Annotated in this window: 115 protein-coding genes and 4 pseudogenes (2 of these 119 cut by a window edge); 48 read left to right on the forward strand and 71 right to left on the reverse strand. The window is 66.4% G+C overall.

Features of this window, described 5'->3' with window-relative positions:
- From G6N08_RS03230 to G6N08_RS03245, 4 genes are all read right to left on the reverse strand, one after another.
- Positions 1-57, reverse strand: the 5' portion of a protein-coding gene (locus G6N08_RS03230; protein WP_246216591.1) for a DUF3592 domain-containing protein. Its footprint begins 447 nt before the window's first position; only the first 57 of its 504 coding nucleotides appear in the window; the start codon lies at positions 55-57; its stop codon lies beyond the left edge, outside the window.
- On the reverse strand, positions 54-1,712 hold the full coding sequence (gene menD / locus G6N08_RS03235) for a 2-succinyl-5-enolpyruvyl-6-hydroxy-3-cyclohexene-1-carboxylic-acid synthase (RefSeq protein WP_163754226.1): 1,659 nt from the start codon (positions 1,710-1,712) through the stop codon (positions 54-56). The genes G6N08_RS03230 and menD overlap by 4 nt, the downstream gene beginning before the upstream one ends.
- A gap of 64 nt (positions 1,713-1,776) precedes the next feature.
- Positions 1,777-2,565 carry an alpha/beta fold hydrolase gene (locus tag G6N08_RS03240; protein WP_163754229.1) on the reverse strand — a complete coding sequence of 263 codons (789 nt, stop codon included), beginning with the start codon at positions 2,563-2,565 and terminating at the stop codon, positions 1,777-1,779.
- 75 nt (positions 2,566-2,640) lie between these two features.
- On the reverse strand, positions 2,641-3,612 hold the full coding sequence (locus G6N08_RS03245) for an o-succinylbenzoate synthase (protein WP_371868985.1): 972 nt from the start codon (positions 3,610-3,612) through the stop codon (positions 2,641-2,643).
- A 46-nt stretch (positions 3,613-3,658) separates the two neighbouring features.
- Between G6N08_RS03245 and fadD8 the strand changes: the two genes are divergently transcribed.
- The 10 genes and pseudogenes from fadD8 (at position 3,659) to G6N08_RS03295 (ending at position 12,375) form a co-directional block, all read left to right on the forward strand.
- Complete coding sequence (fadD8, locus tag G6N08_RS03250; protein WP_163754235.1) at positions 3,659-5,260, forward strand: fatty-acid--CoA ligase FadD8; 1,602 nt, start codon at positions 3,659-3,661, stop codon at positions 5,258-5,260.
- A 111-nt stretch (positions 5,261-5,371) separates the two neighbouring features.
- Positions 5,372-5,611: pseudogene (locus G6N08_RS03255) on the forward strand (deazaflavin-dependent nitroreductase); the annotation flags it as partial.
- Positions 5,608-6,510 carry a 1,4-dihydroxy-2-naphthoyl-CoA synthase gene (locus tag G6N08_RS03260; RefSeq protein WP_163754238.1) on the forward strand — a complete coding sequence of 301 codons (903 nt, stop codon included), beginning with the start codon at positions 5,608-5,610 and terminating at the stop codon, positions 6,508-6,510. The pseudogene G6N08_RS03255 and the gene G6N08_RS03260, both read left to right, overlap by 4 nt.
- 37 nt (positions 6,511-6,547) lie before the next feature.
- Positions 6,548-7,432, forward strand: a complete 885-nt coding sequence (locus G6N08_RS03265; protein WP_163754240.1) for an SDR family oxidoreductase — start codon at positions 6,548-6,550, stop codon at positions 7,430-7,432.
- A 41-nt stretch (positions 7,433-7,473) separates the two neighbouring features.
- A complete protein-coding gene (locus tag G6N08_RS03270) occupies positions 7,474-7,896 on the forward strand; it encodes a VOC family protein (RefSeq protein WP_163754244.1) in 423 nt (140 codons plus the stop codon).
- Positions 7,897-7,973: 77 nt separating this feature from the next.
- Positions 7,974-9,179 (forward strand): inorganic phosphate transporter, encoded by a 1,206-nt coding sequence (locus G6N08_RS03275; RefSeq protein WP_163754246.1) that lies wholly within the window; start codon positions 7,974-7,976, stop codon positions 9,177-9,179.
- Positions 9,176-9,460 carry a hypothetical protein gene (locus tag G6N08_RS03280; protein ID WP_163754249.1) on the forward strand — a complete coding sequence of 95 codons (285 nt, stop codon included), beginning with the start codon at positions 9,176-9,178 and terminating at the stop codon, positions 9,458-9,460. The genes G6N08_RS03275 and G6N08_RS03280 overlap by 4 nt, the downstream gene beginning before the upstream one ends.
- A gap of 70 nt (positions 9,461-9,530) precedes the next feature.
- Complete coding sequence (locus G6N08_RS03285; protein ID WP_163756609.1) at positions 9,531-9,830, forward strand: DUF3349 domain-containing protein; 300 nt, start codon at positions 9,531-9,533, stop codon at positions 9,828-9,830.
- 68 nt (positions 9,831-9,898) lie between these two features.
- A complete protein-coding gene (gene menE, locus G6N08_RS03290) occupies positions 9,899-10,987 on the forward strand; it encodes an o-succinylbenzoate--CoA ligase (RefSeq protein ID WP_371868986.1) in 1,089 nt (362 codons plus the stop codon).
- Positions 10,988-11,022: 35 nt separating this feature from the next.
- Positions 11,023-12,375, forward strand: coding sequence for a hypothetical protein (locus G6N08_RS03295; protein WP_163754254.1), 1,353 nt, complete (start codon positions 11,023-11,025; stop codon positions 12,373-12,375).
- 21 nt (positions 12,376-12,396) lie between these two features.
- On the opposite strand, the gene G6N08_RS03300 is transcribed toward G6N08_RS03295, so the two are convergent.
- Genes G6N08_RS03300 through G6N08_RS03315 form a run of 4 tightly spaced genes read right to left on the reverse strand, consistent with a single transcriptional unit; the run spans position 12,397 to position 15,592 of the window.
- Positions 12,397-13,056, reverse strand: coding sequence for a TIGR04282 family arsenosugar biosynthesis glycosyltransferase (locus tag G6N08_RS03300; protein ID WP_163754257.1), 660 nt, complete (start codon positions 13,054-13,056; stop codon positions 12,397-12,399).
- Positions 13,053-13,709 (reverse strand): glycosyltransferase family 2 protein, encoded by a 657-nt coding sequence (locus G6N08_RS03305; protein ID WP_218033333.1) that lies wholly within the window; start codon positions 13,707-13,709, stop codon positions 13,053-13,055. The genes G6N08_RS03300 and G6N08_RS03305 overlap by 4 nt, the downstream gene beginning before the upstream one ends.
- Positions 13,710-13,766: 57 nt before the next feature.
- Positions 13,767-14,801, reverse strand: coding sequence for an NAD-dependent epimerase/dehydratase family protein (locus G6N08_RS03310; protein WP_163754260.1), 1,035 nt, complete (start codon positions 14,799-14,801; stop codon positions 13,767-13,769).
- A complete protein-coding gene (locus G6N08_RS03315; protein ID WP_163754263.1) occupies positions 14,798-15,592 on the reverse strand; it encodes an S-methyl-5'-thioadenosine phosphorylase in 795 nt (264 codons plus the stop codon). The genes G6N08_RS03310 and G6N08_RS03315 overlap by 4 nt, the downstream gene beginning before the upstream one ends.
- Before the next feature lie 14 nt (positions 15,593-15,606).
- Here G6N08_RS03315 and G6N08_RS03320 point away from each other — a divergent pair, with 14 nt between their 5' ends.
- A complete protein-coding gene (locus G6N08_RS03320; RefSeq protein ID WP_163754267.1) occupies positions 15,607-16,479 on the forward strand; it encodes a 1,4-dihydroxy-2-naphthoate polyprenyltransferase in 873 nt (290 codons plus the stop codon).
- A 439-nt stretch (positions 16,480-16,918) separates the two neighbouring features.
- Complete coding sequence (locus tag G6N08_RS03325; protein ID WP_163754269.1) at positions 16,919-17,161, forward strand: hypothetical protein; 243 nt, start codon at positions 16,919-16,921, stop codon at positions 17,159-17,161.
- 67 nt (positions 17,162-17,228) lie between these two features.
- On the opposite strand, the gene groL is transcribed toward G6N08_RS03325, so the two are convergent.
- From groL to G6N08_RS03365, 8 genes are all read right to left on the reverse strand, one after another.
- Complete coding sequence (gene groL, locus G6N08_RS03330) at positions 17,229-18,920, reverse strand: chaperonin GroEL (protein WP_163754272.1); 1,692 nt, start codon at positions 18,918-18,920, stop codon at positions 17,229-17,231.
- A gap of 368 nt (positions 18,921-19,288) precedes the next feature.
- Positions 19,289-19,687, reverse strand: a complete 399-nt coding sequence (gene mimD / locus G6N08_RS03335) for a propane 2-monooxygenase effector subunit MimD (protein ID WP_163754276.1) — start codon at positions 19,685-19,687, stop codon at positions 19,289-19,291.
- Positions 19,684-20,853, reverse strand: a complete 1,170-nt coding sequence (locus G6N08_RS03340; RefSeq protein WP_163754278.1) for a ferritin family protein — start codon at positions 20,851-20,853, stop codon at positions 19,684-19,686. The genes mimD and G6N08_RS03340 overlap by 4 nt, the downstream gene beginning before the upstream one ends.
- Positions 20,854-20,936: 83 nt before the next feature.
- Positions 20,937-21,983 (reverse strand): NADH:ubiquinone reductase (Na(+)-transporting) subunit F, encoded by a 1,047-nt coding sequence (locus G6N08_RS03345; protein ID WP_163754281.1) that lies wholly within the window; start codon positions 21,981-21,983, stop codon positions 20,937-20,939.
- A gap of 72 nt (positions 21,984-22,055) precedes the next feature.
- A complete protein-coding gene (locus G6N08_RS03350; protein ID WP_174813243.1) occupies positions 22,056-23,735 on the reverse strand; it encodes a ferritin family protein in 1,680 nt (559 codons plus the stop codon).
- A 148-nt stretch (positions 23,736-23,883) separates the two neighbouring features.
- Positions 23,884-24,147, reverse strand: coding sequence for a hypothetical protein (locus G6N08_RS03355; RefSeq protein ID WP_163754284.1), 264 nt, complete (start codon positions 24,145-24,147; stop codon positions 23,884-23,886).
- 65 nt (positions 24,148-24,212) lie between these two features.
- Entirely contained in the window at positions 24,213-25,238 is a 1,026-nt protein-coding gene (locus tag G6N08_RS03360) for an NAD(P)-dependent alcohol dehydrogenase (protein WP_163754287.1), read from the reverse strand.
- Positions 25,239-25,291: 53 nt separating this feature from the next.
- A complete protein-coding gene (locus tag G6N08_RS03365; RefSeq protein WP_163754291.1) occupies positions 25,292-25,987 on the reverse strand; it encodes an iron-sulfur cluster assembly protein in 696 nt (231 codons plus the stop codon).
- A gap of 638 nt (positions 25,988-26,625) precedes the next feature.
- Here G6N08_RS03365 and G6N08_RS03370 point away from each other — a divergent pair.
- The 8 genes from G6N08_RS03370 to G6N08_RS03405 all read left to right on the forward strand — a co-directional run bounded on the left by G6N08_RS03370 (position 26,626) and on the right by G6N08_RS03405 (position 37,366).
- Complete coding sequence (locus G6N08_RS03370) at positions 26,626-28,404, forward strand: sigma-54-dependent Fis family transcriptional regulator (protein ID WP_163754294.1); 1,779 nt, start codon at positions 26,626-26,628, stop codon at positions 28,402-28,404.
- A gap of 633 nt (positions 28,405-29,037) precedes the next feature.
- On the forward strand, positions 29,038-30,147 hold the full coding sequence (locus G6N08_RS03375; RefSeq protein WP_163754296.1) for a glycerol dehydrogenase: 1,110 nt from the start codon (positions 29,038-29,040) through the stop codon (positions 30,145-30,147).
- A gap of 208 nt (positions 30,148-30,355) precedes the next feature.
- Entirely contained in the window at positions 30,356-32,269 is a 1,914-nt protein-coding gene (locus tag G6N08_RS03380) for a propionyl-CoA synthetase (protein ID WP_163754298.1), read from the forward strand.
- 44 nt (positions 32,270-32,313) lie between these two features.
- A complete protein-coding gene (locus G6N08_RS03385; RefSeq protein ID WP_163754300.1) occupies positions 32,314-32,742 on the forward strand; it encodes a diol dehydratase small subunit in 429 nt (142 codons plus the stop codon).
- Between the two features lie 14 nt (positions 32,743-32,756).
- Positions 32,757-34,481 carry a propanediol/glycerol family dehydratase large subunit gene (locus G6N08_RS03390; protein ID WP_163754302.1) on the forward strand — a complete coding sequence of 575 codons (1,725 nt, stop codon included), beginning with the start codon at positions 32,757-32,759 and terminating at the stop codon, positions 34,479-34,481.
- A 21-nt stretch (positions 34,482-34,502) separates the two neighbouring features.
- Complete coding sequence (locus tag G6N08_RS03395) at positions 34,503-35,093, forward strand: propanediol/glycerol family dehydratase medium subunit (RefSeq protein ID WP_163754304.1); 591 nt, start codon at positions 34,503-34,505, stop codon at positions 35,091-35,093.
- Between the two features lie 7 nt (positions 35,094-35,100).
- Entirely contained in the window at positions 35,101-37,002 is a 1,902-nt protein-coding gene (locus G6N08_RS03400) for a diol dehydratase reactivase subunit alpha (protein WP_163754306.1), read from the forward strand.
- The gene (locus tag G6N08_RS03405) at positions 36,995-37,366 is read left to right on the forward strand and encodes a glycerol dehydratase reactivase beta/small subunit family protein (protein ID WP_246216592.1); all 372 of its coding nucleotides are present in this window, start codon (positions 36,995-36,997) and stop codon (positions 37,364-37,366) included. The genes G6N08_RS03400 and G6N08_RS03405 overlap by 8 nt, the downstream gene beginning before the upstream one ends.
- Before the next feature lie 37 nt (positions 37,367-37,403).
- Here the strand turns inward: G6N08_RS03405 and G6N08_RS03410 are convergent, their stop codons facing one another.
- From G6N08_RS03410 to G6N08_RS03435, 7 genes and pseudogenes are all read right to left on the reverse strand, one after another.
- On the reverse strand, positions 37,404-38,834 hold the full coding sequence (locus G6N08_RS03410) for a PPE family protein (RefSeq protein ID WP_163754309.1): 1,431 nt from the start codon (positions 38,832-38,834) through the stop codon (positions 37,404-37,406).
- Between the two features lie 221 nt (positions 38,835-39,055).
- On the reverse strand, positions 39,056-40,426 hold the full coding sequence (locus tag G6N08_RS20990; protein ID WP_163756617.1) for a PPE family protein: 1,371 nt from the start codon (positions 40,424-40,426) through the stop codon (positions 39,056-39,058).
- Between the two features lie 5 nt (positions 40,427-40,431).
- On the reverse strand, positions 40,432-40,896 hold the full coding sequence (locus G6N08_RS21485; protein ID WP_503826679.1) for a PPE family protein, SVP subgroup: 465 nt from the start codon (positions 40,894-40,896) through the stop codon (positions 40,432-40,434).
- Positions 40,897-41,182: 286 nt separating this feature from the next.
- Positions 41,183-41,800: pseudogene (locus G6N08_RS21405) on the reverse strand (PPE family protein); the annotation flags it as partial.
- A gap of 276 nt (positions 41,801-42,076) precedes the next feature.
- Positions 42,077-42,361 carry a WXG100 family type VII secretion target gene (locus G6N08_RS03425; protein ID WP_163754316.1) on the reverse strand — a complete coding sequence of 95 codons (285 nt, stop codon included), beginning with the start codon at positions 42,359-42,361 and terminating at the stop codon, positions 42,077-42,079.
- Positions 42,362-42,391: 30 nt separating this feature from the next.
- On the reverse strand, positions 42,392-42,688 hold the full coding sequence (locus tag G6N08_RS03430) for a WXG100 family type VII secretion target (RefSeq protein WP_163754319.1): 297 nt from the start codon (positions 42,686-42,688) through the stop codon (positions 42,392-42,394).
- A 110-nt stretch (positions 42,689-42,798) separates the two neighbouring features.
- Positions 42,799-43,098, reverse strand: coding sequence for a PE family protein (locus tag G6N08_RS03435; RefSeq protein WP_163756619.1), 300 nt, complete (start codon positions 43,096-43,098; stop codon positions 42,799-42,801).
- Between the two features lie 529 nt (positions 43,099-43,627).
- Here G6N08_RS03435 and G6N08_RS21000 point away from each other — a divergent pair.
- From G6N08_RS21000 to G6N08_RS21005, 4 genes are all read left to right on the forward strand, one after another.
- A complete protein-coding gene (locus G6N08_RS21000; RefSeq protein WP_281352683.1) occupies positions 43,628-43,753 on the forward strand; it encodes a hypothetical protein in 126 nt (41 codons plus the stop codon).
- A 279-nt stretch (positions 43,754-44,032) separates the two neighbouring features.
- Entirely contained in the window at positions 44,033-44,332 is a 300-nt protein-coding gene (locus tag G6N08_RS03440) for a PE family protein (RefSeq protein ID WP_163754322.1), read from the forward strand.
- A 13-nt stretch (positions 44,333-44,345) separates the two neighbouring features.
- Positions 44,346-45,713, forward strand: a complete 1,368-nt coding sequence (locus G6N08_RS03445) for a PPE family protein (protein WP_163754325.1) — start codon at positions 44,346-44,348, stop codon at positions 45,711-45,713.
- 88 nt (positions 45,714-45,801) lie between these two features.
- Positions 45,802-47,136, forward strand: coding sequence for a PPE family protein (locus tag G6N08_RS21005; RefSeq protein WP_163754328.1), 1,335 nt, complete (start codon positions 45,802-45,804; stop codon positions 47,134-47,136).
- 387 nt (positions 47,137-47,523) lie between these two features.
- Here G6N08_RS21005 and G6N08_RS20215 read toward each other — a convergent pair.
- Both G6N08_RS20215 and G6N08_RS03455 read right to left on the reverse strand, forming a co-directional pair.
- Positions 47,524-47,634, reverse strand: a pseudogene (locus G6N08_RS20215) (transposase); the annotation flags it as partial.
- 461 nt (positions 47,635-48,095) lie between these two features.
- Complete coding sequence (locus G6N08_RS03455) at positions 48,096-48,410, reverse strand: DUF4229 domain-containing protein (protein ID WP_246216593.1); 315 nt, start codon at positions 48,408-48,410, stop codon at positions 48,096-48,098.
- A 47-nt stretch (positions 48,411-48,457) separates the two neighbouring features.
- Here G6N08_RS03455 and G6N08_RS03460 point away from each other — a divergent pair, with 47 nt between their 5' ends.
- A complete protein-coding gene (locus tag G6N08_RS03460) occupies positions 48,458-48,619 on the forward strand; it encodes a hypothetical protein (protein WP_163754331.1) in 162 nt (53 codons plus the stop codon).
- A 20-nt stretch (positions 48,620-48,639) separates the two neighbouring features.
- Here G6N08_RS03460 and G6N08_RS03465 read toward each other — a convergent pair whose 3' ends face one another.
- The 7 genes from G6N08_RS03465 to hemL form a co-directional block, all read right to left on the reverse strand.
- Positions 48,640-49,926, reverse strand: coding sequence for a MinD/ParA family ATP-binding protein (locus tag G6N08_RS03465; protein WP_163754334.1), 1,287 nt, complete (start codon positions 49,924-49,926; stop codon positions 48,640-48,642).
- A gap of 87 nt (positions 49,927-50,013) precedes the next feature.
- Positions 50,014-50,991 carry a c-type cytochrome biogenesis protein CcsB gene (ccsB, locus tag G6N08_RS03470; RefSeq protein WP_163754337.1) on the reverse strand — a complete coding sequence of 326 codons (978 nt, stop codon included), beginning with the start codon at positions 50,989-50,991 and terminating at the stop codon, positions 50,014-50,016.
- Entirely contained in the window at positions 50,988-52,598 is a 1,611-nt protein-coding gene (resB, locus tag G6N08_RS03475) for a cytochrome c biogenesis protein ResB (protein ID WP_163756624.1), read from the reverse strand. The genes ccsB and resB overlap by 4 nt, the downstream gene beginning before the upstream one ends.
- Positions 52,599-52,645: 47 nt before the next feature.
- The gene (locus G6N08_RS03480) at positions 52,646-53,419 is read right to left on the reverse strand and encodes a cytochrome c biogenesis CcdA family protein (RefSeq protein ID WP_163754340.1); all 774 of its coding nucleotides are present in this window, start codon (positions 53,417-53,419) and stop codon (positions 52,646-52,648) included.
- Complete coding sequence (locus tag G6N08_RS03485) at positions 53,416-54,021, reverse strand: TlpA disulfide reductase family protein (protein ID WP_163754342.1); 606 nt, start codon at positions 54,019-54,021, stop codon at positions 53,416-53,418. Before G6N08_RS03485 ends, G6N08_RS03480 begins: the two co-directional genes overlap by 4 nt.
- Before the next feature lie 2 nt (positions 54,022-54,023).
- On the reverse strand, positions 54,024-54,632 hold the full coding sequence (locus tag G6N08_RS03490; protein WP_163754344.1) for a histidine phosphatase family protein: 609 nt from the start codon (positions 54,630-54,632) through the stop codon (positions 54,024-54,026).
- On the reverse strand, positions 54,632-55,957 hold the full coding sequence (gene hemL / locus G6N08_RS03495) for a glutamate-1-semialdehyde 2,1-aminomutase (protein ID WP_163756626.1): 1,326 nt from the start codon (positions 55,955-55,957) through the stop codon (positions 54,632-54,634). Before hemL ends, G6N08_RS03490 begins: the two co-directional genes overlap by 1 nt.
- 122 nt (positions 55,958-56,079) lie before the next feature.
- On the opposite strand from hemL, the gene G6N08_RS03500 reads away from it, so the two are divergent.
- Positions 56,080-56,475, forward strand: a complete 396-nt coding sequence (locus G6N08_RS03500; protein WP_163754347.1) for a nitroreductase family deazaflavin-dependent oxidoreductase — start codon at positions 56,080-56,082, stop codon at positions 56,473-56,475.
- Here the strand turns inward: G6N08_RS03500 and G6N08_RS20525 are convergent.
- Positions 56,459-57,154 carry a hypothetical protein gene (locus G6N08_RS20525; protein WP_308494706.1) on the reverse strand — a complete coding sequence of 232 codons (696 nt, stop codon included), beginning with the start codon at positions 57,152-57,154 and terminating at the stop codon, positions 56,459-56,461. The genes G6N08_RS03500 and G6N08_RS20525 overlap by 17 nt on opposite strands.
- Positions 57,155-57,324: 170 nt before the next feature.
- Between G6N08_RS20525 and G6N08_RS03510 the strand changes: the two genes are divergently transcribed.
- Positions 57,325-57,975: a class I SAM-dependent methyltransferase gene (locus tag G6N08_RS03510; protein WP_163754352.1), complete on the forward strand. Its 651-nt coding sequence runs from the start codon at positions 57,325-57,327 to the stop codon at positions 57,973-57,975.
- A gap of 139 nt (positions 57,976-58,114) precedes the next feature.
- Here the strand turns inward: G6N08_RS03510 and G6N08_RS03515 are convergent, their stop codons facing one another.
- Positions 58,115-59,260 (reverse strand): LLM class flavin-dependent oxidoreductase, encoded by a 1,146-nt coding sequence (locus G6N08_RS03515; RefSeq protein ID WP_163754355.1) that lies wholly within the window; start codon positions 59,258-59,260, stop codon positions 58,115-58,117.
- 196 nt (positions 59,261-59,456) lie between these two features.
- Between G6N08_RS03515 and G6N08_RS03520 the strand changes: the two genes are divergently transcribed.
- A complete protein-coding gene (locus G6N08_RS03520; protein WP_218033334.1) occupies positions 59,457-60,236 on the forward strand; it encodes a class I SAM-dependent DNA methyltransferase in 780 nt (259 codons plus the stop codon).
- A 31-nt stretch (positions 60,237-60,267) separates the two neighbouring features.
- Here the strand turns inward: G6N08_RS03520 and G6N08_RS21240 are convergent.
- Positions 60,268-60,669: pseudogene (locus tag G6N08_RS21240) on the reverse strand (methyltransferase domain-containing protein); the annotation flags it as partial.
- Positions 60,670-60,874: 205 nt separating this feature from the next.
- Here G6N08_RS21240 and G6N08_RS03530 point away from each other — a divergent pair.
- The gene (locus G6N08_RS03530; RefSeq protein ID WP_163756629.1) at positions 60,875-61,684 is read left to right on the forward strand and encodes an alpha/beta hydrolase-fold protein; all 810 of its coding nucleotides are present in this window, start codon (positions 60,875-60,877) and stop codon (positions 61,682-61,684) included.
- 68 nt (positions 61,685-61,752) lie between these two features.
- Complete coding sequence (locus G6N08_RS03535) at positions 61,753-63,939, forward strand: acyltransferase family protein (protein ID WP_163754361.1); 2,187 nt, start codon at positions 61,753-61,755, stop codon at positions 63,937-63,939.
- 207 nt (positions 63,940-64,146) lie between these two features.
- Here the strand turns inward: G6N08_RS03535 and G6N08_RS03540 are convergent, their stop codons facing one another.
- The 8 genes from G6N08_RS03540 to G6N08_RS03575 form a co-directional block, all read right to left on the reverse strand.
- Positions 64,147-64,395, reverse strand: a complete 249-nt coding sequence (locus G6N08_RS03540) for a hypothetical protein (protein ID WP_163754364.1) — start codon at positions 64,393-64,395, stop codon at positions 64,147-64,149.
- Positions 64,392-64,931 (reverse strand): transport-regulating membrane protein Mce1N, encoded by a 540-nt coding sequence (gene mce1N, locus G6N08_RS03545; RefSeq protein ID WP_163754366.1) that lies wholly within the window; start codon positions 64,929-64,931, stop codon positions 64,392-64,394. The genes G6N08_RS03540 and mce1N overlap by 4 nt, the downstream gene beginning before the upstream one ends.
- A gap of 91 nt (positions 64,932-65,022) precedes the next feature.
- A complete protein-coding gene (locus G6N08_RS03550) occupies positions 65,023-65,400 on the reverse strand; it encodes a hypothetical protein (protein WP_163754369.1) in 378 nt (125 codons plus the stop codon).
- Positions 65,401-65,522: 122 nt separating this feature from the next.
- Entirely contained in the window at positions 65,523-66,512 is a 990-nt protein-coding gene (hemB, locus tag G6N08_RS03555) for a porphobilinogen synthase (protein WP_163754372.1), read from the reverse strand.
- Between the two features lie 47 nt (positions 66,513-66,559).
- The gene (locus tag G6N08_RS03560; protein ID WP_163754375.1) at positions 66,560-68,233 is read right to left on the reverse strand and encodes a bifunctional uroporphyrinogen-III C-methyltransferase/uroporphyrinogen-III synthase; all 1,674 of its coding nucleotides are present in this window, start codon (positions 68,231-68,233) and stop codon (positions 66,560-66,562) included.
- 4 nt (positions 68,234-68,237) lie between these two features.
- Complete coding sequence (hemC, locus tag G6N08_RS03565; RefSeq protein WP_163756631.1) at positions 68,238-69,194, reverse strand: hydroxymethylbilane synthase; 957 nt, start codon at positions 69,192-69,194, stop codon at positions 68,238-68,240.
- A gap of 13 nt (positions 69,195-69,207) precedes the next feature.
- A complete protein-coding gene (locus tag G6N08_RS03570; protein WP_163754379.1) occupies positions 69,208-70,596 on the reverse strand; it encodes a glutamyl-tRNA reductase in 1,389 nt (462 codons plus the stop codon).
- Positions 70,597-70,688: 92 nt separating this feature from the next.
- Positions 70,689-70,949 (reverse strand): glutaredoxin family protein, encoded by a 261-nt coding sequence (locus tag G6N08_RS03575; RefSeq protein WP_163754382.1) that lies wholly within the window; start codon positions 70,947-70,949, stop codon positions 70,689-70,691.
- A 106-nt stretch (positions 70,950-71,055) separates the two neighbouring features.
- Here G6N08_RS03575 and G6N08_RS03580 point away from each other — a divergent pair, with 106 nt between their 5' ends.
- From G6N08_RS03580 to G6N08_RS03590, 3 genes are all read left to right on the forward strand, one after another.
- On the forward strand, positions 71,056-71,991 hold the full coding sequence (locus tag G6N08_RS03580) for an HAD family hydrolase (RefSeq protein WP_163754385.1): 936 nt from the start codon (positions 71,056-71,058) through the stop codon (positions 71,989-71,991).
- Positions 71,992-72,086: 95 nt separating this feature from the next.
- On the forward strand, positions 72,087-72,599 hold the full coding sequence (locus G6N08_RS03585) for an FAS1-like dehydratase domain-containing protein (protein ID WP_163754387.1): 513 nt from the start codon (positions 72,087-72,089) through the stop codon (positions 72,597-72,599).
- A gap of 11 nt (positions 72,600-72,610) precedes the next feature.
- A complete protein-coding gene (locus G6N08_RS03590; protein WP_163754390.1) occupies positions 72,611-73,507 on the forward strand; it encodes a cyclopropane mycolic acid synthase family methyltransferase in 897 nt (298 codons plus the stop codon).
- 30 nt (positions 73,508-73,537) lie between these two features.
- Here G6N08_RS03590 and G6N08_RS03595 read toward each other — a convergent pair whose 3' ends face one another.
- The 9 genes from G6N08_RS03595 to G6N08_RS03635 form a co-directional block, all read right to left on the reverse strand.
- Positions 73,538-74,596, reverse strand: a complete 1,059-nt coding sequence (locus G6N08_RS03595) for a lysophospholipid acyltransferase family protein (protein WP_163754393.1) — start codon at positions 74,594-74,596, stop codon at positions 73,538-73,540.
- Positions 74,597-74,602: 6 nt separating this feature from the next.
- The gene (locus G6N08_RS03600) at positions 74,603-75,730 is read right to left on the reverse strand and encodes an SDR family oxidoreductase (protein WP_163754396.1); all 1,128 of its coding nucleotides are present in this window, start codon (positions 75,728-75,730) and stop codon (positions 74,603-74,605) included.
- A gap of 64 nt (positions 75,731-75,794) precedes the next feature.
- Positions 75,795-75,896, reverse strand: a complete 102-nt coding sequence (locus G6N08_RS03605; protein ID WP_003402602.1) for a 30S ribosomal protein bS22 — start codon at positions 75,894-75,896, stop codon at positions 75,795-75,797.
- A gap of 180 nt (positions 75,897-76,076) precedes the next feature.
- A complete protein-coding gene (locus G6N08_RS03610; protein WP_163754399.1) occupies positions 76,077-76,340 on the reverse strand; it encodes a helix-turn-helix domain-containing protein in 264 nt (87 codons plus the stop codon).
- Positions 76,341-76,480: 140 nt separating this feature from the next.
- Positions 76,481-77,341: a pyrroline-5-carboxylate reductase gene (gene proC / locus G6N08_RS03615; RefSeq protein ID WP_174813244.1), complete on the reverse strand. Its 861-nt coding sequence runs from the start codon at positions 77,339-77,341 to the stop codon at positions 76,481-76,483.
- Positions 77,342-77,424: 83 nt separating this feature from the next.
- The gene (locus tag G6N08_RS03620; RefSeq protein ID WP_163754407.1) at positions 77,425-78,393 is read right to left on the reverse strand and encodes a thioesterase family protein; all 969 of its coding nucleotides are present in this window, start codon (positions 78,391-78,393) and stop codon (positions 77,425-77,427) included.
- 8 nt (positions 78,394-78,401) lie between these two features.
- Positions 78,402-79,244: a sugar phosphate isomerase/epimerase family protein gene (locus tag G6N08_RS03625; RefSeq protein ID WP_163754410.1), complete on the reverse strand. Its 843-nt coding sequence runs from the start codon at positions 79,242-79,244 to the stop codon at positions 78,402-78,404.
- Positions 79,245-79,260: 16 nt separating this feature from the next.
- Complete coding sequence (locus G6N08_RS03630) at positions 79,261-80,274, reverse strand: Rv0497 family membrane protein (protein ID WP_163754413.1); 1,014 nt, start codon at positions 80,272-80,274, stop codon at positions 79,261-79,263.
- Positions 80,271-81,290: a Ppx/GppA family phosphatase gene (locus tag G6N08_RS03635; protein ID WP_174813245.1), complete on the reverse strand. Its 1,020-nt coding sequence runs from the start codon at positions 81,288-81,290 to the stop codon at positions 80,271-80,273. The genes G6N08_RS03630 and G6N08_RS03635 overlap by 4 nt, the downstream gene beginning before the upstream one ends.
- A gap of 90 nt (positions 81,291-81,380) precedes the next feature.
- Here G6N08_RS03635 and G6N08_RS03640 point away from each other — a divergent pair, with 90 nt between their 5' ends.
- Entirely contained in the window at positions 81,381-82,169 is a 789-nt protein-coding gene (locus tag G6N08_RS03640) for a DUF3109 family protein (RefSeq protein ID WP_371868987.1), read from the forward strand.
- A gap of 119 nt (positions 82,170-82,288) precedes the next feature.
- On the opposite strand, the gene G6N08_RS03645 is transcribed toward G6N08_RS03640, so the two are convergent.
- Positions 82,289-83,011 (reverse strand): FadR/GntR family transcriptional regulator, encoded by a 723-nt coding sequence (locus tag G6N08_RS03645; protein ID WP_218033335.1) that lies wholly within the window; start codon positions 83,009-83,011, stop codon positions 82,289-82,291.
- A gap of 81 nt (positions 83,012-83,092) precedes the next feature.
- On the opposite strand from G6N08_RS03645, the gene G6N08_RS03650 reads away from it, so the two are divergent.
- The 3 genes from G6N08_RS03650 to G6N08_RS03660 are packed head-to-tail and all read left to right on the forward strand — an operon-like array spanning position 83,093 to position 86,258.
- A complete protein-coding gene (locus tag G6N08_RS03650) occupies positions 83,093-84,052 on the forward strand; it encodes a tocopherol cyclase family protein (protein WP_163754421.1) in 960 nt (319 codons plus the stop codon).
- Complete coding sequence (locus tag G6N08_RS03655; protein WP_163754426.1) at positions 84,049-84,390, forward strand: hypothetical protein; 342 nt, start codon at positions 84,049-84,051, stop codon at positions 84,388-84,390. Before G6N08_RS03650 ends, G6N08_RS03655 begins: the two co-directional genes overlap by 4 nt.
- Positions 84,387-86,258, forward strand: a complete 1,872-nt coding sequence (locus G6N08_RS03660) for a GMC family oxidoreductase (RefSeq protein ID WP_163754429.1) — start codon at positions 84,387-84,389, stop codon at positions 86,256-86,258. The genes G6N08_RS03655 and G6N08_RS03660 overlap by 4 nt, the downstream gene beginning before the upstream one ends.
- Before the next feature lie 52 nt (positions 86,259-86,310).
- Here the strand turns inward: G6N08_RS03660 and regX are convergent, their stop codons facing one another.
- The 6 genes from regX to G6N08_RS03690 all read right to left on the reverse strand — a co-directional run bounded on the left by regX (position 86,311) and on the right by G6N08_RS03690 (position 92,563).
- On the reverse strand, positions 86,311-86,994 hold the full coding sequence (regX, locus tag G6N08_RS03665; RefSeq protein WP_163754432.1) for a two-component sensory transduction protein RegX: 684 nt from the start codon (positions 86,992-86,994) through the stop codon (positions 86,311-86,313).
- A gap of 90 nt (positions 86,995-87,084) precedes the next feature.
- Entirely contained in the window at positions 87,085-88,308 is a 1,224-nt protein-coding gene (locus G6N08_RS03670) for a sensor histidine kinase (protein ID WP_163754435.1), read from the reverse strand.
- A gap of 180 nt (positions 88,309-88,488) precedes the next feature.
- A complete protein-coding gene (locus G6N08_RS03675) occupies positions 88,489-89,235 on the reverse strand; it encodes a phosphoglyceromutase (protein ID WP_163754438.1) in 747 nt (248 codons plus the stop codon).
- 68 nt (positions 89,236-89,303) lie between these two features.
- Entirely contained in the window at positions 89,304-89,852 is a 549-nt protein-coding gene (locus G6N08_RS03680) for a type III secretion system chaperone family protein (RefSeq protein WP_163754441.1), read from the reverse strand.
- The gene (mshA, locus tag G6N08_RS03685) at positions 89,849-91,219 is read right to left on the reverse strand and encodes a D-inositol-3-phosphate glycosyltransferase (protein WP_371868949.1); all 1,371 of its coding nucleotides are present in this window, start codon (positions 91,217-91,219) and stop codon (positions 89,849-89,851) included. Before mshA ends, G6N08_RS03680 begins: the two co-directional genes overlap by 4 nt.
- Before the next feature lie 48 nt (positions 91,220-91,267).
- Entirely contained in the window at positions 91,268-92,563 is a 1,296-nt protein-coding gene (locus tag G6N08_RS03690; RefSeq protein ID WP_163756635.1) for an ROK family protein, read from the reverse strand.
- Between the two features lie 180 nt (positions 92,564-92,743).
- Here G6N08_RS03690 and G6N08_RS03695 point away from each other — a divergent pair, with 180 nt between their 5' ends.
- Positions 92,744-93,499 carry an SDR family NAD(P)-dependent oxidoreductase gene (locus G6N08_RS03695; protein WP_371868988.1) on the forward strand — a complete coding sequence of 252 codons (756 nt, stop codon included), beginning with the start codon at positions 92,744-92,746 and terminating at the stop codon, positions 93,497-93,499.
- On the opposite strand, the gene G6N08_RS03700 is transcribed toward G6N08_RS03695, so the two are convergent.
- A complete protein-coding gene (locus G6N08_RS03700) occupies positions 93,477-94,832 on the reverse strand; it encodes an Ig-like domain-containing protein (RefSeq protein WP_163754450.1) in 1,356 nt (451 codons plus the stop codon). The genes G6N08_RS03695 and G6N08_RS03700 overlap by 23 nt on opposite strands.
- 11 nt (positions 94,833-94,843) lie before the next feature.
- Complete coding sequence (locus tag G6N08_RS03705) at positions 94,844-95,890, reverse strand: UDP-N-acetylmuramate dehydrogenase (RefSeq protein WP_246216682.1); 1,047 nt, start codon at positions 95,888-95,890, stop codon at positions 94,844-94,846.
- A gap of 65 nt (positions 95,891-95,955) precedes the next feature.
- On the opposite strand from G6N08_RS03705, the gene G6N08_RS03710 reads away from it, so the two are divergent.
- The 4 genes from G6N08_RS03710 to G6N08_RS03725 all read left to right on the forward strand — a co-directional run bounded on the left by G6N08_RS03710 (position 95,956) and on the right by G6N08_RS03725 (position 99,596).
- Complete coding sequence (locus G6N08_RS03710) at positions 95,956-96,468, forward strand: DUF2505 domain-containing protein (protein ID WP_163754456.1); 513 nt, start codon at positions 95,956-95,958, stop codon at positions 96,466-96,468.
- Positions 96,469-96,610: 142 nt separating this feature from the next.
- A complete protein-coding gene (locus tag G6N08_RS03715; protein ID WP_163754459.1) occupies positions 96,611-97,429 on the forward strand; it encodes a carbon-nitrogen hydrolase family protein in 819 nt (272 codons plus the stop codon).
- A complete protein-coding gene (locus G6N08_RS03720; RefSeq protein ID WP_163754463.1) occupies positions 97,426-98,454 on the forward strand; it encodes an LmeA family phospholipid-binding protein in 1,029 nt (342 codons plus the stop codon). Before G6N08_RS03715 ends, G6N08_RS03720 begins: the two co-directional genes overlap by 4 nt.
- A gap of 65 nt (positions 98,455-98,519) precedes the next feature.
- Positions 98,520-99,596 carry an LmeA family phospholipid-binding protein gene (locus G6N08_RS03725; protein WP_170301257.1) on the forward strand — a complete coding sequence of 359 codons (1,077 nt, stop codon included), beginning with the start codon at positions 98,520-98,522 and terminating at the stop codon, positions 99,594-99,596.
- Between the two features lie 18 nt (positions 99,597-99,614).
- Here G6N08_RS03725 and deoC read toward each other — a convergent pair whose 3' ends face one another.
- The 6 genes from deoC to G6N08_RS03755 form a co-directional block, all read right to left on the reverse strand.
- The gene (gene deoC / locus G6N08_RS03730; protein ID WP_163754470.1) at positions 99,615-100,289 is read right to left on the reverse strand and encodes a deoxyribose-phosphate aldolase; all 675 of its coding nucleotides are present in this window, start codon (positions 100,287-100,289) and stop codon (positions 99,615-99,617) included.
- The gene (locus G6N08_RS03735; RefSeq protein WP_163754473.1) at positions 100,289-100,495 is read right to left on the reverse strand and encodes a DUF2599 domain-containing protein; all 207 of its coding nucleotides are present in this window, start codon (positions 100,493-100,495) and stop codon (positions 100,289-100,291) included. Before G6N08_RS03735 ends, deoC begins: the two co-directional genes overlap by 1 nt.
- 15 nt (positions 100,496-100,510) lie before the next feature.
- On the reverse strand, positions 100,511-100,801 hold the full coding sequence (locus tag G6N08_RS03740; protein WP_163756637.1) for a DUF2516 family protein: 291 nt from the start codon (positions 100,799-100,801) through the stop codon (positions 100,511-100,513).
- Positions 100,802-100,906: 105 nt separating this feature from the next.
- Positions 100,907-101,512 (reverse strand): heparin-binding hemagglutinin, encoded by a 606-nt coding sequence (locus G6N08_RS03745; RefSeq protein WP_163754476.1) that lies wholly within the window; start codon positions 101,510-101,512, stop codon positions 100,907-100,909.
- 52 nt (positions 101,513-101,564) lie between these two features.
- Positions 101,565-101,981 (reverse strand): helix-turn-helix domain-containing protein, encoded by a 417-nt coding sequence (locus G6N08_RS03750; RefSeq protein ID WP_163754479.1) that lies wholly within the window; start codon positions 101,979-101,981, stop codon positions 101,565-101,567.
- Between the two features lie 92 nt (positions 101,982-102,073).
- Complete coding sequence (locus tag G6N08_RS03755; protein ID WP_163756639.1) at positions 102,074-103,390, reverse strand: DUF445 domain-containing protein; 1,317 nt, start codon at positions 103,388-103,390, stop codon at positions 102,074-102,076.
- Between the two features lie 228 nt (positions 103,391-103,618).
- Between G6N08_RS03755 and G6N08_RS03760 the strand changes: the two genes are divergently transcribed.
- The 4 genes from G6N08_RS03760 to G6N08_RS03775 all read left to right on the forward strand — a co-directional run bounded on the left by G6N08_RS03760 (position 103,619) and on the right by G6N08_RS03775 (position 107,423).
- On the forward strand, positions 103,619-104,320 hold the full coding sequence (locus G6N08_RS03760) for a TetR/AcrR family transcriptional regulator (protein WP_163754483.1): 702 nt from the start codon (positions 103,619-103,621) through the stop codon (positions 104,318-104,320).
- Between the two features lie 9 nt (positions 104,321-104,329).
- The gene (locus G6N08_RS03765; protein ID WP_163754485.1) at positions 104,330-105,340 is read left to right on the forward strand and encodes a prenyltransferase; all 1,011 of its coding nucleotides are present in this window, start codon (positions 104,330-104,332) and stop codon (positions 105,338-105,340) included.
- Between the two features lie 163 nt (positions 105,341-105,503).
- Entirely contained in the window at positions 105,504-106,379 is an 876-nt protein-coding gene (locus G6N08_RS03770) for a cyclopropane mycolic acid synthase family methyltransferase (protein WP_163754488.1), read from the forward strand.
- 156 nt (positions 106,380-106,535) lie between these two features.
- Positions 106,536-107,423 carry a cyclopropane mycolic acid synthase family methyltransferase gene (locus G6N08_RS03775; protein ID WP_246216684.1) on the forward strand — a complete coding sequence of 296 codons (888 nt, stop codon included), beginning with the start codon at positions 106,536-106,538 and terminating at the stop codon, positions 107,421-107,423.
- Between the two features lie 99 nt (positions 107,424-107,522).
- Here G6N08_RS03775 and G6N08_RS03780 read toward each other — a convergent pair whose 3' ends face one another.
- The 4 genes from G6N08_RS03780 to G6N08_RS03795 all read right to left on the reverse strand — a co-directional run bounded on the left by G6N08_RS03780 (position 107,523) and on the right by G6N08_RS03795 (position 111,998).
- Entirely contained in the window at positions 107,523-108,428 is a 906-nt protein-coding gene (locus G6N08_RS03780; RefSeq protein ID WP_170301258.1) for a cyclopropane mycolic acid synthase family methyltransferase, read from the reverse strand.
- A gap of 220 nt (positions 108,429-108,648) precedes the next feature.
- Positions 108,649-109,512 carry a 3-hydroxybutyryl-CoA dehydrogenase gene (locus tag G6N08_RS03785; RefSeq protein ID WP_163754494.1) on the reverse strand — a complete coding sequence of 288 codons (864 nt, stop codon included), beginning with the start codon at positions 109,510-109,512 and terminating at the stop codon, positions 108,649-108,651.
- A gap of 125 nt (positions 109,513-109,637) precedes the next feature.
- Positions 109,638-110,924 carry an isocitrate lyase gene (gene aceA, locus G6N08_RS03790; protein WP_163754496.1) on the reverse strand — a complete coding sequence of 429 codons (1,287 nt, stop codon included), beginning with the start codon at positions 110,922-110,924 and terminating at the stop codon, positions 109,638-109,640.
- A gap of 279 nt (positions 110,925-111,203) precedes the next feature.
- The gene (locus G6N08_RS03795) at positions 111,204-111,998 is read right to left on the reverse strand and encodes an acyl-[acyl-carrier-protein] thioesterase (protein ID WP_163754498.1); all 795 of its coding nucleotides are present in this window, start codon (positions 111,996-111,998) and stop codon (positions 111,204-111,206) included.
- Between the two features lie 136 nt (positions 111,999-112,134).
- Between G6N08_RS03795 and ramB the strand changes: the two genes are divergently transcribed.
- On the forward strand, positions 112,135-113,550 hold the full coding sequence (gene ramB, locus G6N08_RS03800) for an acetate metabolism transcriptional regulator RamB (RefSeq protein ID WP_163754501.1): 1,416 nt from the start codon (positions 112,135-112,137) through the stop codon (positions 113,548-113,550).
- Positions 113,547-113,841 carry the 5' portion of a carboxymuconolactone decarboxylase family protein gene (locus G6N08_RS03805; RefSeq protein ID WP_163754504.1) on the forward strand. Its footprint extends 272 nt past the window's final position, so 295 of the gene's 567 nt are visible here — the first part of the coding sequence; it begins with the start codon at positions 113,547-113,549; its stop codon lies off the right edge, out of view. Before ramB ends, G6N08_RS03805 begins: the two co-directional genes overlap by 4 nt.

Genomic DNA, 113,841 nt, shown 5'->3' on the forward strand with positions numbered 1-113,841 from the left:
GTCAGACCCGTACACCAGGGTGCGCCAGAAGGCTTTTAGCGCCGTACCCGAATTCATAGCGCAGCCTTGATGGCAGCATGCAGCTGGCGCAGCGAGGACCGGTCTGCTTTGACTTCCAAGACCCGCATCCCGCTAAAGGGTTCGTCGAGGGCGGCGCCCAGTTCCCCGACCTCGATCTGGCGGCTTTCCACATGGTATGCGCGGCACAGTGCGCCCACGTCGACATCGTGCGGGGTGCCGAAAATGCGTGCGGACACATCGGAAAACCGCGGGTCGCCTTGTTCGAGCAGTTCGAAGATTCCCCCGCCGTTGTCGTTGGACACCACAATCGTCAGGTGCGCCGGAACCGGTTCGGTGGGGCCGATCAACAGCCCGGAACTGTCGTGCACGAATGTCAGGTCGCCGATCAGCGCGATGGTGCGCGCCGGAGACGCCGCGGGATTTCCCGTGCGTTCGTGGGCGAGTGCCGCACCGATCGCGGTGGACACGGTGCCGTCGATCCCGGCGACGCCGCGGTTGGAGCGCACCTTGATGCCGTGCGGGTTGAGCCCGACCAGCGCCGCGTCGCGCACCGGGTTGGACGCGCCCAGCACCAGCTGATCACCGGGCCGCAGCGCCTCGGCCACCGCGGCGGCCACGTGCAGGCCGGTGGTCAACGGGTGCGCCTTGAGCTGGCTGCGCACGGCGGCGAGGGCGTGCCGGTGCAGTTCCGCGCACCGGTGCAGCCACGCCGGGTTGGGGGTTCCCGTGGTCACCGCCCGGGTGCCGGTGGCCTGCGAATTGCCTGACACATCCGGCCAGCGCGGCCCGGTGGTCAGCGCATACACCGGCACCGACGGGTCGGCCAGCAGCGCTTCCACCGGGCGGTGCAGGGTGGGCCGGCCCAGCATGATCACCTGCTGCGGGTGCAGCAGCGGCAACACCCAGGGATGCAGCGGGTTTTGCGCCGGCGGCGCGGTGGGCTCGGCGACGGTCGGCAGCCCCGCGAGGGCGGGGTGCACACCGGCGCCGTGCCCGGCGATCACGACGGTGTCGCGGGAGAGGTCGATCTCGAGCGGCTGGTCGAAGCTGACCGGCGGCGTGTAGGTCCACGGCCTGCCGCCCGGCCGGCCCGCCGGGGTGGGAACACCGCCCGGCTCAGGTTCCGGCTCGGGGACCAGCGGCTCTCGCAACGGGATGTCGAAGTGCACCGGGCCGGCGTTGGCGGTGCGCGCACCGGTGGCGGCCACCAACACCCGGCAGGTTGCCGAGCGCCAGGTCGCGTTGAGCGCATCGAGACGCTCGGGGGCGTCTTCGGCCAGACCCAGGCTGATGGTGGCGCGGACCTGGGTGCCGAAATAGCCCAGCTGCTCCATGGTCTGGTTGGCTCCGGTGCCCAGCAGTTCGTAGGGCCGGTTGGCCGATAACACGATCAGCGGCACTCGCGCGTAGTTGGCTTCCACAACGGCAGGACCCAGGTTGGCCACCGCGGTGCCCGATGTCATCGCGACACAGACCGGTGCGCCGGCGCCGATCGCCAGCCCGATGGCCAGATAACCGGCGGTGCGCTCGTCGATACGCACATGCAGCCGGATCCGCCCGGCCCGGTCGGCGTCCTGCAAGGCGAAGGCCAGCGGGGCGTTACGCGACCCGGGGCACAGCACCACATCCCGCACCCCGCCACGGATCAGTTCGTCGACGACGACACGCGCCTGTGTGGTGGACGGGTTCACGTGTACAGCGTGGCACACCCCCGGCGGCGATGCGGGCCGCGGAGCGGCCCGCGGGCGAGTGGTTTCACACCCGCACGTCGGCGAAGAACTGCAGCGCAGCGGTGTTGACAGCTTCCGGCCGCTCCACAAAACCGAGGTGGCCGGCGTCGGGGATCTGCAGGTAGCGCCCATTGGGCAGCGCGTCGGCGACCTCGCGGCTCAGATGCGGCGGGGTGAGCACATCATCGGCGAACCCGATCACCAGCGCCGGCGCGGTGATCGCCCGGTAGGCCAGCAGCCGGTTGGTCCGCGGTGTGACGTCGAGTTGGCAGCGCAGTCCCGGGGTGGATTTGACCGGCCACATGGTGAACATCGCGATCCAGTCGGCGACCGCTGCGTCATCGTTCAAGGTTTTGGGTGAAAAGCTTTCCAGGAGACGCACTTTCGCATGATATGAGTTCGGCAGTTGCACATCCGAGTCGGACAGGTCGACTTCGGCGGTGCGGAAGAACTCGCGAGTGCGGTCCAAACGTCCGCGGGTGGCCATCAGCACGGCGGCGCTGACCAGGTCGGGCCGGGCAAGCATGAGCTCCTGGGCGATGAACGCCCCCATCGACGCCCCGACGATGCGCGCCGGGGCCGCATCCAGGGTTTCGATCAACGCCGCAGTGTCGGTGACCATGGTCTGCGTCGTAAAACCCACCGCGTTTTCGGTGGCCCCCACCCCGCGGTTGTCGAAGGTGATGACGCGGTATCCAGCGGCCAGGAACGCCGGAACCTGATACAGATGCCAGGTGCGTCCCATGCCGCCGCTGCCGGCGATGAAAACAACGGGCTCACCGGTTCCGCGGTCGTCATAAGCCAAGTTGATCACGTGCACGAAGGTACCGGGCCGCAGTCTCGGCTGGCGGACCGGTGTGGGGCCTCGGTTCGGGGTGGCACACCCTGGTCAGCGAGCCAGCAACGGATAGCAGGCTGTGACCCGCTCGATCCACCACCGGCGGCGGTGCGCCGGTGCGGCCAGCTTCTGGAGCCGCCCCGGGTCGGGTGTCACCGGGGCGACCGGCAGATAACCGTCGACCGGGACGCGGGGTTGGGCCACGTCGTCGAGGAATAACCCGCCGGTACCCAGCCCGCAGGCGTGGTGCAGCTCCGGCAGCGCGGCGGCTGCGGCCAGCCCGGCGGCGATTCCGACCGCCGAATCGAGTGCGCTGGAGATTACCACCGGGATATCAATCTGCGCGGCGATCGTCAGCAACGCCGAAATCCCCCCCAGCGGGGCGACTTTCAGCACTGCGATGTCGGCAGCGTGCGCGCGGACCACCTGCAGGGGGTCGGCGGCTTTGCGGATGCTTTCGTCGGCGGCGACCGGGACGTCGACGCGGCGGCGCACTTCGGCGAGCTGCTCGACGCTGCGGCAGGGTTGTTCGAGGTACTCCAGCGGCCCGGTCGCGGTGAGCGCACGCGCGGCCTCGACCGCCTGCGCGACGCTCCAGCCGCCGTTGGCGTCGACCCGGACCGTGCGGATCGACGCGCGCACAGCCTCGACGCGGGCGACATCGTCGGCCAGCCGCTGCCCGGGTTCAGCGACTTTGACCTTGGCGGTGTGCGCGCCCGGGAAACGGGCCAGCACATCGGGCACCTGGGCGGCGGGAACCGCCGGGACCGTGGCGTTGATGGGAATACGGTCGCGTCGGGTCAGGGGCGGCTCGCGGTAGGCCGATTCGATCGCGGAGGCGAGCCACGCCGCGGCCTCGCCCGGCCCGTATTCAAGGAAGGCGCCGAATTCACCCCACCCGGCCGGGCCCTCGATCAGGGCCAGCTCCCGCGTGGTGATACCGCGGAAGCGCAGCCGCATCGGCAACGCCACGATGTGCAGCCGGTCCAGAATGTCGTCGAGCGGGGGTATCACCGCGGGAATGCGGATCCGCTGGGCTCTTTCTGCAACACGTTCTAATCTTGCCTGCATGAATGACGAGCTGCTGCGTAACCCCACCCACAACGGTCACCTGCTGGTCGGCGCGCTCAAGCGCCACCGCGACAAGCCGGTGCTGTTCCTCGGCGAGACCACGCTGACCGGCGGCCAGCTGGCCGACAAGATCAGCCAGTACATCCAGGCGTTCGAGGCGCTGGGTGCGGGTACCGGCGCGTCGGTGGGCCTGCTCTCGCTCAACCGTCCCGAGGTTTTGATGATCATCGGCGCCGGGCAGACGCAGGGCTACCGGCGCACCGCGCTTCATCCGCTCGGCTCACTCGACGACCATGCCTACGTGCTGTCCGACGCCGGGATCAGCTCGCTGATCATCGATCCCAACCCGATGTTCGTCGAGCGCGCGCTGCGGCTGCTGGAGCGGGTGGACTCGCTCAAGCAGATCCTGACCATCGGCCCGGTGCCCGCGGAGCTCAAACACGTGGCCACAGACCTGTCGGCCGAGGCCGACAAGTACCAGCCGAAGCCGATCGTGCCCGCCGAGCTGGCCCCCGACCACATTGTCGGGCTGACCTATACCGGTGGCACCACCGGCAAACCCAAAGGCGTCATCGGCACCGCCCAGTGCATCTCCACCATGACCATGATCCAGCTCGCGGAATGGGAATGGCCGGAGCGGCCGCGGTTTTTGATGATCACGCCGCTCTCGCATGCCGGGGCGGCGTATTTCCTGCCGACGTTGGTCAAGGGCGGGGAGATGTACGTGCTGCCCCGGTTCGATCCCGCTGAAGTGCTGAAAACAATTGAGGAAAAACGGATCACGGCAACGTTTGTGGTGCCGTCGATGCTGTACGCGCTGTTGGATCACCCCGATTCGCACACCCGCGACCTGTCCTCGCTGGAGACCGTCTACTACGGGGCTTCCGCGATCAACCCGGTGCGCCTGAGCGAGGCGATCCAGCGGTTCGGCAAGATCTTCGCGCAGAACTACGGGCAGTCCGAGGCGCCGATGGCCATCTCCTACCTGGCCAAAGGTGATCACGACGACAAGCGGTTGACGTCGTGCGGGCGCCCGACGCTGTTCTGCCGCACCGCGCTGCTCGGCACCGACGGTAAGCCGGTGCCGCAAGGCGAGGTGGGTGAAATCTGTGTCAGCGGACCACTTTTGGCCGGCGGCTACTGGAATTTGCCGGAGGAGACGTCGCAGACTTTTAAAGACGGCTGGCTGCACACCGGTGATCTGGCCCGCGAGGACGAGGACGGTTTCTACTACATCGTCGACCGGGTCAAGGACATGATCGTCACCGGCGGGTTCAACGTGTTCCCCCGCGAGGTCGAAGACGTCGTCGCCGAGCACCCGGCCGTCGCGCAGGTGTGTGTGGTCGGGGCACCCGACGAGAAGTGGGGCGAGGCGGTGACCGCGGTGGTGGTGCTGCGCCCCGACGCGCCCCGCGACGACGCTGCGATCGCCGCCATGACCGCCGAGATCCAGGCCGCGGTCAAGGAACGCAAGGGCTCGGTGCAGTCGCCCAAGCGGGTCGTGGTCGTCGACTCGCTGCCGGTGACCGGGCTGGGCAAACCGGACAAGAAGGCCGTGCGCGCCCGGTTCTGGGAGGGTGCCGAGCGGGCCGTCGGCTAGCCGGGCGGCGCGAGTAGACGCAAGAGGACCCGAAACGGCGGGTTTTGGGGTGCGTTCGCGTCTGCCCGGCGGGAGGGCGGGCGGCAAGGGTAGCGTCACAGCCGTGTCCGACAATCAGCGCATCAGGCCGCCGTGACCCGCGGGCGACGTTCTGAGCGGGTGCGGATTGCGGAGTTGTCCGCCGACGAGGCGCGTCCGCTGCTACGGGCATGGCCCAGCCAGGTCCCGACCGGTGTGGGCTTCATGAAGCGCTCCGGCCTGGTCAAGGATGGCCGTCCGGAAGAATTCGAGGCATTGGCCGGGCGCTGCGCGGTGTTCCTCCTGGAGCCGTTGGGAGACGAAAAGTATTGACCGCCAACCCATTTAACCCAGACATTTGGCGGCCCGTCGACGGGTTCGCCGACCTGACCGATATCACCTATCACCGCCACGTCACCGACCCCACGGTGCGGGTGGCGTTCAACCGGCCCGAGGTACGCAACGCGTTCCGCCCGCACACCGTCGACGAGCTCTACCGCGCACTCGACCACGCGCGCATGTCCACCGATATCGGCGTGGTGTTGCTGACCGGAAACGGGCCCTCGCCGAAAGACGGCGGCTGGGCGTTCTGCTCCGGGGGCGATCAGCGCATCCGCGGGCGCACCGGTTATCAGTACGCCTCCGGGGAAACCGCCGACACCGTCGACCCGGCGCGCGTCGGCCGGCTGCACATCCTGGAGGTGCAGCGGCTGATCCGGTTCATGCCCAAGGTGGTCATCTGCCTGGTCAACGGGTGGGCGGCCGGCGGCGGGCACAGCCTGCACGTGGTGTGCGACCTCACCCTGGCCAGCCGCGAGCACGCCCGCTTCAAGCAGACCGACGCCGATGTCGGAAGTTTCGACGGAGGCTACGGGTCGGCATATTTGGCGCGGCAGGTGGGCCAGAAGTTCGCCCGCGAAATCTTCTTCCTGGGCCGGCCGTATACCGCGGAAGAGATGCACCGCATGGGGGCGGTCAACGCCGTCGTCGACCACGCCGAGCTGGAGACCGCGGGCCTACAGTGGGCAGCGGCCATCAACGCCAAATCACCGCAGGCACAACGGATGTTGAAGTATGCGTTCAACCTGCTCGACGACGGCCTGGTGGGCCAGCAGCTGTTCGCCGGGGAGGCCACCCGGCTGGCGTACATGACCGACGAGGCCGTCGAGGGCCGCGACGCGTTCCTGCAAAAACGCGCCCCCGACTGGAGCCGGTTCCCGCGCTACTTCTGAGGGGCGGCAGCACGGCCACCCTCTACACTCGCCAGCTGTGAGCAAAAGCCCTCTTCGCCGGTTCGCCGAGCAGATCGCCCTGGCCGGCATGCGGCCTCCGGTGGCGCCGCAGCTGCTGCTTCACCGGCCCGCGGCCAAACCCGTGAACCTGGCGGGCAAACGCGTCCTGCTCACCGGGGCCTCATCGGGTATCGGGGAGGCGGCCGCTGAACGGTTCGCCGAGCAGGGCACCACCGTCGTCGCCGTCGCCCGTCGTCAAGACCTCTTGGATGCGGTGGTGCAGCGGATCAGCAGGGCAGGCGGCACGGCGCTGGCGATCCCGTGCGATCTGTCGGATCTGGATGCGGTCGACGCCCTGGTCGCCGATGTGGAGCGACGCCTGGGCGGGGTGGACATCCTGGTCAACAACGCCGGCCGCTCGATCCGGCGGCCACTGGCCGAGTCGCTGCAGCGCTGGCACGACGTCGAGCGCACCATGGTGCTCAACTACTACGCCCCGCTGCGGCTCATCCGCGGCATCGCGCCCGGAATGCTTGAGCGCGGCGACGGCCACATCATCAATGTCGCCACCTGGGGTGTGCTCAGTGAGGCGTCGCCGTTGTTCTCGGTGTACAACGCCTCCAAAGCAGCGTTGTCCGCGGTCAGCCGGGTTATCGAAACAGAGTGGGGCACAAAGGGAGTGCATTCGACAACGCTGTACTATCCGCTGGTGGCCACCCCGATGATCGCCCCGACCAAAGCCTACGACGGGATGCCCGCGTTGACGGCCCGCGAGGCCGCCGACTGGATGGTCACAGCCGCCCGCAGCCGGCCGGTGCGGATCGCGCCGCGGGTCGCGGTGGCGGTCAACGCCCTCGACAGCGTCGGCCCCAGGTGGGTCAACGCGCTGATGCAGCGGCGCAGCAGTAAGCTCAGCAGCTGAGGGGCTTCGACGCCCGAGCGCCCCGTGATAGACACGAGGGTATGGAAATCCTGGCCAGCCGGATGCTTTTGCGCCCGACAGACTATCAGCGCTCACTCAGCTTCTATCGCGACCAGATCCGGTTGGCGATCGCGCGCGAATACGGCAAGGGCACAGTGTTTTTCGCGGGGCAGTCGCTTCTGGAGTTAGCCGGTTACAGTGCACCGGACCACTCGCACGGGCCGTTTCCCGGTGCGCTGTGGCTGCAGGTGCGTGATCTGCGCGCCACCCAGGCCGAACTGGAAAGCCGGGGGGTGTCCATCGCCCGCGAGGCCCGTCGTGAACCGTGGGGCCTGCATGAGATGCACGTGACCGATCCCGACGGGCTGACGCTGATCTTCGTCGAGGTGCCGCGAGACCACCCGCTGCGCCGCGACCTGCGCAAAGCAGATGACATGCCAAGTGAACCGCAGTCGAACAGCTAGCGACAAGGCCGGCCAAACCCGGGTTTCCCCGTGCGATCGTTAGACAATACCCAAGCCCCGCAACGAGAATTGCCGCCGTGACCCTTCAGTTGTTCCTCCTCATCATCGTGGTGATCACCGCGCTTGCCTTCGACTTCACCAACGGTTTCCACGACACCGCCAACGCGATGGCCACCTCCATCGCCAGCGGCGCGCTCAGCCCCCGGTCCGCGGTGACACTCTCGGCAGCACTGAACCTGCTGGGTGCCTTCCTGTCCACGACGATCGCGGCGACCATCGCCAAAGACCTGGTCAACGGGCACCTGGTGACGCTGGAACTGGTGTTCGCCGGGCTGGTCGGAGGGATCGTCTGGAATCTGCTGACCTGGTTAGGGGGTATCCCCTCCAGTTCCTCGCACGCGCTGATCGGCGGTGTTGTCGGCGCCATGATCGCAGCGGTGGGCGGGCACGGGGTGATCTGGAGCGGGCTGGTGTCTAAGGTGATCGTGCCCGCCGGGGTGTCGGTGCTGACCGCCATCCTGATCGGCGGTATCGGCACCTGGCTGGTGTACCGATTCAGCCGCGGGATCCCCGAGAAACGCACCGAACAAGGCTTCCGGCGGGGCCAGATCGGCTCGTCCGCGCTGGTTTCCCTGGCCCACGGCACCAACGACGCGCAAAAGACCATGGGTATCATTTTCATGGCGCTGATCTCTTATGGCGCAGTCAGCAAAACCGCCACCTTGCCGCCGCTGTGGGTGATCGTGTGCTGCGCGCTGGCTATGGCAGCGGGCACCTATGCCGGCGGCTGGCGGATCATTCGCACCCTGGGAAAGGGCCTGGTCGAGATCAAACCGCCGCAGGGCATGGCCGCCGAATCATCGTCGGCTGCAGTGATTTTGCTTTCCGCGCACTTCGGCTATGCGCTGTCCACCACGCAGGTCGTGACCGGATCCGTGCTGGGCAGCGGGGTGGGCAAGCCCGGCGCTCAGGTGCGCTGGGGGGTAGGTGGGCGGATGGCGACCGCCTGGCTGTTCACGCTCCCGCTGGCCGGGTTGGTTGGCGCGCTCACCTACGTGGTGGTCCATACCCTCGGCGGCTACCTGGGTGCGCTCATCGGCTTCGCCCTGCTGGTGGCGACATCGCTGGCCATCTGGCTGCAATCCCGCACAACGCGCATCGACCACACCAACGTCAACGCCGACTGGGAAGGCAGCCTGACCGCCGGACTCGAGCCGACGGTCACCGCTCCCGGTATCACCGCCCAGCCCGCCGATGAGAGCCCCACTATCGCGGCCCCATGAGCACCTGGTTCAACTACACCGCGACATTGAAGATCCTCGTCTTCGGTGTGCTGGTCGGTGCCCTGCTGCCGGCGCTGTTCGCGCTTGGGGTCCGGTTGCATGCCGCCGGTAGCGGCGTGGCCGGCGATGACACCGCCCGCAAACGGCCGGCGCTCACGGTGCTCAGCTGGGCCATCTTCGGGCTGGTGCTGGTGGCAGTGGTCTTCGGTGTGCTGTTCATCGCCCGCGATTTCATCGCGCACCACACCGGCTGGTTCATCCTCGGCACCAAGGCCCACTAGCGGCACACTAGCATCGCATCAGCAGCACCTACTGACGATGACCGCAGCTCCGCGGGGAAGTCGAGCCAGCGTGAACCGATTCCTCAACTCGGTTGTGGCGTGGTTGCGCGCGGGTTATCCCGAGGGTGTTCCGCCGACCGACTACATCCCCCTGCTCGCGCTGCTGGCTCGCCGGCTGACCAACGACGAGGTCAAAGCGGTAGCCCACGAACTGATGCAGCGAGCCGACGTCGATGATATCGACATCGGCGTGCTGATCACCCAGTTCACCGATGAACTGCCGTCACCGGAGGATGTCGAGAGAGTGCGAGAACGATTGGCCGCCAAGGGTTGGCCCCCTGACGACCGCGACAGCGAGGACTCCACATAGCCGTTTTAGGCGCGCTTGCCGTCCCGCCGGGTTCCGCCGCGCGGGTGCTGCTGCCCGCCCTGGAACGAATCCTGGCCGGCCGGGATCCCGGGGTCGTCCTCGTGCCGGGCCACGACGATCGCCGATCCGCTTTGCTGACCAGCACGTTGCGGGTGGGTGAGCCGATCGACGACGAGATCGCCTTGGTGGTGGCCACCTCGGGAACCACCGGGACCCCCAAGGGAGCGCAGCTGAGCGCCGCGGCGCTGACCGCCAGCGCGACGGCCACCCACACCCGGCTCGGCGGGCCGGGCGGTTGGCTGCTGGCGCTGCCGCCGTATCACATCGCCGGTGCCCAGGTGCTGGTGCGAAGCGTGCTGGCCGGCACCGCCCCGGTCGAGCTTGACGTGACGAAAGGGTTCGACATCACTGAATTACCTTCAGCGATAAGGAAGCTGGGTTCCGGTAGGCGGTACGCATCGCTGGTGGCCGCCCAGCTGGCCAAGGCGCTGACTGATCCCGCGGCGACGGCCGCGCTGGGTGAATTGGACGCCGTGCTGATCGGCGGGGGACCAGCCCCGCGCCCGGTGCTGGAGGCCGCCGCGGCCGTGGGCATCCGCGTGGTGCACACGTACGGGATGAGCGAAACCGCAGGCGGTTGCGTCTACGACGGGATCCCGCTCGAGGGAGTGCGGCTCCGCATCGAATCCGGTGACCGAATCGTGATCGGGGGCCCAACCCTGGCCCGGGGCTACCGCAACCCGGTGCACCCCGACCCGTTCGCCGAACCGGGCTGGTTTTACACCGACGACCTCGGCAGCGTCGACGCCTCCGGGCAGCTGACCGTGCTGGGGCGCGCCGACGAGGCGATCAGCACCGGCGGGCTGACGGTGCTCCCACACCCGGTCGAGGCCGCGCTGTCCACCCATCCTGCGGTCGCCGACTGTGCGGTCTTCGGGGTCGCCGACGAGCGGCTGGGCCAGCGGGTCGTGGCTGCGGTGGTGCCCCGCGACGGGTGCCGCCCGCCGACACTGGAGATGCTGCGGGCACACGTCGGGCGCACCCTGGACGCCACCGCCGCGCCGCGTGAGCTGCACATCGTCGACTCGCTTCCCCGGCGCGGTATCGGCAAGCTGGACCGTGACGCGTTGGGGCGCCGCTTCGGCGCCCACACCTGAGACCGTGGCGTTCGGCCACCAATACGCTGGCCGTCGTGAAAGTCGGCCGCCACGAGACCATCGCGGTCGCAACCGGGTTGGTGCTGGTCGCGGCCGCGTTCATCCTGCCCCGCCTGCGGTGGGGTGTCCCGCCGCTGCGCAACTCCGCACCCGAGCGCTTCGCCACGCACGCCGGCTCCGCGCCGATCTTCGGCTGGTGGGAAGTCCACGCCGGCTGGGGCACCGGCCCGGCGATTCTTATCGCGCTGGCCGCGGTGGTGTGGGGGCCGCCCATCGCCGCACGGCTTTCCTGGCGCACCTTGACGCTGCTCACCTGGGCGACCAGCTGCGCGTGGGCGTTTTCGCTGGCGATGATCGACGGCTGGCAGCGCGGCTTCGCCGGCCGGTTGACCACCAAAGACGAGTACCTGGGGCAGGTGCCGAGCATCACCGACATTCCCGACGCCGTGCGCACATTTTCCAGCCGTATTCGCGACTTCCAGCCCAATTCCTGGGTCACCCATGTGTCCGGCCACCCGCCTGGGGCGCTGCTGACATTTGTGTGGCTGGACCGGTTGGGCCTGCGCGGCGGCGCCTGGGCCGGGCTGCTGTGCCTGGTTGTCGGCTCGAGCGCGGCGGCGGCGGTCGTGATCACCGTGCGGGCGATAGCCGGGGCAGCGATGGCGCGGCGGGCGGCGCCGTTCGTCGCGGTGGCCCCGACGGCGATCTGGGTGGCGGTGTCGGCCGACGGCTATTTCGCCGGAGTCGCGGCCTGGGGTATCGCACTGCTGGCGGTGGCGGTGCACCGTGCGGTCCGCGTCCCAGCGCTGATAGCGGCCGCCGCGGGCCTGCTGCTGGGTTGGGCGGTCTTTCTCAACTACGGCCTGGTCCTGCTGGCCCCGTTAGCGTTGGCGATCCTGGTGTGCGCCCCTGACTGGCGGCCGGCTCTGCGGGCGGTGGGTCCGGCCACCCTGGCCGCAGCAGCGGTGGCAGCGGCGTTCGCCGCTGCCGGATTCTGGTGGTTCGACGGCTACACCCTTGTGCAACAACGCTATTGGCAGGGAATCGCCAGCGACAGGCCGTTTCAATACTGGGGTTGGGCCAATGTGGCAGCGGTCGTGTGCGCGATCGGGCTGGGCAGTGTCGCGGGCGTGGGCCGGCTATTCGACCTGTCTGCCATCCGCCGCCGCTCCGGTCTGCACCTGCTGCTCGTAGCGGTGCTGGGCGCCATTGCGTTGGCTGACTTGAGCTTGCTCAGCAAGGCTGAGACCGAACGAATCTGGTTGCCGTTCACCATCTGGCTGACAGCGGCGCCCGCGCTGCTCCCCCTACGCTCACACCGACTCTGGCTGGCGCTCAACACCGCCGGCGCGGTGCTGCTCAACAGCATCATCGTGACGAATTGGTAGCCGGGCGGCCGGTGTTCGGTCTCACAGTCCGGCCGCGCGGGCGGCTTGGGCGAAGCGGCTCGCGCCATCGCAGGCGTCACGTACTGCGCCGATATCGGCAACGACATCAAAGTCGGCCAGTTCCGGGGCAAAGGAGACCTCGATACCGTTGCTGCGCAACGCTTTTAACGTAAGCTCCCCGGTGTCGGGCTGCGACATCGGGACAGTGCGCAGGCATTCGGCCATCGTCGGGGCGCGCACGCCCAGCACCCACCAGCCCCCGTCGCGGGCGAACCCGAGCACGGCGGGGGCCGCGCGCAGCTGGCGTGCGCAATCCGCCAGCAGGTCGGCGGTGACCTGCGGTGTGTCCATCCCGATCTGCAGCACCGGATAGCCGTCGGCCGCGTCGGCGTGCGCATTGGCGAGCCGGTCGGCGAAGTCGGTGCCGCGTTGACCGATCACCGTGAAGGACTCGAGCCGCCGACGGATCTCGCCGGCGTTGACGGCCGCGGCCAGTTCTCCCGTGAGCGCCACCACCCGCGTGCTCACGGGGGCGGCGGCCACGGCGTCAAGGGTGTCAAGTAGCGCGGCTGCGGCGATCTCGGCGGCGATCCGGTCTCCGACGGTCGCGGCCAATCTGGTTTTGGCGCGCCCGGGCACCGGTGCTTTAGCCACCACCAGCACCGTCACCGGCAGGTTCACGACATCGCCTTCCAGAAGTCCACGATCGCGACGATGCTGCCGCGCAGCGACCCGCTGACCTTGGACTTGCCCCCGATGCGAGGTCCGTATGCAACGTCGAGTTCGACAACACGCCAGCCGGCCGCGGCAGCACGCACCAGCAGCTCCAGGGGATAGCCCGATCTGCGGTCGGTGACACCGAGATCCAGGAGGGCGTCGCGGTGGGCCACCCGCATGGGCGCGATGTCGTGCACCGGCAGGCCGTAGCGGCTCCGGAGCCGCCAGCTCATCACTGCGGTGCCCAGCCGGGCCACCCCCGGCCAGCGCACCCCGGGCAGCGGGCGCCGCCGGCCGATCACCAGATCGGCGCCGCGGTGAAGTTCGGCCACCAGGCGGGGCAGGTCACCGGCATCCAGTGACCCGTCGGCGTCGATGACCGCCACGATCGGCGTGGTCGCCGCCCGCACTCCGGCATGCACGGCCGCGCCGTACCCGGGCCGCGGTTCGGTCACCACCGTCGCCCCGTGGCGGCGCGCCACCTCGGCGGTGCCGTCGGTGCTGTTGTTGTCCACCACCAGCGCCTGATATCCCGGCGGGATGGCTGCCAGCACCGCCGGCAGCGGCTCCGCCTCGTTAAGACACGGCAACACGACAGTGACCGTATTGTCGGGCATATCACCCGACATTAGACGTTCCGCTGCCCGGGCACTATCAGCGCCCACGCCGCCGTGCTATCCGCGCAGCGGCGCGAACGCGAAGTCGCGCAACCCGTCCCGCGGCCCCACCGCAGCGCGGAAACCCAGGACAGTGGCGGCGCGCCCGGGATCGGCGACGATGTGGCGCACATCGCCGCTGCGATACTGCCCGGTGATGACGGGTGACAGCGTGACCTCCGCCGCGTCGCAGAGGGCGGTGGCAACCTCCAGGATCGAGATCGGTTGCCCAGAGCAGATGTTGAACGCGCTGAAGCCCTCGATGTCGGCCGCCGCTGCCGCGAGGTTGGCCGCGGCGACGTCGCCAACGTGGACGAAATCGCGCATCTGCCCGCCGTCTTCGAAAACCCTTGGTGACTGGCCTTTTTCGATTGCTGAGCGGAAAATGGCGGCCACTCCGGAGTAGGGGGTGTCGCGTGGCATCCCGGGGCCGTAGACGTTGTGGTAACGCAACGCCACCACCGAGCCGCCGGTGGCTTCCGCCCACGCCAGCGCGTAATGTTCCTGCGCGGTCTTGCTGGCCGCGTACAGGCTGCGGGGTCGCAGCGGGGTGTCCTCGTCGACCAACCGCCACCGCACCTCATGCCCGCAGACCGGGCAATGGTGCTCAAAAACACCGGCGTCGAGATCCTGGCGGCGGCGCGGCGCCGGGTCGACGGGGCCGTGCTCGGGGCACTGGTAGCGGCCCTGCCCGTAGACCACCATCGACGACGCCAGCACCAGGCGCCGCACCCCGGCGGCGAACATTTGCGCCAGCAGTACCGAGGTGGCGAAATCATTGTGGCCGCCGTAGGCGGGTGCGTCTGCGGCGTCCACACCCGCGCCCACCATGGCGGCCTGGTGGCACACCAGGTCCACACCAGCCAACAGCGGCGCGAGCGCATCGGCATCGCGGATGTCGAGGCGTCGACAGCCCGCCGGCGCCACCGGGTTTTCGCCATGCGCCACCGGAAGCAGGGCGTCGACGCCGATGACCTCATGCCCCGCGCCTTGCAGTGCCGCGCCCACGTGGGCCCCGATGAAGCCGGCGGCGCCGGTCAGCAGCACTCTCACGGCACGGTGAACGGCAGCTCAACGCCGCTGTGCGACAGACACTGCGTGCAGCTGTGCTGGACGGGGAGCCGCTCGATCGCGGTGCGAACGAGTTTTTTGAACGGTTCGATGTTCTTGCCGAATTCGGTGAACACGTCCACCGCTTTCACCCCGGCCCCAGCCGTCGCACCGGCGTCCAGATCCGTGACCAAAGCGATTGGTGTATAACACATTTCGAGTTCTCGCGCAAGGACAGCCTCGGGGTAGCCTGTCATGTTGATCACAGTGAACCCGGCAGAGGCGAACCACTGGCTTTCCGCGCGGGTGGAAAACCGCGGGCCTTGGACCACCACCAGAGTGCCGCCGTCGACCACGCCCGGCAGGCCGGTGACCGCGGCCCGCAACGTCGGGCAGTACGGGTCGGCGAAACTGACGTGGGCCCCGCCCGAGTCGTAATAGGTATCGGCGCGGCCGTGGGTGCGGTCGACCAGCTGGTCGGGCACCACGATCGTGCCCGGGCCGATCCGCGGAGTCAGGCTGCCCACCGTGCAGGGGGCGAAAACCCGGCGCACTCCCAGCGCGCGCAGCGCCCACATATTGGCTCGGTAGGGCACCAGATGCGCCGGGTATTGATGGTTCGCCCCGTGCCGGGGCACAAAGGCGACTTCGTGATCGCCGACGGCGCCCACCGTGATCGGGGCGCTGGGCCGACCGAACGGGGTGTCCAGGTCGATGCTGCGAGCACCGGTATCGAAGAAGGTGTAGAAGCCACTGCCACCGACCACTGCAATCACCTGCTCATTGTCCGCCATGCGAGGATCGCAGCGTGGCCAGCTTGGCGCAGTGGATCGAGGGCGCGCGCCCGCGAACACTGCCGAACGCGGTAGCCCCGGTGATCGCCGGCACCGGGGCAGCCGCCCGGCTGCACGCGGCGGTGTGGTGGAAGGCGCTGCTGGCGCTCGCTGTCGCGGTGGCGCTTGTCATCGGAGTCAATTTCGCCAACGATTACTCCGACGGTATCCGCGGCACCGACGATAACCGGGCCGGGCCGTTGCGGCTGGTCGGCTCACGCCTGGCGACCCCGCGCGCGGTGCTGGCCGCGGCGCTGATCAGCCTGACGGTGGGCGCGGTGGCCGGGCTGGCGCTGGCGTTGTGCAGCGCACCGTGGCTGCTTCTGGTCGGCGTGATCTGCATCGCCGGGGCCTGGCTGTACACCGGGGGTTCAAAACCTTACGGATACGCCGGATTCGGCGAGGCTGCGGTGTTCGTGTTCTTCGGGTTGATTGCCGTGCTCGGCACCCAATACACCCAGGCGTTGCGGGTCGACGGGGTGGGCGTTTTGACGGCTGTGGCCGCAGGCGCCCTGTCGGCGGCGGTGCTGGTGGCCAATAACCTGCGCGATATCCCCACCGACGCGCAGACCGGCAAACTCACCCTGGCCGTACGGTTGGGCGACACCGGCACGCGGGCATTGTTTCAGGGTTTGCTGACACTCGCCGCGGCACTGACCCTGGTGCTGATGCTGGCAACACCCTGGTGCGCAGCAGGGCTGCTGGCCGCGCCGTGGGCGCTGCGTGCCGTGCGGCCGGTGCGGTCCGGTCGCAGCGGGGGTGAGCTGATCCCGGTGCTGCGCGACACCGGGCTGGCGATGCTGGTCTGGTCGATCGCCGTGGCGGCGGCATTGGCGTTCGCCGGCTAAAATCCGGGCCCACATCCCTACGCAGCGTATGCACCGGCTGGGGCAGGTGCCGAAGATCACACACCGGAATCGAACCGCCCCCCCGGTGAATTGCGGGAGCGGCCGCGTCGGGCCACCACGAGCGTATGATCGTCAGAGTGATCCGCTGAGGCGAGTCATCAGACGAAACGCCCACCGCATTTTCGCTGCCGATCACTCGGGCAGATCCCGGACACGCATTCGTCTTGGGAGCTCACAACGTCGGGCGCTCTACCCAATCTCGCCCGGGTACAAAACTATTGAAGACAACGGCTGACGACAGAGCCACCTGCGGCATACGCGGAGACGGCCGACAGGGCCCCGCAGTCCGGACAGACTCGCCTGCGCGGACCACACCGCAGCGTCCTGCGGGACGAGAACGGAATCGCTGCGAGAAAGGGAATACGAGAAAGGAATACGCGTGAAGAACATCCGCAAAACGCTTCTCATCGCCGCGATCACGGGTGCGTTAACCTCGGTGCCGACGGTCACGGCGGCAGCGGCGGCGCAGGATCCAGTTGTGACCGCGTCGTCCCGGCCTGCGGCAGCAGGTCCGGTTGCGCTGGGCGCGCCCAATCCCGTTGCCGCCAAAGTCGTTAGCGTACCGTGGGAAGCGACGGTACAACCCTGGTGCTGGTGGGTAAAACCTTCTCATTGCCCGTAATCCCCGGGCGCGACGCTCGTCGTGCGCAGCAGCGCCGGAGGCGCAAAGGATGTGCCGCATACCTCGGTCAGCTGATGGAAGGTCCTAAACCGAGCGACTGCGGCGCGCTGGCATCCGGTGAGGGCTGGGGGATCCCGCCATCGAGGGGTCCGAACTCGGTCATCAACGCTGGACTGCCACCCCAGGGGGTCTGTTCCTCGGCGATCAGTGTATTAGTGGTGAGCAGCAACCCGGCCACCGAGGCGCCGTTTTGGAGCGCAGAACGGACTACCCGCAACGGGTCCACGACACCTAATTCGATCATGTTGCCGTAGCGGCCGCCGAGCGCGTCGAAGCCCTCCTCGGGACCGAGGGTGAGGATGCGGGCCACCACCTCGTCAGCGTCATACCCGGCGTTGGCCGCGATCAGGTGTGCCGGCACCGGCAACGTGCGACGCACGATGTCGACGCCCGTCGCATAGTCAGCACTGACGTCCAGCTCATCGAGTACGGTCGCGGCGCGCAGCAAAGCCACGCCGCCGCCGGCGACGATCCCTTCGGCGATGGCGGCGCGAGTGGCCGACAACGCGTCTTCGACGCGGTGTTGTAACTCTTTGAGCTCGGCGGGTGTCGGTGCGCCGACTTTGATCACCGCGACCTTGCCGGACAGTGCGCCGATACGCTCGGTCAGCACGTCCTCGTCACGGCCGTAGGTTGCACGCTCACGCTCAGCGCGCAACTGAGTGATCCGGCGCTCCACCTGATCAGCAGCGGCCCCTGCGATGATGGTGGTGTGGTCTTTGGTGGCTCGCACCTGCTCGGCGCGGCCGAGCTGGTCGACTGTCATGGTTTCCAGGCTGAACCCCGAATGGCGGCTATACACTGCGCCACCGGTCAGCGCGGCGATGTCTTCAAGCTTTTGCAGCCGCAGGTCACCGAAGCCGGGGGCGCGCACTGCGACGCACTCGAAGATGCCGTTGACGTGATTGTGCACCAGCATCCTCAATGCCGAGCCTTCCACATTCTCCGCGACGATGACCAGCGGCCGCCGCTGGGCTTTCATGATCTTGTCGAGCAGCGGCATGATCTCCTGCACCTTGGTGATCTTCTCGTTGCTCAGCAAGAGGTAGGGATCGTTGACGATCGCTTCGAGGCTGGCCGGGTTCGTCACCATGTACGGCGACAGAATCCCAGTGTCGAACTGGAATCCTTCGACGAATTCCACGTCCATGCCCGGTTCGGGGGCTTCTTCCACGGTGACAATGCCCGACGGGCCAACTCCGTACAGCGCCTTTGCTATCACAGCGCCGACCGCCTCGTCGTCGTTGGCGGAGATCGCCGCCACCCGGGCATAATCCTGCTCGGTGTGCACCGGGTGCGCCATAGACGTCAGCTGCTCGACCAGCCGGCCCACGGCCAGGTCGATCCCTCGTTTGATGAGAACGGGGTTGCCGCCCTGGCTGATCGCTCGCATACCCTCGCGGACAATCCCCTGCGCGATGACGGTGGCGGTGGTGGTGCCGTCACCGACGACGTCGTTGGTCTTGATCGCCGCTTCTTTGACCAGTTGCGCGCCCATGTTCTCGAACTGGTCTTTCAAATGGATCTCCCGCGCGATCGTGACCCCGTCATTGGTAACGACGGGTGAGCCGGTCACTTTCTCGAGGATTACGTTGCGCCCTTTCGGGCCGAGCGTTGTCTTAACCGCATCCGCAAGCTGATCGACGCCGGATTGCAGCAGGTTGCGGGCGGTGGGCCCAAAACGTAGCTCCTTGGCCATATGCTCTCCTAGCGGTAACAGTCGAACGACTAACTTATCTCCTGGATCCGCGGATCGACCGAATGATGGCCGGGTACCACAGAATTCCCAGCCGGAATCTGGGTACCCACCGCCTCGTGAATCGGTGCGTCCGGTTTTCCCGCGCGCAACCGACCGCTGAGCCTCTGCGCAGAAGCGGCCTTCGAGTTGTATCCGACCGTTGCGGTGCCATGCCCACTGTCGAGCATCATTACCGTGTGCGCGGCACCGGTTTTCACGAGCGCGTCGATCACGCTCCTTTCGATGGTCGTTGGCTTTTCGGGCACGTTTGTCGAAGCGGCAGGGCTGGAATGCCTGAGATGACCGCCATACCAGCCCTGCCGCGCCAACTACTCGGTAGCGACGAGATCGAAACCAAGGTACTCGGCCGCGTCTTCGGGATTAGCGAATAGCATCGCCCGATCATCCAGAAAGACCATTCGGCCGTAGTGGGTTGACATGTTCTCCTCGAACTCCGCCTGGTTGAACCATCCTGGCTCCTCGCCGGCCGCCTCGTCGATTTCGGCGAAAATTACTTCGATTCTGTTCTTACCATCGACGCGGATCAGCGACGGTAGGGGCGACGACACCCTGACATTGGGCTGACGTCGCATCACATCGGCAATGATCTCGCCGACTTGATTGTTCATCAACGTAAATCCACACTCGTTGGAAGGAGTACTGTCCGCCTTGAACGGGGACGGTACTTCCTTCTTCAGCGGATTTTCGGGGTGTGCCGTAGTTGTCATCGAGCTAACTCCTTCGGGGCCTGCAACTGCAGTTTTGCGAGGATATCGGTGAATCGAGTCTTCACTTGATCTAAGCCGTCTTCGAACCTTGGTGGCTTCGCGTCCGGTTGCGACCACAAGGGCTGGAGCCTGCGCGCAGACTCTATGCAGCGTGGCACCCATGTCGACAGCCACGACTGCATGATCGACTTGTTGTGCGCGGCGAATTCCTTGTCCTCCACCAACAGTCGAAACATTTCCACCGTGTAGCGAAGGTCGCGTTCAGCGAAGTCGTACTCCTCGGCGCTGATCAGCGTCGGCGTCACGAAATCGCCGTTCTCCGGGGCGGCTTGCTGGACGAGGTGGCTGCGGAACAATTCGCCCACGAGAGGCTGGAAAACAATATTCGTCGCGAACGCCGCCTCCGCCCAGTCGTCGACAGCTGTCAGAGATTCCACAGTCTCGCGCAGACTCTGCCAGGCACCGTCACCGTTCCACGTAGAAAGGTGCACGCTGCCGTCGAAGGAGTCGATCTCCTCAGAGAGTGTCAAGTTGTACAACGCAAGGTCTTGTGCGGCACGGATCAGGTGCATGCCGTTGACCGACAGCGCATTGTTGTGCATGTTCGTCGGCGCCCGGCGGTTAGCTTTGACGAACACGTACAGCCCCAGGCCGTGATCGACATGCATCCACGCGCCCACATGCCGAGCGACGAAGTCAACCCAGCTGGCCCGCCACTGTTTGAACGCCTTTGTCTCACGCGCCGCCTCGATGTTCTGACCCAGCTGCCGCACCACGTTCGCGATGTTGCGATACATGGTGAGCTCCCACTCTTCGTTCGGGTCACGGAATTCGTGCCAGCCGAGCGCCGGCCAGCCAAACCCCTGCGAGCCCGAACCCGGCCCCCGCACCGGTTCACCGCGATCAGAGCCGAACGCTTTGAGCGCCGTCCACTCAAGCGGATACGCAGTCTTGCCGTCTGCCCAGGAGTACAGCCAGCCCTGCGCCAACCAGCGGCGCGTGTCGGGCTGAACGTCGACAGTCACATCTTCGTAATGCGTCTGCTTGCGTTTACTCGGCACGTAGTAATTGAAGTCGCGAGCGTTGGAATCAGGGAATTCTTTCGCCCCCGCTTCCGCGTCGGTGAACTCAAGTTTCGGGACGCTGCGTTCCTGTACGGTGGTCACCAATCTCTCCTTCGCGTGTGAACAGTTTCTCCGGTGGTCATCAACCTCTCCTTCACTCGTGATGAGTAACGCCGCTGGACCTGTTACGCGTTGGCCGGCTCGCCGGTAGTCGTGAACTTGTCGTAGAAGATCCGCGCAGAGTTGACTCCGAGTGACGGCAGCAGTTCCAGGGCCGCCTCCACCATCGGCGGAGGACCGCACACGTAGCAGTCGGTGTCGGCGAGATTCGTCTCGCATCGGCGCACCACGTCGGTGATCAATCCGGTCTCGCCGTTCCAGTCATCCTCACCAGGCTCGGAAAGCGCCGGGATATACTCGAATTTCGGTAACTTGTGCTCCAGTGCCCGCAATTCATCTTCAAAGCACAAATCCTGTTTGGTGCGCACACCGTAATAGAAACGCGACACCCGGTCGACGCCCCGCTCCGCCATCGAGCGAAGCACCGACAAGATCGGAGCGATACCGGCCCCTCCACCGATGAAGACCAAGCCCGCTCCCGGGTTGTCGCGCAATGTAAACATCCCGTATGGTCCCTTGATGGTCAATCGGTCGCCCGGTGCCAATCTGTGCTCGAGAAACTGCGAAAACAGCCCGTCCGGGTAGATCTTGATGACAAATTCAAGCAGCCCATTCTGCAGTGCCGATGTGTTGGCCATCGAGAACGACCGGATCTCATCGCTGCCCGGAACCGTGAAGTCCACGTACTGGCCGGGGAAAAACTTGATTTCCGCCGGATCGAGCAACCGCACCACCAGGTGGCACATGTCGTGCGTAACATGCTTTTTCGAGACCACCTCAACCATCGCCTCCTGGATCGGCAGGCCCGACTTGATCATCTCCTCGTCATAGTTGAGCAGCTCGATCGTCAAGTCTTCGTATGCGTGCGCCCGACACAGCAGCACATATCCCTCATCCTTTTCGAAGTCCGGCAGAGCGAATGTGGAGTACCGGTCATGCTCGACGTCTTCGCCGTCGAGCAGAAACGACTTACACGCGGCGCACTGACCCTCTTTGCAGCCGTGCATCAGCATGACGCCCTGATCGAACGCGGCTTCCAGCACGGTCTTGTCCTCGGGAACTTCTATCTCGACGCCGACCGGCTCAAAACGCACTAAATGCTTACGACTCAACGCATCTCCATCCGGGTAAATGTTGGGTGGTGCTGCAACCCACCCCTGCAGCACCACCCAAGCACCTGTCCGCTAAGCGGTCCGCTTTGCTCCGGGCACGGCAGGCTCTGCGTACCGTCCTGCCGGACCGCCGCGCCGGTAATCTTCAGCCCACAATTCACGCTCAGCGTCGGTCATCTCGTTGAGCAGCACGTTGGGGCTCGCGTACGGCGGGCACTTCCGGATATCGTCCAGCGTCCACATGTCTTTCGGATCCAGACTCAGATGGGGCTGTGCCGTGCATGTCTTGCCGTCGGCGCGCACATAGCCACAGTCCTTCATGATGTCCGCGAAATTCCAGCCGTGGAACAACGTCTCCCATTCGCGCTTACCTGAGAGCTTGCCCATGTTGGGTGTTGGGCGCCCGTTATAGGTAGGCCGGAAGGCGACCGTGTCAGTCCAGTGGCAGGGTTCCGAGCAGTATGTCCGCCACTGCCCGTCAACCTTGTCGTAGACCATGTCCTCGCGGATCAGGCACGGGACCATACACGTCCAGCAGCGGTGTGGATAGTAGTAGTTGACCGACTCTGCTTCGAACGCAATCGGAAGGTTCCCGTTGGGCTTCGACAGGCGCGCGTAATTCTCCCACCACTTGCCGTACTTGTCGTACCAGCCCGGGTACTTGTACTCGAACCATTCAAAATCTTTGTCGGTCATCGGGTCGATACGCCAGTAATTGGCGATCCAGCCCGTGGAGAAGAATTGCGCCACCTCGTGGACGTAGCCCTTGTTCCAGATCCGGTTCCAGGCCTCTTCCACCAAATCATGTGGAACCTTGAGACCGTATTTCTCCAGCGGAACCAGGTAGCTGCGGTAGTAGTCGTCGTAGATCCAGCGACGCCACATCTCAGCGTAGCTCTCGCGGTCTTTTCGCCGGTCCTTCGTTCCGTATTCGATGAAGGTCCCGATCGCCGCATCCACGACCGCGTGGTTGTTCCACCACGCGTAGCGAAGGTCGCGCTCCAGCAGCTCCCGGTTTTCCTCGTCAGCCAGTGCCATCAGCAGTGTGGCATAGCCGTTGCTGATGTGGCGTGACTCATCCGACTGCACCGAGTGGAACACGGTCGGAAGCAAGTAGTCACCGTTCGCCGCAGCCTCGCCGGGCATGGCGACGAACAGCGTGTTCGTAAACGCCGTCTCGGCAACAATCTGCAGATAGACGTTTGCGGCCGTGACCGCATCACCGGTGATGAACCCCTCGGCGAATTGGCGCCCGATCGTTCCGGCATAGTTATTCTGGAACGAACGCAGGCTCGAGTTGAAGCCGGCCGGGTCGATGTAGTTTTTCATGTAGATGCGCTTGAGGTTCTGCTGAATCGTCGAGTGACGAACCTCGTCGATCATCTGGATCGCCAGCGTATTGTGCAACTCGGGGTTGGGAACGGCGTCCATGAGCAGCGGCATCGCCCGTGCAGCTGAGATCTCCGGCAGCGGTATTATTGACAGGAAAAGTTTCTGCCATTCCATCCAACGCTCTTGCACCTGCCGGAACATATTGCCGCGGATGGCACCGTCTTCGGCACCATAGACTCGGTGGTCTTTTTCCTCCTGCATCGGGAAATACGACCGCAGCACCTGCTTTAGCGGATCTTTCTTCGGTGCCTTCCGGAAGGTGTAGTCGGTGCCGTAGTGCTTTTTGGGCTCGTGATACATCGGCTCCCAGGAGAGCTCCTGGATCTTCTGATGCGCTTTCGCCACGCTTTGGCGACTCATGCGTTTCTCCTTTATGTCATCCGTTTAGTTAACGCTTCAGCCACCGTTTAGTGATCTGGCTTCCCCACTCGGGGAATCCCCACATAACCGGGGCCACTCGTGTCCGGAGTGATGTCGATTACAGCTGAGCTGCCCGGACTTGGTCGTATCAATCTGAGACGATTCCCGGGAATAGCCTGGCGCGCAGCTCTGCCAGCTCGGTGTCACGGCGCTGCCTGACCCAGGCATCGTCGGCCATCGACGGAGTAATGCCTAACGCGCTCAGCAGGCTGGCGGCCGGCCCGGCGGGGTCCCTTTCGCCAAGGACAGGTCGCAGACCCTGCTCAGCCAGGTGCTTAAAGACCAGGTTCACAATGGTCCACGGGTTGTATGTTTCGCGCGGTGAGCCGGGCGACTCGATGGGCGGGCTCATGGCGATACCTCCTTTAACCCCCGCTTTGACCTCCGTTATCGACAGGGTTCGTGCTCCAGCCGGTGTCAGGGGATGAGGATGGCGCGACCGCGCACCCGTCCGGCTTCCAGATCGTCCAACGCACGCTGGAACTCCTCCAGCGGGTATGTGCTGGTGTGTAACGTGACCTTGCCCTGCGCGGCGAGGGTCATCAAATCGTGAAGATCGTTGTAGGACCCGACCAGATTGCCGATGAAGTTGATCTCGGCGGAGATGATGTCGAGGGTCGGCACATCGATGTTTTCGCCGTAGCCAACGACGAAATAGTTGCCGGCACGGCGTAACATCGCGATTCCCTGCTTGGTGGCCCCGCCCTCGCCGACGAAGTCCAGAACGGCCTCAGCACCATGTCCGCCGGTGAGGCCCAGCACTCGCTGTACCTCTGTGCCGTCGGCGACGATCGTCTCGTCGGCGCCGATCGCCCCGGCAAGTCTGAGCGCCGCGGGGTTGCGGTCGACGACCACGACCGTAACACCTGAAATCGCTTTCAACACTTGGATTCCGATGTGCCCAAGTCCACCTGCGCCGATTACGACGCAGGTATCGCCGGGCCGGGTGGCCCGCGCCACCTTGGCGGCGGCATGATATGCGGTCAGACCCGCGTCGGCGAGAGCGGCGACATCGGCCGGCTCGAGGTCGTCGTCGATCTTGACGACGCTACGGGCGGTGGTGCGTAAGTATTCCGCGTAGCCTCCATCGGTGTCGATGCCGGGAAACTTGCTTTTCTCGCAATGCACATCATCGCCGAATCGGCACGCCCGGCACAGTCCGCACGTGATCAGCGGGTGCAGGATGACTTTGTCGCCGACGTTGATATTGGTCACCGCGTCGCCGATGGCGTGCACCCAGCCGGCGTTCTCATGCCCTATCGTGTAGGGCAATTCGACTTTCGACTTCGCTGCCCACTGGCCTTCCAGGATGTGCAGATCGGTGCGACACACGCCCGCCGCGCCGATGCGAACGATCACATCGAGCGGACCTTCCAGCCTCGGCTCGGGCACCTCGGTCAGTTGCGGCTTCGTGTGATATCCGACGACCTGGACAGCTTTCATTGCGGGCTCCTCCTTCTGGTACCGGCGATTAGAGGTCCGGATCGGGCGTTGTGTCACGTGCCGAGCAGCCCACAGCGGGCCTCACCGTCGCCCTCCATGAAGATCCGAACAGATCTGGCGAATCGCAGCCGCTGCATCGACGCCTTCTCGGACGGCAGCGGACTGCCCCGGTCGTCGACGACGACCCGCGCGTTGGGGCAGATGCTGAGTCCCAACCCGATCCGGTGGCGAATCAGCGCGCACTTCGCCGTGTCGTCGGGGAGATCCCGCAGGGTCAACCGGTGAACCGCTGTGGGCCCCAGTTTTTTGTGCTGCATCAGCGCGGACACGCAACGCTCCATCGCCACGCAATGCGCGCTGCGCCGCAACGCCTTCCGTAGCTTGTCGAGGCTGTGTTCAGCCTCTGGCCCACAGATATCTGCCGCGCCGCCCTCGGTGGAACCCCCGGCGTCGATCGGGTCGCCGCCGCGCTCCTCACCAAACAGCACCCGCGCCGCGCCGCTGCCGTCCACATGACGTAGTGCCTCCTGGACGTCGCAGGCCACCAAGTGGGCGGCGGCGGGCGAGCAGAAGGACACCGGCAGCTCCAGACGAAGGGTCACCACGCCGTCGTCGGCAGTTATCGACCGCACGAGCGGCAAATCGCTGTTCGGCGCACCCAGCTCCGGATCGACAACGGCAGCCAGCGCCTCCAGGATCGCTCTGCGGCACGCGCACATCAACCGCTCACTTCCGTAGTACACGTTCATCAGCGTGACACTGCATTTGTCCGAAGTGCCGGGTCCGGATTGCGCTCGTCTTTCAGTCTGCGTGACCATTTCGTTGAGCTCCGCGCACGTTTCGCAAATCCACCGATTCGATCAAGGGGCTTGAATTTGTCCCGGCCATATCAGCACTACACGACACGAAGATAGGTTCTGTCGCGGCCAGCACTGGAACATAATCGGCATCGGATAATTGGCGCAGCCTTTTTCCTTCCCTGAGAGACTTGCATTCCACGCTGTTTGACCGGATTCGTCTCGACATTTTTCGGGACCGTGTCGTCGACGCTCAACAGCGCTACGGGTCGGCACCCGGGGGATTAGCGGGCGCCCCGGTGGCGGCGGCGTGTGCTTTCATCGGGCATCGCCCACTGCTTTGCCCACTGCTCGGCCCACTGATCGCGCTCATCGCGCTACTCCCGTATACTCCCGTGCGCCGAGACGATCCCGGCAGCGAAGCATGTGTGGCACATGCAAACACGTCACTGGGCGCACGGGCGTCTCAGTCTGAGACGCCCGTGACGGATGAGTTTGTCGTGACTGCAGAATCTCAAACTGAGACAGGCGTCACACTGGTGGTGCCTATACTCGGGGCGCAGCCACTCAGGACCGAGGTGTCATTCACCATGGTGAAAGATGCGGTACCTTCTGGGGATCTGCGGCTTGGTGACCTACGGCGGGCGCGTGAGCAGTTCCTCGCGACCGGAGCGCTGGGCGCCGACCTTGTTTCCCCGGAAGTGGTGAGTTCGTGGCGGCGTTCACGCGCACTGCGGGTGCATCCCGACCGCGTGGACCTGCCGTATATCCGTGATCCGGATACCGGCAGCCGCCTGGTTCATGCAGCGACCCCGGTGCTGCGGTCGCTGGCCGAAGACTTAGCGCCGCAAGACGTCAGCGTCATCCTGACCTACCACGACGGACTGGTGGTCGAACGGCTCGCCGCCGAGACCAAGCTGGTACACACGCTCGATGACGTGCAGCTGGCGCCCGGTTACAGTTACGCCGAAGAGTTCACGGGCACCAACGGGATCGGCACCACGCTCGCGACCGGTGAACCCGCCTTCATTCGCGGCAGCGAACACTACGTCGGTGCTTTGGGCCGCCTCGCGTGCGCAGGTTCGCCGATCCGCGATCCAATCAGCGGCAAGGTCGTGGGAGTAGTCGATCTCACCTGCTGGGCCACCCAGTCCGATCCGCTGCTGTTCGCGCTGGCCAAGCGTGCCGGCCACCAGATCGAGGATCGGATCAGCGCGCTGGCCAGCGCGAATGAGATCGCGCTTTTGGAAGCCTATCGCCGGCAAAGTCGTCGCTATCCCGGCGGGGTGCTGGCCATCGGCGATGATATTGTGCTGATGAATTCCTTTTTGCGACAAACACTTAACACAGCGGACCAGACGGCACTGCTGAATCATGCGGCGGAGCTGGTGGAGACCACCGAAACAGCCACCGCCGTCGCCGTACTGCCCAGCACGACTACGGTGCGGATTTCTGTCGCCGAGCGCGTGACCACACGTGGCCGCACCGGCAGCGCGGTGCTGCACGTCCAAATCCAGCCGGTCACCAAAGTCGCTTCGGGCCCCCATCGGGCGTTTCAGTCGATACCGCGCCTGGCCGGTCGCAGCAGCTCATGGCGACGCAGCTGCCAGCAAGTCGAGCGCTGCTACCGCGACCGCGACTGGGTGGTCATCGAAGGTGAGAACGGGTCCGGACGCGCCACCCTCGCGCAGGCCGTTGCCCAGCACGTCACACCCGAGCGCACCGTACGGGTGCTGCGGCTGGCACGCTACGACAGCCCAGATGATTTCATCGCTGAGGTAGATGCCGAGACAACAGGCGATGACTTCGCGGTCGTGATCGCCAATCTCGACGAATTCCCCGACGACGTACTCGAGGCCCTAAGCGGTATTCTGCAGAGTTGCGCCGGCCATGGGTGGATCGCCGTAACGGTGAGCACCGGAACGCGCCCGGCGCTGGTGGACCTGCTGATCTTACCGTTCTTCCCGCACACCGTTACGGTGCCGGCTTTGCGTCACCGCATTGAAGATCTCGAGGAACTCGTCCCGCACCTGTTGCGTGAGTTGAGTCGCGGGGCTAACGTCTGCCTGGCCCCCGAGGCGATGCGCCAGCTCGCGAAACTGCCCTGGCCCGGTAATATCGCCCAGCTGCGCAAAGTACTGGCTGAGACACTGGCGTCACAGCGATCCGGCACTATCGGTGTGGACAGGTTGCCCGCCGAGTGCCGCTCGCTGACTCGGCGCAAGCTCACCCGGCTCGAATCGCTCGAGCGTGACGCCATTGTGCGCAGCCTACTCGAGAACAACGGAAGTAAAGCCGATGCCGCCCAGGCGCTGGGCATGTCGCGCGCCACCATCTACCGCAAGATCCAAGAATTCGGAATTGCTTGACAGCGTTCAGCTATAGCGGCGCACGCACTCGCCGTGCAGCAGCCACACCCCGCCTTCGCGGAGCCAACCGGATGTGCACCACGGAGTGTTTGACGAGTCAGCCGGCAACTCCGCCACGGTAATTCACGATAATTGAGCCTCATCTGTTGGCCGGGAAGTTTTCGCCGACCCTCGTCAGGGTCGCAGCGCCCTTCAGCAGAGCACGCAGCAGTTGGTGCGCGTACATCTCACTTTGAGACGTATTTACGGCCTGTGATGGCCGCATACTCTATAACCGTGGTCGTTCAGGGCGCCAGGGCGCTGCGATTTCATACGAGGGCCTCGCGATGAAAGCCGCGCAGGTGGCTGGCTGCCACACCACGTTACAGCTCGTCGAGCACCCTGCTCCCGCGATCGGCGAAATACCGTTCCCTAGCACGTATACCCCGTTCCCTAGCACGTATATCATTGACGAATTCCACTGTGCTCCCGGAAATCTCGACGCCGGGTGCATGCATGGGCGGGCGACTCACATCCTATGAAACGCGGTTTGTATCGAGTTCACCGTCGTTGGGGGCCCGCGATAGGCCCTGGTTTGAAGCTCTGGCGGTCCGCCGAAGACGTCCAACCACCGATTAGGAAGGCCAGCTGATTATGCTCTCGGTTTTCTGCTCGCCCACCCGCTATACCCAAGGCAAGAACGCGACCGCGGCCCTCGGCGCCGAAATGACGGCGATCGGCCTGGAAGGCCCGGCGCTGATCGTGGCGAGCCGAAGGGTCGCCAACCTACTGGGTGAGACATGGAAAACCAGCTTGGCCGACCACAACATCAACTACGGCGTCCACCACTTCGGTGGCGAGTGCTCAAGCACCGAAATCGAACTGGTGAAGGCACAGGCACGCGAACTGTCGGCCCGAACAATCATCGGCGCCGGCGGCGGCAAGGTGCTCGACACGGCGCGCGCAGCCGCATCCGATCTGCACCTTCCCATCGTGAACTGCCCGACGATTGCCTCGAGCGACGCTCCGTGCAGCGCCCTCTCGGTGGTCTATACGGATGACGGTGTGTTCCAGGAGTACCGCATTTACCCGCAGAACCCCGACCTGGTGCTGGTCGACACCGCGGTCGTCGCGCAGGCACCGGCGCGGCTGCTTTCCGCGGGCATGGGCGACGCGCTGGCGACCTGGTTCGAGGCTCGGACATGCGCCGCCGGCTCGGTCCGCAACATGCGCGGCGGCGCCTCGACACGGTCTGCCCTAGGTCTGGCCGAGCTGTGCTACCGCACCCTGCTGGCCGACGGCACCGATGCCCTGGCCGGTGTCGCCACTCAATCGGTCACGCCCGCCCTCGAGCGGCTGGTCGAGGCCAACACGCTGCTGTCCGGTCTCGGCTTTGAGTCGGCCGGCTTGGCGGCGGCCCATGCGGTCCATAACGGCCTGACCGTCGCCTCCGAAACCCACGACTTTTACCACGGCGAGAAGGTCGCGTTCGGCACGCTCGTCCAGTTGGTGCTCGAAGGAGCTCCGCACGAAACCGTGACCGAGGTGTTGACGTTCTCCCAATCGGTGAATCTCCCCATCACACTCAGCGAAATCGGCCTGGGTGACGCCACTCGCGAACGTCTGGCACCGATTGCCAGCCGCGCTACCGCGCCTGGCGAAACCATCCACAATGAGCCGTTCGAGGTCGGCCCCGAGCAGGTGATCGACGCCATCCTGGCTGCCGACGCAATCGGCAGGGACTTTATTGGAGGAGCGCACTAGTGAGGTGACTCAAACGCTGATGCAGGTGGTGCGAACTGCCCGCGCCGTTCTGATCTGCATCTACCCCTGCGTGGAATTGATTGGCTGCCATGCTGTCTGATCGGCCGCGGGTTGGCCGGTCACGCATCACCGACGATGTCGACTCAGATGCTACTGCCAAGTCCCGCGTCAATCAGAGCACAGGGAAATGCACTGAAAGGTGGGTCCGTTGGGTGCTTATGCCGACGAGTACGCGCGCAGTCTGGCTGACCCGGATGGCTTCTGGTTGAAGGCCGCGCGTGCGATCGATTGGACCCGAATGCCACGCCGCGCACTTGATCGTTCGCGGGCGCCGTTCTACCGGTGGTTTCCCGACGGGAAACTCAACACCTGCTATAACGCATTGGACCGGCACGTCGCCGCGGGGCACGGCGATCGCATCGCTTTACTCTATGACTCGCCGGTCACCGGTACGAAGCAACGCTATTCCTACGCCGAAATCACCGATGAAGTGGCGCGCTTCGCAGGGCTGCTGGTGGATCTGGGCGTCGGCAAGGGTGACCGGGTGGTGATCTACATGCCGATGGTGCCGCACGCGGTGGTGGCGATGTTGGCCTGTGCTCGGATCGGGGCTATCCACTCGGTGGTATTCGGGGGTTTTGCGCCGAAGGAACTCGCCGCACGGATCGCCGACGCACGGCCCAAGGTGCTGGTGTGCGCATCCTGCGGCATCGAGCCGTCCCGGGTCGTGGAGTACAAGCCGGTCGTGGACGAAGCCATCCTGGCGATCGCACCGGACTGTCGCCCAGAACATGTGGTGGTTGTGCAACGGCCGCAAGCCCCAGCGACGATGACGGCGAACGACGTGGACTGGAGCCAGTCGATTTCACAAACCCGCCCGGTGGGTTGCGTGGACGTGGCGGCCACCGACGAGCTCTATGTGCTGTACACCTCTGGCACGACCGGCAGACCCAAAGGCGTGGTCCGCGATAATGGCGGCTATGCGGTAGCCCTGGCCTGGTCGATGGCCAACATCTATGACATCGGGCCCGGTGACGTGTGGTGGACGGCGTCTGACGTCGGTTGGGTGGTGGGCCACTCCTATATCGTGTACGCGCCGCTGTTGGTGGGGGCGACCACGGTGCTGTTCGAGGGTAAACCGGTCGGCACTCCCGACGCTGGCGCGTTTTGGCGGGTCATTTCCGAGTACCAGGTGAAGGCGCTCTTCACCGCGCCGACCGCGCTGCGGGCCATCAAACGGGACGACCCGCACATGGCCGAAGCCGCCAAATATGACCTGTCACGTTTCCAGACGCTCTTCACAGCGGGGGAACGATTGGACCCGCAGACGTATCAGTGGGCCACCGACCGGCTAGGTGTACCGGTGGTCGACAACTGGTGGCAAACCGAAACCGGGTGGCCGATTGCGGCGAACCCCCGCGGGCTGGAGCCGCTGCCGATCAAGCCTGGCTCGCCGACCGTCCCGATGCCCGGTTATGACGTGCGGGTGCTCGATGAGCAGAACACTGAGGTGCCCAGCGGAACCCACGGCTCGATCTGCGTCAAGCTGCCCATGCCCCCGGGGACATTGACGACGTTGTGGGGCGATGACGAGCGGTACCGCGCCTCCTATCTTGCGCAGCACCCCGGTTACTATCTGACCGGAGACGGTGGCTATCTGGACGCTGACGGCTACCTTTACGTCATGGGCCGAACCGATGACATCATCAACGTGGCCGGCCACCGATTTTCCACCGGCGCTTTGGAAGCGGTGCTTGCTGCGCACCCCGCAGTTGCAGAATGCGTTGTCATCGGTGTGCGGGACGCGATCAAAGGGCAAGTGCCGCATGGCCTTGTGGTACTCAAATCCGGAGTCGAAACCACCGACCCGGAGAAGTTGCGGGCCGAGCTGATCGCTGCGGTTCGGCACGAGATCGGCGCGGTCACGTCGTTTCAGCAGGTGTCTGTCGTCGAAGGGCTTCCGAAAACCCGCTCCGGCAAGATTCTGCGCAAGCTGATTCGCGCTATCGCCGACGGCAGGGATGAGCCGGTGCCTGCCACGATCGAAGACCCTGCGGTGCTGGAACGGCTGCGTCCGGTGCTGCAACCATCGACGGGTACCGCGCCACGACCGTGTGCATAACCTTCGTCCGCTGACAACCATCCACACGACGACGGGAGTAGCCGATGACTCACCCCAAACTCGATCCGGTTCACGACTATCCATTAAGTGTCAAACGTCCGGAGCTGCTGTACACCTCGACCGGAAAGCACGTTGCGGACCTCACCATGGACAAAGTCACCGCTGGTGAGATCACTCCGGAAGACTTGCGGATCGCACCGGAAACTCTACGGCTGCAAGCTCAAATCGCGGAGCGGGTGGGGCGTCCCCAGCTGGGGGCGAACCTGCGCCGGGCCGCCGAGATGACCGCGATCTCCGACACCCGTGTCTTAGAAATTTATAACGCCCTTCGGCCACGGGCCGCCACTAAAGAAGAGCTGCTTGAGATCGCGGACGAGCTTGAAACAACCTATGCTGCAACCCGTTTGGGCGCCCTGGTTCGCGAAGCAGCGGAGGTCTACGAGCAACGCGATCTTCTTGCGACCGCCGAGTGAGCGAGGAAATGATCATGACTGCGTCGGCTAATTCCGCGGACGTGACGCAGAAAGCGCCGCAGCGCCGGTCGTTGCGCACCGAGGTCCTCGAAGCACGCCCGGTCAATCTCGACGGGTTCGTCGAGGAGTGGCCAGAGGTTGGCATGGTGGCCATGGACAGTGCCTTCGATCCGCAGCCGAGCGTGCGGGTGGAGGACGGCGTGATCATCGAGATGGACGGAAAAGAGCGTGCTGATTTTGACTTCATCGACCAGTTCATCGCTGACAACGCCATCGACGCGAGCACCGCAGCGTCATCTATGCGGCTGACGGCGCCCGAGATCGGCCGCATGATCGTCGATCCGAATGTGTCGAGGTCTGAGGTCCTGGAGATAACGAGAGGGCTCACACCGGCCAAACTCCTCGAAGTGGCCAAGACCCTGAACATCGTCGAGATCATGATGGGCATCCAGAAGATGCGGGCCCGTCGCACACCGGCGAATCAGGCCCACTGCACGAGTGGGCGCGATAACCCGCTGCAGGTTGCCTGCGAGGCGGCGGAGGCTGTGCTGCGAGGGTTCTCGGAGTTGGAGACCACACTCGGTGTTGTCCGTTACGCGCCTTTGGTAGCGATTGCACTGCAGATCGGTAGCCAAGTCGGCGCGGGCGGCGCCTTGACTCAATGCGCCCTCGAAGAGGCCACGGAGCTGGATTTGGGCATGCGCGGCATCACCTCCTACGCGGAAACGATCTCCGTCTATGGAACCGAGACGGTATTCGTCGAGGGCGGTGACACCCCGTGGTCCAAGGCGTTCCTGGCTTCCGCCTATGCTTCCCGCGGTATCAAGATGCGCTTCACCTCCGGCACCGGGTCCGAGGTGCAAATGGGCAACGCCGAGGGCAAATCCATGCTGTACCTCGAGATCCGCTGCATCATGGTGGCCAAAGGAGCTGGGGTGCAGGGACTGCAGAACGGGTCGATCTCCTGCATCGGGGTGGTCGGTGCAGTGCCCGCCGGGATTCGGGCCGTCGCCGCGGAGAACCTCATTGCCTCGCTCCTGGACCTCGAGTGCGCGTCCGGCAACGACCAGTCGTTCTCGCATTCTCCGATGCGGCGGGTGGCGCGGTTGCTGCCGCAACTCATGCCCGGAACTGATTTTGTCTGTTCCGGCTATTCGGCTGTGCCCAACTACGACAACATGTTTGCCGGATCGAACATGGAATCCGACGACTACGACGATTTCAACACGATCCAGCGTGACATGCAGATCGACGGCGGTCTGCGGCATGTGGGCGAGGATGACATCATCGAGGTCCGGATGCGCGCCGCGCGGGCGCTGCAGGCCGTGTTCGACTACTTGAACCTGCCTCCGATCACTGACGCGGAGATCACCGCAGCGGTGTATGCCAACGGCAGCAACGACTTGATTCCCCGTGATGTGCTCGAGGACCTCAAGGCCGCCAAACAGGTGATAGACCGCAATATCACCGGCCTCGACCTGGTGAAGGCGCTTGAGGCCACCGGATTTCATGAAGTGGCCGAGAACCTTTTGACCGTGCTGCGTCAGCGTGTCTCAGGTGACCTGCTGCAGACGTCGGCAATCCTCGATGACGACCTCAAGCCGCTTTCGGCGATCAACGACTGCAACGACTACGCGGGGCCCGGCACCGGTTACCGACCCTCCGGCGCCCGGTGGGAGCAGATGAAACGACTACGGCATGTGACCAGCGCATCCAATCCGGAGCAGGAACTCCCGTAAAACGTGGGCAGGAAGGACGCCATGACCGCAAGCGCAGGTGCTTCCGAGCGCCTGCTCACACTCGAGGAGCTAGGCCCGGCCGCTCCGGGAACGAGACCCGACGAGGTGGTGGTCGCGGTGTCTCCGGGGTTCGCGACCGTCTTCACGAAGACCATCACCGACCTGCCGCACGTCGACGTGATCCGGCAGGTGTTGGCCGGCATCGAGGAGCAGGGCGCACCCGTCCGGATCATCCGCGTGCGCCACAGCTCGGACCTGGCGACGGTGGCGCACACCGCGGCGCGGTTGAGCGGTTCAGGGATAGGTGTCGGGATCCTGTCGCGCGGCACCACGATGATTCACCAGCGCGACCTGCCTAGACTGTCAAGCCTGGAGTTGTTCCCGCAGTCGCCTCTGATGCGTCTGGAAACCTACCGGCGCATCGGCAGCAACGCTGCCCAGTACGCCAAAGGCGGGTCGCCGTCCCCGGTCCCGTCGATGAACGATCCGATGGCGCGGCCGCGTTTTCAGGCGAAGGCTGCACTGTTGCACATCAAGGAAACCGAGCAGGTGGTGCCCAAGGCCAAGCCGGTTGAGGTCGTCGTCCGCATCACTGGTGCACCGGGTGCATAAGGACCGGATGCAGGCGGGGCGAGCCGGGGGCTGCGTCGTGGGTGTGGACATCGGAAACTCCACCACCGAGGCGTGTGTCGCTCGCGTCGGCCGTGACGGCGGTGTCGAATTTCTCGGCAGCGCGCTGACCCCGACGACCGGCGTCAAGGGAACGACCGCTAACTCCGCGGGCGTGGTGGCGGCGGTACGCGCCGCGCTGGGTGCCGCGCGCACAGCCCTGGCCGAGGTGACGGCAGTGCTGGTCAACGAGGCGACGCCGGTGATCAGCGGCTTGGCTATGGAGACGATCACCGAGACGATCATCACCGAGTCGACGATGATCGGGCATGATCCGCGGACTCCCGCCGGTGTGGGACTCGGGGTTGGTGTGACCACCCTTATCGATGCCCTCGACGGTGTGCACGAGGGTGCTCCCATTGTCGTTGTGGTGCCCTCGGGATGGGATTTCGAAGACGCTGCAACGGCAATTCGCGAGTGTCAAAAGCGCGGGGTGGATGTGCGCGCCGCGATCGTCAGCAATGACGACGCTGTGTTGATCGTCAACCGGCTCGCGCACCCCATCCCGGTTGTCGACGAGGTGTCGCGTATCGACGCGGTGCCACTCGGCATGGTCGCAGCCGTCGAGGTGGCTGAGTCGGGCCGCACCATCCGCACCCTGTCCAATGTGTACGGTCTCGCAACGGTTTTCGGTCTGGACGCGGAGCAGACACGCATGGTCTCGCCGGTGGCGCGGGCACTTTCCGGGAGCCGCTCGGCGGTGGTCGTACGCACTCCGGGAGGAGAAGTGCGTGCCCGGAGCATTCCCGCCGGGTCGCTCGAGTTGTTCGGTGCCAGCCGGCGCGCCCGTGTCGCGGTCTCGCAAGGAGCCGAAGCGATCATGGCGGAAGTTGGGCGAGTGCAGCCGCTCGATGACGTTGTCGGTGAGCCCGGCACCTGTGTGGGCGGGATGATCTCGACCGTGCGAGAACGGATGGCTGAACTGTCGGGACAATCGCCTGACAACATCCGCATCCGTGATCTGCTCGCGGTGGACACGGTCATCCCGCAACAGGTCCGTGGCGGGCTGGCCGGCGAGGTGGCACTCGAAAACGCGGTGGGGCTCGCGGCGATGGTGCGCACCAACGAGAGCGGCATGCGCTTGGTCGCCGACGCCGTCGAGCGCGACCTGGTGGCTCTGGGCGCCGCGAGCGTGCGCACGATCATCGGTGGGGTTGAGGCGGAGGTGGCGATCCGCGGCGCGCTGACCACACCCGGCACCGACATCCCGCTGGCGGTGCTGGACCTGGGCGGGGGATCCACGGATGCCGCGTTCGTCGGCAGCGACGGGTCGATTCGCACCGTGCACATGGCCGGAGCGGGCGATCTGGTCACCAAGCTGATCGACACCGAGCTGGGTTTGGACAGCCTCGAAGTGGCAGAGGAGATCAAGCGGTGCCCCCTGGCGAAGGTCGAGAGCTTCTACCATGTGCGGCTGGAGGATGGCACGACGCAGTTCTTCAAAGACTCGTTGCCGACAGACACTTTCGCGCGGGTGGTAACGCTCGGCGAGACGGGCCCGTCACCGATTCCCGGCGCGCACAGTCTGGAGCAGGTGCGCGAAGTCCGCCGCTCGGCGAAACGACGAGTCTTCGAGGTCAACGCGCTGCGCGCGTTGGCGGCGATCGCGCCGGGCGGCGATTTACGGCGCATCGATTTCGTCGTGTTACTCGGCGGCAGCGCGCTCGACTTCGAGATCCCGGCGATGATCACCGACGCACTCGCGCCGTACGGAATCGTCTGCGGCACCGGCAATGTGCGTGGGACCGAAGGACCACGCAACGCGGTGGCCACCGGTTTGGTGGCCGGATATGCAGAACCCGATGCCGGTCCTCGGTCTGGTGTCGCGGGGCGGGTGAGCGCTCGTGGGTAAAAAAGCGCCGCCCGAGATGCCCACCATCGTGGTGATAAACCGGGGCGCTGCGCTGATACTGCGGGAGGTGGCTGCCGGGATCGAAGAAGAGGGCGTGCCGTGCGCGATATGCGATGCCGCGGTGGACGTGGCGGGCGCCGTGGCGCTCGCGTACTGCGCTGCTCGCCTGTCGCGCCTGCAGGTGGGGGTGGGCATCGACGAGGATGGGCTGGTCTGCGTGCACCATGTCAAACGGCCGGCAGCGGAGCCGGTCGCGGTCTCGGTGGTGGGCAGCGACCTCTCGGTGGCCCGGCGGCTGGGTCACAATGCGGCGCGCGTTGTGGTGGGGGTTCCGTTGAAAGCTGACTCGTCTGCGACCCAGTGAAGTAACCGGTCCTCAGATACCGGCACCCGGCGCTGAGCTATTTCAGCATTTGTTTATTCTGCGCTTGCTTGATCATAAAGACGGCGACGCGTTTGAGCAGGTCGCGCTTTTTGGTCAAGGTGGTGAGTTCTTTGCGCAGCTGCTCAAGCTCGGCACGTTCGCGCTCGCCCAAACTGCCCGGAGTGTTTCGCGCGCGGTGTTGGGGTTGAGCCGGGCGGCCGGCGGGGTGTCCGTGCACGTTCGGTCCCACAGCCCACGGCGGGAGCACCTTGCTGCGCAGACACCGCGGATGAGTCCCGGCGCTGGTCTTCGGTGTGTTGACCACGCTGCCCACTGGGCCATTTATCGGGGGCATCACACCACATGGAGTGGCCGCCGAACCCGCCGCCGCGGCCTCTGGCGCAGCGTTGAGACTGCTCATCGGCACAGCGGTGGAGGCCAGCCGGATCTCCGGAGCTGCGGTACCCCACGCCGGTGGCACGGATAGTCCACCTACCGAGGATGCCTGGCCGAAACCGGCCGATACGCCAACTTTGGCCAGGGTCGCCGAGCCCGTGGCAGCCGCTGCCGGAGCAGAAGACCCGACCAGGGTGCCTCCCAGTCCGCCGGTGAGACCAGAACCCACCGCAGACGCCTGCGATGCTGACAATGCCGCCACCAGAGGGCCTTCCGCCGTCGCGACCATCGGGAAAATGATGAATAATGTTCCGGTAGCAGAGAATTCGGATCCCGGCGACAACAGCGCGAAACCGGTGAAAGAATTGTACAGCGTTTCCAGCGAGTCAATTGTGCTTGAGATACCGCTGAGAAATGACCCCGAGGAGAGCTGACTTAGTATGTTGGGCACGCTCAACCCGCTCGCCGGGGTGGCGTTAGCGCTGACCGCAGCTGTCGCATTGCTCACCGTGGCGGCCTGGGCGGGCATGCCGGCCGGGTTGGTGTTGTGGGGTGTCGGGGTGAACGGGGTCAACCTCGTCGCTGCCGCGGACGCGCCGGCATACCCATACATCGCGGCGGCGTCCTGGGCCCACATCTCGGCGTATTGGGCCTCGGTTGCCGCGATCGCCGGGGTGTTTTGCCCAAGAAAATTGGTGGCCACCAGCGCCGCCAGCAGTGCTCTGTTGGCCGCAATCACCGCGGGCGGAACGGTGGCCGCGAAGGCTGCCTCGTAGGCGGCGGCCGCCGACCTGATCTGGTTGGCGGTCTGCTCGGCCTGGGTGGCGGTGGTGCTCATCCAGCTCGAATATGGTGCTGCCGCGGTGCTCATGGCGATCGACGACGGCCCCAGCCACCGGTTTTCCGTCAGCTCAGAGACCACTCCCTGGTAGGAGGCGGCTGCCGAACTCAACTCCGCCGCCACCCCGTCCCAGGCCGCCGCGGCCGCCATCAGCGGCCCCGAACCTGCGCCTGCATACATGCGGCCCGAGTTGACCTCCGGAGGCAATGCGCCGAAATCAAACGCGATCATCGGCTCGCTCCCGTGATCAAAGGGGCACCCGCGGCGCGCGCGCTCACCCGTGTGCGGCGCCGGTTCACGCGCTGATTGACCGCAATTGCCATACGGTCACACCGCTCATGGAAAAGCATTCGCGGTTGAGATACCTTCCACCACATCGTGTAGCCTCCCAAACCCCGGAGATGTTAAATATCGCCAGGTATGCGGTCTTATGGCAGGAAGCGGGGAAATTGTTATTTCCCGGCTTCCTCGAGCAAGAAAGCTGCCGTCTGTTTAAGTACGTCGCGTTCGTTGCTCAAATCGGCCAGCTCTCCGCGCAGTTGGTCAAGCAAATCTTGACCAGATACTGTGGCGATTTCTTTGTCGAATGTGCCGTGTTGTGGGGGCGTTGCGCGGCTGCGGGTATGCGCGGCGGCGCCGCGTTTTCCGCCGTCTTGCTGACCAAGCACCTTGCTGCGCAATCCCCGTGAATAGGAGTCGTTGCCCCGGGGGGCGTTGACCACGCTGGCCATCGGCGGCAGACCGCCGAAAAAGCCTCCCGGCGCGCCCACCCCGGCGGCCGGCGCAGCATCGGCACCGGACAACGGCACGGCCGCGGACGCCAGCCGAATCGCCGGAGACGCCGTACCCCACGACGGCGGCACCGACAACCCCCCCACCAGCTCTGCTTCCCCCAAACCCGCTGAGACCCCGCCCAAACCCGCCGCACCGGCCGGCGCGGACGAACCCGCCAAAGTCCCCAACCCGGCCCCCAGCTCCGGGGTCACCGCGGACACCGGCGTCGCCGACAGCGCTGCGACCAACGGGCCCAACGATGTCGCGATCATCGGGAAAATCAGGTACAGCACGCCGGATGCAATGAAGCTGACGCCCACTTCGCCTAATGCGAAACCGCCGAACGAGTTGTACAGCGTTTCCAGCGGGTCGATGATGTTGCTTGACACCGCACTGGCCAGTGGCCCCGAGGACAGTTGATTCAGCAGATTGGGCACGCTGGACAGGGTTGACTGGACGGTGTTTGCGGTGGCGGATGCCGCGGCGTGGGCGGTCGCGGCCGATTGGGCGGCCGTGCCGGCCGGGTTGGTGGTGTGCGGCGCCGGGGTGAACGGGGTCACCTTGGTCGCAGCCGCCGAAGCACCCGCATAGCCGAACATCGCCGCGGCGTCTTGGGCCCACATCTCCGAGTACTGGGCCTCGGTGGCCGCGATCGCCGCGGTGTTCTGCCCGATAACGTTGGTGGCCACCAGATTCGCCAGCAACGCCCGGTTGGCTTCGATCACCGGCGGCGGCACCATCGCCGCAAAAGCCGCCTCATAAGCCGCAGCCGCCGACCTGATCTGGTTGGCGGTCTGCTCAGCCTGGGCGGCGGTAGCACCCATCCACGCCGCAAACGACGCCGCCGCGGTGCTCATCGACATCGACGACGGACCCAGCCACATATCGTCGGTCAGCTCAGCGATCACCCCCCGATAAGAAGTTGCCGCCGAACTCAACTCCGCCGCCACCCCATCCCAGGCCGCCGCGGCCGCCATCAGCGGCCCCGAACCCGCCCCCGTATACATCCGAGCGGAATTAATCTCCGGTGGCAACGCCGCAAAATCCAGCGCGGTCATCGGATCGCCTCCCTGATCAAGCGGGCCGCCGCGTCACGCTCCATCGCCACTTCGGCGATCTGTCTGCGCAGCTGCTCGAGCTCGGCGGCTTCATCCGGGCTCAACGCGCATTCGTCATTGCGGGCCCGGGATCGCGCCCGCTCCGGACGGCTGCGGGTGTGCGCGGCGGCGCCGCGTTTTCCGCCGTCTTGCTGACCAAGCACCTTGCTGCGCAATCCCCGTGAATAGGAGTCGTTGCCCCGGGGGGCGTTGACCACGCTGGCCATCGGCGGCAGACCGCCGAAAAAGCCTCCCGGCGCGCCCACCCCGGCGGCCGGCGCAGCATCGGCACCGGACAACGGCACGGCCGCGGACGCCAGCCGAATCGCCGGAGACGCCGTACCCCACGACGGCGGCACCGACAACCCCCACCAGCTCTGCTTCCCCCAAACCCGCTGAGACCCCGCCCAAACCCGCCGCACCGGCCGGCGCGGACGAACCCGCCAAAGTCCCCAACCCGGCCCCCAGCTCCGGGGTCACCGCACCAGCTGCCGCTGCCGCCTTCGGCAGTGCCAGCGCCATGAGCGGGAATTCCTGGGCCAGAAGGCCGCCCGTCAGATACGCGGAGGACGCGTACACCAGAGCGTATTCGCCGCTACTTCCGGAGAGGCCGTCAAGCGTCGAGAATGGCGGGCTACTAAAAACCTTGGCCAGGGTCGCCAACGGGTTGAACGATGTTGATCCCGACGCCAGGCCGTGCAAGGTGTTGGGCACGCTGGACAGGGTTGACTGGACGGTGTTTGCGGTGGCGGATGCCGCGGCGTGGGCGGTCGCGGCCGATTGGGCGGCCGTGCCGGCCGGGTTGGTGGTGTGCGGCGCCGGGGTGAACGGGGTCACCTTGGTCGCAGCCGCCGAAGCACCCGCATAGCCGAACATCGCCGCGGCGTCTTGGGCCCACATCTCCGAGTACTGGGCCTCGGTGGCCGCGATCGCCGCGGTGTTCTGCCCGATAACGTTGGTGGCCACCAGATTCGCCAGCAACGCCCGGTTGGCTTCGATCACCGGCGGCGGCACCATCGCCGCAAAAGCCGCCTCATAAGCCGCAGCCGCCGACCTGATCTGGTTGGCGGTCTGCTCAGCCTGGGCGGCGGTAGCACCCATCCACGCCGCAAACGACGCCGCCGCGGTGCTCATCGACATCGACGACGGACCCAGCCACATATCGTCGGTCAGCTCAGCGATCACCCCCCGATAAGAAGTTGCCGCCGAACTCAACTCCGCCGCCACCCCATCCCAGGCCGCCGCGGCCGCCATCAGCGGCCCCGAACCCGCCCCCGTATACATCCGAGCGGAATTAATCTCCGGTGGCAACGCCGCAAAATCCACTGCTAAACCCTCCTCACAGGCCGGCTGCGGCGTTTGGGGGGCTACCCCGCGGTATAAAATGCGCAGCCGATTTGCACCAAAACCTCTGTTATCGGCCCGGACTCCCCGACTGAGTGTTTACCAGGCGATGTCGTTTCCCTTCGTGGTCAGTCGCTGTCACACGAACACTTTCAGGGCCTGATCATCGCCACACGTGGGCTGGACAGTATTTGCGCCGCTGTGATTTACGACGACCGTATATCAGGGCCGTTTGTCGTCTTCTGTGGCGCGCTGACGTTAGACCCAGCTGGAGCCGACAGCCGCATCAGTGTCCGCCATGTTCGAACCAGCAGTTTGTACCTTTGACCCATGTGCGTTGGCCTGCTCATAAATCACCTGGAAATTACGCCCCAATTCGGTGATAAATTCCTGACAGGCCGCCGAACCGGAACCGCCCCAAAAGTCCCCGGCAGCGAGTACATCACGCACGATAGCCTGGTGCTCAGCCTCCAAAGCCATCGCCTGGGCGCGGATCGTAGCGCCGTGGGCGTCGACATCGCCGAATTGGTAAGTAATGGACATAACAGTGTTCTCCTTATCCGTAGATTACAATTAGCTGGACAAAAGCTGCTGGGAGGCTTGCTCCTGGAGCTCATAGTTGTTGGCGTCGCGCAACAATCCGTCTCGCACACCGTGGAGCATGTTCACGATGTTGCGAAACGCCTGGTTAATCTGGCCCATAGTGTCGTGCGAAGTGACCTGCGCGGTCCCGCTCCAGCCGTTGCCGGCGATGTTTTGCGAGGAGGCCCACATTTTGCGGGCTTCGTCCTCAACTGTTTGCGCATGCATGTCGAAACGGCCCGCCATCGCTCGCATCTGGTGCGGGTCAGTCATAAATCGTGCAGTCATTTCAATCGCTCCTTACTGGAAAAATTTTGGCAGGAATAGCTCTGGTCAAGCTCACGTGGGTTGTCGATGGTATGCAGGTGATCATCGGCACCGAGGTGACGTTTTTACCCTCAACCGACTGCGGAGGCGTTGGCAGCTTCGACCGCCGCATAAGAGAGCCCGCTGGTGCCGAGCGTATTGACGAACATTTCGTGAATCGCCGCGGCCTGAGCGCTGATCGCTTGATACATTTGGGCGTGCGCAACAAACTGGGCGGCGGTTAACACCGACACCTCATCAGCTGCCGCAGGAGCAATGCTCGTTGTGGGGGCTGCCGCAGCCGCGTTCTGGGAGCTCACCGCAGAACCGATAGCACTCAAATTGCCGGCTGCGGTTGACAACGCTTCGGGCTGGGTAGTCACAAACATTATGTTCAACTCCATTCTCTGGGTGTTGCTGACTACTGCATGCGGAGCAGCCGAAGAGTACCTGGATAGCAGGTGTGATCTGCGTCTCAAATTGAGAACACTCGGTCCTTCTGTGAACCGCTCCGGCGTGTTCGAAGTGCCCATTTCTGGGAAAGGATGGGGGTGTCGGGTCGTTGGTCAGCAGGAGCACAACCCGGTCCATGCGGTTGGCCGCGCGGCGGTGCGCTGGGACAACTCTTGTCACGAATCATTCTGGGCCACAGTTAAAGTCGAGTTCGACGACACGTACATTTGCCGCGGACTCAAACCACCGCCAAACCCGTTGCGGGCGAATGGATCAAGCGAGGCGATAACCGAGACCGGCGTCACGCGACCATCGCTGTGAAGAAGGCGGTCGACGTCGAAGACCGGCTGATTCCGAGGGCACGAGCCGCCCGGCCGTCGTCCCTTAAAAGAGATCAAACCGCCTCGGCCTGATCACGTATGCGATGGTGGCCTGACGGCCGCACCGCATTGTCGGCAGGGAGTGGCAATGACCCGTGCCGGTGCGGAGGCGGTAGGGAACCACACCGTTCTCGGCGCGCTAAGTCTCGACGTCCGGTCGGCGGCCCCCGGCCCACCACCGCAGGCGCGGCACGACGTCGTGGCGGCAGCCTGATCGAGGTCTGCGCCGGAACCGGCCGAAGCGCACGCGCGGCGGGTCTCGGTACACGGCGACGGCCGGCTGACGCAACGGGGAAAGCTCGCCCGTGAGGACCGTTCCGGACGGTTCGGGCACCAGCCACGTGAACCCGAGCGCGCGTTGCGATAGCCGCGACTATTTGATAATGATATTCATTATCATTAGCTCTCGCAGATGGTCCTCTCAGGGTGTGATCGGCGCGGAGCGACATGCATCCCGCGAGAGGCCCGTCTGTTCGAACGCGAAAGGGGTGCCATGTCTTTTGTCACTGTGCAATCGGAGATGCTGGAGGCGGCTGCGGAGCATTTGGCCGGCACCGGTTCGGCGGTGGCGACCCAAAACACAGCGGCTGCGGCCCCGACGACCGGGGTGATCCCGGCCGCCGCCGATCCGGTGTCGGTGCTGACCGCGGCCCAGTTCGCCGCCTACGGACAGCTCTACCAGTGGATCAGCTCGCAGGCCGACGAGATTTTCTCGCTGTTCGTCAACACCGTGCGGACCAGCGCCGGCTCCTACGCGTTAACCGAAGCGGCCAACGCTGTGGTCGCCGGTTAGTTCGGATGTGGTGATGTCCGGGGTGGGTTTCGATTTCGGGATGTTGCCTCCGGAGGTCAACTCCGGACTGATGTATACCGGTGCGGGTCCGCAGTCACTGATGGCGGCCGCGGCAGCGTGGGCTGATCTGGCCCGGGAGCTGGAGTCGGCTGCCGACGTCTGCGCGGGGGTGGTGTCCAGGCTGGCCGGCAACGAGTGGCAGGGCCCCGCGGCGGCGTCGATGGCCGCTGCGGCCATCCCCTACACATCGTGGCTGCACACCACCGCCGCCCACGCCGCCCAAGCCGCCGACCACGCCACCGCCGCCGTCACTGCATACGAAAACGCGTTCGCGGCCACGGTGCCACCGGCGGTGGTGGCCGCCAACCGGGCCCAGCTGGCGGCCCTGGTCGCCACCAACGTGCTGGGCCATAACACCGCGGCGATCGCAGCCACCGAAGCCCACTACGCCGAAATGTGGGCCCAAGACGCCGCCGCCATGTACGGCTACGCCGCCCAGTCAGCGGCCGCGGCCCGGCTGACCCCTCTGACCACCCCCCCGACCGTCACCACCGACACCGGGCCGGCCCACCAAGCCGCGGCAACCACCCACGCCGCCGCCGCCGGCACCACCCCCGCCACCCTGTCCCAACTACTGTCCAGCCTGCCCACCACCTTGAGTGCACTGGCCACCGCAACAACCAGCACCACCGGATCCACCACATCACCACTGAGCGCCCTCGTGAATTCGCTGGGACTCAACATCTTCAGCCCCGGCTCGGGAACGAGCACCACGGGACTGGCTGGGTTGATCAATCTGGTGTCAGGCTCCGTTCCGAACCCGGTCGCCAATGTGATGAACTCGAGCTGGTTCAGCAACGCGATCTTCGCCGGGTATCCCTTCAACCCGGAGTATTTCCTTCCCAGCATCGGAGATCTATTCGCGCTCGGCACCATCACCGGGCGGAGCCTAAGCCACCTGCCGGCGGCTTCTGGTGTTGGCACTTTAGGCCCGATCGCGTCGGAAACCGGCAGCTTCAGCCCGGCTCTGGGCGGGCCGGGCGCGCTGGTCGGGAACCCTACCGCCGACGCCGAGGTCAGCGCCAGCGTTGGCAAAGCCACCCTGGTCGGGGCGCTCTCGGCGCCACGCAGCTGGACCAGAGCCGCTCCGGCGGCAGGGATTCGCCTCGCCGCCGCGGTAGCGAACCCGTCCGCGTCGATGCCAGGTGTCGCCATCGGGCCGATGGGATTACCCGCCATGTCGATGCCGGGTGCGGCGCGCGGCAACAGCCTTTCTGCCCCCCAGTACGGTCCTGCCCCGCGGTATGGCTTTCGCCTCACCGTGCTGCCTCCCGCGCCAACCGGGGACTCACCCGTACACAACGAGGGGTTTAGCAAGTGAGCACACGGGCCCTCCCGAGTATGGTGAGCCAGCCTCAGCGGACGGTAGCAGGCGTCCTGTTCGGCCACGCAGTTCCGGCGGTGTGGTGATGTCCGGGGTGGGTTTCGATTTCGGGATGTTGCCTCCGGAGGTCAACTCCGGACTGATGTATACCGGTGCGGGTCCGCAGTCACTGATGGCGGCCGCGGCAGCGTGGGCTGATCTGGCCCGGGAGCTGGAGTCGGCTGCCGACGTCTGCGCGGGGGTGGTGTCCAGGCTGGCCGGCAACGAGTGGCAGGGCCCCGCGGCGGCGTCGATGGCCGCTGCGGCCATCCCCTACACATCGTGGCTGCACACCACCGCCGCCCACGCCGCCCAAGCCGCCGACCACGCCACCGCCGCCGTCACTGCATACGAAAACGCGTTCGCTGCCACGGTGCCACCGGCGGTGGTGGCCGCCAACCGGGCCCAGCTGGCGGCCCTGGTCGCCACCAACGTGCTGGGCCATAACACCGCGGCGATCGCAGCCACCGAAGCCCACTACGCCGAAATGTGGGCCCAAGACGCCGCCGCCATGTACGGCTACGCCGCCCAGTCAGCGGCCGCGGCCCGGCTGACCCCTCTGACCACCCCCCCGACCGTCACCACCGACACCGGGCCGGCCCACCAAGCCGCGGCAACCACCCACGCCGCCGCCGCCGGCACCACCCCCGCCACCCTGTCCCAACTACTGTCCAGCCTGCCCACCACCTTGAGTGCACTGGCCACCGCAACAACCAGCACCACCGGATCCACCACATCACCACTGAGCGCCCTCGTGAATTCGCTGGGACTCAACATCTTCAGCCCGGCTAACGCCACTGGCGGCACCGGGCTCGCCGGATTCTTGAACAATGTCGTCGCCGGGCAGAACAACTCAGCGGTCTCGGACTTTTTGAATTCGAACTGGATGGGCTCGTTATTGTCCAACGGGGCGTTTACCCCGGAGATTCTCCTCGCCGACTTCCACGCGTTCGACTTCCTGGTGATCTACGCGGTTCAGGACTTCGTGCAGAGCACCCTGATGAACTCGGGGGCAGTCGATCCCTCGATCCTCGGTCAAATGGCGAACTTGTCAGCTGCACACGCCTTCGGGCCGACAGCCGCGCAACCCGGCAGCAACGCAATCCTCGCCGGCGCTCGCGCCGCCATCGGTCGCGCCGATCTCGTCGGGCCACTGTCGGTACCGCCCAGCTGGACCACCACTGCCCCCCTGGCGCAGACCACGAATTCCCCCGTCACCGCGCAAGCCACTACCCACCTGCCCACTCCTCTTTTCAGCACAGCCATGCCCCGCCGCCCCGCGCACATGGTCCATAAAACCGGAAATTATGAGCCCACCTCTAGCTCGACCCGCGACCTGCCCACCAGGGCTCTGACCGCCCGCACACCAGCTGGCGGATAGAGCTGAAAACACCGGATGCTCCGAGACATTGTCGACCCCCGCCGGCAGATGGGACTGCCCGGTACTCGGTGTCAGCGGCCGTTTGCGGATTTTTTGGTCAGTTGTGCGGCTGGTATCCGAGCCGACCGTGCTCGCCAGGGCGTTAAGCGACGGCGTCCAGCCCCCATGGTCTGCCCGGTGTCCATGGGTTCGGGGGACCGGTGACCAGCTAGCACGTCTTGGCGGGCGATCTGCTGTCGGTGTGCTCGCACCGGCCGTCGGCAGTTTTTGTGCGTGAGACTCGCAATTTTGTTGGTAGACAAAACCACTCGATAGATGTCGATATGGTAGTCGTCTCACAACCGTGTGATCGCCAAAAGAAGATGTGCTTGACGCAACCGGTTTCCGGTCGGTCAGCACCGCTATCCAGAACTTGACCGACTCCTCGTCGCCGTCGCCGGTTCACCTCCCAAGGATGTCCTTATTGCCGTCAAGGTCCACACCGATCGCGGCGTGGACCAGCCCGGTCGCGGACCCGCCGGTTTCATCTGCTCACGCACGTCCAGAGGGCCGGTGATCAGCCACGAATCTGGTTGATGCACTGCGCCTTTGCCTTGGACCGCCGACCGACGAGCAACCTCAAGACAACAGACTGACTCCACGCACGCCGACACTCGTTGCGGCCCTTCATCGGCTGGGCCTGCCGCGAGTATTACGGACCGCGCCACTGCCGAAAGACGATCCCGCACAGTCACATGCAGCCGCGAATGAGTCTGCGGGTTGCACCGTCTCGGGGCCACGCTGGGACAACTGCTTTGACCATCACCGCCGTGACGACTACTCGGCGACGTGCCGCCAGCCGAACTGCTGACCGCCCATTACGCCCAGTACCGCAGCTGCAGGCCGAACCCTCAAATCCGGACCTCGCCAGACTCACCGAGCGCTTCACCTCTGCTCATTGTCGAGGTTTTGCGAGTACGTCACTTCTCGTCACGCGGTGTCTCACCGCGCAGGCGAGCCCGCAGCTGCTCGCGATCTCGACGCCGACGTTCCCCGACGGCCGCGAGCCCCGCCGTGGCGCGGCGCCGCAGCGGACCCAGCGCCCAGATGCCGAGCGGCATCCCGATCACCAGAGCGAACAAAACCGCGACGACCAACGGGAATTCGCTCACCCCGAGCAGCCGGGCCACCCCGTAGATCGCCGCGCTGAGTGCGACCACCAAGAACAGCCGCGCCGATGCGTACACCAGCACGTCAACGACCACGCGGACTCCGGACCCCTGAGCTTGCGGCACAGTATGAGCGTAGGGGGGCGGGTATATTCGATCCAAGGAGGTGTCGCGTGCTCTACCTGCTCCTCGTCGTGGTGTTGGGGACACTGGTCTATATCGGCTGGCGGGCGGCCCGGTCACAGGCCGACCGGCCCAAGACGCGCGTGATCGGGCCCGACGACGATCCTGAGTTTCTGTGGCGGTTAGGCCGCGGCGACAATAACCAGCGTTAGATCACGCTGGGTCGCGGGGTTTAGATGAAGTGTTCGTGGGCGCGGCGTAAATCGCTCGGAAAGCCCTCGGCGACAACGGCGGCCAGTTCGATGAGCGCTTCGCGGGTCTCTCGTTTCAACCGCTCCAGGCTGATCTCGGCGCCTTCTTCCAGATGGGGGTCGAACGGCACTAACCGCACCGCTCGGCAGCGCCGCGAGAAGTGGTCGACCACCTTCTGCATGTCGACCTTGCCGGAACGCGGCCGCACCGCGTTGATCACCGCGATCGAGTTGCGCACCTGTTCCTCGTGGCCGTGCGCATCGAGCCAGTCCAAGGTCGCTGACGCGCTGCGCGCGCCGTCGATCGACGCCGAACTGATGACAATGAGCACATCCGCCTTTTCCAGGACCGCCGACATCGCCGAGTGCAGCAACCCGGTGCCACAGTCGGTGAGCACCAAACCGTAGAACCGCTCCAGGATCTCCAGGGTCCGGCGATAGTCATCGGCGCTGAATGCCTCCGAAACCGCCGGATCACTTTCCGACGCCAACACTTCCAGCCTGCTGGGCCCCTGACTGGTGTAGCTGCGGACATCGCTGTATCGCTGGATCCCTTCGGCGTCCCGCAGCAGATGCCGCACGGTAGCGGGAGTCTCCAACGGCACCTTCTGGCTCAGCGTCCCGCGGTCGGGGTTAGCGTCGACCGCCACTACCCGGTCACCCCGGATCGAGGCGAAGGTGGCCCCCAGGCAGGCGGTGATCGTGGTCTTGCCGACCCCGCCCTTCAATGACAGCAGTGCGATCTTGTAGCAGCCGCGCAACGGCCGGTTGGCTTGTACGACCAGGTCGTTGTAGCGGGTAACACGCGGGCTTTCACCCAGGTTGATCAGGTGACCCGACAGCAGGTAAAGCCAGCGCCGCCAGCCCTCCGAGGGCGGCGGTTTGACCTGGCGCAACAGCGTGCTGGTGGACAGCTCCGGATACGGTGTGGGTGGCATGGGCGCCTGCTGATAGCGCGCCTCGGTGGGCAGCTCGGGGGGCCGGCCACCGTAATAGGGGTATGCCGGATTGTCGACGAACTGCGGAATGCCCTTAGCCGGTGTGGCCGCCCACGCGCGCGGCTCCGCGCGCGTGGGCGGGGGCGGCACGCCACGCGTCTGGGTATCGGCGAAGCGCCGCTGGGTGCGGAACCCCGTGAAAGCTTTGGTCTCCGCTTCGCTGGTTGAGGAATCAGGCTTGCTGGGGGGCCGCTGCGGTGGCAGTTCGGTAGTCGGATGATCGTCGCGACCTCCAGGCGCGCCACTGGCCTGCGTCGGATGGTCAGACACGTGTACTTCCCCTCACTGCAGTACCCGGCCGCATTTGCCGAACAGCCCTGTCACGAACAGTACCGCGCAACAGCGACGGGTGTCTGCTCAGTTCACACCGGCGTACGAGTGCAAACCCACGGTGACCAGGTTAACGAAGAACAGGTTGAACACCATCACCACAAAACCGGCGATGTTGATCCAGGCCGCCTTCTTTTCGCGCCACCCCGCCGTCGACCGGGCGTGCAGGTATGCCGCGTAGACCATCCAGGCCACAAAGGCCACCGTTTCCTTGGGATCCCATCCCCAGTACCGTCCCCAGGCTTGCTCAGCCCAGATCGCGCCGAATATCACCCCGAAACCGAAGACCGGGAAGGCGAAAATGGTAGTCCGGTAAGCGATGCGGTCCAGGGTCTGCGGGTCGGGTAGGCGCCGCAGCACCGCGGCCAGCATTCCCGCGCTGTCCGGGTCGGCCGGCTGCGCCACCTTGACCAGAAACAGGATGCTGGCCACCCCGGCGACCAAGAACACCCCGGAACCGAGGCTGACCACCGAGACGTGGATCGGCAGCCAATAGGACTGCAGGGCCGGCATCACCGGGGCAGCGTTGGCGTAGAGCCAGCGCCCGGAGATCGTCAACAAAATCAGCACCGGCACCAGCAGAAAAACCCACAGCACGCGGTGCTGCGGGCGGCGCAGCACGACCGCGCCGGCGACCAGGCCGCACCAACAGGTCAGGTTGATGAATTCATACATGTTGCCCCAGGGCACCCGGGCGGTGGCCAGCCCGCGCAGCACGATGCACGCCAGCAACAGCCCGATTCCGACGTAAACCACCGCCAGACCGGCCCGGCCGACACGTTCGTCGAACGGTCGCCGCGGGGCCGGCAGCACGATACCGGGCGTCGTGCTGTCAGCGGCCACCGATCCCGCAGGGACCAGCTCAGCGGCCGCGTCGCTGCGGCTGCGGACGTAGGCCAATTCCACCGCCAACAGCAGCAACGCCACCACCAGCGTCAGCAGCGCCGAGCTGAACGCCCAATCGGAATACCGGGCCAGCGTCATGTCCACATGCACAGTGTTCATGGACGATCCCTTCCCGCCGGGACACCCGCGCGCACCGGCTCGACCGCTGCTGGTCGCGCGAACCCCGCCAGTAGCCGCTCGGTCAAGCGTTCGAACTCGTCACCCCAGCCGGCGTTATCGGTGCGCGCCAGACCACCCAGCTCGACGTCGACCGTACCGGTCTGCCCCGCCGGCACGATGCGGACCCATAACCGGCGGCGGCGCACCACCAGCGACACCAGCAGGCCCGCCATCATCGTGACCGCGAAAACCAGCACCCAGATCTGGCCGGGATCGTGGGAGACCTGCAGGTTGACGAACGGTACCGCGCCGTCGAAGCGCACGAGGGTGCCGTCGTGACCGAGCCGGACCTGCTCACCGGCGCGCAGGTTCACCCGCTTGTCCCTGACCAGCCGGCCCTGCTGGATCAGCCGGGGGTCCAGGCTGTACAACGACTGCGGCCGGCCGGTGTCCAGGCCGGTATCACCGCGGTAGATGTCGACGGCGACCGCCGGGTCGTTTAACGCGGGAAAGCTCGACGACAGCAACGCGCCGTCAAGCTGCGCCGTCGGGGCGAACAGCCCCTCGATCGCGATCTGGTGCTGACGGCGCTGCTCGGCGCTGGGATAGGCGCCCGCCGGCGGGTCGATACGCACCGCGCCCGACGACAACAGGGTCACCGGATTGTCGGGCCGCCATTGCACGGTCGACGTGCGGGTCTGTCCGTTCGGGAAGGTCACGGTGAAGCTGGGCGCATAGCCGTGACCTTGCAGATACACCCGGTCCCCGCCGATTCGCAGCGGGTGGTTCACCTCCAGCCGGTAGGGCCGCCAGCTGCCCGCGCTCAGGTCACGGCCCGCTTGGTAGTCGATGTTCGCCGCGAACGAGATGGCCTGTCCCGAAGGCAGGTATCGCGCTTGAAAGTCGTTGACCCGCACACATATCGGGTGCAGCGACGTGCCGTCGACGGTGTTGCCGGCGCGGAACGAATCAAACACCGCCGGGGACGCCGAGCAGAAGCCGGGCCCGCCGTCGGCCAGGACGATCACGTTGCCCTCGTAGCCGAACAGCTTGCCGACGGCCACCGCGACCAGCACACCCAGCAGCGACACGTGAAACACCAGGTTGCCGAATTCGCGCAGATAGCCCTTCTCTGCGGACACCTCTGTGGCGGCGGGGTTTTCGCGGCGGACAACGGTGCGCCAGCCGCGCAGCCGCTCGGTTATCGCGTCGGCTACCACGTCGGGTTCGGCAGCGACGGTGGCGGCGGCGTGCTTGGGCAGCCGGGCCAGGTTGCGGGGGGCGGGTACCGGGGTGGTCCGCAGGCTGCGGATGTGCTCGACCGTGCGTGGCAGCAGACAACCGAGCAGGGACACGAACAGCAGCACATAGATGGCGGTGAACCAGAAACTGGCGAACACGTCGAACGCCTGCAGCCGGTCCAGCCATGGGCCCAGCAGCGGATGCGCGGCCAGGTACTCGTCGACCTTGCCGGGGTTGAGGCGGCGCTGCGGCAGCAGGGCCCCGGGTAGCGCCCCCAGGGCCAGCAGACACAGCAGCACCAGCGCGGTGCCCATCGACGTCAGCGCCCGCCAGCTGTTGCGCGCCCGGGCGAGCCCGCGTGACATCGCCCCGAAACGCGCCGTTTTGGGTGAGTGCGTCTCGGTGTGCCGGGTCACATCGGCAACCTCACATCGGAGACCAGCGTGTCCCGCAACCATGCGATCAACTCATTCCAGGCGCCGGTGACCAGCGCCGCGCCGACCGCGATCAGCAGGGCTCCGCCGACGATCTGGATGGCCCGGGTATGCCGGCGCAGCCAGCCCACACCGGCCACGGCCTGCGCCGACCCGAGTGCCACCAGCACGAACGGGATCCCCAACCCCAGGCAATAGGCGATCACCAGCACAATGCCGCGCAGCACGGTCGCGCCCTGGGTGGCCGTGGCGAGGCTGATCACCCCGGTCAACGTCGGCCCCAGGCAGGGTGTCCAGCCCAGCGCGAACACCGCACCGAGCAGCGGTGCCCCGGCCAGCGTGGACAATTGCCGGGGAGCGAAGCGCACCTGGCGCTGCAAAGCCGGGATGAAACCGACGAACACCAGGCCCATGACGATGGTCAGCACCCCGCCGACCCGTTGCAGCAGCAGCTGGTTGGTGATCAGCGTGGTGGTCATCCCGAGCACGGCGACGGTGCCCAGCAGGAAAACCGCGGTGAACCCGGCGACGAACAGTGCTGCCGAGCCGGCCACCCGCCACCGCGCCGCCGTCGGCGTCGTGCCTGTGCCCGGCTGCGCGTCGACACCGACCACCGCGGCCAGATAGGACAGGTAGCCCGGCACCAGCGGCACCACACACGGTGAGGCAAACGACACCAGCCCCGCCAGCACGCACACCGCCAGCGCGAGCAGCAACGGCCCGGCGGCGGCGATTTCGCTGAACCCACTCATGGCGGTCCCGGCTGAGGCCGCTGCTCCGCGCCCACCCGCTGCAGCACCGGCAGCAGGTCCTCGGGGAGCACTTCCCGCAAGAAAACCGCGGCAACCCGCTGCCGGCGATCCACCACCAGGGTGGACGGGATGACGCTGGTCGGGTACTTGCCGCCGAACGCGATCAGGGTGCGCATCGCCGGGTCATAGATCGACGGGAACGTCGCGTGCCGGTCTTCGACGAAGTCCTGCGCCGCCTGCCGGTTGGTGTCGCGGACGTTGATGCCCAGGAAAGACACCCCGGCGGCGCGGGTGGCGTCGTACACCTGCTGCAGGCGACCGATCTCGGTGCGGCACGGTCCGCACCACTGCCCCCAGATGTTGACGACGACGACGTCGCCGGAGAAGTCGCTCAGCGAGCGGGTGCGCGCCGGATCCATCAGATCCGGCCCGGCCAGCGGGCCCGGGCGCCCGCGGCGCTCGGGCGGGTCGTAGAAGATATCGGTCTTGCCGCCCGGGGCGACGAACTCGAAGGTGCCGCCCTGCGCGACCGCGTCCGCGCCGGTCGAGCAGCCGCTGACCAGCCCGGCCAGCGCCGTCACCACCATCACCAGCCAGCGCATGCTCAGCCGCCCGCCGGGGTGGTGTAGACCACGTCGACCAGGCGGTCGCCGTCGTAGATGAGCGTGGTCACCGAGGCGATCGCGCATCGCCGGCGGCGCGGGTTGTGCCAGAGCCGTTTGCCGGTCAGCTGCAGCCGCAGCGTCCAGATCGGCAGTTGGTGGCTGACACACACAACCTCGTGGCCGGCGGCCCGGGCCCGGGCCTTGTCCACCGCGGTGACCATCCGCGCCGCGATCTGGGTGTAGGGCTCGCCCCATGACGGGGTGAACGGGTTGCGCAGGTGCCACCATACCCGCGGATCCCGCCAGGCACCGCTGCCCGGCGAAAGCTTCCTGCCCTGCAGGACATTGGTCGATTCGATCAGGTCGGGGTCGGTGTCCACCGCCAAGCCGTGGCGGGCGGCGATCGGTGCGGCGGTCTCCTGGGCCCGCTGCAGCGGGGAGGCGATCACCGCCACGATGTCGCGGTCGGCCAATGCGTCAGCGACCGCGGCAGCCTGCTGTTTGCCCTTCTCGGACAGGTGAAATTCGGGCAGCCGCCCATAGAGGACGCCGTCGGGGTTGTACACCTCGCCGTGGCGCACCAGGTGGACGTGCGTGTGCTCGCCCATCAGGGGGTGCGCTCCCGGGCGGCCGCCGCGGCGGCGGCGGGCAGTGCGGCGGCGATCCGGTCGAACGCGGCGTCGTCGAGAGCGGCCGAGACGAACCATGTTTCGAAAGCGCTGCACGGTGGGTACACGCCGGCGTCCAGCAGGGCGTGAAAAAAGGCCGGGTAACGCCAGGTCTGGCTTGCCTGCGCCGACGCGAAGTCGCGCACCGGCTCTTCGGCGAAGAATACGCTGAGCATATTGCCGGCCCGCGGAATCTGGTGCGCCACACCGGCATCCGTGAGCGCCGCGGAGAGCAGCGCGGCCAGCCGGTCGGCGGCGGTGTCCAGTGCAGCGTAGACCGCGGCGTCGGCGGCCCGCAGCGTCGCCAGCCCGGCGGCCACCGCCACCGGGTTGCCGGAGAGTGTGCCGGCCTGATACACCGGCCCCAGCGGAGCCAGCTTTTCCATCACCTCGGCACGCCCGCCGAAGGCCGCGGCCGGCAACCCGCCGCTCATCACCTTGCCGAAGGTGAACAGGTCGGCGTCGACGGGTTCGATTCCATACCAGCCGCTTCGGCTGACCCGGAAACCCGTCATCACCTCGTCGGTGATCAACAGCGCCCCGTGCTCGGCGGTGATCGCCCGCAGCGCCGCGTTATATCCCGGTGCGGGCGGCACGACTCCCATATTGCCGGGGCTGGCCTCGGTGATGACGGCGGCGATCTGGTCGCCGAACCGGGCAAATGTCTGCCGCACGGCGTCGACGTCGTTGTAGGGCAACACAATTGTGTCCGCGGCGCTGGCGCCGGTGACACCGGGTGAGGACGGCAGGCCCAGGGTCGCCACTCCTGAGCCGGCGTCGGCCAGCAGCGCGTCCACATGACCGTGATAACAGCCGGAGAATTTGACGATTTTGGGGCGGCCGGTGAATCCGCGCGCCAGCCGGATGGCGCTCATGGTGGCCTCGGTGCCGGAGTTCACCAGCCGGATCCGCTCGACGGGCGGCACCCGACCGATGATTTCGGCGGCCAGCTCCGTTTCCGCCGCCGTCGGCGCCCCGAACGACAGCCCGCCGGCGGCCGCTTGCTGCACCGCCTGCACCACCGCAGGGTGCGCGTGGCCCAGGATCATCGGGCCCCACGAGCAGACCAGGTCGACATAGCGGTTGCCGTCGGCGTCGCTGAGCCAGCAGCCGCGGGCTTGCGTGATAAAGCGCGGTGTGCCGCCGACCGCCTTGAACGCCCGCACCGGCGAGTTCACTCCACCGGGGATCACCGCGCAGGCCTGGTCGAACAGTCGCGCCGAGGCGGTCGTCGACGGCGCCGTCACCTGGTCATGGGTGCCCACGACCACTAGTGTTCCAGCCGTCGGCACCGGTTCGACTACGGGGTGTAATTGTTCAGATCCCACCGGCAGCAGCGGGTCTTGGAGCCTTGAGATCAGCCATTGCGCTCGAGTTGGATCAAAGGATGCAACTACCGCAATGGCTGGCCCGGTTCAACCGCTACGTCACCAACCCCATTCAACGGCTGTGGGCCGGTTGGCTGCCGACATTCGGGATCCTCGAGCACGTCGGCCGGCGTTCCGGCAAGCCCTACCGCACCCCGCTGACTGTGTTCAGCGCCGATATCGACGGAAAGCCGGGAGTGGCGATCCTGCTCACCTACGGTCCCGATCGCGACTGGCTGAAGAACATCACCGCTGCCGGCGGCGGACGGTTGCGCCGCTCCGGCAACACGTTCGCCGTGACCGAGCCACGGGTGGTCAGCAGGGCTGAGGCGGCATCGCACATCGTCGGCCGCTGGCGTTGGATCTTCGCCAGATTGCCGTTCGAGAAGGCGGTACTGCTCAGCAAAACCGTTTAACGCGTGGCTGATGCGCGCCTACAGCGGGCTGGTGGCCGAAAACCGCGTCTGACGCGCCGGAGTCTGTTCGCGCCGGGCCCGGGGGCACACCGTCGACATCCGGCTCTGCACGGTGGAGACTGGACCATCTGCCGCACTGGCCTCGGTTCACCCGAACAGCCCGGCGCCGCGACACCCCTGGAGAGCGGCTCTGGCCGGTGCGACAGATCCCACCTTCTCCCGCAGCCCGGCCGACATGCGGCAGCACCCGGCGCAGCGGGTCAGCGGCGGCAGCACCGGCGAGGGCCACCGCCAGCGCGGCCACCCCGACCGTGATGCTCATCCCGCCCGCATAGGCGAGAAAAGCCGGCACACCGCTGAGCAGTGATCCTTGTGTGAACGTCGCGCTGATCACCGCGAGAAACGGGCCGACAGCGCAACACATCGAGGCGATCGCGCAGCCCACGCCGTAGCCATACATCGACGGCCACTGTCGCGCAGGCACCCCACCCGATGGTGTGGGCAGGATAACCGGGATGTCTTTGTCGGCCAGCAGCCACACCGCGACCGGACGGGATGCCGCCGCACTGCCATCGGCGATCAGCAACGCCAGATAGCCGGGCAGCAAAGCGAATCCGCACGGATTCAGCGCCGCCGCCGACCCGGCGCCCAGCGCGACACCCAGTGCAGCCGTGTCGATCGACGTGACTGCACCGTACCGAAGAGCCGTGACACCGCGGGTTCAGCGAACCGGCCGCACGTCGGCTGGGCGGTGCGCGTCGGCCCCGGGACGGGCGCCCGCCGTGTGCCGCATTATCGACAGCGCGACCGATTCCGAGCATGCTGTGCACGGTGGATAAAGGAGGCGTTATGGCGGATCTGTCGCAGTTTCAGCACCCTCGGTTTGCCCGGATGTATGAGCGGATCAGCGCCGAATCGGAACGCCGCGGAACCGCTGCACATCGCGACCGGGCGCTGGCCGGGTTGGTGGGCCGGGTGATCGAAATCGGCGCCGGCAACGGTTTGAACTTCAGTCACTACCCGGATGCGGTCACCGAAGTGGTGGCCGTCGAACCCGACGATCATCTGCGTGGCCTAGCCGAAGAGGCCGCCACCCGAGCACCGGTTCCGGTGCGCGTGCTCGCGGGCCACGCGACCGCACTACCGGTCGATGACCACGGATTCGACGCCGCGGTCGCTTCGCTGGTGTTGTGCTCGATCGCCGACACCCAAGCCGCGCTCGCCGAAATCCGCCGTGTGCTGAAACCCACGGGCCAGCTGCGCTTTTTCGAACATGTCCGCTCCGAGAAACCGTGGTTCGGCCTGCTGCAAGATGCGATCGCACCACTGTGGTCGCGTATCGGCGGCGGTTGCCATCCGAACCGCGACACCGCCGCGGCGATCCGCGCCGCGGGTTTCGACATCGAAGAGCTAGACCGGTTTTACTATGCGCCCCTGAGGTTTTTCCCGTCCCACGCGCATATCCTCGGCCGGGCGCGGCCCCGTCCCACGACGTCGTGATCCCGAACGGCGCCCCCGGGGCGGCGTGCACCGCCTCAGACAGACGCGGCAGCAACTGCTCGGTAGCGAATGTGCGGATATCGTCGGCGGTGGGGGCGCAGACCGGTGCGCAGCAGCTTCGCGTCGCGCCGCCCGCTGGTCAGTGCGCCGAGGTGGCCGCACACGGCGTCGTCCGGACTGCCCGCGGCGAGCGGTGGGGGTGAGTCCATAATCCCTTGCGTTCGAGCAGCGGCAGCACGCCTTCACCGAACCAGTAGGCCTCTTCCAGATGCGGATACCCCGACACGATAAAGTGCGTGATCCCCAGCCGCGAGTACTCGATCAGCCGGTCGGCGACCTCGGCATGCGAGCCGACCAGGGCGGTGCCCGCGCCCCCGCGGACCAGGCCCACCCCGGCCCACAGGTTGGGCGCCACCTCCAGTCGGCTGCGGTCCCCGCCGTGCAGCAGCCGCATGCGGCGTTGCCCCTCGGATTCGCTGCGGGCCAGACTGGCCTGCACCCGTTCGATATCTGCCGGCTTGATCCCGGCCAGCAGCCGGTCAGCCTCCGCCCACGCGTCCCGGGCGGTGTCCCGGGTGATCACATGGATCCGCAGGCCGTACTGCACAACCCGGCCCTCGTCGACAGCCAGCCCGCGGATCCAGTCCAGTTTCTCGCCGACGGCCCGCAGCGGTTCGCCCCAGGTGAGATAGACATCGGCGTATTTGGCGGCCACCGGCCCGGCGGGTTGCGATGAGCCACCGAAAAATATGGGGGGCAGCGGGTCGGGCGGGTTGTTGAGCACCGCGTCCTCGACCCGGATGTGCTCTCCGGCGAAGGTCACCGGTTCCGGTGACGTCCACAGTTGCCGGACCACATGCAAAAACTCGGCCGTGCGGGCATACCGGGACTGCTTATCTAAGAAATCCCCGTAGGCCCGCTGCTCATGGGTTTCACCGCCGGTGACGACATTGAGCAGCAGCCGTCCGCCTGAGTGCCGCTGAAAGGTGCCGGCCATTTGCGCGGCCAGTGTCGGGCTGATGAAGCCGGGACGGAATGCGACGAGAAATTTCAGTGTCTCAGTGGTCTCCACCAGCATCGCCGTCGTCAGCCAGGCGTCCTCACACCACAACCCGGTCGGGGTGAGCACCGCCTCGAACCCGTTGGTTTCGGCGGCCGCGCAGATCTGGTTCAGGTAGCGCAGGGTGGCGGGCCGGTCACCGGACATCGGGGTGCCGTGCCCGCCGGCGACCAGCTCCCGCGAATCGCCGTAGGTGGGCAAAAACCAGTGAAACGCCAGGCTCATCGGCCATCCTTTTTCGCCGCAACCCTTCTCAGGCATCCTGCCAGGACAACGTACTTGCGGCCAATCCGGGATGGGTTGGGCATGCGCGCGCCGCGGCCGGGGGTCCCCAGCATCATCAACCCCGTCACCGTGCGAACGCGCGTCAACCGTACCCCACAAATTGTTCGCAGTGCCGGTGGCGTTAAAATGAAAACTTGTGGCTCCCCAAATCTATCGAATTCAGTTTCCTCCCTACAATTCAGAACAACTGCGCCAAGACGAGGTCTCTTTCAAGCTGATCGAAGATGGCAAGCCGCAACGTCTGCGGTTTCATGACTACGCCGCGATATACAAGAGGCCCGGGCTTTATGAGGAACTATTTTACGGCAGATTGCGGTGCAATTCACCGGTCAAAGTGATGGAATTGCTGCAGCGGGCGCTGCAGACCGCGCGCGAGCCGGTCACCGAGTTGCGGGTGCTCGATCTGGGTGCCGGTAACGGGATGATGGGCGATGTGCTGAAGCGCGATGGCGTCGCCCGGCTGGTCGGCGTGGACATCGTCCCCGAAGCCCGCGATGCCGCATATCGGGACCGGCCAACGGTCTACGACGCTTACTATGTCGCGGACTTGGCCACCATGAACGACGAGCTGCGTGAGGAACTCAGTGAGTGGAGTTTCGATTGCCTGACATGTGTCGCAGCGCTGGGTTTCGGTGACATTCCGCCGCAAGCGTTTTTCAACGCGATGCGGCTTATACAGACGGGCGGCTGGCTGGCTTTCAATATCAAACAGTCATTTCTGGACGCGGCGGACCAGACCGGTTTCTCTCGCCTGGTACGCGCCCTTATCTTCTCACAATATTTCAATATCCACCATCTCGAGCTGTATCGGCATCGCCTCTCGATGGAGGGCACGCAGCTGTTTTATTACGCCCTGGTCGGTCGGTTGACCTCGCCGATTCCAGACGAATTTTTGCACACGCATGGTATCGAATGAACTGCGAATGAATTAAGCCGCACAGTACTCGCTGCTGACGTGTCACCAGGGGCAGTCCAGTCAGGTCGCCTCGCAGGAACCGCCCTGTCGCCGCGGCGCCGACGGCGTTGGCGCGCGCCGGGTCGACAGCCTCACCGAGGAGGTCGATGCCGGTCACGTCCCGGCCCTGACGGGCGAGGTCGAGGGTGTTGCGCCCGGCACCGCAGCCGAGGTCAAGCGCCCGGCCGGGCGGTGGCCGCTCGTCGCCTTCGACGTGCTCGACCAGCCACCCGCCGGGGATGTCAGCGGCTTTGAGCGACGGGCCGAGGCCGGAGAGTATCCGGTACATCAGCAACACGGCGTGGCTATTTCCTGCGCACGGCCCCTCTTTCGATCCCGTGCGGGCCGCCAGCGCCGGCGTCCCGGGTTCATCTTCCCGGCGACCGCTCATCATGCCACCAGCGCGCTTGTCGGAGACCGAGTCGAACCAGTGCGGATCATCGGATCAGCTTGGCGCGGCGTAAAACACCTGATCCGGCTCCGGCCGGCGTTACGTCGTCATAACGTTTCCCGCCGCGACGGCGTGGCTTTGCGGGCGTAGCGGTCCCGCCGGGCATGATGCGCCCGTGCTGACCCGTCGTGCCGCGCTCCGTCTGGGTATGGGCGCTGTGGCCGGAGCCACCGGTGTTTGGGCGTTAAGTGCCCTGCTGGATCCGACCGGACCACAGGCCTCACCCACCGCACCGTTCGAGCCGGCGGCGGGCAGCGCCGTGCCGACCACACTGTCGGGCTCGTTTGTCTCGGCGGCTCGAGGTGGCGTCACCACCAACTGGGTGATCGTGCGGCCACCTGGTCAGACCGCCGCACTGCGCCCGGTGATCGCGCTGCACGGCAAGGGCGGCAACGCCAACACCGTGCTCGACCTCGGCGTCGACCAGGAGCTGGCGAAATTGGTCCAGGCCGGCCATCCCGGGTTCGCGGTGGTCGGTGTCGACGGCGGCGACACCTACTGGCATCGGCGCGTCTCCGGCCAGGATTCGGGAGCGATGGTGCTCGAGGAGCTGTTGCCGCTGCTGGCGGCCAAGGGCCTGGACACCTCGCGGGTGGCCTTTATGGGCTGGTCGATGGGCGGTTACGGGGCATTGTTGCTGGGGGCCCGGCTGGGCGCCGCGCGGACCGCGGGGATCTGTGCGGTGAGCCCGGCATTGTTCACCTCCTACACCGGCAGCGCACCCGGGGCGTTCGACAGCTATGAGGACTGGGAGCGCAACAACGTGTTCGGCCTGCCGGCGCTGGCGTCGATCCCGCTGCGGGTGGACTGCGGCACCAGCGACCGCTTCTACCCGGCCACTCGCGCCTTCGTCGCCCAGCTGCGCACACCCCCCGCGGGGGGTTTCTCACCGGGCGGGCACGACGTATCGTTTTGGCGCCAGCAGCTGCCCGCCGAACTGGCCTGGATGGTCTCCTAACGTGGCACCGCCGCTGGCAGAAAATCCGGCACCATGACGCCCAAGGACCAAGACCGGCGACGACGTTGATGACAGTGCGGCAGGACGCCACCCTAAGCTCCCGCCACCGGACCGAGCACGGTCGGCGTCCGCCGCAGCCCGGCTTTCGCCCCGATATCGAGGGCCTGCGGGCGGTGGCCATCCTGGCGGTCGTGCTGTTTCACGCCAAGGTGCCCGGCGCCGGGGGCGGGTACATCGGCGTGGACGTGTTCTTCGTCATCTCCGGGTTTCTCATCACCGGCCTGCTCTGGCGCGAGGTGAACAGCTCCGGCACCGTGCGGTTGCCCCGTTTCTACGCAGCGCGGGCCCGTCGCCTGCTGCCGGCGTCGGCGACCGTCGGGGTCGTGACCGGCATCGGCGCTGCCGTCCTGTTACCGCCGTTGCAGGCCCGCAGCGCGCTCCGGGACGGTATCGCCAGCGCGCTGTATGTCGGCAATTACCGCTTCGCCCTGCAAGGTACCGATTATTTGGCCGCGGACACCCCGCCGTCGCTGTTTCAGCACTACTGGTCGCTGGGTGTGGAGGAGCAGTTCTATCTGCTGTGGCCGGCGCTGATCATTGCGACCACCTGGCTGGTACGGCATGCGGGGCGGCGCACCGGCATCGATGCCGCTCACTCGCAGACCCCCTACCTGGTGATGCTGGGGCTGGTCGCCGCGGGGTCGTTCGGGCTGGCGCTGGTGTGCACGGACACGTCACCGCCCTGGGCGTTCTTCTCGCTGCCCACCCGGGCCTGGGAGCTAGCGGCCGGCGGCCTGGTGGCGCTGACCGCACCGGAATGGCACCGGTTGCCGGCCCTGGCCGCCGCAATCGCGGGCTGGGGCGGGTTGACCCTGATCGTCCTGACCTGCGCCGAGCTGAACTCGGCGACACCCTACCCGGGGACCGCGGCGCTGCTTCCGGTGCTGGGGACGGTGCTGGTGATCGGGGCCGGATGCGCAGGCGCCGGCGCCGGTCGTGTCCTGGCGCTGCCGGGCCTGCGGGCGATCGGGCGGGTCTCGTATGCCTGGTACCTCTGGCATTGGCCGGTGTTGCTGCTGCTGCCGGCGCTCGTGGGTCAGCCCGACAACCCGATGAGCAGGCTGGCAGCGGTCCTGGTCTCCTGCGGCCTGGCGGTGCTCACCCTGCATCTCGTCGAGAACCCGGTCCGGTTCGCTGCGGCGTTGCGCCGATCGGCCGCCGCCAGCCTGGCGCTGGGCGCCGCTGTCACCACGCTGGCGGTGGCGGTCGACCTGGTGCTGCTGGCGCTGGTGCCCGCCCCGGTCGGGCACGGGTTGGCGATTGCGGCACCGAAGATTCTCGCTACACCCCCCTCGGCGGCCCCGAGTGCCGACCCATTAGACGCCGCATTAGACGCCGCCGTTCGCCAAACCTTCGCCCAGGCGCAGTCCGCCGTCGCGGCATCCGCCGACCGTGCGGCCGTGCCGTCGAACCTGACCCCGCCGCTTGCCGATGCGCCGGCCGATAAGCCGGCGGTCTTCGTCAACGGGTGTGTGCGCTCGTGGCGCGAGGTGGGCCAAAGCGAATGCGCGACGGGCGACACCACCTCACCCACGACCGTGGCCCTGGTCGGCGACTCGCACGCGGCAATGTGGAACCCGGCCCTGCAGCGGCTCGCCGAGCAGCGGCACTGGCGACTGGAAACGCTGGGCAAAGTCACCTGCCCGCTGATGGACCTGCCGATCACCAGCCCGTATCTGGGCCGGCCCTACACCGAGTGTGAGCAGTGGCGGGCCGAGATCATGGCCCGGTTGCGGGCCGAGCATCCGCGGCTGGTGGTGCTGAGCATGTCACGCCGCTACGGCGCCGACTTCGGTTTCACGTCGTATGACCCGGCCTGGATCGCCAGCCTGACCCGCCTGGTGGCGCAGCTGCGCAGCACCGGGGCACAGGTGCTGGTGCTGGGGCCGATCCCCGATCCGCACTCCACGGTGCCCGCCTGCCTCTCAGCCCATCTCGACGATGCCACGGCCTGTTCGCCGGCCCGGACGGTCGCGGTGAACCAAGCCGGCATCGCCGCCGAGGAGGCGGCGACCAACCGGGGCGGCGGCCACTATGCCGACCTGACCGAACTGTTCTGCACCGCCGAGCGCTGCCCGGCCATCGTCGGCAACACCCTGGTGTACCGCGACGATAACCACGTGACGATCGAATACGCCCAAGTGCTGGCACCGGTGATCGGTGCGCTGGCCGACCGCGCGTCGTCCGGGAACTAGGACGCGGCGGCTCTATGCTGGTGCCGTGAACTGGCGGCGGAGCCGAAACGTCTGACCAGTGAGAGTTTCAATGGAGGTCTGTGATGAGTCCGATGCTGCTGGTCTGCCTCTCGGTGGGCACGCCGCTGGCCGGACTGGGTCTGCTCAAACTCCAAACACGGCTCGAGCGCTGGGATTACGAACGGCACGCCGAGGACTGACGGCGTGTTATCGCCTCCGTTGCGAACGCCGCAGCCTGGCGGTCCCGACGACCCCCAGCACACCGGCGGCCGCGGCTAACAGCAGTGCCAGCACCAGCAGGGGGGGATCAAAGGTCACCGACATCGTCACCGGCTGACCGTCGGCAATGGGTGCGACCGCCACGGTGGATCGGGCCCGCGACCAGCTCACCGCACAGCCCGCCACCGCGGCGGCGGCCAGGATCAGTTCGAGGACGGCCCGGTGGCGGGCGGTCACCACCGCGACCCGGCTTCGTCGCTGTCGTCGATATCCGCGCCGGGCGGCCCCACCCGCTCTTCGACCAGTGGGGTCAGTGCGGCCCGCAGGTGACGGTGGCGGCGAGCCCAGGCCTGCGCGGTACGGCCGCCGGTGAGCTTGAGGCCGATGCCGACCCGGCCCCGCGGCACCCCGACCAGCTCCCCCAGCGCGCGCGCCGACTGCCAGCGTTGCACTTCCTTTTCCGACTCGGCGTGCTCGGGATCGGGATAGACCTTCACGATTTCGGCCACCCGGATCGTCTCGGTGCCCTGACGCAGCGTGTCTCGGGTCAGCTCGACCGAGGTGTGGATTCGCGCTGCCTTGACCTGTAACGCCACGAAACCCGTCACCAGCACCAAGAACACCGCGGGGACCAGTGGCTCCCAGCCGTTGCCGCCGGATTTTTCGATCAGCAGCATGGCCACCGCCGAGGCCGGGCCCGCCAGCACCCAGTACCAGCTGGCGCCGGGCTCATAAAACAGCCGCGCGGGTTCAGTTTCGGTCGCCGGGCTCATTGTCGCCTCACCTTTCCGATTGTCTCCCGCCGCCGGCCACGCCAAACGCCGCGGCCCCGCGACGGCCCCCACCCGCGGCCACGGGGAGCCATCACCGGGTGAAGTATCCGTGGGCGTCCTTGCGATGCAACAACACCACTCCCCCGGCGATCAGCACCGAACCGACGATCCCGGTGACGGCGCAGACCACTGCCGGCAGCGGCTGCCACTGCCCGGTGAATACCCGGATCGTGACAGAGACGATGGTGGCCAGACCACCGCCGGTCAGCGTGGTGCGGGCCCACCGGTAGCCGGCCCGCATCAACAGCAAGAAGGTCACCACGATCGCGCACAGCACCACCGCGAACAGCCCGGACACCGCGTACATCAACGCGGCTCCGCGATGCGATGCGACCAGGTCCACGACGTACCCGATCAGCAGCAGCGGCACCGCCGCTGCCCAAAGCCAAAAGCCGGTGTCTACGTCCATCGGCCGGGTCGGCTGCGGCGGCGACGTCGGCAATTGGGGCGGTCGCGGCGGCGGTGCAGGGGGCTGCGGCCAGCTCGGCGGCCCGGGCGGTGCCGGCGGCTGGGGCCAGCTCGGCGGTCCGCTCATGACAACCAGCCCGCCGCCGAAGCGGCCCAGTACGTGAGGACGATGTCGGCTCCGGCGCGCCGAATGCTGGTCAACGACTCCACAGCGGCGGCGCGCTCATCGATCCAGCCGTTGGCTGCCGCGGCGGAAATCATCGCGTACTCCCCCGACACCTGGTAGGCCGCCACCGGCACCGGCGAGATCTCCGCCGCCGCGGCCACCACGTCTAGATATCCCAGCGCCGGTTTGACCATCACGATGTCGGCGCCTTCGGCGAGATCCAGCTCGATCTCGCGCAGAGCTTCGCGGGCGTTGCCCGGGTCTTGCTGATAGGTGCGCCGGTCACCGGAGAGGCTGCAGGCCACCGCATCCCGGAACGGGCCGTAGAACGCCGAGGCGAACTTCGCGGCATAGGCCAGGATTACCACATCGGTGTACCCGGCGGCGTCCAGGCCGCAGCGGATAGCACCCACCTGCCCATCCATCATCCCGCTCGGCGAAACCACATGCGCGCCCGATTCAGCTTGCGCCACAGCCAATTCGACATACCTAGCCAGGGTAGCGTCGTTGTCGACGCGGCCCTGCTCGTCGAGCACCCCGCAATGCCCGTGGTCGGTGAACTCGTCCAAACAGGTGTCGGCCATCAGCACGGTGGCATCACCCAGGTCCTTGGCCAGGTCCCGCAGCGCGACGTTGAGGATGCCGTCGGGATCGGTTCCGGCCGAGCCGACGGCGTCCTTGTCCTGTGCGCGGGGCACCCCGAACAGCATCAGCCCACCCACTCCGGCGGCGACGGCGTCGGCAGCCGCGGCGCGCAGCGAATCGCGGGTGTGCTGCACCACGCCGGGCATCGATGCGATCGGGTGCGGCTGGTCGATACCGTCCGCGACGAACATCGGGAGCACCAAATGCCTTGGCTCCAGCGAGGTTTGCGCCACCAGTCGGCGCATCGCCGGAGTCGAACGAAGCCGACGTGGACGCTGGGAGGGATACCCGCTGACTGTCATCGAGTGACGACCCGCTGCACCCGGTTCCGCCGTGCTTATCTCCGCCACTAGCGCCTGCGGCTCTTTTTGCGCGGCGGGGGAAGCGCGCCTTCGGCGCGCAGCCGGGCAGCGTGCTCTGCCAGCGCGTCGATCAGCGGCCCCACCGCGGCCACCTCGGGCTGCACGTCCACCCGCAGGCCGAATTCGGCGGCGGTCTCGGCCGTCTTGGGGCCGATGCACGCGACGATGGTGCGCGCGTGCGGCTTACCGGCGATGCCGACCAGGTTGCGCACGGTGGAGCTGGACGTGAAGCACACCGCATCGAATCCGCCGGTCTTGATCATTTCCCGGGTCTCCGCCGGCGGCGGGGCGGCTCGCACCGTCCGGTAGGCGGTGACGTCTTCGATCTCCCAGCCGCGTTCGCGCAGACCTTCGGCCAGGGTTTCGGTCGCGATGTCGGCGCGCGGCAGCAGCACCCGGTTCACCGGGTCGAAAACACTGTCGTAGGGCGGGAATTCGTCCAGTAACCCCAGCGAGGACTGCTCCCCGGACGGCACCAGCTCGGGGCTGACCCCGAACGCACGCACCCGGTCGGCGGTCGCCTCACCCACGCAGGCGATCTTCACACCGGAGAACGCGCGCGCGTCGAGCCCGAACTCGCTGAACTTCTCCCACACCGCACGCACCGCGTTGGTGGAGGTGAACACCACCCACTGGAAGCGCCCATCCACCAGACCCTTGACCGCACGCTCCATCTGCGCGGGACTGCGCGGCGGCTCGACCGCGATGGTGGGCACTTCGACCGGGATCGCGCCATAGGACACCAACCGCTCGCTCATCTCCCCGGCCTGCTCTTTAGTGCGCGGCACCAGCACCGTCCAGCCATACAGGGGCCGGCTTTCCCACCAGTTCAACTTGGCCCGGCTGGCCACGGTCTTCCCGATGGTCACCACCAGCGGTCCGGTCAGTGGCCCCGCGGGATCGGTGCCGCCGACGGCGGCCGAATCGGTTAATCCGTGCAGGGTGGTCTCTACCGAACGCTGCTGGCAGGTGGTGCCGTGTGCGGTCACCACACAGGGTGTGGTTTCGGCCAGCCCGTAGTCGATCAGGGTGCGCGCCGCCTCGGGCAGATGCGACGCGGTGGCCTGCAGAATCAGCGGGCCCGGGGCGGCGGCCAGTGCTGCCCAGTCCACGTCGCCGCGCACGTCGGCAACCGTATGCGATGAGCCCAGCGGAAGGCCCGCGTAGGTCGGGACCGCGCTGGAGGGGGCCAGCCCGGGCACGATCTCAAACGGCAGATGGCTGCGCGCGACGGCGTTCAGCTCGGTGATGACCGCGTCGACCGACAGCGGGTCGCCGGCCACCAAGCGCACCACGTCGACGCCCGAACGGGCTTCCGCGGCGAGTATCTTGGCCACCTCACCCGGCTCCCCCAGGGCGGGGCGGATATCGGGCCCGCCCGGCGGCATTACTGCCGGGGTTTCCGCGGTGTCATGGTCGCCGGCAGCGCTGTCGGCGCTGTGGTGGCCGGCCGGCGCCGGGCCGGAGACCGGGGCCAGTTCGGTGCCGATCAGCGCCAGCACGGTGTCAGGCACATCGGGGTCAGTGAACACCAGCTCGGCCTGCGCGAGCACCGCGGCCGCCCGCGTGGTCAGCAGACCCGGATCGCCCGGACCGGAACCCACGAATGTGATACGACCCGGCTTCGGCTTACGCCCTCGCGTGTTCACTTGGCGAGTCATCTGTTTACTCCCAGTCACCTTCCCGCGCGGGGTGTTGCCGCGCGCTCGACATGAGCTCCCGTGCACCCAGTGCGAACAGCTCCGCAGCGACCGAGAGCCCCAGCTCTCGCGCCCGGCCGGGAGTGCCGGTGCCGGATGCGCGGATCACGTCAGATCCGTCCAGCGCCGCGACGCAGCCGCGTAGCGACAGCTCCTCGAAGACGCGGCCGTCTTCGTCGATGGACTCGACCACTTCGGCGATCGCGCCCACCGGTGCGGAGCAACCGGCCTCCAGTTCGGCGAGCAGGGCCCGCTCCGCGGTGACCGCCGCGCGGCTGTCCGGGTCGTCGAGTTCCGCCAACACCGCCGCCAGGTCGGTATCACCGGCACGGCATTCGACCGCGAGCGCACCTTGGGCCGGGGCGGGCAGCATCTGCACCGGATCCAGCGTCTCGGTGACATCATTGAGACGGCCCAGTCGGGCCAAACCCGCCCGGGCCACCACGATTGCGTCGAGATCACCGCTGCGTACCTTGTTCAACCTGGTATCTAGGTTGCCTCGTAGGGGGCGGATTTCCAAACCGAGACCCAATGCTCTAAGCTGTGCCACCCGCCGCGGCGACGAAGTCCCCACCACCGCGCCGGGGGGCAACTGCGCCAGCGCCAAACCGTCCCGCGCCACCACCGCGTCGCGGGGGTCGTCTCGCGGTGGTATCGCCGCGATGGTGAAGCGGGGATCCTCGGCGGTGGGCAGATCTTTGTGGGAGTGCACTGCCGCGTCGACCCGGCCCTCGTCGATGGCCGCCCGCAGCGCGGTGGTGAAAACACCCACGCCAAGCATGGCCACTGGTGCCGATGACCGGTCGCCCGCGGTGGTGATGGTGACCAGTTGCGCGGGGTGGCCCTTGGCGATCAGGGCGTCTCTGACAGCGGCGGCTTGGGTGGTGGCCAGCAGACTGCCCCGGGTCCCGATGCGGATCACGTCGGCCGAGCGGCTACTCAGCGGCGCTGTGTTTTCTGCTGCGCACACGGGTTGAAGCGTCGAATTCGGTTGCTGCAAGCGGCAATTCACCCGCGGTGGCGACGGCATCGACAGCGGTCTGGTCGAGTTCGAAAAGTTCACGCAGGGCTTCGGCGTAGCTGTCTCCGCCGGGTGAGCTGGCCAGCTGTTTGATCCGGACGGTGGGCGCGTGCAGCAGCTTGTCGACCACCCTGTGCACGGTGCGGGCCACCTCGTCGCGCTGGGCGTTGTCCAGCCCGGGCAGCCGGTTTTGCAGGCGCAGCAGCTCGGCTTCTACCACCTCGGCGGCGCGCTGACGTAGCGCGGTGACCGTGGGGGTCACCTCGGCCATCCGCTGCCCGGCCAGGTAGGTCGCGACCTCAGCGGCCACGATGTGGCGCGCGGCGTCGACATCGGTGGCCGCGGCGCGTGCGGACGGCTCGTGCTGGATGCGCTCCATGTCGATAACCCACACCCCGGGCAGGCCGGCCACCGCCGGATCGACATCACGTGGCATACCCAGGTCGCAGATCGCCAGCGGCTGGACTGCTTCGTCACGGCGCGCTGTCGCCAGCGCGTAGTGCACATCGGCCAGCGACACGACCGGGCGCACGGCGCCGGTACAGCTGACCACCACATCGGCGGCGGCGAGCGCGGCGGGCAGCCGGTCGAGGCTCAGCGCCTCGGCTCTGGTACCCGATTCGCGGATCTTGCGGGCCAGCCGCTGCGCCCGTGGCAGCGACCGGTTGACGACGTGGATGTGGCTGACACCGGCGCGGCTCAGGTGCGCCGCCGATAACGCGCCCATCGAGCCGGCACCGATCACCGTCGCCGTCTTGCCGTCCAGCCCGGCCATCCTGGCGGCGGCCATCCCCAGCGCGACCGAGACCACCGAGGCACCGGCAGCGTCGATCGCGGTTTCCGAGTGCACCCGTTTGCCCACGGCCAGGGCCCGTTGGGCCAGCTCGTGCAGCACCCGGCCCACGGTGCGGTGGGCCTCGGCGGTGGCGTAGGCTCGCCGCACCTGTCCCAGCACCTGCTGCTCGCCGATCACTGCGGAGTCCAAACCGCTGGCGACGGCGAACAGGTGCTCGACAGCAGCCTCCGCGTAGCGCACATAGGCGTGTTTGGTGAGGTCGGCCATGCTCATGCCGGAATGCTCGGAGAGCACCTGCCCGATCACCGAGAGGCCGCCATGGAATGCCTCCACGACGGCGTAGACCTCGACCCGGTTACACGTCGACAACATCATCGCCTCGGTGACCAGCGGGGACTGCAGCACCCGGTCGACGATCTTGATCTGATCGGATTCGTCGGTACTCAGTTGTTCCAAAACCGACACCGGCGCACTACGGTGCGAAACCCCGAAGAGCAGGACACTCACGGCAGCATCACCTGGCCTGCTCCCTTGCTCGCACCGATGGACTGCTGTCTACGGTAGACGTTTTCAGACGGGCTACCAAAACGTGTGCGTGCTCATCGTGCCGCCAGGTCCGCGCGCAGCCGGGCCTCGTCGACTTCCCAGTAGCTGTGCTCACGACCGTCGAGCAGGACCACCGGCAGGCGGTCGCCGAATTCGGCCCGCAGCCGGGGATTACCTGCCGCCGCAGCGTCATCGACGTCGGTGATGGACAGGTCGAAACCCAGTTCGGTGGCCAGTTCGGCCAGCCGGGCTCCCACCCGGGTACAGATCAGACACCCGGCGCGGGTCAGTAGCTCCACATGTGGCCGGCTCATGGTGACCAGTGTGGCACTGGTGACGCGCAGCCGGTTTCCACCTGGCCAGATAGGGTTGAACTGGCCGCGAAACGAGCACCGGCGACACGGCGGAAGGAGGTCCGTGATGGCGTCCACCCACCCCGAAAGCGGGCAGTCCGCCGGCGGCATCGAGCCGGGCCGCCCAGAGCCCGGGCGTGTTGACCTCGAATCGCTTGCCGGCTCCGCCAGCGCTGACCGGGCGCTTCACGATGTGCAACCCGCCGGCGAGGGCAGCGGTCCGCAGCCGCCGGTCGACCTGACCGCGGCGGCGTTTTTCGATGTGGACAACACGCTCGTTCAAGGCTCGTCGCTGATCCATTTCGGCCGCGGGCTGGCGGCGCGCAAGTACTTCAACTATCGCGATGTCCTCCGATTCCTCTACGCTCAGGCCAAGTTTCAGCTCCTGGGGGAAAACAGCGATGACGTCGCCGCGGGCCGGCGCAAGGCGCTGGCGTTCATCGAGGGACGCTCCACCGCCGAACTCCAAGCGCTCGGTGAGGAGATTTACGACGAGATCATCGCTGACAAAATCTGGGCCGGTACCCGCGAGCTGGCGCAGATGCATCTTGACGCCGGCCAGCAGGTGTGGCTGGTCACCGCCACGCCGTATGAGCTTGCGGTGACCATCGCGCGCCGGCTCGGGCTGACCGGGGCGCTGGGCACCGTCGCCGAATCGGTGAACGGAGTGTTTACCGGCAGGCTGGTCGGCGACATCCTGCACGGGCCCGGAAAGGCCCACGCCGTGCGATCGCTGGCGATCCGCGAGGGGCTCAACCTCAAACGCTGTAGCGCCTACTCCGACAGTTACAACGATGTGCCGCTGCTGTCGATCGTGGGCACCGCTGTGGCCGTCAACCCCGACGCTCGCCTGCGCAGCCTGGCGCGCGAACGCGGCTGGGAGATCCGCGACTTCCGGACCGCCCGCAAGGCCGCGCGGATCGGGGTGCCCTCGGCGCTGGCGCTGGGCGCCGCAGGCGGTGCCCTGGCTGCAGCCGTGTCGCGTCGCCACGAGCGCGGCTGACGCGCGAGTGGCGCACCGACCGCATCCAACCCCGTTGCCCATCAAGCGCTGATAAGCTGCCCGGCTGAGCCCCCACGCGAGCGGAGATCACCTGCATGACCGTCCCAGCAGAAGCCCGAGATCTCATCGGCAAGCATTACCGCCACCCCGACCACTTCGACGTTGGGCGCGAAAAGATCCGTGAGTTCGCGCGGGCAGTCAAAAACGACCACCCGGCACACTACGACGAAGCTGCTGCGGCCGAGGCGGGTTATCCCGCGCTGGTGGCCCCGCTGACCTTCCTGGCCATCGCCGGGCGACGTGTCCAGCTGGAGCTGTTCACCAAGTTCAACATTCCGATCAACATCGCCCGGGTGTTCCATCGCGACCAGAAGTTAAAGTTCCACCGGCCGATTTTGGCGCGCGACAGGCTGTACTTTGACGCCTACCTCGACTCGGTCATCCAATCCCATGGCACCGTCATCGCTGAAATCCGCAGCGAGGTCACCGACGCCGACGGTAAGGCGGTGGTGACCAGCGTCGTCACCATGATCGGGGAAGCAGCCGGCCAGGAGGCCGACGCTGCGACGACGGCGGCCGCGATTGCGTCGATCCGCAGCGGCGCCTAAGGTCGGCCGCTATGGCACAGCGGGCTGCTCAACCAGGGACCCAACTCAGACCGCACTTCGAAGACGTTCAGTCACATTACGACTTGTCCGACGAGTTCTACCGGCTTTTTTTGGATCCGACCCAGACCTACAGTTGCGCATACTTCGAGCGTGACGATATGAGCCTTGAAGAGGCCCAGCTGGCCAAGATCGATTTGTCGCTGGGCAAGCTGGGGCTGCGGCCGGGGATGACCCTGCTGGATGTCGGCTGCGGTTGGGGGGCCACGCTGAAACGCGCCGTAGAACGCTACGACGTCAACGTGATTGGCCTGACGTTGAGTAAAAACCAGGCGCAGCACGTGCAGAAGATGTTCGACGAGATGGATACGCCTCGCACCAGGCAGGTCCGGCTCCAGGGATGGGAGCAGTTCCACGAACCCGTTGACCGGATCGTCTCGATCGGCGCGTTCGAGCACTTCGGCTATGACCGCTACGACGACTTCTTCACGATGGCCTATCAGGTGCTGCCGGCCGACGGCGTCATGCTGCTGCATACGATCGTGCTGGCCAGCTCCGCAGAGGTCGAGCAGCGTCAGCTGAAAATGACGATGAGCCTGCTGCGGTTCGTCAAATTCATCATGGACGAGATCTTCCCCGGCGGGCGCTTGCCGCAGGTGTCGCTGGTCACCGAGCACGCGACCAGAGCCGGTTTCGAGGTCGCCAGAGTGCAGCCGCTGCGGTTGCACTACGCCCGCACCCTGGACTGCTGGGCTGCTTCATTGCGGGCACACAAGGATCAAGCGATCGCGATCCAGTCCGAAGAGGTCTATGAGCGCTACATGAAATACCTGACCGGCTGCGCTGACCTGTTCCGCACGGGCTACACCGATGTCTGCCAGTTCACCTTGGTGAAAAAGCCCGCAGCCTGAACGCGGCCGAACGCTGTCCGGACGGAGAAATCAGCCGAGGAAAATGTTGCGCCGATTAGCCAGTAACCGATAGAGCGTCTGCTGGATGGTCTCCCGGACCTGATCGGTCAACTCGAAGGTGACCATCGGATCCTCGGCGTCGCCGGGCTGGTAACTCGCGGTGGAAATCGGCTCACCGAAAGCGATGTACCACTTCGACGGCAGCGGCACCAACCCGGCCGGACCGGCGAGTGGAAACAGTGGGGTGATCGGGAAGTAGGGCAGCCCGAACAGCCGCGCCAGGAGCTTGACATCGGCGAGCATCGGATAAATCTCTTCGGAGCCCACGATCGAACACGGCACGATCGGCGCCCCGGTGCGCAGCGCAGCCGACACAAACCCGCCCCGGCCGAATCGCTGGAGCCGGTAGCGGTCTTTGAAGTGTTTACCCAAGCCCTTGTAGCCCTCCGGGAACACCGCCGTCAGCTCGCCCGCGGCCAACAGCCGGTGCGCATCGGTCGCGCATGCCAGGGTGTGGCCGGCCTTGCGGGCGGTTTCGCCGATGACGGGTAGGTCGAACACCATATCGGCAGCCAGCAGCCGCAGGTCGCGGTGCGCCGGATGTTCGTCGTGGACCGCCACCGAGACCATCAGCCCATCCAGCGGCAGGACCCCGGCGTGGTTGGCCACCACCAGGGCAGCACCGGTGTCGGGCAGGTTCTCCACACCGCTGACTTCGACACGGAACCAGGACTTGAAGAAGAACCTCAGCAAAGGGCGCACGATGGCGTTGTTGAAGTGCGGATCGAACCCAAACTCATCGACGCTGTAGTCGCCGGTCAGTCGGCGCCGTAAGAATTCGGCAACCACAGCCACGTGCGCAGCCACGTCGTTGCCGGCTGCCCCGGTCGCCGATACCGCCTGCCGGCGCTGATCGATCTCGTGCACCACCGCAGCGATTTGCTCAGTGGAGGCGCGGCCATCGGGATCGGAGAGCAGAGAAGGATGACGGCGCGACGCGTCGGCACGTTGACTCGCGCGCCGCTGCGCCGCCGCACGCCCTGAATTCGTGTGTAACGGAATAACTTTGGCTCTGGTCTCGCCAGCCACGATTATTTACCTAACCCCGCCCCATAGCATTGGTTTTCGGCGCTCCCAGCGTTGCGCTGCCGCCACCGCCCGACCCTCCAAGGATCGTACCCACTGCGGGTCGATTATGGGAGTCAGACCTCGACCGCGAACATAATCGTCGAAGGCCTCGGCCGTCGTCCACTTCGGGTGGTAGCCAAGCTCTTCCCGCATCCGGGTGGTATCCATCACCCGGCCGAAACTCAAATAGTCGAGCTGGTCGCGGTTGATCTCGGTATAGCGATTAGCCCGTCTCAGCGAATCAAGCGCCCAGACCGCGAACCCGGGTATCGGCAAGGGGATGCGGCCCGCACGCCGGATCGCCTGCGACAGCATGATGATGCCGTCAGCGCCGATGTTGAACGTCCCGGACTTGCCGGCCATAACAGCGCGCTCCAGGGCGCCCAGCGCATCTTGTTCGTGGAGCAACTGCAACCGCGCGTCGCGCCCGACGATCGTCGGGACCAGCGGCCCGGCCAGGTAACGCGACAAGGTGGTGTCCATCGCCGGGCCGATCATGTTGGCCAGCCGCAGAATGGTCACCGCGATGTCAGGCCGGCGCCGGCCCAGCCCACGCGCATAGCCTTCGATATCGAGGCTGTCTTTGGGAAAACCCTGGCGAAACGGGCGCCGACTGCTGCTGTCCTCGGTGAACACCACCGGATCGCGGGCGCTCGAGCCGTAGACCTCCGAGGTCGACTTGAGCACCACGCGGCGCACCGACGGCGCCTTGTGGCAGGCCGCGAACAGCTGCATCGCGCCCATCACGTTGAGTTCTTTCAGCGCCGCGCCGCTACCGGCCCGCGGCGCATACGACGCCGCCGCGGCGTGCACCACGGTATCCACGTTATTGTTTCGAATTACCTTGAGGATAAAGGGATTCCGAATATCCGCCCGGACAAACTCGGCACGGCCCATGCGACGCATCATGTCTTTGCTCGGCGCGACCGCGTCCACCGCAATCACCCGGTTGATCAGCGGGTTTTGCGCGAGCCGCGCCGTCAGGTAACCGCCGAGAAACCGGCACGCCCCGGTGACCAGCACGACTTTGGGGTGGTGAGCGCTGTCCGTGTGGCCGCCGGTCCCATTACCCGTCTGTTCACCCGACAAACCCATCTCGATAGCGTACCGGCGAGGAGAAACAACCTCGTTACCGCCGAGTGACAGACGCGTGCAGAGGTTACTTACCGAGTTTTCTGCGCTGCACCCGGGTGCGGCGCAGCAGTTTGCGGTGTTTCTTCTTCGACATGCGTTTACGGCGCTTCTTGATGACTGAACCCATAGACTCCGCTACCTGAACTGTGGCCGGCTCGTGGAAATGACCCGGTCACTTTACCTGGCCTCCCAGCTGCAACACCAAAACGCCCGGCGACGGTAGTCGCCGAGCCGCACCGTGGACCTGATGTGCACGTGACGAGCAGAGCTTCGGGGCGGTCCCGCCAACCGACCGCGCCCCCGTGGCTCAGCCCGCGTCGAAATAGGAGGTCTCCAGCATGTCGTGCACGGCCTTGGCGTGCACCCGGAAGGACCGCCCGACACGAACTGCCGGCAGTTCCCCGCTGTGCACCAGCCGATACACCGTCATCTTGGAGACCCTCATCAACGCCGCCACCTCTGCCACGGTGAGAAACTGTGTTCTTGTTGGCTGGCCGTCAGCAGAACTGGTGTCCCGCGCCGTTTTACCGCCGGAAGAATCTCGCCCCGATGGCCCGTTCGTAGACGTCATCGCAACCCATTCCAATCAGGCACGCACATCCCAGCGGCTTCCCCTCCGCTGGCACCTATACGCGCATACAACCTGGAGAATAGCGGGACTCGTGGGGTTATTGCGACGGGTGGGGGAATAATCTGTACAAATTTTGTGAATTACTCCGATGTAATTCTCAGCTCCTCGGACCGCATTTTTGCGGCCCGAACAGCAGCGTCGATCGTCGCACGAAAACCGCCGCGTTCGAGTTCGCGCAGCCCGGCGGCGGTCGTCCCGGCTGGTGAGGTGACGGTCGCGCGCAGCTGAGTCGCGGTGGTGTCTATGCCGGGGCCCGGCGGCGCGTCACCAGGGGATTGCTGTTCCATCCGCTCCAGCAGCATCGCGGCCGACCCCGCCAGGGTCTGCGCAACCAGTTCAGTGGCCACCCGCCGGCTCAGACCGACCCCGACAGCGGCGTCGATCAGCGCTTCAACCATCAGAAAAAAGTACGCCGGACCGGAGCCGGATACCGCCGTTACGGCATCCAGTTGTGATTCCGCCACCGTCAGCACGTCGCCAACGGCCTCAAACAGGGCACACACATCGTTGAGCTGCTCAGAAGTCGCGAAGCGGCCCTTAGCCAGGGCGGTCACTCCTGCGCCGACCAGGATCGGCGCATTGGGCATCGCCCGCACCACCGCCGTCCCGGCCGGCAGCTTGGACTCGAAGTATGCCGTGGTGACACCTGCCACGACGGTGATGTAGACCTGTTCGTCGTCGGCCTGGGCGGCCGCGTCGGCGATCTCCCCGATCACCGATTCCACATCGGAGGGCTTGACCGCCACGATGACGAACGCCGCATTCTCCACCGCATCGCCCACCGCTGTCACTCGCACCGAGTAGGTTTGCGCCAGGTACCGGGCACGATCGGCCACCCGTTCGGCCACCACCAGGTCTTTGACCTGCCGCCCGGATCGCAGCAGACCCGAGAGCAGGGCCTCACCGATACTGCCGCCGCCGATGATCGCGATTCTGGCCATGCCGGCAAGCATCGCAGACGGATCCCGGGCGATCGCAAGCGCGGCGCAGCCGCGCGCCGCGGGTCGCCCGCCACCACCCGCGGTTAGCGAGGCGGCACCATCGCCAGCTGCCGGGTCTGCACAACCAGGCGCCCGTCACAGTCGACCACAATGTGATCTTCGTCGAACCAGTCCTGCCCGATCTGCAAGCATGTGCACACCACCCGCAGCCAGCCGTCGGCCGGCAGTGCGCGCAGATATGCGGTGAGCTGCACGGTCGGCGCCCAGCCGGTACGGCCCACCGCGAAGCTCACCGGCGCTGACACGTCGCCGCACATCAACGCGAACAGTGCATCCGGCGCCACGCCGCGCGGGCGCACCCACATCTGGATCATCGGCGGGCGCCCGTCGGTACTGGGCTGCAGCGTCGACACCACCGGGCGCACATCGCAGCCGGCGGCCAGATGCACCAGGCCGGACATCGGGTGACCGGGGCCGATTGGGGCGACCTCGTCGGGCGGATCCGGTGGCATCAAATCCACCACCGGGTTGGCCGCCAACAAGGGCCCGCGGGCCGGGTGCCCCGCCCGGTGCAGCCGGCCCGGAAGCCCAGCTCGGGTGGTTTGCGGGCCGGCGTCGTCACGCGGACCGAAATGCTCTGGTTCACCGAGCGTGACCACCGCGTGCACCGCGGTTCGCCCGCCCTGTGTGAGTTCGACATCCACCACGCTGATCCGCCGCCCCCGTTTGCGCATCGACGTCGCCAGCCGCATCGGGCCGGGATCGGGCGCCCACAAAAAGCTTGCCGACACCGCAACCGGTTGCACTCCTGCAGCACCCGGGCCTGATTGCCCGGCCCCCGCTGCGGATGCGACCCGGCCCGCGGCGTCACCGGGTGCGCGGGCGTAGGCTGTCCGGGCGGCGTTTGCGCACAATGCCAGCATGGCGCCGCCATGCACCTTGGGCCCAATGGTCCAGTGTTCGTTGAGCTCCGCGTCGAAGACGGCGTCGGCGCTGCCCGCACCTGGGTCGACCTCACGCAACGCCATCGCCGTGGTGAACAACGGGTACATCGGGCTCCTCAGCGCATCAGATGGGTGCGGGCGAACTGCAGCGACTCGGCCAGCATGGCTTCGCGTTCCCGCGCCGACCGAGCGCTAGAGGTACTTACCTCCAAGATCACGTGGCCGGTGAAATCGCCGGTGGCCAGCAGCTGGCACACTTCGACAGTGGGCTGCGTGCCGCGTCCCGGTACCAGGTGTTCGTCGACCGGCAGCCCGCTGCCGTCGCAGAGGTGCAGATGCACCAGTCCCGAACCCATCCGCGCGGCCATGTCCAGTGCATCAGTGCCCGCTGTTGCGGTATGCGACAGATCAAGCGTGTAGTGCGCGTGGTTGCCGTCGAGCGGGTCGTAGGACGGCGCGAACGCCGAAATCGCCGGGCCCGGACCGCCGCCCCGCTTGCGCATCCGTTCCCTGGACTGCCCGGCCCGGAAAAACCGGTCGGCCCGAAACGGGAACATGTTTTCCACTGCCACCAGTACGTCACTGGAGGCTTCCAGCGCGGCTACCTGCTCAGTGAATCCCTCCGCGTAGCGGCGCTGCCACCGAAACGGCGGATGCACCACGACGGTCTGGGCGCCCAGCTGTTCAGCGGCGCGCACACTGCGCTCCAGCTTGGGGATCGGATTGGAGCCCCAGACCCGCTGCGAGATCAGCAGACACGGCGCATGCACCGACAACACCGGCACGTTGTAGCGCCGCGACAACTTCTTGACGGCACCGATGTCCTGGCTGGCGGATTCTCCCCACACCATCAGCTCGACCCCGTCGTAGCCGAGCCGGGCGGCGTACTCAAAAGCGGCCTCGGCCCTCAGGGGATAGACCGAGGCCGTCGACAGGCCGACCTTGATCGCTGGACGCACTGCGCTACGCGGGCGATCAGCCCGACTGCAGCAGCGCCAACGGCCCCAATGTGACCAACGCCCCCACTGCTACCGCGATCAACGTGCTGGCGATGTCTTCGGTTCTGCGCACTATTCGCACCCCGACCACCAGGCCAAGGATGACCAGCACCGAAAGCACCAGCGCCACAATGTTGTTCCATCGCCACAGTTGGTCAAAGGCGATGAACAAGCCTGCGCCGAACGCCACCGCCAGAATCGACTGCAGCACGATCAGGCCACCGCGCAACAGTGTTTCGGTTCTGCTGGGCCATTCGTAGACACCCTCGACATCGCCGCCGCTGTCGCCGTGGTCCACGTCGGCGTCGGCGGCCAGTTCCTCGGTGTCCGCAAGCTTGTCGGCGGCTCCCAGGCGGATGCGACCGGTGCCCCCGATACCACCCAACAGCCGACCTACCGGAGCGCGCAAGTAGGAGCGCACGTAGGCCGAATCCTCGGTGGCCGGTTCGGCTTCGCGCACGTCCGTGTCCATCACATCCACCGGGATGTCGGCGTAATTCTCCAGCGGGTCAGGACTCATCCGCTCAGCACCCGATGGCGGCTCGTCGTCACGATCATCGTCCGGCTCCGCGCCCAGCGGCAGCGACCGCAGGTAACGACTGCGCAGCAGACCGGAGTCGGCTCCCGCCGGCGTCGATTCGGTCCAGCGCGACTGGGATTCGGGCCATCCCCCGCTCTCGGAGTGGTCGGGATCCGGCACCGGTTCGGGACGCTCGTCGGGCACCGGTTCGGCGAGCCGGGGAGCCCCGTTGGCGCGGTGGCTATGCGCAGCCGGGCCCGGCCGGGTGGTCTCGTCATGGTGATCCTCGCGGCCGACGACCGGGATTTCGCCGGTCAGTTCGGCGACCGTCACCGCATCGCTGTTGCCGCGCCGCCGACGCCGCCGCCCGGTCACCGGGGGAGCGCCGATTGTTCCGTTCCTGGCCAGTAACTCAGCCACCGAAATCGGCCGGGTGGTGGAGGTCTGGGTGTCGGAATCGGGTCCAGTCATCGTTTGTCGCCTCTCGATCGGTCAACCGCGGTCCGATCAACAACTTGGCTTCCAGCATCGCGCATGGAAGTCTCCACGAGGGCGTTTCCGTCAGCTTCGCTGTCGAGTTTGCGCAAGATGAGACCCTCCCGCAGGGCCCACGGGCAGATCTCGACTGTTTCTAACGACAGCGCTCGCATACTTGCCTCTGCCACCAAAGCACCCGCCACGATCTGTGGCGCCCGCTCGGCGCTCACCCCTTCCAGTTCTGCACGGTCAGCGGTCGTCATCCTAGAGATGAAAGATATGAGTTGTCTGAGGCCGCTGGCGGTTAATGTCCTTTTCACGCGGGGACCCGCCGCCGACGGCGCCGCGCCGGTGAGACGCGCCAGTGACCGGAAGGTCTTCGACGTCGCCACCGCGAGTTCGGGGCTGCCGGCTTTCAGCACGGTCGCGGCGGCGTCGGCCAGCTCGGTGTCGAGCCAGTCCCGCAGCATGGCGACCCGACGTCGGCCGGGCGGATCGTCGGGCAGCCACTCCCGGGTCAGGCGTCCAGCCCCCAATGGCAGCGACAGCGCCACCTCGGGCTCCTCGTCGACACCACTGGACAACTCCAGCGAGCCGCCGCCAATGTCCAGGTTGAGGATTCGCCCCGCGCTCCATCCATACCAGCGGCGCACGGCCAGAAACGTCAGCCGCGACTCATCGACACCGCCCAGCACCTGCAGGTCGACTCCGGTCTCGGCGCGCACCCGGGCCAAGACCTCCTCGGCGTTCGTCGCGTCACGAACTGCGGACGTAGCGAAGGCCATCAGCTCGGCGCAGCCCGAGCTGACCGCGATGGTGGCGAACTCGTCGATCGTCGCGATCAGTTTGTCCGCCCAGCGCCGTGTGATCTTGCCGGAGCTGTCGATGGTTTCGGCCAGCCGCAGCGTTGCTTTCGTCGAACTCATCGGCGTCGGATGACCCCCGCGGCGGGCGTCGACCACCAGCAGATTGACTGTGTTACTGCCCACGTCGAGCACGCCTAGTCGCACGAAACACCACCTTACGGCTGGGGTTGGGGGTAGCGGAAACGTAGCTCGGGTCGAGCGGGCCGCCGGCCTCACACTGGTCTACCGTGGGGCATTGTGGCAACCCCGCAGCCCGACCCGCCGCGAGAGGTCGAATTGGATTTCGCTCGCGAATGGGTGGAGTTCTACGACCCCGACAATCCCGAGCACCTGATCGCCGCCGACCTCACGTGGCTGCTGTCCCGCTGGACATGTGTGTTCGGCACGCCGGCCTGCCGCGGCACGGTCGCCGGGCGGCCGCATGACGGGTGTTGCTCCCATGGCGCGTTTTTGTCCGACGACGACGACCGTGCCCGCCTCGACGACGCCGTGGCGCAGCTGACCGAGGATGATTGGCAATTCCGCGATAAAGGTCTGGGGCGCAAGGGTTATCTGGAACTCGACGAGTACGAAGGTCAATCCCAGTGGCGCACACGCAAATACCAGGGGGCATGCATTTTCTTGAATCGGCCCGGGTTCAAGGCAGGTCCCGGCTGTGCGCTGCATACCGCAGCACTTCGGCTCGGTGTGCACCCGCTGACCATGAAACCTGACGTCTGCTGGCAATTGCCGCTGCGGCGCAGCCAGGAATGGGTGACTCGACCCGACGGCAGCGAAATCCTCAAGACCACCATTACCGAATACGACCGCCGCAGCTGGGGTGCAGGGGGGGCTGACTTGCACTGGTACTGCACCGGTGATCCGGCCGCCCACAGTGGCGCCAAGCAGGTGTGGGAAAGCCTGGCCGCCGAACTCACCGAGCTGATCGGTGAGAAGGCCTACGCCGAACTGGCGGCGATGTGCAAGCGGCGCAGCGCCTTAGGGCTCGTCGCGGTTCATCCGGCGACTCGGGCGGCCGGATAGCGCATCGTCGCGGCTGCGTCCGGTGGCGCACCGTCGGGCACCGGGGTGCACGCCGTGAGCCACATCAGCACGGGGTTCGCCGGAGTCTATGCACCCCCGAAGCGGTAGCTCATGCGATATCACGCGCCGGAGGCGCGTTGATAGGACTCGACCATGCGCAGCGCGCTGGCCTGCAGGTATGCCTCGACCGCCGCCGTGGCCGCGGCGGCGTCCCCCGCCGTCACAGCCTCGCTGATCGCGCGCAGCTCGGCCACCACCGCGTCCGCGTCGTCGTAGGCCCCGGTGAGCTCATGCTCACGTCCGCCGAAAGCCTGTTCGACCCAGCGGTAGAGCAACCCGAGGGCGCGGTTGCGGGTGGCATGGATGAGTACACCGAAGAAGGCGAGGTCGGCGGCCTGCCGTGCCGCGGACGTGTCCGCGGACTGGGCGGCGTCCAGCGCCTCGCGCAAGGCGCGGGCGTCGTCGAGAGTGCTTCGCTCGGCGGCCAACCGCCCGATCAGGGCGCCGAACGCCGTGCGGATCTCCAGCAACTCGGTGAGAAAGTCGGGGCCTAATTTGCGCACCAGCGTCTCCACCACCGCGGGATGAGTAAGACGCTGGGGGTCACGCACGACGTTGCCGCTGCCCTGGCGAGCTTCGATCAGCCCCATGTGCTGCAACCGGGCCAGACCCTGCCGCAACGAGGTGCGGTTAACGCCGAGCCACTCGGCCAGCTCCCGTTCCGGCGGCAGCGTCGAACCGGGCGGGAAGTGGCCGTCGAGGATGGCGTCGGCGAGCGAGGCCGCGATCTGTTCATCCAGACGCTGGCGCTCAGGTCGCCGAATCGGGCTTGACTGGTTCATTGGCTCAACCAATATAGTGAGCGGGTGTGGGACGCGTCGACCGTTCGTCCGAGACAGCGACGCGCGAGCGGAGGTCACTGAATGCGTGGCGATGTCGATCTGGCCGCCGCGCCGTGCTGGCGGGGTGAATTCGGCCGCCTGGAAGTCTGGTACGCCACCGTGTCAGACCCGCTGACCCGGGCCGGGCTGTGGGTGCACTGCGAAACGGTGGCACCCATCCCGACGGTGGGAAAGTCTCCCTACGCGCACGGCTGGGTCACCTGGTTTCCCGCCGATGGCCCGCCGCGCACCGAGCGTTTCGGTCCCGAGCCCACCCGCCCCGCGACCGGCCCCATGTGGTTCAGCGCCGCGGGCGTGCGGGCCGGGCCCGAGGAACTGGTTGGGCAGGCGGGGTCGCTATCCTGGCAGCTGCGCTGGCGGGACCCCACCGCGCCGCTGTGGACGTTTCCGCGGGTTGCCTGGGAGCGTCAGCTGCTGCCGGGCGCTCAGGTCGTGATCGCTCCGACCGCCGATTTCACCGGGTCGGTGACCGTGGGTGAGCTCACCCACCGGGTCAGCGGATGGCGCGGCGGTGTCGCGCACATCTACGGGCGGGGCAACGCCAAACGTTGGGGATGGATTCACGCCGACCTCGGGGGCGGTGATGTGCTGGAGGTGGTCACCGCGGTGTCGCACACCCCGGGGCTCCGGCGGCTGACGCCGATACCGTTCGTCCGATTCCGCATCGACGGAAATGACTGGCCGGAAATGGGTTTGCCGTCACCGCGGATACGAACAACGCTGGGGCTCCGGCACTGGCAACTGGAAGGGCGGATCGGCAGACGTCATGCGCTCATCCGCGTTGATCAGCCCGAAAATCGTTGTGTGAGTTTGGGATACACTGACCCCGACGGCGCCAGTGCGGTCTGCACCAACACCGAACAGGCCGACATTCACATCGAAATCGGCGACCGGCGCTGGTCGGTGCTCGGCACCGGCCACGCCGAAGTCGGCCTGCGCGGGACCGAGGCGCCCGCCATCAATGAAAGGACTCCGGCATGAGTTTTCTGTTCGATCCGCCGATGCTCGTTGCCTCCGGCGTGCTCATCGAACGTGCCCTGCCCGAAGAGCAGCGCGACGTCGCCGAGGCCGCCACCCTCGGCGTGTTCTTCGGCAGCTCGTTCGGGTTGTACCACAACGTGCCCGGTCTCGGGCTGCTGTGGCGGCCGTTCCGCGCCCGCAACGGGCGCGACTTCATGTGGAACAGCGGAGTTTTCGGTGTGAACACCGATAACCTCGGCTGGCCGATGCATGCGTTGGCGGGCACGATCTTCGCGACCTACCCGTTTTTCCTCAAGCTGGGCCGCCGGATCGGGCGCCGATTCGCGTCCCAGCCATGAGCCGGCTCGTCGACCGGCTCACCGGCGCGTTCGGCGCCGCGCTGCTGCCCCAGGAATATGGCGGCCCGCACCCGGATCAGCTCGCGCAGCGGGTCGATCGCTACCTGACACAGCTGCCGGCGACGTCCCGGGCTGCGGTGCGCGCCGGATTGCTGTCGTTGGCGGCCGCCAGCTATCTGACAACCGGACGGTCGCTTCGGCGGCTGAGCCCGGAGGCACGCGTGAAGCTGCTGGGCCGGGTAGCCTCACTCGGCCCGGATGCCGGCGCGGCTGTTGAGGGACTCAAAGCCCTTGTGCTGCTGGCTAACGGCGCCGATACCTACGCGCCGGAACTGCTTGCCCGCGCCCAAGAGCACGACGTCGCCCGTCCCGACGCGACGCTGGATGTGGTTGCGTCGGCGGCGGTCCCGTCGGTGCTGACCGCCGATGCGGTGATCGTCGGCTCCGGCGCCGGGGGCGCGATGGCAGCCCGCACCCTGGCCCGCGCGGGCATGCGCACCGTCGTGCTCGAGGAGGGCCGGCGCTGGACCGTCGAGGAGTTCCGCACCCGCCACCCCATCGACCGCTACGCCGGGCTGTACCGCGGGGGCGGGGCCACCGTCGCACTGGGCCGCCCGGCGGTCGTGCTGCCCATCGGCCGGGCTGTTGGCGGGAGCACCGTCGTCAACTCCGGCACCTGCTACCGGCCGCCGCGAAGCGTTCAGCAGCGCTGGCGCGACCAGTTCGGGCTGGCACTGGCCGATCCGGCCCGGCTGGGCGGCTACCTTGACGAGGTCGCACACACCCTGCAGGTCGCCCCGGTGCCGCTGGAGATCATGGGCCGCAACGGGCGTCTACTGCTCGACGGCGCGGCCGCGCTGAACTGGCGCTCAGCACCGATCCCGCGCAACGCTCCCGGCTGCGACGCGTGCTGCCAGTGCGCGATCGGCTGTCCGCGCAACGCCAAATTCGGTGTGCACCTCAACGCGCTGCCGCAGGCGTGCACGGCCGGCGCCCGCATCATCTCGGAAGCCCGCGTCGAACGGGTGCTGCACGACAGCGGCCGCGCCCGCGGTGTGCGGGCGCGGCGGCCCGACGGCACCGCGCTCGACGTGCTCGCCGACACGGTCGTGGTCGCCGCGGGAGCGACCCAGACGCCGGGACTGTTGCGGCGCAGCGGTTTAGGCACGCATCCACGGCTGGGACGCAACCTGGCGCTGCATCCGGCGGTCGCAGTCGCCGGGCGCTTCGACGACGACGTCTACGCGTGGCGCGGGGTGCTCCAGAGCGCGGCCGTCGACGAGTTACACGAGTCCCACGGCGTGTTGATCGAGGCAACCTCCACTCCGCCGGGTATGGGGTCCATCGTTTTCCCCGGCTACGGCGCCGAGTTGCTGGGATGGCTGGATCGGGCGGCACAGGTCGCGACAGTCGGTGCGATGGTGGCCGACCGCGGTGTCGGCCGGGTGGTCACCGTCCGCGGCGACACCCTGCTGTTCTACAACATCACCCCCGCCGACCGGGCCAAGCTCATGACCGCGATCGAGGCCATGGGTCAGCTGCTGTTCGCCGCCGGTGCGGTCGAAGTGCTCACCGGCCTGCCCGCGGCGCCGACGGTGACGTCGCTGCCGGCGCTGCGAGACGTGCTGCGCCGGACAAACCCGAACAGCTTGCACCTCGCGGCTTTCCATCCCACCGGCACCGCGGCCGCTGGCGCCGATGAGCAACGCTGCCCGGTCGACGAGAGTGGCCGGCTGCGCGGCGCGGACGGAGTATGGGTCGCCGACGCGTCGATTTTGCCCAGCTGCCCCGAGGTCAACCCGCAGATGTCGATCATGGCGCTGGCCTTGGCAGTCGGTGACGACGTGGTCGCCGCACGCGCAGGATAACCGGCGACGCCGGGACCGGCCGTTTCATAAGCGTCGCCGCTCTGCTGAGCGCCTAGCCCTCCAGCTTGTAGCCCAGCCCGCGCACCGTCACCAGGTGCACCGGGTTAGCCGGGTCCGCTTCGATCTTGGACCGCAGCCGCTTGACGTGCACGTCGAGTGTCTTCGTGTCGCCGACGTAGTCCGCGCCCCACACCCGATCGATCAGCTGCCCGCGCGTCAGCACCCGCCCACTGTTGCGCATCAGGTATTCGAGAAGGTCGAATTCCTTGAGCGGCAACATAATCGGCTTTCCATTCACTGAGACGGTATGCCGCTCAACATCCATGCGCACCGGCCCGGATTCCAGGATCCCGTCAGCGACGTCAGAGTCGTCCTCCCCGCCGCGGCGCAGCACCGCGCGAATCCGGGCGATCAGTTCGCGCGCCGAATACGGCTTGGTCACATAGTCGTCGGCACCCAGCTCCAGGCCGACCACCTTGTCGATCTCACTGTCCCGGGCGGTCACCATGATCACCGGCACGCTGGACCGGGCACGCAGCTGTTTGCACACGTCGGTACCCGACATGCCCGGCAGCATCAAGTCGAGCAGCACGATGTCGGCGCCGGACCGGTCGAACTCGGCAAGCGCGGACGGCCCGTCCGTCACCACCGTGGCCTCAAAGCCCTCCTTGCGCAGCAGAAATGCCAGCGGATCAGCCAGCGACTCCTCGTCCTCCACGATCAGCACGTTGGTCATCGGCGCCACTCCTTTTCATCGCTTCGCTCTGCATCGTCGTTGGCGCGGGTCATCGGCGCCACTCCTTTTCATCGCTTCGCCTCTGCGTCGTCATCGGCTTAGTTCTTCCTCTCGTTGCGAGCTGACAGGCCGCAGATCGCGCTCCGAAGGCTGGTCGGCTTCCTCAGCGACCTCCGGATACACCGGGATGGACAAGGTGAACGTCGACCCGGTCCCCGGCTGGCTCCACAGCCCGATGCTGCCGTTGTGGTTGGCGGCGACGTGTTTGACGATCGCCAAGCCCAGCCCACTGCCGCCGGTGGCTCGCGAACGCGCCTTGTCTCCCCGGAAGAAACGCTCGAACACCCGCTCCTGGTCTTCGCGGGCAATGCCGATACCCCGATCGGTGACCGCGATCTCGACGAAGTCGCCGCGCCGGCGGCGGCTGATCGTCACCAACGACCCGCGCGGCGAATACGCGATCGCGTTGGACACCAGGTTGGCCAACGCGGTCACCAGCAAGCTTTGATTGCCCAGCACCCGCAAACCGCTCGGTGCATCTGTGCGCACCTCGATATCGGCATTGTCAGCGGCCACCTTGTGGCGCGAAATCGCTTCCGAAACAACGGTGTCGACATCCACGTCGGTCATATCGGGCAGTCGCTCCGCGCCCTGCAGGCGAGACAGTTCGATCAGTTCGCCAACCATCCCGCCCAGCCGGTTGGCTTCGACGAGCACTTTTTCACCGAAGTGACGCACGGTGTCGGGATCGTCCGCGGATGCCAGCAGCGCTTCAGCGAGCACGGCCATGGCGCCGACCGGTGTCTTGAGCTCGTGGCTGACATTGGCCACGAAATCACGCCGCGTCGCCTCCATGCGGGCGTACTCGGACTGGTCGTAGGCGAAAACCACGGCGAACCGGCGGTCTTCTTCGCTCAACAGTCGGGCTTGGCCGTGGACCAGCAACCCGGAGCGGCCGGCGGCCCCGCGCTTACCCGGCGACAGGTCGAATTCGACATCGTCGCCGGCCAACGCCTGCTGCGCCGCTTTCCAGGCCTGCTCATCGAGCTGACGGTCGCGCACCAACCCCAGCTCCCGGGCGCGATCGTTGAGGTAGACCACGTCACGATGGGCATCCACCACCGCGGTGCCGGTCGGCATCAGCGCGACGATGCGCTGCAACATCTGTCCGACGGTGATCCCGGCCCGTTCGGCCGCCATCCGCTGCTGTCGCTCGACGATCCGCGGCGCCAACCGGGTTCCGGCGGCCAGACCTACGGCCAATGCCAGCAGAGACGAAACCCCGGCCAGCAACAGCGCCGAGAACACAGTCACGTGCAAATCCTACAAATCCTGGTGCACGCCCACCCAGCGCCGCGCGGCCAAAACCGGGCATGTCACAGCGCGCCAGCAAAGTATTCGGCCACTGTTCATCCAGTGTTTGCCGTGATGTCCGCCGCCGCGAAGCCGGCCGGCGCGGCTCCGGCCGAGGCAACAGCCCGACGCGGACCGATCTTATGCGCCTTGGCTGGCCACCGCGGCGGCACCGGCGGCGGCGGCCTCCGGATCGAGATAGCTGCCGCCGCGCATGATCGGCTTCAGCTCCGCGTTCAGGTCGTAACGCAGTGGTACGCCGGTGGGGATGTTCAGCCCCACCACCTCCTGCTCGGACATGTCGTCGAGGTATTTGACCAGGGCACGCAGCGAGTTGCCGTGCGCGGCGACGAGCACCGTCTTACCCACGCGCAAATCCGGCATGATGACATCGGTGTAGTACGGCACAAACCGGGCCACCACGTCGGCGAGGCATTCGGTCAGCGGTCCTCCGCCGATGTCGGCGTAGCGGGGATCCATATCCTGGCTGAACCGGCTGCCCCGCTCGATCGGCGGCGGGGGAACGTCGTAGCTGCGGCGCCACGCCATGAACTGCTCCTCGCCATAGCGGGCCTTGATATCGGCCTTATTCAGGCCCTGCAGCGCCCCGTAGTGGCGTTCGTTGAGCCGCCAGCTGCGCCGCACCGGGATCCAGTGCCGGTCGGCGGTGTCCAGCGCCAGGTTGGCGGTCGTGATCGCCCGGCGCAGCAGCGACGTGTAGGCCACGTCGGGGAGCAGCTTGTGCTCGACCATCAACTCGCCGCTGCGCACCGCCTCGGCCCGGCCGCGATCGGTCAGGTCGACGTCCACCCACCCGGTGAACAAGTTACGAGCATTCCAGTCGCTCTCGCCGTGGCGGAGCAGCACCAGCGTGCCAGCGTTCCCCATGCGGGCAAGTCTCTCATGGTGCACTGCGCCGCACGGCGCGGCGCCACCCGCCCTGCTGGGCGCCGAGTTCAGGTGCCATCACCGGACTCGTCCGCCAAACGCTGCTTTTTCTGCATCGTCGGCGGGCGCAGGTGAGTGAACGCCTGCAAGTTTTTCACCGACTGGCCGCGCGATAACCGCCACTCCCACTCTTTTTCAATCGACGAGCGAAAACCCAGCTCCAGCAGCGTGTTGAAATCGGAGTCCACCGCCTCGAGCACCTGCCCCAACACCCGGTCGATCTCGTCGGCGTCGACCGAGGCGAGCGACATCCGTCCCACCAGGTAGATGTCACCCACGTTGTCCAGCGTGTACGCGACCCCGTAGAGCTGCCGGTTGCGCTGCAACAGGAAGCGGTAGACGCCTTCGTGATTCTCATCGGGCTTGCGGCAGACGAACGCTTCGACACGCACGGAGTGCTCACCGATCGTCAAGATGGTGTTGGTCTTGAGTTTGCGTTCCCCGGGCAACTCCACGATCAGCCCCGGCGGCCCGCCATGCGCGCCGGCATGCTGCGAATAGGTCAACTGACTGGCTTTGAGCGCATCCTCGATCACCTGCTGCACGGTCGAGGTCATAGGCGCACCTCCCGGCGCGGCGTCCAGCGACGGGTTATGCGAGCCGTTGCCAGGTCGCGCACCCGCCGCCGCGCGGTGCTGAAGTCCGCAAGGGCGCGGCGGTAGCTGGCCAGTAACGCATCGACCGTGTTCTCCCAGGAAAAGGTCGCCGCGTGCGCGGCGGCCGACCGGCTCATGGCCCACGCCCGCGGACCAGAACCGAGCCGCAGCACCTTGTCGATGGCCTGCGCCCACTGATCGACGTCGTGCCCGGACACCAGCATGCCGCTGACCCCGTCCCGTACCGCCACCGGCAACCCCCCCACCGCAGCGGCCACCACCGGCGTCCCGCACGCTTGCGCCTCCACGGCGACCAGCCCGAACGATTCCGAATAGCTTGGCACCGCAACCAGGTCGGCGGCTTGGAACAGGGTCGCCAGATCTTCGCGGGACTGCGGCGGGAGGAAGGTCACCCGGGCGGTGATACCCAGTTCGCCGGCCAGCCGAACCAGCCCATCGGGGGCGGCCAGGCCGCTGCCCGACGGCCCGCCGGCGACCACGATGCGCGCCCGGGGCAGTTTGGCGACGGCGCGGAGCACGATATCGGGCGCTTTCAGCGGCTGGATGCGGCCGACGAAGGCCACCACGGGTTCGTCGAGCGGAAGGCCCAGCGCGGCCCGGGCGGCGCGGCGGTCACCGGGGTGAAACACCTCCAGATCCACCCCGGGGTGGGCGACGTCGATCCTGGCTGGATCAGCGCCGTGAATCGACACCAACTGCCCGGCTTCGTCGTGGGTGTTGACGATCAACCGGTCCGCTTCGTCGACGACCTGCTGTTCGCCGACAGTGCGCAGCGGCGGCTCGGGGGTGTCGCCGTCGGCCAGCGCCGCGTTTTTCACCGCGGCCAGCGTGTGCGAGGTATGCACCAGCGGTACCGCCCACCGGTCGCGGGCCAGCCAGCCGACCTGACCGGACAGCCAATAGTGCGAGTGCACGATGTCGTAGTAGCCGGGTTCGTGGGCGGCCTCGGCGCGCAGCACGCCCGCCGCGAACGCGCACAGCTGGGTGGGCAGATCGTATTTGTCCAGGCCTTCGAACGGCCCGGCCACGACATTGCGGACCAGCACGCCGGGCGCCACCCGGGTTATCGGCGGGTCGGCGGACGAGGTAGCCCGAGTGAAAATCTCCACCTCGATACCCCGCCGAGCCAGGTGCAGCGCGGTTTGCAGCACATACACATTCATGCCGCCGGCGTCGCCGATACCGGGCTGGGCCAGCGGTGAGGTGTGCACGGACAACACCGCCACCCGGCGCAGCCCACCCACGCCGGACACCTCACCCCGGAACACCGCGCGCCGGGAGACGTCAGTGTGCGACACACCCGTCATCATTGCAGGACCGCCGGCGGCGCCCCCGACGCTGCACATGGGAGCCGGTCAAACCGACGACTCCGGCGCCGCGTCCCCGGCGACCCGCAGCGGGGACCCCAGCGCCCCGGCGCGCCGCATCGCACCTACCGGGTCGGCGTAGAGTCTGCTCAGCGAGACGATGCCCGCGCCCGCTTCCTGCACCCGGTTGCCGAACATGGTGACCCGAATGTCGCGCGGCGGCAACACCGAGCGCGCGTTAAACGCCGCTTCCACCTGTGCCATCGCCTCCGGGTATTCGGTGAACGCCTGGCCGCCCACCACCAGATCGTCGGGATTGAGCAGGTCACGCAGCAGTGCGACGGCCTCGCCGAGTACCCGGGCCCGCTCAGCCAGCAGTTCTCTCGCCTGCTGATCACCCTTGCGGGCGGCCCGCACCAGCTCGGTGACGGACCCGCGCGCGGTCGGCAAGATACGCAGCCTGCGCGCTGCTGCCAGCACGGCTTCGTCGCTGACCGTCGATTCCAGCTGCCCAGAGCCACCCAGCAGCTCTGAGACCGCCGGCAGAGTGGCTATGGTGCCCGGGCCGCTGGCCGGGCTGTGTACCCGGCCGCCGATCACCAGCGCATAGCCGACGGTCTCCCGGGCGTAGACATACAGGCTGCTGGTCGTCGCGTTCGGTGTGAACCGTCGCATCCCGAGCAACAATTCGGCCCCGGCCATGGCATGCACGTGCGACGCCACCGACACCGGGAGCTCCAGCGCCTCGGCCAGCACCGAACCCACCGGCGCCTGCCGCCAACCCAGACGCGCATGGTCGACCTGCCCGCTGGCGCCGTCCACCGCCCCGCCGATGGCCACGCCGACCCACAACGGGCGGCGCCGGTGCCACCGGCTGAGGTAACGGCGGGCGCCTTCGGCCAGCGACGCGAGCGCGGTCCCTTGTGCACTGCGCGGTGTCGGGGTCTCGACAACATCGAGTGTGCGGCCGAACAGGTCGGTGGCCACGATGCTGGTGGTACGCGCCCCGATATGCAGACCCAGCGTCAGAAACGGCTCGTGGTTGACCTCGACGGGTACCCGTGGACGCCCGATCGCACCGGAAACGGCGAGGTCGGCGCGCTCACGCAGCAGACCCGCGTGCAGCAAAGCGATGACTTGGCGGTTGACCGTTGCGATGCTCAGCGATGTGACACCGGCGATGACATCACGGCCGACCGGACCGCGCAGCCGCACAGCCCGGAAAACCGCGGCGGCAGCGGAGTCTGACAGGTGCAGGGAGGGTGCCACCACGTGCTGGCGTAAACGGCCTTTGCGGCTATCGGAAGCACTGGTGAGAGTGGTCGAGCGCACGGTTGTCCTTATCCGAGTTCTAGTGGCCGGGCATCGCCGCGCGCGGGCTCCGGCTATCCGAGGCCGGTCAGGCGCGGCCGGGTGTGCGACAACGACACACGCAGTCCGTGAACAGGCACGCAGCCCTCAGGCTGAGCACGGGACTCGGGTACACGCGGAAAAATTTAGCACACTTACTAAGGTGATCCGGTGATGACATCCGATTCGCAAAAACGCGTTGCCGTGGTCACCGGCGCCAGTGCAGGCATCGGCGAGGCAACCGCGAAAACCCTTGCTGCCCAAGGTTTTCACGTTGTGGCTGTGGCGCGGCGGGCGGAACGCGTCACCGCGGTGGCCGACGAGATCGGCGGAACCGCAGTGGTGGCCGACGTCACCGACGAGAGCGCGGTGGACGCGCTGGCCCGCCAACTGCATCGGGTCGACGTGCTGGTCAACAACGCCGGAGGCGCCAAGGGACTGGAACCGGTCGCCGAGGCCGATGTTGAGCATTGGCGCTGGATGTGGGAGACCAACGTGCTGGGCACCTTACGGGTGACCCGGGCGCTACTGCCCAAGCTGATCGCCTCCGGTGATGGGCTGATCGTCACGGTCACCTCGATCGCGGCGTTCGAGATCTACGACGGGGGATCCGGTTACACCGCGGCCAAGCACGCTCAAAGCGCGCTGCACCGCACGCTGCGTGGCGAATTGCTGGGAAAGCCCGTGCGGCTCACCGAGATCGCACCCGGTATGGTCCACACCGAGTTCTCCCTGGTCCGCTTTGACGGCGATCGCCAGCGGGCCGACGCAGTGTATGCGGGGATGACTCCGTTGACGGCCACCGATATCGCCGAGGTGATCGGGTTCGTGGCCACCCGCCCGCCGCACGTGAACGTGGACCAGATCGTGATCCGGCCGCGTGACCAAGCCACCGCGACCCGCAGAGTCACCCGCCCGGCCGGGCGTTAGGCGTGTGCGGCGGCGCGGCCGGAACGCCCGACGCGGTGGGCGCGTTGGGCGGGGTGATGGGCGCGGTGACGGGCACCTGGGTCGCCGGTTTCTTGCCGGAGCGCGGCAACGCCGACATCGACACCCAGGTCTCCCAGTCCACCGCCCAGTCCCAGATGTCGCCGTCGGCGTACGACAACTGGATCGAACTGCCGGTCACCTCGACGGGGTCACCATAAAGAGCGCTGTTGTAGTACTGCTCGGCGTCCTCGGTGGACAGGTTGATGCAGCCGTTGGTGACGTTGGTGTTGCCCTGGGCGCCGGCACTGGCCGGATTGGCGTGAATGAACTCACCATTGTTGGAAATTCTCACCGCCCAGCGCTCATGGACGTTGCTGTAACCGGCCGCCGGGTTAGACATGTAAAAGTCGGCGTACTTTTCGGTGACCACGTGGATCCCGTTGCGGGTCACGTTGCGCGGCTTGTCGGCCTCGCCGTAACTGCAGGGAAAATCCATGATGACACCTTCGTCGCGGATCACCTGGATGCGGTGCGAGGAAACTTCGGCCTTGACGATCTGGCGCCGGCCGACCTGGAAGCGCAAGGTCATGTCCTGTTTGCCGTACGCGCCGTCGCCGAAGGCCACCCCGTAGAACCGGGCGTCGACGTTGACCTTGGTGCCCGCGGGATAGTACTCGCGGGTGCGCCAGTGCACCCGTGATCCCTGCGCCTCATCGGGCAGCCACGCCCAGCTGCCCTCGACGGGCGGGTCGGTGGTGACGGTCAATGCCCGCTCGACAGCGGCCTTGTCGGCAATCGGGGCGTCGAACTGAATGATGATCGGGGCGGCGACCCCAACGGTCTGCCCGTCGGCCAACTGGAATCCGCCATCGATCAGCTTCGTGGGTGTCACGGTGGTGAACCCGCCTTTAACCGGGAGCGCCTTGCCGTCGTGGCCGATCACCGACCCGCTCCAGGTGTAGGCGGCGTCATAGCCGAGCGGCTCAGTGATCGTGTAGACGGTGCGGTCGTGGTTGAAAACCCCCGCCACCACCTTGCCTTTGGGGTTGGTCAACGACACCTTCTGGAAGAAGCCGTTACGGACCTCGACACTGACGGGTGCAGTCGGGACCACCCCGACGGCAGCATCGGCCGGGCGAAAGATCACGGTGGGCCCCGGCGGCGGTTTCGGTTTCTCCGCTTGTTTGCTGGATCTGCCTAGGCAGGCGGCTACCACGTTCGGTGCGCACAGCCCCAACACCACCGCCGACAAAGCCCGACGCCGGGTGATCGGCGGCGGGCCACTGGCTGTGTTCACGACACACAAAGATACCGGGCACCGGCTCCGGATCATGAAATTGGCTGCTACAACACGCAGCCGACCAGCACCGGCTCGGGTTCAAGTGTGATACCAAACACGGTGCGCACACCGTCGCGGATGGTGCGAGCGAGCGCCACCACGTCGGCGGCGGTCGCCCCGCCACGGTTGGTCACGGCGAGCGCATGCTTGCTGGACAGCCGGCACCGGGCGGTGCCGGTGTCCGGATAACCTTTGCCGAAACCGGCACGCTCTACCAGCCAGCCGGCGGCGAGCTTGATGCCGTCGCGGGCCGGCCAGTGCGGCACGCTGCCAAAGTCGGCGGCGAGCCGCTGATAGACGCCGGGCGCGACGATCGGGTTGGTGAAGAACGACCCCACGCTCCAGGTGTCGTGATCGGCCGCATCCAGCACCATTCCCTTACGGGCACGCAGACCCAGCACCGCGTCGCGCACGACTGCCGGGTCGGCGCGCTGACCGGCCGTCGCGTCCAGCGCGGCAGTCAACTCGTCGTACCGCAGCGGTGCGCTGCGGCCCGACGCGTCCAACGCGAACTCCACCTCCAAAATCACGGCGGGAACCGCGAACCCACCGGCGTGCTTGAAGATGCTGCGGCGATAGCCCAGGCCCAGCTCGCTGGCCGGCACCCAGCGCACCACACCGCTGCGCCGGTCCAACAGCCGGACCCGGGTGAGCGTATCGGCTACTTCTGCGCCATAGGCGCCGACGTTTTGGATCGGGGTCGCGCCCGCCGAGCCGGGAATGCCGGAGAGGCATTCCAGCCCGCCGAGCCCGTGCTCGATCGCGGCCACCACGACGTCGTCCCACACCGCGCCGGCCTCCGCGCGCACCACATTGCCCTCGATGCTGATGCGCTTGTTGGCCAACCGCACTACAGTCAGGTCGGTCAGCGTGTCAGCGATCACCACATTGGAGCCGCCGGCGATCACCAGCACGGGGCCAGCGTCTTCGTGGCGGGATTCCGCGTCCAGGTGACGCAGCGCAGCCACCACTTGTTCGGTGGTGGTGCAGGTGATGACCCGCCGCGCGACCGGGCCGAGACGCAGTGTGGTCAGCGGCGCCAATGGCACCATCTCGGCGACATGCGCACCGGCGAAGACCGAACCGACCACGGGCCGTAACGGTAGCCTGGCCTGCTATGCCCCGTTCATTCGACATGTCCGCCGACTATGAGGGCACCGTCGAACAGGTCCATCGCGCCTTCAGCGACGAGCACTACTGGCTGGCCCGGCTGGCCGATTCGGGTGCCGACGACGCGACGCTGGAGTCGATGCGGGTCGGCGCGGACGGCAGTATTGACGTGGTCACCGTGCAGGTGCTGCGCAGCGACCGGCTTCCGGCTCTGGTCAGCCAATTCCACCGCGGCGACTTGTGCATCCGGCGCGACGAAAAATGGGGTCCGATCACCGGCGGCGCCGCCAACGCCACTGTCCTCGGATCCATTCACGACCTGCCGGTGGGGCTCACCGGCACGGCGGTGCTGGCCCCGGGCACCGACTCCGGCGGTGCCCGGCTGACTTTCCGGGGCACCGTCGAGGTCCGTGTCCCGCTTGTCGGCGCCAAGATCGAGAACTTGATCGGCAGCCAGTTAGTCGAGTTGCTGATCGCCGAGCAGCGTTTCACCACGATGTGGATCGCGGAAAACGCCTGACGGACCGCCCGGGTCATCCGCTCGATTCGACAGGGACCGGGAGCATGCCGAAACCCGGTTCCGCGGCCGCGGGGCGGGCACCTCGGCGCGGCGTCAACACCTGTCGACGGCGGTCAGTTCGACACGCCTTAGGCTGACGGCCATGCGGATCGCGGTGGCGCAAATCCTCAGCGGCACGGATCCGGCGGCCAATCTGCAGCTGGTGCGGCATTACACCAGCCAAGCCGCCGACGCGGGCGCCACGCTGGTGATATTTCCCGAGGCGACCATGTGCCGTTTCGGTGTGCCGCTGGCGCGGATCGCCGAGCCGCTCGACGGATCCTGGGCAAACGAGGTCCGCCGGATCGCCGCCGACACCGGGATCACTGTGATCGCCGGCATGTTCACCCCGGCCGGCGACGGCCGGGTCACCAATACGCTGATCGCGACCGGACCCGGTACCGACGCGCACTACCACAAAATCCACCTCTACGACGCGTTCGGGTTTACCGAATCACGCACCGTCGCGCCGGGGCATGAGCCGGTGGTCATCAGTGTCAGCGGCGTGCGGGTGGGGTTGAGCATCTGCTATGACATCCGGTTTCCCGGGCTTTACACCGAGCTGGCCCGCCGCGGTGCTCAGCTGATCGCCGTCTGCGCCTCGTGGGGTGCCGGTCCCGGCAAATTGGAGCAGTGGACGCTGTTGGCGCGCGCGCGGGCGCTGGACTCGACAAGCTATATCGCCGCAGCCGGCCAGGCCGACCCCGGCTGCCGGCCTGCCGAGTCGGGCGCGCCGACCGGCGTCGGCGGCAGCGCGGTGGTCTCGCCGTTCGGCGAGGTGATGGCCGCGGCCGGCGCCGAACCCCAGCTGCTGATCGCCGATATTGACCCGGGTCGCGTCGCCGCGGCCCGCGACACGATTGCCGTTCTGCGCAACCAGGCCGACTTCGCTCACCTGGATAAGGCAGAATCGCCCAGGTGACGAATCCGCCGGACGCATCGCGAGAGGATCCCACCGTGTGGGCTCGCCCGGGCAACCACAATCCCGCGGATCAGCCTGCGGGGGCGTCCGAGCCGGAAACCCAGCAGGTGCCTGCCCCGGCTGCGGGCGAGCGCACCCAGCCGGTGGCCCCGGCTGAGGCTCCGCCCCCCGCACAGCCCCAGCCGGGTCCGCCCCCCGCTCCGCCGCCGTACCCGCCGGAGCAGTGGTCTGCCACGCCGTCCGGTCCACCACCGTCGGAGGACACGCCTGCCGCTGTGAAAGCCAAACGCCGCCTGCTCCGCGACCCGATGTCAGTCGTTCTGGCCGTCATCATCGTGGTGGCGCTGCTGGCCGCCGGCGTACTCGCCGCCGAACTGTATGCGCGCCACCGCGCCGAAAGCGTCGTGGCCGCAGCCGCGGAATGCGTGGTGCGGGACAAGGTCAGCGTGTCGTTCGGTCCCACCCCGTTCCTGCTGGAGCATTTCACCGGCGATTACCGTGATATCTCGATCCGCACCGCGGGCAACCAGATCCGCAGCGCCAAGGGCATGAAGGCCGACATCGAGGTCGACAATGTCGACTTACACGGCCACGGCAACTCGAAGGGCACGATCGGCGCGCTGAACGCCACTATCACCTGGACGTCGAACGGTATCAAAGAGACCGTGCAAGATTCGGTCCCGATCGTGGGCGGCCTGGTCAACAGCGTGACCACCAACCCCAGCGCCGGGACTGTCGAGCTCAAGGGTGCACTGGGCCTCGGCAGTGTCACCGTCAAACCCGAGGTTGCCGGCAACGGGCTGGCGTTGACGGTCGTCAAAGTTACCGCGATGGGTGCCCCGGTGCCCAGCGAGACCGCGCAATCGGCGCTGGATATTTTCGCTTCCAGACTCATCAACGACTTTCCACTCGGTATCCACGCCGATCGCGTGCAGGTTACCGATAACGGTGTAACAGCACATTTTTCGACCACCAACGCCGCAATTCCGTCCGCGCAGTCTGACCCGTGCTTCGCCAAGCTCTAGCCGATGTGCAACCGCCCGGCTGACCGCGTGGACGTTGTTGGCTTCGATAGGGCACAATCGCGCTGGTGACAAATCCGCAAGGACCCTCGCGCGGCAACCCCTCGGAATGGGCCCGCCCCTCTTCGCCCCGGCCACCGTCGGCACCTCCCCCATCCCAATCACCGACGCGCCGGATGCCCGCCACTGGCCGCATCCCGGGGCGACAGCAGCCCGGCCCGCCGCCCAACCCGCCGCCGCGCCAGCCCGGGCCCCCACCGACTCGGCAACCGCCGCTACCAGGCCCTGGCCCGGGCCAGCAGCCACACCCGCCCGGCCCGGCGCCCAACGCGCACGATCAGGCCACGACCACGCTGTCATCTCCCCCCCAGCCGAAAGGCAGGCCGGTGCACGCCACACGCCGCTGGTTGCGCGACCCGGTGTCGGTCGTGCTGATCCTGATCATCGTGGTGGCGCTCATTGTCGCCGGGCTGATCGGTGCCGAGCTTTACGCCCGGCATGTCGCCGACAGCAAGGTCACCAAAGCCGTCGAGTGCGAGGTGCAGGACGGGGCCAGCGTGTCCTTCGCCACCACACCGCCGGTGCTATGGCAGTACATCACCGGTCACTACACCAATATCTCGGTGCAGACCGCCGGAAATCAGGTGCGCAGCGCCAAGGGTATGAGGATCAGCTTGGACATCCAGAATGTGCGGCTGGCCAACACCAACAACTCCAAGGGCACTATCGGCGCGCTGAACGGCACCATCTACTGGTCAGCTGCGGGTATCAAACAGTCCATCCAAGACGCCATACCGCTGCTGGGCAGTTTCGTGACCAGCACGGTCACCACCAACTCCGGTAACGGCACCGTTCAGCTGAAGGGACTCCTGGACAGCGCCACCGTCAAACCCCAGATCGTCAACAACGGGCTGTCGCTGCAGGTGGTCGACTTGAGAGCGTTGGGCTCCAAGCTGTCCACGGACACGGTGCAAAAAAACCTCGATGACCTCACCTCGCGGGCGACCCAGAACTACCCGCTGGGCATTCACGCCGACAACGTCACGGTCACCGACAACGGTATCCAGGCCACCTTTTCCACCACGAATGCCACCATCCCCTCAGGCAGCGGCGGGGGACAGGATCCCTGCTTCGCCAACCTGTGAGCCGCAACCCGTGGGCGTTTAGCGCAGTCCGTCCAGCACGGCGCGGGTGCCGGACAGCCCCAGCCGGGTGGCGCCCGCCTCGAGCATCGCCACCGCCTCCGCGGCGGTACGGATCCCGCCACTGGCCTTGACCCCGAGCCGCCCGCCGACGGTCGCGGCCATCAGCGCGACCGCACGCACCGAGGCCCCACCCGCCGGGTGAAACCCGGTCGAGGTCTTCACGAAGTCCGCGCCGGCGTCTTCGGCGGCCCGGCAAACCTGGGCGAGCTTCTGGTCACCGGCCCGGCTCACCAGGACCGCCGACTCCACAATCACCTTGAGCACGGCCGCCGGCACCGCGACGCGCACACCCGCGATATCGGCGCGCACCGCATCAAGGTCGTCAGCCAGTGCGGCGCCGACGTCGATGACCATATCGATCTCGCTCGCGCCCGACGCGACGGCCAACGCCGCTTCGTGCGCCTTAACCGCTGAGAGGTGTTTGCCCGACGGAAATCCCACCACCGCGGCGATCCGGGTTGCTCCGGCCTGTGCGGCGATGGGCACCATCGACGGTGACACACACACCGCGTACACGCCGAGGTCCGCGGCTTCGGCGACCAGCGCCACCACGTCGGCGGCAGTGGCCTCGGGCCTCAGCAAGGTATGGTCGACCAGCGCCGCCACCTGGGCCCGGGTAGGTTGCGACGGCACTAGAACGGGTCGTGGGCGCCGCCGGGGTGGGAGCCGGTCATCTGGACCGAGTCCACGGCCGGCCGCCCAGGCTCGAGATTCCGGCAGGTGGTGCGGGGCCGCACCAGTTCAGCGGCCTGCCCCGGGCAGCTGAACAGCTCGCGCGGGACCGCCGCGCCGGTGCCGGGCGCGTGCACCGCGCACCCGGCCGACAGCCCAACAATCACCGGCGCACCTGGCCGCTAACGCGATTTACCCTGGATCTCAAGGAGTTTGGGCCGCACATCAACTAGGTACACGCCGGCTGCACAGGCCGCGATCACCACACCGAGCACCCCGAAAACAAAGCTCAGCACCGAAGCCATGGCCACGCCAACGCCCAGAATCACCAACCAGACCGGCTTGGTCAACTTCTCCGCGGCGGTATACGCGTCGGGTCGTTGCAGAGCAGCGTGCACGAACGCGTACAGCGCCGTCAGGAAAACGCCGATCTGTACGACAAACAAGACGTCACGTGCCAGGCCTTGAAGCATCACACGGCAAGCTTATGCGGGCACCGGCCCACCCGTCGACTCCGAGTTGCCCGGCGGCAACCCGGAATCGAGTGGGGGTGGCTGCCGGGGGACACCCGGCGGCGCTTACTTCTGGGTGACCTTCTTGGCCGCGGCCTTCTTGGCCGGCGCTTTTTTGGCCGGGGCTTTTTTCGCGGTCGTCTTTTTCGCCGGGGCCTTCTTGGCTGGCTGCGCCTTGGTGGGCAGCTCGATGCCAACCAGCTTGGCGGCACGTTCACCGACCGCACGGGTCTGCGAGGCGACCGTGCCCAGCGCCTCCTGGGTCAGCTCAACGGCTTGATCGACGTAGCCTTCGGCGCGGGCCGATGCCTCCTCCAAACGACCCTGGCTGCGCAGCCGCTCCAACGCGAGTTCGCCCCGCTCGACCAGCTCGTTGTAGCGATGGGTCGCGGCTTCCAGATAGCCCTCGGCTGCGGAGCGCAGTTCCTCGGCGGTGAACCTCTCGCGCAGCTCCCGCAGCTGCTCACGCAGCTGTTCAGGCAGTTCTTCTTGAAACCTGGCCAACCGGGCACGGCTCTCCTCGACCCGGCTGCGGGTGTCGCTGCGGGCCTCGCCGGCGCGTTCCCGTAATTCAGTGAGCAAGTCGCTGACCGTGGCCAAAGCCAGATCGGCGGCTCCCAGGGCGGCAAGTAACGGCGCTTTTAGATCCTCGATAGTCGGGTTGTCGGGCATGGTGATTTCCTTTCTGGCGGGTTAATGTCGGTCGGGCACGACGCGTCAGGAGTCACCCGGAGGTCGAGTCCTCATCCCCCGCTTCAGTCGGTGCGACATCGCCGTGGTGGTTTTGTGAGACAAACGACGCGTAAATATCGAGCAGAACCTGCTTCTGCCGCTCGGTGATTGCCGTGTCGGTGATGATGGCGTCCCGCACCTGGCTGGTCTCGCTGGGCTCGAGGATTCCAGCCCGAATGTAGAGCACTTCTGCGGAAACTCGCAGCGCTTTGGCCAGTTGGTTGAGCACGTCGGCGGACGGTTTACGCAATCCCCGCTCGATCTGGGACAAGTAGGGGTTACTGACGCCGGCCTTCTGGGCCAACTGCCGAACTGAGACCTGCGCGGCTTCGCGCTGAGCCCTGATGAAACTGCCGATGTCTGAGGCCGCCGAGGACACGACTGCAGCAAGTTTTTCGTCTTGCGGCATGCGGTGATTCCTTCGATACGTCGGGTGCTCGGTGCTGACACGCGTCACCATACGTCCTAGTGCTAACTTTTGCAAGCACTAGTTTGCGCAGTTCAGAACATCAGTTGCGCGACGGTGTAGATCACCAGCCCGGCCAGCGCACCCACCACCGTGCCATTAATCCGGATGAACTGCAGGTCGCGGCCGACGTGCAGCTCGATGCGCCGGCTGGCCTCGGCGGCGTCCCAGCGCTCGATCGTGTCGGTGATGATCGCGGTGATCTCGACTCCGTACTGCGACACCAGATGGTGCACTGCGCGCACGATCCAGGTGTCGACCTTGTCGCGCAGGTCGGAGTCGTCGCGCAGCGACTCCCCGACGCGAACCACCACGCCGGCGATGCGGCTGCGCAGCACGCTGCCCGGGTCATCGACACCCTCGAGCACCAGCCGCTTCAGCGTCTGCCAGGCCGTCGCCGCAGCACCGGTGATCTCGTCGCGGGCCAGCAGTTGTTCCTTGACCCCCTCAGCGCGGGCGATGGTGGCCGGGTCATGCTGCAAGTCGTCGGCGAAGTCGAACAGGAACTGGGTGGCCGAGCGACGCAGCTCGTGGTCGGGGTTGCGGCGGACCTTATCGGTGAAGTCCATCAGCTCCCGGTGGATGCGGTCGCCGACCAGATGGTCGATGAACCTCGGTGACCAGCTGGGGGAGTCGCGCTCAACCACCCGCTGGATGACCTCTCCCGCGTTCAGCGACCAGTGAAAAGCACGATCGGCGAGTAACTGGATCAATGCTTCCTGCCGGTTTTCGGCCAGGAGGGTCGCCAGCATCCGGCCCACCGGCGGACCCCACTGGGGTTCGGCGATGCGCTTGATGATCATGTGGTCGATGACGTGCTGGACATCCTCGTCGCGCAGCAACTCCACCATCACGCGCAGCACCGTCGCCGTCTCGGCGGCCACCCGTTGGGCATGCTGCTCCTCCGAGAGCCACTTGCCCAGCCGGCCGGGCACCTGCGCATCCCGGATCTTGGCCTCCACCACCGGCGGCGATAAGAAGTTCTCCCGGACAAACGTCCCCAAACCCTGGCCGAGCTGGTCCTTTTTCCGCCGGACGATAGCGGTGTGCGGGATGGGCAGACCCAGCGGATGCTTGAACAGCGCGGTGACCGCGAACCAGTCCGCAAGAGCGCCGACCATGCCCGCCTCCGCGGCGGCGCCGAGATAGCCCACCCACCCGGCGGGGGAGCCGCCGGCCTGGACCCCCCGGCACACGAGAAACACCCCGCTGGCACCGACCAGAAAGCTCAGCGCCACCGCCTTCATCCGCCGCAAACCCCGCCGCCGTTCGGCGTCGGCCTCCGGATCGGCCGCCACAAACGATTCGGCCAGAGACCGGCGTGCGCGGTGCCGGGCCGTCGGCGCGGGCATCGGATCCGGTTTCGACGCGGGCCAGACCGGCAACTGGGGTTTAGCGGTCACCGCACCATCATCCGCCATGGGCGCGCACAGTGGCCGGGACGACAGGTCCCGCTCCCTCTGCGCTGTCCCCGCCGCAGGCCGGGGTCCCCCGCGCGGGGGAGATCGGCCGTGCATCGGGCATGAGGCGGGTAACGAGCCGTACTATCGACAACGTCTAGTGAATGGGATTCCGCAATCGTGGCTGAGCATCTCCCGGCGGGGATAGTAAAGACCGATGGGCGTAAACGGCGCTGGCACAAACACAAGGTTGAGCGCCGCAACGAGCTGGTGGACGGCACCATTGCCGCGATCCGGCGGCACGGCCGATTTCTGAGCATGGATGAGATCGCCGCTGAGATCGGTGTCTCCAAAACGGTGCTGTACCGCTATTTCGTCGACAAGAACGATCTGACCACGGCGGTCATGATGCGGTTCGCACAGACCACGCTGATTCCCAACATGGCGGCGGCATTGTCATCGAACCTCGACGGCTATGAGCTCACCCGCGAGATCATCCGCGTCTACGTCGAAACCGTGGCCGAGGAACCCGAGCCCTACCGGTTCGTGATGGCCAACAGTTCGCCGACCAAGAGCAAAGTGATCGCCGACTCCGAGCGGATCATCGCGCGCATGCTCGCGGTGATGCTGCGCCGCCGGATGCAGGAAGCCGGAATGGACACCGGCGGGGTGGAACCATGGGCCTACATGATCGTCGGCGGTGTCCAACTCGCCACCCACTCGTGGATCTCCGACCCCCAGATGAGCGCCGACGAGCTGATCGACTACTTGACCATGCTGAGCTGGAGCGCGGTGTGCGGGATCGTCGAGGCCGGTGGGTCGCTGGAGAAATTCCGCGCGCAGCCGCACCCGTCCCCGATCGTGCCGTCGTGGACGCCGTAGGGGCCGCTGATGCCTGAGATGACGGCGCGCTCGCGGCTCAGATCGTGGAGGTACGCGCTGCGCACCACCAACCCCCCGCCGGACGGGCCCGTCGACACCCTGACCCGCTGGCTGGTCGTCACCCGGGCCGCCGTGCTGCCGATGACCGTGTTCGCCGGCCTCGTTGCCGCGCTGCTGGCGGTTGGCCAAAGCGGGATGGACTGGCGCTGGCTGACAGTCGCCGTCGTTGGAATCACGTTGGCTCACATAGCCAATAACCTGATGAACGATCTGTACGACACCCAGGTGGGCACCGACAGCGCCCACTACCCGCGCGCGCTGTACGCGCCGCATCCGGTGCTGTCCGGATTGGTCAGCCGACGCACGCTCATCTCGGCGATTCTCCTGGTGAACCTGGCCGACCTGGCAATCCTCGTGGTGTTGGCGTTGGTGCGGGGCTGGCCGGTAGTGGTGTTCGCGCTGACCGGCTTCGTGCTGAGCGTCGCCTACACCGCGCCGCCGCTGCGGCTGAAGAAACGCGGCCTGGGCGAACCCGACGTTTTCCTGGTCTGGGGGCCACTGATGGTGTGCGGAACATACTTTTCGGCGGTTGGCACACTGAGCTGGCATATCGTGCTCGCGTCGCTCCCCTATGGGCTGTTGTGCACGACGGTGTTGATGGGCAAGCACATCGACAAAATCCCCTATGATGCGCCGCTCGGGATCCGCACGCTGCCGGTGATCTTCGGCGCCGCCCGCGCACGGCTGGTGACGCTGGCGATGATGGTCGGGTTTTACCTGTTGGTCGGGGTGGCGGTGGTGGCGCAGGCGATGCCGTGGCCGGCGTTGCTGGTCGCCGTGGCGCTGCCGCGGCTGGTGAAAGTATGGCCGTACTTTCGTCGTCCGCCTCCAGACCGGCCGCCTCCGGATTTCCCGGTCTGGCCGTTGTGGTACGCGGCGCTGGCATGGGTACACGTGCGCCAGGCGGGCGCGCTGCTGGTCGCGGGCCTCGCGATGGGTGCTATCCTGGCCACTTCCTAGCGAACGTTTTCGGGCCACATCGCCTTGACACCCGGGTCGCGGCGACCGGTAATACCCGCCCGCACCGACTAGACTGCAAAGATGCATCGCGGGGGGCCGGGCGTAGCTTCACGAAGCTTCATGAACGGCCTGTGCTGAGAAATACAGAAAGGCTTATGCCGTAATGACTGTGCCGCTGACGCCCTTCTATGACGACGTCCAGGCCCACTACGACCTGTCCGACGAGTTCTTCCGGCTGTTCCTGGACCCTACGCAGACCTACAGCTGCGCCTACTTCGAGCGCGACGACATGACGCTGGAACAGGCGCAGATCGCCAAAATCGATCTCGCCCTTGGGAAATTGCGGCTAGAGCCCGGTATGACGCTGCTCGACATCGGCTGCGGCTGGGGATCAACGATGCTGCGCGCCATCGAGAAATACGACGTCAACGTCATCGGCCTGACATTGTCCGAGAACCAGGCCGGCTACGTGCGGACAGTGTTTGAGAAGATGGATACCCACCGCTCGTGGCGGGTGTTGGTGGAAGGCTGGGAAAAGTTCCACGAGCCCGTCGACCGCATCGTGTCCATCGGCGCGTTCGAGCACTTCGGCCACCAGCGCTATCCCCGCTACTTCAAGATGGCCTACGAGGCGTTGCCCGCAGACGGGGTGATGCTGCTGCACACCATCACCCGGCCCACGTTCTCGGAGGGGAAGAAGATGGGCCTGGCGCTGACCCGCGAAGTGGTTGAGTTCGCCAAGTTCATCCTCGACGAGATCTTCCCGGGCGGCTGGTTGCCGTCGGTGCCGATTGTGCACGGGCACGCCACCAAGGCCGGTTTCACGGTGACCCGGATCCAGTCGCTGCAGCCGCACTACGCGCGCACCCTCGACATGTGGGCGGCCGCACTGCAAGCCAACAGGGACAAAGCCGTCACCATCCAGTCCCAAGAGGTCTACGACCGCTACATGAAGTATCTGACCGGCTGCGCGCAGCTGTTCCGCGACAGGTATACCGACGTCCACCAATTCACGCTGGAAAAGTCGCCCGCGGTGTGATCTGCGCGCACGGCACCGTGCTGGGCCGGTGTTGTCCAGGCTGCGGCGTGTATGGTGTCATAGGGCAGACGCCTACCCTGGCTTCTGCTCTGTGACCAGCCCGTTTGCGACCGTGGGGATCTGCCAGTGACCGAGACCTCCAGCGAGACACAGACCGTGCAGTCCCGCCGCTCCCCGAGCGCCCGGCGGTGGGGTTCCAGCGACGCCGAAGTGCGGTCGCACTACGACCTGTCCAACGAATTTTTCCGGTTGTGGCAGGATCCCACCCAGACCTACAGCTGCGCCTACTTCGAGCGCGACGACATGACGCTGGAAGAGGCGCAGATCGCCAAAATCGATCTCGCCCTTGGGAAATTGCGGCTAGAGCCCGGTATGACGCTGCTCGACATCGGCTGCGGCTGGGGATCAACGATGCTGCGCGCCATCGAGAAATACGACGTCAACGTCATCGGCCTGACGCTGTCGGAAAACCAGAAAGCGCACGTCGAGCAGCGCTTCGCTGAGTTGGACAGCCCCCGCAGCAGACGGGTGCTCTTACAGCCGTGGGAAGAGTTCAACGAGCCGGTGGATCGGATTGTGTCGATCGGCGCTTTCGAGCATTTCGGCTGGGACAGCTACGACGCCTACTTCAAGATGGCCTACGACCTGATGCCCGACGACGGTGTGATGCTGCTGCACACCATCTGCACGGCGACCGAGGAAGAGGTCAAGCGACGCGGGCTGCCGTTGACAATGTCGTTGTTCCGTTTTATCCGGTTCATCCTGACCGAGATTTTTCCCGGTGGTGAGCTGCCACGCGTGCCGCTGGTCGAGGAGCACGCCACCAAAGCCGGTTTCACTGTGACCCGGATCCAGTCGCTGCAGCCGCACTACGCGCGCACCCTGGACACGTGGGCGGCAAACTTGAAGGCCCACAAGGATGAAGCTATCGCCATCACCTCCGAAGAGGTCTACGAAAGATACATGAAGTACCTGACCGGATGCGCTGAGCTATTCCGCAAGGGCTACACCGACGTCTGCCAATTCACCTGCGAAAAGGTATAGATTATCCGCTCCATCGGCGTCGCCGCCGTGGCCCGGGCGCGCCCATGAGCCCCGACGCGAATCACCGATGATATCTTTCGGCGCTCAGGCGTTCAGGGGTCAACCACCGGCCCGGCCGTTGGGCGCTTTCGTCAGCGTGAACTGTCCCACTTCGGTGATACCGCGCCGGAAACGGTCAGCACACCCGGTTAAGTAGTGCATATAGCGCTCGTACACTTCTTCGGAGGTGACGGCGATAGCTTCATCCTTGTGGGCCTTCAAGTTTGCCGCCCAGATATCCAATGTCCGCACGTAATGCGGGTTCATCAACTGAATTTGACCGGTCGAGAACCCCGCCTTGTGCGAGTAGTCGACAATGTCTTCCGGCGCCGGCAATGCGCCGCCTGGAAATATCTCCCGGGCGATGAATTGACCGAACCTCAAGTCACTCATCGTGAGCTTGATGCCCCTGGGGGCCCAGTAGGTCGGCGGATGGGTGAATATGGTCTCCAGGACCATCAGACCGTCACCGGGCAGAACACGGTAAGCCGTCTCAAAGAATGGCGCCCACCGGTCTTTTCCGAACGCCTCGAACGCCTCGATGCTGACGATCCGGTCGACCGGCTCGTCGAACTGCTCCCACCCCTGCAGCAACACCCGCGTGCTGCGCGGAGTGTCCATTTCATCGAACATTCTCTGCACGTGTGCCCGCTGGTTTCTGGAGAGCGTGAGGCCAATGACATTGACGTCGTACTTCTCAATCGCCCGGCGCATTGTTGAGCCCCAACCACAGCCAATGTCGAGCAACGTCATTCCGGGCTGCAGTCCGAGTTTGCCAAGCGCGAGATCGATCTTGGCGATCTGCGCCTCCTCCAGAGTCATGTCGTCGCGCTCGAAGTAGGCGCAGCTGTAGGTCTGAGTCGGGTCTTGGAATAACCGAAAAAATTCGTCTGACAGGTCGTAGTGCGCTTGCACGTCATCGAAAGGCGGGGTCAAGCTCTGCGTGTCACCGGGTGTCTTCGTCACTGTTCGTCCTGTTGCCACTGGCCGTCTGGGTCAGAAATTAAACGTCGAACCGCAGGTCTCGTACCGGCTGACGTCTGTTCAACAACTAAGAATACGACTCGCCGTCGGCGCGACAAACGGCCGGCACTGCAACGGCTGTCTTGCGACTCCGGGGACTCGATCGCGCATAACGGCTTCACCTCCTTGCAGTCGGTGACATCACGGGCCGGGAGTGCCCGCATTAGTAGGAGTAAAAACCTTGACCGGATTTCTTGCCGAGCAGACCGGCTTCGACCATTCGCACCAACAACGGCGGCGACGCGTACTGGTGCTCTTTGAACTCCTCGAACATCTTGTCCGCAATCAATTTCAGGGTGTCAAGTCCGACCAGATCTGCGAGCCGCAGCGGCCCCATCGGGTGCGAGAGCCCCGCCACGACCGCCTTGTCGATGTCTTCGACAGTGGCGAAGCGGTTCTCGACCATCCTGATCGCCGACAACAGAAACGGGACCAGCAGCGCATTCACCACGAAGCCGGATCGGTCCGAGCAGCGCACCACCTGTTTGCCTAACACCGTGCTGGCAAACTCTTCGGTGCGCGCCGCCGCCGCCGGGTCAGTGACCAGCGTCAAGACCAGCTCAACCAGCGGCAGTACCGGCACCGGATTGAAAAAATGCAGACCCAGCACTCGCTTAGGGTTTTTCGTGGCGGCAGCGATCTTCATGATGGGGATGCTGGAGGTGTTCGACGCCAACACGGCGTCGGGATCGGTGATAATCCGGTCGAGTTCAGCGAAAATCTCCGTTTTGACAGTCTCGTCCTCGACCACGGCTTCGATCACCAGTTGGCGGTCAGCGAAGTCTTTCAAATCGGTGGTGAAGGTCAGCTTGCTGAGGGCACCGTCGCGTTCACGTTCGGTCACCTTGCCGGCGCTGACCCCGCGCTCCAGCGACTTGACGATGCGGGTGCGTCCCGCGGCGATCAACGCTTCGGTGGTCTCGAACACTGTCACATCAACACCCGCACGCGCCGAGACCTCGGCGATACCGGCACCCATCTGCCCGGCTCCGACGACCCCGACCCGCTCAATCGCTCCCTCACTCACTGTTCTCTCCAGTTCTCTTGCACAGCAACGGGCCCCGCTCAGGTTCGCTGGGCGGGGCCGGTGCTGTCAACTCCGGATCCGATGAGCAGACGGCAACAGAGAACAACCGCCTTATGAGTGGATTATCAGTGGAACTGGCCCTCTTCGGTGGAGCCAGCCAGCGCCGTCGTCGACGACATCGGATCGACCGTGGTAGCGACGCGGTCGAAGTATCCTGCACCAACCTCGCGCTGGTGCCTGGTCGCGGTGTAGCCGCGTTCCTCGGCGGCGAACTCGCGTTCCTGCAACTCGACGTAGGCGGTCATCTGGTTACGGGCATAGCCGTAGGCCAGGTCGAACATCGAGTAGTTCAGCGCGTGAAAGCCCGCCAGCGTGATGAACTGGAACTTGAAACCCATCGCGGCAAGCTCCTTCTGGAACTTCGCGATGGTGGCATCGTCGAGATGCTTTTTCCAGTTGAACGACGGTGAGCAGTTGTAGGCGAGCATCTGGTCGGGATACTCGGCTTTGACCGCTTCGGCGAACGTCCGCGCCACCTCCAGGTCCGGTGTCGCGGTCTCCATCCAGATCAGGTCGGCAAATGGCGCATAGGCCTTGGCCCGCGCAATGCATGGCTCGATCCCATTGCGGACCCGGTAGAAACCTTCGCGGGTGCGCTCGCCGGTGATGAACGGCCGGTCGCGCTCGTCGATGTCGGAGGTAATCAGCGTCGCCGCTTCGGCATCAGTGCGCGCGATGATGACGGTCGGGACGTCGCACACGTCGGCAGCAAGCCGGGCCGAGGTGAGCGTGCGGATATGCTGCTGGGTGGGAATGAGCACCTTGCCGCCGAGATGGCCGCATTTCTTCTCCGAGGCCAGCTGATCTTCCCAGTGCGTGCCCGCAGCGCCCGCGGCGATCATCGCCTTTTGTAATTCGAAGACGTTGAGCGCGCCCCCGAAACCGGCTTCGGCGTCGGCGACGATGGGCGCAAGCCAATTCTGCACCGACCGGTCGCCCTCGATCTTGGCGATCTGATCGGCGCGGAGCAGCGCGTTGTTGATCCGGCGCACCACCTGGGGCACCGAATTGGCCGGGTACAGGCTCTGGTCCGGGTAGGTCTGGGCGGCCAGGTTGGCGTCACCGGCTACCTGCCAGCCCGACAGATAAATGGCCTTCAAGCCCGCACGCACCTGCTGCACGGCCTGGTTGCCGGTCAGCGCGCCGAGCGCGTTGACCCACTCCAGATCGTGCAGCTGCGCCCACAGGATTTCCGCACCGCGCCGGGCCAGTGTGTGTTCCTCAACCACGCTGCCCTGCAGGGCCACCACATCCGCAGCGGTGTAGGTGCGGGTGATGTCCTTCCAGCGCGGATTGGTGTCCCAATCCCGCTGGAGCTCCTCCACACTTTTGGGCATGCCAACGGTCGACATCGAGCTTCTCCTCAGGGTCATTGCTGACGTGTTAACTGGGACCGCTCAGGAGCGGTATTAACTGCACGAATCTTTGCTGATGTGCTAATCCGACGATGGCACAGTTCAGAAGCCCAGGTCTAGGTCTTTCAGATGCGAATTTTCGCAATGCTGTTCGAGGATTTTGCAAAGTTTGCGAAGAGACGGTGCCGCGGACCCGCTCCGCGGGTACTGATCCGCACCAGGAAATCCGCAGGTCAGCGCCACTATATGGTGCGCCGCGCGGCGTACGGTGACTTGCTAGAGAGCAAAGAGGGCTGCGACAGCTTTGATCTCGTCGCCGACCGCATATGTGAGCGTCGTAACAGTACGGTCGGCGAGACCGGGACCGCACCGATCGGAGGTGCCCGGCGCATACACGTGGGAGAGGATCTCGAGCTTATCGCCCAAAGCCACCGGCGCCTCGTGCTCGATAGTCACTCGCAGCGGCGCCTTGAGCAGTGCCGGGTGAGCGGCCAGATAATCCTCGACCACCGCCCAGTACACGGCGTTGTTCATGTGATCGAACAGGTCGATATCGGTGACGCGGACCGGAAACTCGTGAATCTCGAGTGCGTCGTCTCGGCTTCCCGCCGTCAGGTACGCCTTCCAGCGCAGCCGGTCGATACTGGTGGTGCGCTGCAGTCCGGCCAGAAAGTCGTCAGAGATGCGCGACGGCATCTGGGTCTCGCGATTGATGTTGATCCAAAACGCCTCCGATTCGATCAGGCCGCCTTTGCGCCCATCGATGCGAACCCGCATCTCACACCACCGGTTAGACGTACCGGAACACCACCGGCGCAACCGCAGCATGTCGCTGAATGTGATCGGGCGAATCACGTCGACCATGGTGCGCCGCACGATCCACAGCGGATGGGTCTCCTCGAAACCCATTTCGCGCAGCTGGTCCTGGCCGATGTCCTGGATGTGGCGGGCAGCCGCATCCAACCGCAAACGGCCATCGCGATCGATGTCGGCAACCCGCAACGGCCATTGGCGGTCGAAAACATCGGGGTGGCCGTCAGGCACCGGCATCATTACTTTGTCCAGGCTCACGGCGCTACTCCCCTGTGCTCCTCATTGCGCCCTCCCCTCCCGCGCATCATGCCAAATACCGGCTGCGAAACACCAATCGCCGCGATTCTGCCAAGTCTGCTAATGTCACCTTTGCAAAACGGGGTACGCTGGTTCGGTGAGCAAGACCTTCGTCGGTTCCCGGCTGCGCCAACTGCGCACCGAGCGCGGTTACAGCCAGGCTGCGCTAGCGCAGATGCTCGAGATCTCGCCGAGCTACCTCAACCAGATCGAACACGACGTGCGCCCGTTGACCGTGGCGGTATTGCTGCGGATCACCGAAGTGTTCGGCGTGGATGCCACGTTTTTTGCCTCCCAGGAGGACACCCGGCTGGTTGCCGAGCTGCGGGAGGTAACGATGGACCGCGATCTGGGCGTGGACGTGGACTTACCCGAGATCACCGAAATGGTCAGTGCGCATCCCAAACTCGCCCGGGCGATGGTCAACTTGCACCGTCGTCACCGGATCATCACCGCACAACTGGCGGCCGCGACCGAAGAACGGTTCTCCGACGGTAGCGGCAGCGGCTCGATTACCATGCCGCACGAAGAGGTGCGCGACTACTTCTACGAACGGCAGAACTACCTGCACGAGCTCGATACCGCTGCCGAGGATCTGACCGTGCGGATGCGCATGCACCGGGGCGACCTGGCCCGAGAATTGTCGCGCCGACTCACCGAAGTGCACGGCGTCCACATCGTCAAGCGCATCGATCTGGGCGACACCGTTCTGCATCGCTACGACCCAGCCACCAAAACACTGGAGATCAGCAGTCACCTCTCACCGGGCCAGCAGGTGTTCAAGATGGCCGCCGAGCTGGCCTACCTGGAATTCGGTGATTTGATCAACAGCATGGTCGAGGAGGGCAACTTCACCAGCGAGGAGTCACGCACCCTGGCCCGGCTGGGACTGGCGAATTATTTCGCCGCGGCGACCGTACTGCCCTACCGGCAGTTTCACGATGTCACCGAGAACTTCCGCTACGACATCGAGCGGCTCTCGGCGTTCTACTCGGTCAGCTACGAGACCATCTGTCACCGGCTGTCCACGCTGCAGCGGCCGTCACTGCGGGGGGTGCCGTTTTCGTTCGTTCGGGTCGACCGGGCGGGAAATATGTCCAAACGCCAGTCAGCAACGGGTTTTCACTTCTCCTCGACCGGCGGCACGTGCCCGCTGTGGAACGTCTATGAGACATTCGCCAACCCGGGCAAGATCCTGGTGCAGATCGCGCAGATGCCCGACGGCCGCAACTACATGTGGGTGGCCCGCACCGTGGAGCGGCGCGCGTCGCGGTATGGTCAGCCCGGCAAAACCTTCGCCATCGGTTTGGGCTGCGAGTTGCGGCACGCCCACCGACTGGTCTACTCGGAAGGACTCGACTTGTCCGGGCGTAACGCCACACCCATCGGCGCGGGCTGCCGCGTGTGCGAACGCGACAACTGCCCGCAGCGGGCGTTTCCGGCGTTGGGCCGCGCCCTAGACCTCGACGAGCACCGCAGTACGGTGTCACCCTACCTGGTGAAACAGGCGTGACCGGCACCTCAAAGGCCGAGCAGACCGGCCGCATCCCGGCCGGGGGGCTGCGCGAGCTGGGGCTGGTCAACTGGATATTGGCGAAATTGGGCGCGCGGACGGTCCGCGCCCCGCAGATGCACCTGTTCACCACGCTGGGTCAGCACAAGCGACTGTTCTGGCTGTGGCTGCCCTACTCGGGTGCGCTGCTGCGGGGCCGGCTGCCTCGCGCGGACACCGAGCTGGTGATCCTGCGCGTCGCGCATCTGCGGGGCTGCGAATACGAGCTGCAGCATCACCGCCGAATGGCCC

Origin of the sequence: Mycobacterium botniense, assembly GCF_010723305.1 — a bacterium.
In the GTDB taxonomy this organism is placed as follows: domain Bacteria; phylum Actinomycetota; class Actinomycetes; order Mycobacteriales; family Mycobacteriaceae; genus Mycobacterium; species Mycobacterium botniense.

Coding starts and splice junctions, on each gene's coding strand:
- fadD8 (WP_163754235.1), top strand. CDS start 3,659: ATGAATGACGAGCTGCTGCGTAACCCCACCCACAACGGTCACCTGCTG.
- G6N08_RS03270 (WP_163754244.1), top strand. CDS start 7,474: ATGGAAATCCTGGCCAGCCGGATGCTTTTGCGCCCGACAGACTATCAG.
- G6N08_RS03280 (WP_163754249.1), top strand. CDS start 9,176: ATGAGCACCTGGTTCAACTACACCGCGACATTGAAGATCCTCGTCTTC.
- G6N08_RS03305 (WP_218033333.1), bottom strand. CDS start 13,709: ATGCCCGACAATACGGTCACTGTCGTGTTGCCGTGTCTTAACGAGGCG.
- G6N08_RS03315 (WP_163754263.1), bottom strand. CDS start 15,592: ATGGCGGACAATGAGCAGGTGATTGCAGTGGTCGGTGGCAGTGGCTTC.
- groL (WP_163754272.1), bottom strand. CDS start 18,920: ATGGCCAAGGAGCTACGTTTTGGGCCCACCGCCCGCAACCTGCTGCAA.
- mimD (WP_163754276.1), bottom strand. CDS start 19,687: ATGACAACTACGGCACACCCCGAAAATCCGCTGAAGAAGGAAGTACCG.
- G6N08_RS03350 (WP_174813243.1), bottom strand. CDS start 23,735: ATGAGTCGCCAAAGCGTGGCGAAAGCGCATCAGAAGATCCAGGAGCTC.
- G6N08_RS03355 (WP_163754284.1), bottom strand. CDS start 24,147: ATGAGCCCGCCCATCGAGTCGCCCGGCTCACCGCGCGAAACATACAAC.
- G6N08_RS03360 (WP_163754287.1), bottom strand. CDS start 25,238: ATGAAAGCTGTCCAGGTCGTCGGATATCACACGAAGCCGCAACTGACC.
- G6N08_RS03365 (WP_163754291.1), bottom strand. CDS start 25,987: ATGAACGTGTACTACGGAAGTGAGCGGTTGATGTGCGCGTGCCGCAGA.
- G6N08_RS03370 (WP_163754294.1), top strand. CDS start 26,626: ATGGTGAAAGATGCGGTACCTTCTGGGGATCTGCGGCTTGGTGACCTA.
- G6N08_RS03375 (WP_163754296.1), top strand. CDS start 29,038: ATGCTCTCGGTTTTCTGCTCGCCCACCCGCTATACCCAAGGCAAGAAC.
- G6N08_RS03385 (WP_163754300.1), top strand. CDS start 32,314: ATGACTCACCCCAAACTCGATCCGGTTCACGACTATCCATTAAGTGTC.
- G6N08_RS03390 (WP_163754302.1), top strand. CDS start 32,757: ATGACTGCGTCGGCTAATTCCGCGGACGTGACGCAGAAAGCGCCGCAG.
- G6N08_RS03395 (WP_163754304.1), top strand. CDS start 34,503: ATGACCGCAAGCGCAGGTGCTTCCGAGCGCCTGCTCACACTCGAGGAG.
- G6N08_RS03400 (WP_163754306.1), top strand. CDS start 35,101: ATGCAGGCGGGGCGAGCCGGGGGCTGCGTCGTGGGTGTGGACATCGGA.
- G6N08_RS03410 (WP_163754309.1), bottom strand. CDS start 38,834: ATGATCGCGTTTGATTTCGGCGCATTGCCTCCGGAGGTCAACTCGGGC.
- G6N08_RS03425 (WP_163754316.1), bottom strand. CDS start 42,361: ATGTCCATTACTTACCAATTCGGCGATGTCGACGCCCACGGCGCTACG.
- G6N08_RS03430 (WP_163754319.1), bottom strand. CDS start 42,688: ATGACTGCACGATTTATGACTGACCCGCACCAGATGCGAGCGATGGCG.
- G6N08_RS21000 (WP_281352683.1), top strand. CDS start 43,628: ATGACCCGTGCCGGTGCGGAGGCGGTAGGGAACCACACCGTTCTCGGC.
- G6N08_RS03440 (WP_163754322.1), top strand. CDS start 44,033: ATGTCTTTTGTCACTGTGCAATCGGAGATGCTGGAGGCGGCTGCGGAG.
- G6N08_RS03445 (WP_163754325.1), top strand. CDS start 44,346: ATGTCCGGGGTGGGTTTCGATTTCGGGATGTTGCCTCCGGAGGTCAAC.
- G6N08_RS21005 (WP_163754328.1), top strand. CDS start 45,802: ATGTCCGGGGTGGGTTTCGATTTCGGGATGTTGCCTCCGGAGGTCAAC.
- ccsB (WP_163754337.1), bottom strand. CDS start 50,991: ATGAACACTGTGCATGTGGACATGACGCTGGCCCGGTATTCCGATTGG.
- resB (WP_163756624.1), bottom strand. CDS start 52,598: ATGTCACGCGGGCTCGCCCGGGCGCGCAACAGCTGGCGGGCGCTGACG.
- G6N08_RS03480 (WP_163754340.1), bottom strand. CDS start 53,419: ATGAGTGGGTTCAGCGAAATCGCCGCCGCCGGGCCGTTGCTGCTCGCG.
- G6N08_RS03485 (WP_163754342.1), bottom strand. CDS start 54,021: ATGCGCTGGCTGGTGATGGTGGTGACGGCGCTGGCCGGGCTGGTCAGC.
- G6N08_RS03490 (WP_163754344.1), bottom strand. CDS start 54,632: ATGGGCGAGCACACGCACGTCCACCTGGTGCGCCACGGCGAGGTGTAC.
- G6N08_RS03500 (WP_163754347.1), top strand. CDS start 56,080: ATGCAACTACCGCAATGGCTGGCCCGGTTCAACCGCTACGTCACCAAC.
- G6N08_RS03510 (WP_163754352.1), top strand. CDS start 57,325: ATGGCGGATCTGTCGCAGTTTCAGCACCCTCGGTTTGCCCGGATGTAT.
- G6N08_RS03515 (WP_163754355.1), bottom strand. CDS start 59,260: ATGAGCCTGGCGTTTCACTGGTTTTTGCCCACCTACGGCGATTCGCGG.
- G6N08_RS03530 (WP_163756629.1), top strand. CDS start 60,875: ATGGGCGCTGTGGCCGGAGCCACCGGTGTTTGGGCGTTAAGTGCCCTG.
- G6N08_RS03535 (WP_163754361.1), top strand. CDS start 61,753: ATGACAGTGCGGCAGGACGCCACCCTAAGCTCCCGCCACCGGACCGAG.
- mce1N (WP_163754366.1), bottom strand. CDS start 64,931: ATGAGCCCGGCGACCGAAACTGAACCCGCGCGGCTGTTTTATGAGCCC.
- G6N08_RS03550 (WP_163754369.1), bottom strand. CDS start 65,400: ATGGACGTAGACACCGGCTTTTGGCTTTGGGCAGCGGCGGTGCCGCTG.
- hemB (WP_163754372.1), bottom strand. CDS start 66,512: ATGACAGTCAGCGGGTATCCCTCCCAGCGTCCACGTCGGCTTCGTTCG.
- G6N08_RS03560 (WP_163754375.1), bottom strand. CDS start 68,233: ATGACTCGCCAAGTGAACACGCGAGGGCGTAAGCCGAAGCCGGGTCGT.
- G6N08_RS03575 (WP_163754382.1), bottom strand. CDS start 70,949: ATGAGCCGGCCACATGTGGAGCTACTGACCCGCGCCGGGTGTCTGATC.
- G6N08_RS03580 (WP_163754385.1), top strand. CDS start 71,056: ATGGCGTCCACCCACCCCGAAAGCGGGCAGTCCGCCGGCGGCATCGAG.
- G6N08_RS03585 (WP_163754387.1), top strand. CDS start 72,087: ATGACCGTCCCAGCAGAAGCCCGAGATCTCATCGGCAAGCATTACCGC.
- G6N08_RS03590 (WP_163754390.1), top strand. CDS start 72,611: ATGGCACAGCGGGCTGCTCAACCAGGGACCCAACTCAGACCGCACTTC.
- G6N08_RS03600 (WP_163754396.1), bottom strand. CDS start 75,730: ATGGGTTTGTCGGGTGAACAGACGGGTAATGGGACCGGCGGCCACACG.
- G6N08_RS03605 (WP_003402602.1), bottom strand. CDS start 75,896: ATGGGTTCAGTCATCAAGAAGCGCCGTAAACGCATGTCGAAGAAGAAA.
- G6N08_RS03610 (WP_163754399.1), bottom strand. CDS start 76,340: ATGACGTCTACGAACGGGCCATCGGGGCGAGATTCTTCCGGCGGTAAA.
- proC (WP_174813244.1), bottom strand. CDS start 77,341: ATGGCCAGAATCGCGATCATCGGCGGCGGCAGTATCGGTGAGGCCCTG.
- G6N08_RS03620 (WP_163754407.1), bottom strand. CDS start 78,393: ATGTACCCGTTGTTCACCACGGCGATGGCGTTGCGTGAGGTCGACCCA.
- G6N08_RS03630 (WP_163754413.1), bottom strand. CDS start 80,274: ATGACTGGACCCGATTCCGACACCCAGACCTCCACCACCCGGCCGATT.
- G6N08_RS03645 (WP_218033335.1), bottom strand. CDS start 83,011: ATGAACCAGTCAAGCCCGATTCGGCGACCTGAGCGCCAGCGTCTGGAT.
- G6N08_RS03650 (WP_163754421.1), top strand. CDS start 83,093: ATGCGTGGCGATGTCGATCTGGCCGCCGCGCCGTGCTGGCGGGGTGAA.
- G6N08_RS03655 (WP_163754426.1), top strand. CDS start 84,049: ATGAGTTTTCTGTTCGATCCGCCGATGCTCGTTGCCTCCGGCGTGCTC.
- G6N08_RS03660 (WP_163754429.1), top strand. CDS start 84,387: ATGAGCCGGCTCGTCGACCGGCTCACCGGCGCGTTCGGCGCCGCGCTG.
- regX (WP_163754432.1), bottom strand. CDS start 86,994: ATGACCAACGTGCTGATCGTGGAGGACGAGGAGTCGCTGGCTGATCCG.
- G6N08_RS03675 (WP_163754438.1), bottom strand. CDS start 89,235: ATGGGGAACGCTGGCACGCTGGTGCTGCTCCGCCACGGCGAGAGCGAC.
- G6N08_RS03680 (WP_163754441.1), bottom strand. CDS start 89,852: ATGACCTCGACCGTGCAGCAGGTGATCGAGGATGCGCTCAAAGCCAGT.
- mshA (WP_371868949.1), bottom strand. CDS start 91,219: ATGACGGGTGTGTCGCACACTGACGTCTCCCGGCGCGCGGTGTTCCGG.
- G6N08_RS03695 (WP_371868988.1), top strand. CDS start 92,744: ATGACATCCGATTCGCAAAAACGCGTTGCCGTGGTCACCGGCGCCAGT.
- G6N08_RS03700 (WP_163754450.1), bottom strand. CDS start 94,832: ATGATCCGGAGCCGGTGCCCGGTATCTTTGTGTGTCGTGAACACAGCC.
- G6N08_RS03705 (WP_246216682.1), bottom strand. CDS start 95,890: ATGGTGCCATTGGCGCCGCTGACCACACTGCGTCTCGGCCCGGTCGCG.
- G6N08_RS03710 (WP_163754456.1), top strand. CDS start 95,956: ATGCCCCGTTCATTCGACATGTCCGCCGACTATGAGGGCACCGTCGAA.
- G6N08_RS03715 (WP_163754459.1), top strand. CDS start 96,611: ATGCGGATCGCGGTGGCGCAAATCCTCAGCGGCACGGATCCGGCGGCC.
- G6N08_RS03740 (WP_163756637.1), bottom strand. CDS start 100,801: ATGCTTCAAGGCCTGGCACGTGACGTCTTGTTTGTCGTACAGATCGGC.
- G6N08_RS03745 (WP_163754476.1), bottom strand. CDS start 101,512: ATGCCCGACAACCCGACTATCGAGGATCTAAAAGCGCCGTTACTTGCC.
- G6N08_RS03750 (WP_163754479.1), bottom strand. CDS start 101,981: ATGCCGCAAGACGAAAAACTTGCTGCAGTCGTGTCCTCGGCGGCCTCA.
- G6N08_RS03755 (WP_163756639.1), bottom strand. CDS start 103,390: ATGCCCGCGCCGACGGCCCGGCACCGCGCACGCCGGTCTCTGGCCGAA.
- G6N08_RS03765 (WP_163754485.1), top strand. CDS start 104,330: ATGCCTGAGATGACGGCGCGCTCGCGGCTCAGATCGTGGAGGTACGCG.
- G6N08_RS03770 (WP_163754488.1), top strand. CDS start 105,504: ATGACTGTGCCGCTGACGCCCTTCTATGACGACGTCCAGGCCCACTAC.
- aceA (WP_163754496.1), bottom strand. CDS start 110,924: ATGTCGACCGTTGGCATGCCCAAAAGTGTGGAGGAGCTCCAGCGGGAT.